The following is a 111,189-nucleotide window of genomic DNA, read 5'->3' as shown; positions in this document are numbered from 1 at the left end:
TCCAGAAGGAACTGGCCGAGGACAACCAGCACAAGACCGAACACGCCAGCGTGCGCGACTTCATTCGCGATCGCCGGCTGTGGTTGTTGGCCGCCATCTACTTCTGCGTGGTCATGGGCCAGTACGCCATCACCTTCTGGCTGCCGACCCTGGTGCGCAACTCGGGGGTCGCCGATCCGCTGCACATCGGCCTGCTCACCAGCCTGCCCTATATGTGCGCCATCGTCGCCATGCTGCTGGCCGGGCGCAGCGGCGACCGGCACCGCGAGCGCCGCTGGCACCTGGTGATTCCCATGCTACTGGGCGCCTGCGGCCTCAGCCTTGCTGCGGTCTTCGGCCACAACGTCACCCTGTCGATCCTCAGCCTGTGCCTGGCGGCAGCCGGCATCCTCTCGGCGTCCTCGCTGTTCTGGATGCTGCCCACCACGCTGCTGGGCGGGGTCACCGCCGCCGCCGGCATCGCCGCGGTGAACAGCTTCGCCAACCTGGCCGGCTTCTGCTCGCCCTACCTGATCGGCTGGATCACCACCAGCACCGGCTCCAGCGCCATCGGCATGTTCCTCATCACCGGGGTGCTGGTGATCGGCGCCACGCTGGTCCTGCGCATTCCCGCCGCCCTGGTCAATCGCTAATCGAGGTACAGATCATGACCGCTTCTTCGCCACTACCCGCAACGCTCTCGCTGGCCGAGCGCGCCCACAACATTCGCCGCCATGCCCTGCGCATGGGCCAGATCCAGGGCCAGGGTTATGTCGGCCAGGCCCTGGGCGTCGCCGACGTCCTGGCGGTCGCCTACTTCCATGCCCTGAGCTACCAGCCACAGGATCCCGAGTGGGAAGGGCGCGACCGCTTCTACCTGTCCATCGGCCATTACGCCATCGCCCTCTATGCCGCGCTGATCGAGGCCGGAATCGTGCCGCAGGAAGAACTGGAGACCTATGGCTGCGACGACAGCCGCCTGCCCATGTCGGGCATGGCTGCCTACACCCCCGGCATGGAGATCACCGGCGGTTCCCTCGGCCAGGGCCTGGGCATCGCCGTGGGCGCCTGCCTCGGCCTCAAGCGCAAGCAGTCGAAATCCTTCGTCTACAACCTGCTCTCCGATGGCGAACTCAACGAAGGCGCCACCTGGGAAGCGGCCATGTCGGCTTCCCACTGGCAACTGGACAACCTCATCGCCCTGGTGGACGTGAACAACCAGCAGGCCGACGGCCACTGCCGCGAGATCCTGGCGTTCGAGCCCCTCGCCGAGCGCTGGCAGGCCTTCGGCTGGTTCGTCCAGCGCGTCGACGGCAACGACCGCGAGGCGCTGGTCGCGGCCTTCGACCGGGCTCGCCAGCACCCGGGCGCGCAGCCCCGGATCATTCTCTGCGATACCCGCATGGGCAAGGGCGTGCCCTTCCTGGAAACCCGCGACAAGACTCACTTCATCCGCGTCGAGGCGCACGAATGGGCCCTGGCCCTCGACGCCCTGGATGCCGGGAGGGACTTCTGATGACTACCACCGCCACCAAGCCACGCCTGACCACCTCGGCGATGATCGCCAGCATCGCCGTCGAGGGCCAGCCCACGCGACCGGCTCCCTTCGGTCATGCCCTGGCGGCCCTGGCCGAACAGCGCCAGGACATCGTCGGCCTCACCGCCGACCTCGCCAAGTACACCGATCTGCACATCTTCGCCAAGGCCCATCCCGAGCGCTTCTACCAGATGGGCATGGCCGAGCAGCTGCTGATGAGCGCCGCCGCCGGTATGGCCCGCGAAGGCTGCGTGCCCTTCGCCACCACCTATGCGGTGTTCGCCTCGCGCCGCGCCTACGACTTCATCTGCATGGCCATCGCCGAGGAGAATCTCAACGTCAAGATCGTCTGTGGCCTACCCGGACTGACCACCGGCTACGGCCCCAGCCACCAGGCCACCGACGACCTGGCGATCTTTCGCGCCATGCCCAACCTGATGGTGATCGACCCCTGCGACGCCCTGGAGATCGAGCAGGCGGTGCCGGCCATCGCCGCCCACCAGGGGCCGGTCTACATGCGCCTGCTGCGCGGCAACGTGCCCCTGGTGCTGGATCGCTACGACTACCGCTTCCAGCTGGGCAAGGCCCAGGTGGTGCGCCCCGGTCGCGACGTGCTGGTGGTGTCCACCGGCCTGATGACCATGCGCGCCCTGGAGGCCGCCGAGGCCCTGGCCGCGGATGGCGTGGACGTTTCGGTGCTGCACGTGCCGACCATCAAGCCGCTGGACGAAGCGACCCTCCTGGCGGAAGCCCGCAAGCCGGGGCGGCTGGTGGTGGCGGCGGAGAATCATTCGCTGATCGGTGGCCTGGGGGAGGCGGTGGCGACCACCCTGCTGCGCAACGGCGTGACGCCCACCTTCCGCCAGATCGCATTGCCCGACGCCTTCCTCGACGCCGGGGCGCTGCCGACCCTGCATGACCGCTACGGCATCTCCACCACGGCGGTCTGCCAGCAGATCAAGGGTTGGTTGTAGGGTCGAAAGAGGGCGCCTGGTTACCCTCGGGATTTCGCCGACGGAGCCAGGCGCCGCCAGGGCGATTCGAAGGCTCGACGCCGCCCGCCCATCCGGGCAAGGTGGGCAGCTGTCCTCCATCGCCCGCTGGCCGCCATGTCCGATACCGATGAACTCACCCTGCGCAAGCTGGAGATCTTCCTGGCCTTCATGCGCAGCCGCAACCTGGCACGTGCCGCCGCCGAGCTGGGCACCAGCCATGTCAGCGTGCATCGCGCCATCCACTCCCTGGAAAACGCCCTGCGCTGCCCCCTGTTCAAGCACGAGGGGCGCACCCTGACGCCGCTGGACGGCGCCTTCGTGCTGGAGGCGCGGGCCGAGCGGCTGATGCAGGACCTGGCCGAGACGATACGGCTCACGCGGCAGGCGGCGGGCTTTTCGGCCGATCGCTTTCGCCTGGGCGCGCTCTATTCGCTGACGGTCAAGACCGTGCCCCAGCTGATCATGGGCCTCAAGCTTAGGCGCAGCGAACTCAACATCGACCTGGTGCTGGGTTCCAACGCCGACCTCGCCGAGCAGCTGCACGACTTCAAGCTGGACGCCATGCTGGTGGCCCTGGACGACGCCGTGGTGGATGCCGACTGCGAGAGCGTCGAGCTGTTCAGTGACGACATCTTCCTGGCCGCGCCCAGCGACTCGCCCTTCGCCGACCAGGCCGAGGTGGACCTGCGCGACCTTGCCGGGGTGCCCTTCGTGACCCTGACCCAGGGCTTCGCCACCTTTCGCGACGGCCGCCAGGTGTTCGCCCAGGCCGGGTTCGAGCCGGAGGTGATCATGCAGGTCAACGACATCTTCTCGCTGATGAGCATGGTCAGCTCCGGGGTGGGCTACGCGCTGCTGCCGGGGCGGGTCGAGGCGGTCTACCAGAACCGCCTCAAGCTGTTGCCCCTGGCCGCGCGCTATCGGCTGCAGCAGCGCATCGGCGCGGTGTTCCTGCGCAGCCGCGAGCGCGATCCCAATCTGCTGGCCTTCGTCGCCGAATGCCGGATGTACGCGCGCGGCTAGCCCACCAGCGCCCGTACGCAGAAGAACAGCAGCGATGGCCCCAGCAGGCAGCCCAGGCCGGTGTGGAAGGTGGCGGTGAGGGCGCCATAGGGCACCAGTCGGCGGTCGGTGGCGGCGAGTCCCGCGGTGACGCCGCTGACGGTACCGGCCAGGCCGCCGAAGACCATCGCCGAGCGCGGATTGTCCAGTGCCAGCAGGCGCGCCGAAGCGGGCGTCGCCACCATGACGATGATCGCCTTGATCAGGCCGGTGGCGATGGACAGCGCCATGACGTCTGAGCTGGCACCCAGCGCGGCGCCGGTCACCGGACCGACGATGTAGGTCACGGCGCCCGCGCCGATGGTGGTCATGCTCACCGCGTCGCGGTAGCCGAAGGCCCAGGCCACCGCGGCGCCGACGATGAAGGGCAGTACGGTGCCGAGGAGCAAGGCCACGGCGCCGATCATGCCGGCCTTGCGCGCCTCCGTGGCCTGGACCTCGAAGGCAGTGGCGACAATGGCGAAGTCGCGCAGCATGGCACCGCCCATCAGGCCGATACCGGAAAACAGCGCGAGGTCGGCCAGGCCTTTCTGGCCACCGGTGACGGTGCCCCCGACCCAGGCCAGTACCAGACCGATGACGATGGCGATGGCCGAGCCGTGCACCCGGCCAAAGGTCAGTCGGCGCGAAAGGACCACCGAGATCCACATGATCAGGCCGATCAGTGCGAAGGCGGCGACCAGGCCATTGTGTTGCAGGGCTTTGGTGACGATGTCGTTCATCCTAGCGACCTCCGGCTGGCGCGGCATGGGCGACCGCTGGCGCAGGTGCAACGGCTGCATCCGGCAGCGGTGGTAGCGGTTCGCCGCGATGGCTGCGGCTGATCAGGGCGATGGTCACGCCGCAGATACCCACGGCGCCGACGGCCGCCAGCACTGCCACGGGTCCGCCATGCAGGGCGGTGACCACGTTCTGCTGGGCGGCCATGGCCACCACCACCGGGATGTACAGCGCACCCCAGAAGCCGACGCCGAATTCGCATTCCTTGCTCATGCCGCCATGCCGCACCATGTAGAGCCGGGCGCAGATCAGCAGGAGCATGGCGATGCCTACCCCGCCGACATTGGACTTGACCCCGAGCAGGACGCCCAGGAAGTCGCCGATGATGACGCCTGCAAGCATGCAGACGGCCAGAAGCGCTACACCGTAGATGATCATTGTTGTTGTCCTCGGTTGGGCTTGGTGTGGGGTGAGGCCTGGCACCGCTCTCGCTGCCTACCCTCTCGCTCTTGGGGGAGAGGGTTCAGGTGAGGGCAGCTGCCGTGTTTGAAGGTCTCTTCGGATCCTGTGTGGGTTGGGTGGAAGCCTGGCACCGCGCTCGCTTTTTACCCCCTCTCCCTAGGGGAGAGGGCTGGGGTGAGGGCGGCCGCCTTGTGCGAAATGCTCAGTCCAGTCGTGCCGCCTCCTCGCGCCGCAGCGCGTCCAGGGTGTCGGGGTGGGTATCCTGCCAGGCCAGCACGCCGCTGGCGGGCAGCACGCGCCTGGCCAACTGGGTGAGGACGCTGCCGGGCGCCAGTTCGATGGCCAGGCGCACGCCGCGCTCGCGGGCGGCTTCCAGGGTGGCGTGCCATTCGATGGGCCGCGCCATGTTGAAGGCCAGGTCGTCGCGCAACTGCTCGGCACGCACCAGCCGCCGTGCCGAAGTACCGCTCAGATAGGCCAGCCGAGGCGCGCGTAGCTCGACCTCGGCGAAGGCCTGGTCCAGGGTCCGGGCCGCTTCGGCGAGCAGCGGGCAGTGGGACGGCACGCTCATGGCCAGGCGCTTGGCCGCCGCGGCGCCCTGGGTACGCGCTGCCCCGGACAGCACGGCCAGGCCGGCGTCGCTACCCGCGACCACGTATTGCTGCTCGGCGTTGGCATTGGCCAGGTACAGCGGCGCGTCAGGCCGATGGTGATTGGCGACCAGGCGTTCCACCGTGCCGCGGTCCAGACCGAGTACGGCCAGCATGCCGTAGCCGGACGGATAGGCTGCCTGCATCAGCTCGCCGCGACGGGCCACCAGGCGCAGGGCGTCGGCGAAGTCCAGGGCCTCGGCCACCACCGCCGCGGGATAGGCACCGATGGACAGCCCGGCCACCAGCTGTGGCGCCGGTCCGCGGCTCAGCAGCAGGCGCGCGGTGGCGACGCCGGCGATCAGCAGGCAGAGCTGCACGGCGCGGGTGTGTTCCAGGGCCTGGGCGGAGTCCAGGTTCAAGGGATCGATGTCCAGCACCTCGGCGGCTTCCGCCAGGGTGCGCCGGACCTCGGCGTCCTCGGGCAGGGTATGCAGCATGTCGGGACGCTGGGCGCCCTGGCCGGGAAACTGGAAGAAGGTGCTCATGCGGCGCGCGCCTCCGGCCAGGGATCGCTCGCCAGCCGGGGACCGGCAGCGGTCTTGAGCAGCACGCGTGGGGCGTCTCCGGCCCAATCGGCCAGGGCTACGCCGCCGAGTGGGGTCTCCAGCAGGATGTCCAGGCGGCATAGCGCCTGCGCTTGCAGGGACGCCAGCAGCGCCCGCGCCTGCTCGCGCGGCAGCGGGGTTGCGCAGCGGATCAGCAGATCCAGATCGCTCCCCGCATGCAGGGCTGGCCAGCCAGAGGCCAGCTCGTAACCCGCGGCGCCGGTGGGGCCCCAGGGCAGGCCGATGTCATCCAGTAGGGTTTGCACGCGGGCAAGGGTGTCGAAGACGGGCAGATCGCGGCAGCCGGCCGAGATCCGCAGGTGTTCAGGAGAGCACCGCTCCAGCACGGCACCAGGTTCCAGCCAGGTCCCCAGCCGCTCAGCGCGGGTGGCACCCCGTAGGCCGACGGGGATGCGGCCAGGCTCGGGCACCGCGCGGCGCACCACCACCGGCAGGCCAGCCTGGGCGACCTGGTGGGCCCAGAGTGGAGCGTGCGGGGGCAAGGCGTCCGGGGTCAGGCCCCAGAGCAGGTCGTGGGGCCTGTGTTGGGCTTCGCGTTGCTCAACCCAACCTACCGGAGCAGCGTAGGTTGGGTTGAGCGCAGCGAAGCCCAACGGGCCCATGCGCCCGCTCATCACGCGTTCCATCCCGCTCGCAGGCGTTCGCGTACTGCGCGAGAGGCCGCGCGATTGGCGCCGTCCAGCCGCAGTTTGAGATCGGTGGCGCCGCTGGCGAGTACATCGGCCTGGGCGTCGGCCAGGGCCTGGCGTACCTGCTGCAGATCTTCGCCCGAGGGCTGGTCGGGCTGGACGACCTCCAGCTGGCGCCAGAGCAGACCCAGGGAGGCATAGCTGTCCAGGTCGTAGGCCATGGGCGGGATGTCCGCCGCCAGGCGCTCCAGCTCCTCGACACTGCGCAGGGTCACGCGCGCGGCCGAGGCCTTGCCCATGGCGTGCACCTGCACCTGGGGATCACGCAGGGCCAGCAGCCGATTGGCCTGGTAGCCGTGGGCCAGAAAGCCCCCGGACATGGCCTTGCCCACCAGCAGGCCCAGTACCGGGTGCCCGGCCAGGCGCGCCTCGGCGTAGGCGCCAGAGGCTCCGGCCAGGGCCTGGTGGATGCCATAGGCCTCCTCGCGGCGACCATAGGCCTGGCTGGGAACGTCCACCAGGGCGATCAGGGTGCGTTTCACCGCGGCGCCAGCATCCTCGGCGATGGCCTGCTGAATGGCCCGGGCCAGGCCCCAACCCTCCAACAGGCCGACCTGGCCCTGGCGAGCACGAGGAAAGGGATTTTCGGCATCCGCTACCACCGCCAGCCAGCGTGCGGGGCGTCCTGCCAGTTCGAGGTCGGCGACGCGCAGGGAGGCGGGCAGGCCGGTGACGGCCTCACCCTGGCCGGCCAGCGCCTGGAACCAGGTCAGGCCGCGTTGCGAAGGCTGGGTGCTCATGGCTGGTCTCCGGCATAGAGGTGGCGAACCGCCGCGGCGTCCGCCTGGGGACGGGTGTCGAGATCGGCAAGACGCGTCAGGTTGTGGTCGGCCCGCTGGCTGCGCAGGGGGGCGGCAGCGCCCTGGGCGAAGCCCTGGCGGATGGCGGCGGTCACGGCGGCGCTGTCGTCGGCGACGAAGACGTCGGCCAGGCCCGTGGCGACCCGCTGCTCGCCGCCGGTCAGGCTCCAGATGAAGGGGCGATCGCGGGAATCGTATTCCTCGATGCCGGCTTCCTGCTCGATCACCTGGGGACCGTTGAGCCCCAGGCGGGCCTCGCGGGTAACGATCAGCTGACTGCACAGGCCCGCGGCGATGGACATGCCGCCAAAGCAGCCGACGCTGCCGGCGATGACGCCGATGACCGGCTGGTGCGCGCGCAGGGCGACGATGGCCGCCTGGATCTCGGCGATGGCCGCCAGGCCCAGATTGGCCTCCTGCAGGCGCACGCCGCCGGTTTCCAGCAGCAGCACCGCGCGGGTCGGGGTGCCGGCGAGGTTGTCTTCCTGCGCCAGCTCCAGGGCACCGGCGATCTTGGCGCCGCCCACTTCGCCCATGCTGCCGCCCTGGAAGGCGCCCTCGATGGCGCAGACCACTACCGGCTGGCCGTCGATCAGCCCCTTGGCCACCACCACGCCGTCATCGGCCTGGCAGACGATGCCCTGCTTGGGCAACCATGGCGACATCAGTCGTTCGAAGGGTCCGACCAGCTCGCGAAAGCTGCCGGCATCGAGCACCACACGGGCCCGCTCGCGGGCGCCGAGTTCGACGAAGCTGCGGCTGTGCAGCAGCTCCTGGACATCGGGAAGAGGGGCTTCAGCCATGGGTGCTTTCCTCCAGGTCGAGGGTTTCCAGGCCCTGCTCCAGGCGCAGGCGCACCACGCCAGGGGTGGCGCCGAAGTCATGGATGTCCAGGGTCAGCGCCGGCAGGTCCTCGCGGGCGGCGAACAGCCGGTCGAAGAGGGCGCGCCAGCGCGGTTCGCTGCCGTTGACCGAGGTGGTCACCTTGAGGGTGAAGTCGGCCGTGGCGGGTTCGAGCAGGACTTCCAGGTCCCCCGAGCCGACACAGCCCACCAGGGCGCGACCCTGGCGGCGCTGGCTGGCCGGATAGCTGCAGGTGAAGTGTTCCATCAGAGGTCTCCAGGGAGCCGCGGCTCCAGGCGATCGACGAGAAGGGTGGCGGCCAGCAGATCGGCGGCGCCGCCGGGAGAGGCATTGGCGGCCAGCAACTGGCGGTCCAGGGTCAGCAGTTGGCGGCGCCCGGCGAGACTGGCGCTGCCGCCGGCCTGCAGCACGGCGCGGGCGCCCTGCTGCATGGTGGTGAGGGCCGCGGGGCCGGCGCGGTGCAACACACAGGTATCGTCCAGCGCGGTCATGATGGCCAGGAGCGCATCCAGGCGGGCGTTCTGCTCGCCGGCACCGGCCTGGCGGCTGGCGCGCAACTGCGGCAGCCCGCGCTGGTGGATGGCGGGAAAGCCCGCGGCGGCCTCGGCCCGGGCGCCGCCCACGCCGTAGCGCTGGGCGACGCGCTGGCCATGGCTGGGCGCCGCCTGGGGCGCCGCGGGATCGGGCAGGCTGGCCAGGCGCCCGGCCGCCAGGCACAGCGCCTGGGCCGAGGCCGGACGTTCATGCACGGTCGCCGTCACCAGCAGCCCCAGCGCCCAGATGGCGCCGCGGTGAGTGTTGACCCCATGGGTGACCTGCAGCATGGCGGCTTCGCCGTCACGCCCCAGTTGGCCGATCAGGCGGCGCAATTCGGCGGCGGGCAGGTCCTGCTCGGCGGCTTCGGCCATGGCCTGGAAACAGGGCTGCAGGGCCTGGGCCGAGGTCAGCATCAGGCCGAGGCTGAGGTCACTGTGGGCGCCCTGGCCGCGGCGATCCACCAGGGCCGGCTTGGGCGAGAGTTCGGCTTCGTCCACCAGCGCGGATACGGCCAACTCGGCCAGGCGTTCGGCGGGCGATGAGGTACGGCGGGCGAGGGCGCGCATCACCAGCTCCTGAACTTGGCCGGGGGTTGATAGAGGCCGCCCGACCACTCCACCAGCTCGCCGATGCTCTTGGCGGCGAGCAATTCGCGACTGGCATCGGTGCGGCGGATGCCGAGGTCCTCGGGCAGGGCCACTAGGCCTTCCTGGCGCAGGCGGCGGGCCTCGGCCGGATCGCTGCGCAGGCCGATGGCGGTCACCCCGGCTACCGCGGCGATCATCGCCCGGCGCTCTTCCAGGGAGCGGGCGCGGTAGAGATAGGCGATGCCTTCTTCGGTGAGCAGGTGGGTGACGTCGTCGCCATAGACCATGATGGGCGCCAGCGGCATGCCGCTTTTGCGCGCCACCTCCACGGCATCCAGGGTGTCGACGAAGGTGGGTTTGCCGCCTTCCTGGAAGGTCTCGACCATCTGCACCACCAGCTTCCTGCCGCGTTCCAGCAGGGCGGGCGCGCTGTCACCGGTCTGCTGCCGCATGTCCAGCCAGGCCGGGGTGGGGTGACGCCGACCGTGCGGATCATGGCCCATGTTGGGCGCGCCACCGAAGCCGGCGAGGCGCCCCCGGGTCACGGTGGAGGAATGGCCGTCGCCATCCACCTGCAGGGTGGCGCCGATGAAGAGGTCCACGGCGTACTGACCGGCCAGCTGGCAGAGCAGCCGGTTGGATCTCAGCGAGCCATCGCGACCGGTGAAGAAGACGTCCGGACGCTGGGCGATATAGCCCTCCATGCCCAGCTCGGTGCCAAAGCAGTGCACGCTCTCCACCCAGCCGCTCTCGATGGCCGGGATCAGCGTGGGATGCGGATTGAGGGTCCAGTGCCGGCAGATCTTGCCCTTGAGGCCCAGGCGCTCGCCGTAGGTGGGCAGGATCAGCTCGATGGCCGCGGTGTTGAAGCCGATGCCGTGGTTGAGCGACTGCACCTGGTGGCGTTCGTAGATGCCGCGGATCGCCATCATCGCCATCAGCACGTGCACCGGCTTGATGTGGCGCGGATCGCGGGTGAACAGCGGCTCGATATAGAAAGGTCGATCGGCCACCACCACGAAGTCGACCCAGTCCGCCGGGATGTCCACCCGCGGCAGCTCGGAGACATCGTCCACCAGCTGGTTGACCTGGACGATGACGATGCCGTCGCTGAAGGCGGCCGGCTCGATCAGCGCCGGGCTGTCCTCGGTGCTGGGGCCGGTATAGATGTTGCCAGCGCGATCGGCCATGAAGCCGGCGCTGAGCACCACCTTGGGGATCAGGTCCACCAGCAGCCGGGCATAGAGTTCGATGTAGGTGTGGATGGCGCCGACTTCCAGCAGGCCGTCTTCCAGCAGCTGGCTGATCCTCAGGCTCTGGGTGCCGGCAAAGGAGAAGTCCAGCTTGCGGGCGATGCCGCGCTCGAACAGGTCCAGGTGCTCGGCGCGGCCGACGCTGGGCATGATCATGTGCAGGTCGTGCAGCCTGGTCGGATCGACCTGGGCCAGACTGCGGGAGAGGAAGTCGGCCTGCTTCTGGTTGTTGCCTTCCAGCACCACCCGGTCGCCGGGGGCCAGCAGATTCTCCAGCGCGGCGACGATGGAGGCGGTGGGCAACACCTTGCCATCGGCCAGCGCGGCCACCCGGTCCAGGCGCTGCTGCTTGTCGCTGCGGCGCCTGGCGATCCGAGCCGGTGGGGAGGATGTCGTTGTCATTGGGGTCTCCACGAATCACCTGTCGTGGAGCCACCCTAGACCTCGACTGCCGGACGTTCAATCAACCTGAGGACGGAAACGTTACGCTGAGGTTAACGATTCCGTGGATCTCAGGTGCCCGCGACCGGCTCAGGTCTTGTCGACCGGAGTGAAGACCGTGGTGGTCCTGGAGAACCAGCTGGTGGGGGTCACGTCCACGTTGGCGTTGTCGTATTTCAAGCTGTTCTGCACCTGCTTGAGCGTCAGGTTCGCCTGCCAGTACTGCTCATGGCTGAGTTCCTGATTGGCCCGGTGCACCAGGTCCAGGGTTTCCTGCGCCGGCAGTACCGCGGTGGAGTAGTCCACGTCGACCCCGGCCACCTTGAGGATCTCGCCGGCGCCCTGGGTGTCGCCCCGCTGGATCTTCTCGTTGGCCTGGGCCACGGCCTGGTTCTTGGCCGGGGTGGCGACATAGTCGTCACGCAGCGCCATGCCGCTCCAGATCGGCAGCCAGGATGTGGCCTTGGCGTCCTGCGCGGAGACCGGCACGAGTTTGCCGTCCTGACCCCGCAGGTCGCTGGCCGACTTGAGGTAGGCGGTCTTGTCGGTCTGGGCCGTTCGCAGGGCGCTCTCGGCGGCCCCCAGCTGCTGCTTGGCCTGCTCGACGTGGCCTTCGAAGAGATCCTGGCGCGCGGCGATCACGTCCTTGAAGGCCGATTGGCCCTGCTGGGAAATCGCCGGCAGAGTGGCGACCTGCTGGGTGGCGATATCGGGCCGGGTGTCGGCCAGGACGGCGGTGGAAAACACCGAGGCGATGGTCAGGACGAGCAGGCTTTTGGCGATACGACGATTGAGGTTCATGTGCTTCTCCCGGATACGAAAGTGACTGGAACCGCGGGGGTATCGGGCGGGACTGCGAGATACCGTGAGTTCAGTGTCGATCCGGTGAGCTTAACGAACGCTTAGCAGGCTATCGGTGGCTGTAACCAGGTGTTTCGGGAGGCGGTAACGAAAGCGGCGACCGCTCCGAAGGCTCGGAGCGGTCGCCGCTGGCGGGCGGAAGCGACTCAGCGCACCAGGCAGGGCTTCTTGTTATCGAAGGTCCAGTTGGGCGAGAGGAATTGCATGGCCATGGCGTCGTCCCGCGCGCCCAGGCCCTTGGTCTTGTACAGCTCGTGGGCGCGGGCGAGGGCGTCCAGATCCAGCTCCACGCCCAGGCCACCCTGCTGCGGCACCTCGACCAGGCCGCCCTTGATCTCCAGGGGCTGGCGGGTGAGGCGTTGACCATCCTGCCAGATCCAGTGGGTGTCGATGGCGGTGATCTTGCCCGGCGCCGCGGCGGCGACATGGGTGAACATGGCCAGGGAGATGTCGAAGTGGTTGTTGGAGTGCGAACCCCAGGTCAGGCCCCAGTCGTTGCACATCTGCGCCACCCGCACCGAGCCCTGCATGGTCCAGAAGTGCGGATCGGCCAGGGGGATGTCCACCGATTGCAGCTGGATGGCGTGACCCATCTGGCGCCAGTCGGTGGCGATCATGTTGGTGGCGGTGGGCAGGCCGGTGGCGCGGCGGAATTCGGCCATCACCTCGCGTCCGGAATAGCCGTTCTCGGCGCCACAGGGGTCCTCGGCATAGGCCAGCACCTGGTGCTGGTCGCGGCACAGGCGGATGGCTTCCTTGAGCGACCAGGCGCCGTTGGGGTCCAGGGTCACGCGCGCCTCGGGGAAGCGCTCGGCCAGGGCGGTGACCGCCTCGATCTCGGCGTCGCCGCTGAGCACGCCGCCCTTGAGCTTGAAGTCCTTGAAACCGTAGCGGTCATAGGCGGCCTCGGCCAGGCGCACCACGGTCTCCGGGGTCAGTGCCTCTTCGTTGCGCACGCGGAACCAGGCGTCGTCGCTCTCGGCTTCGCTGCGGTAGTCCAGCGTGGTCTTGTTGCGGTCGCCCACATAGAACAGGTAGCCGAGCATCTCCACGGCATCGCGCTGCTGGCCTTCGCCGAGCAGGGCGGCTACCGGCACCTCAAGGTGCTGACCGAGCAGGTCGAGCAGGGCGGCTTCGATGGCGGTGACGGCGTGGATGGTGACCCGCAGGTCGAAGGTCTGCAGGCCACGACCGCTGGCATCGCGCCCGGCGAAGGCCTGGCGGACCTGGCCGAGGATACGCTGGTACTGGCCCAGCGGCTGGCCGACGAGGAATTGGCGGGCGTCTTCCAGCGTCTGGCGGATGGTCTCGCCGCCGGGCACCTCGCCGACGCCGGTGCGACCGGCGTTGTCTTTGAGGATCAGCACGTTGCGGGTGAAGTAGGGGCCATGGGCGCCGCTGAGGTTGAGCAGCATGCTGTCCTGGCCGGCGACGGGCACGACTTCCAGCGAGGTGACCACCGGAGTGCCGGTATGCAGGGCAGGCGTGGCGTTGAATTGCGTCATGGTCGGGCTCCTTGGTGATCAGCGAGGGGTTTCAGCGGCGAGCGGGGCTTCGGCGGGCGGCGTGGGCACACCGCGCAACTCGACACGCTTGATCTCGCCGACGACGAACAGGTAACTGATGGCGGCCACCAGGGCGTTGGCACCGACGAACACCAGGGCCATCTTGAAGGAGCCGGTGGCGGCGATGATGTAGCCGATGATGATCGGGGTGGTGATGGAGGACAGGTTGCCGATGGTGTTGAACAGGCCACCGGAGAGGCCGGCGATCTGCTTGGGCGAGGTGTCGGAAACCACCGCCCAGCCCAGGGCGCCGATGCCCTTGCCGAAGAAGGCCATGGCCATGAAGCCCACCACCATCCAGTCGGCGTCGACGTAGTTGCAGAGGATCATGCTCATCGACAGCAGCATGCCGGCGACGATGGGGGTCTTGCGCGCCACGCTCAGGCTGCTGCCGCGGCGCAGCAGGTAGTCGGAGATCACCCCGCCCAGCACGCCGCCGATGAAGCCGCAGATGGCTGGCAGGGAGGCGATGATGCCGGCCTTGAGGATGGTCATGCCGCGTTCCTGCACCAGGTAGACGGGGAACCAGGTGAGGAAGAAGTAGGTGAGGGCGTTGATGCAGAACTGGCCCAGGTAGATGCCGGCCATCATGCGATTGGTCAGCAGCTGGCCGATGTAGCTCCACTTCGGGCCTTCGCTCTTCTTGCCGGGCGTGTCCAGGTCGACCAGGCCGCCGTTGCTGGCGATGTAGTCGATCTCGGCGGCATTGGCGCGGGGATGTTCGCGGGGGCTGTAGATCACCGCCAGCCAGACCGCCGAGAAGGCGATACCCAGGGCGCCCATCACCACGAAGACGTGCTGCCAGCCGAAGTGGTAGACGATCCAGCCCATCAGCGGCGCGAACAGCACGGTGGCGAAGTACTGCGCCGAGTTGAAGATCGCCGAGGCGGTGCCGCGCTCCTTGGTGGGGAACCAGGCGGCGACGATGCGGGCGTTGCCGGGGAAGGAGGGCGCTTCGGCCAGGCCGACCATGAATCTCAGGGCGAACAGCAGGAATACCGCGGTGCCGATGCCGAATTCACCGATGTAGCCTTGCAGCATGGTGAACACCGACCAGGTGAAGATGCTCGCCGCATAGACCTTCTTCGAACCGAAGCGATCGAGCAGCCAGCCGCCGGGGATCTGGCCGAGCACATAGGCCCAACCGAAGGCGGAGAAGATGAAGCCGAGGGAGACGGCACTGATGCCGAGGTCTTTTTGCAGGGCGGAGCCGGCGATGGAAATGGTGGCGCGGTCGGCGTAGTTGATCGTGGTCACGACGAACAGCATGAACAGGATCAGATAGCGGACGCGCGTCTGCTTGGTTTCGTGCATGGAGAGCTCCCACTGGTTTGTTTTTGTGTGCGGGCTGACATCGTGTAGCGGGCTTAGGTTGTAAGTCGTCTGACAACGATAGCGCTATCATTAAACAGATAACGCTATCATTCAACCGCTAAATCTGTGGTCGCGTGCAAAAAATCCGCTAGGAGCTCTGGCGCTCGATCAGGGCGAAACCGGTATCGAGACTCACCGCGGTGCGTTCGCCCGCGAGGCGATCGAGCAGCGCCTGGGCGACCCGCTGACCCATGGCGTCGGCATTGACGCTGACCGTGGACAGCGCCGGGGTGGCGAAGCGGCCATTGGTGGTGTCGCCGAAGCCGACCACCGCCAGTTGCGCGGGGATGCGCAGGCCACGGCTGCTGGCCTCGGCGACCACCCCCAGGGCCAGGGTGTCGGAGCTGCACAGCACCAGGTCCGGCGGCTCGGGGCGTTCCAGCAGGCGCGACAGGCCGATCCGGCCGACTTCCCAGGTGGCCGGCAGCGGCAGCACTTCCATGGGCAGTTCGGGGATGCCCAGCGCCAGCAGGCGGGCCTGCAGGGCCAGGTTGCGGCGCATGGCGCGGGGATCGTCCACCGAGATCACCCCGAAGCGGCGATAGCCACGGGCGACGAAGTGCTCCGCCAGGGCGACGCCGACCTGCTCGTGGGAAAAGCCTACCTGCATGTCCAGGGCCTCGGCGCTCAGGTCCCAGGCTTCCACCACCGGGATGTTCAGCGCCGCCAGCCGTGCGCGACTGGCCGGGGTGTGCAGGGTACCGGTGAGGACGATGCCATCGGGGCGGCGGCCAAGGATGGCTTCCAGCAGTTCCTCTTCCTTTTCCGGCGAATAGCCGGTGGGACCGATCAGCGCCTGGTAGCCCGCCTCGGTGAGGCGATCCATGATCGCCTGCACCACGGTGGCATAGATGGAATTGGCGATGGTGGGCAGGAGGATGGCCACCAGCCGGCTCTTGCTGGAGGCGAGGCTGCCCGCCAGCAGATTGGGCACGTAGCCCAGGTCCTTGACCACGGCCAGGACATGCTCCCGGGTGGCGGCGCTCACCAGGCTCGGGCGGTGCAGTGCCCGGGACACGGTAATGGGCGACACCCCGGCGGCGAGGGCGACCTCGCGGACGGTGAGGGGCAGCTCGGTGCCATCGAGCTGGGCGAGTTCGCGTCGGGACTTCCTGGCCAAAGCGGGTCCTTGGGTGAGAGAGGCCGCCATTATGAGAGCAAGCCCCGGCGGTTGCCATGGGCGCCCGCCAGAGCCCCTGCTAGTCGACCGCTCGCGCCGCCCGGGCGCGAGCGACCCGGGACTCGTTGCGCCGCCCCAGCTGGGCGGACACCTGGTGGCCCGCCTCGATGAGCCGGGGCAGATCGAGACCGCTGGCGATGCCCAGGCCGTCGAGCAGATAGACCAGGTCCTCGCTGGCGACATTGCCGCTGGCGCCGCTTGCATAGGGGCAACCGCCCAGTCCGGCGACGGAGCTGTCGAACACCGCGACCCCTTCGAGCAGGCTGGCGTAGACGTTGGCCAGGGCCTGGCCATAGGTGTCGTGGAAATGCCCGGCCAGTTGGCTGAGCGGCACTTCCCGTCCCAGTCGCTGCCAGAGCGCGCGGGTCCGGCTGGGGGTGCCGACGCCGATCGTATCGCCCAGGGAGACTTCGGCGCAGCCCAGGTCCAGCAGCTCGCGGGTCACGCTGGCTACCTGGTCCGGGGCGATCACGCCGTCGTAGGGGCAGCCCAGCACACAGGACACATAGCCGCGCACCCGGATGCCCGCCGCCCGCGCGCCCTCGGCCACGGGCACGAAGCGCGCCAGGCTCTCGGCGATGGAGCAATTGATGTTGCGCCGGGAGAAGCCCTCCGAGGCAGCGGCGAAGACGGCGACCTCATCCACCCCCGCGGCCAGGGCGGCCTCGAAGCCCTGCATATTGGGCACCAGCACCGAACGGACCACGCCCGGCGGCCGCCCGAGCCCCGCCAGTACCTCGGCGGTCCCGGCCATCTGCGGCACCCAGCGGGGCGAGACGAAGCTGCCCACCTCCAGATGCTGCACGCCGCTGGCGATCAGTGCCGCGCACAACTGGATGCGCTCGGCGATGCCCAGCGCCCGGGGCTCGTTCTGCAGGCCATCGCGGGGCCCGACCTCGACCAGCCGTACCCGGGTCGGCAAGGTATCGCTCATGACGGCGACTCCTCCAGCTCCACCAGCGGCGCGCCCTCGGCCACCAGCTCGCCAGGGCTGCAGAACAGCGCCGCCACCACGCCCGCGCGGGGCGCACGGATGCTGTGTTCCATCTTCATTGCCTCCAGCACCACCAGCGGCGCGCCGGCTTCCACGGTGTCGCCCACGGCTACCGGCACGGCGACCACACTGGCGTTCATCGGCGCCGTGAGCCCGCCGGCGTCCGCCTGCCGCGCGACCTCGGCGAGGGGGTCGGCCCAGGTGACGGCTTCGAGGCGATCCTGCCATTCGATGAACAGCGTTTGTCCACGGCGATGCAGGCGGGCGCTCTGGCGGAGGCCGTCCGCCTGCCAGTGGAGCCGATCACCGCTCAACTCGACGGCCACCGGGTCGACCAGGGTCAGGTTGCGCACCTCGCTGCGACAGGCCAGTCGCAGCGCGCTGCGCGGCGGTCCGCCCAGGCGCCAGCCCTGGCGAGACGCCCAGGGCGAGGTGGCGTCGGCGGCGGCCGGCAGCGTCGCCAGCCAGGCCTGGCCCGCCAGGGTCCAGAAGGCCTCCGGCAGCTCGTTGGGTGCGGGCAGTAAGGTCGCCTGATGACGCTCGATGAAACCGGTGTCCAGCTCGGCCGCGGCAAAGGCCGGATGGGCGAGCAGCCGCTGCAGGAAAGCGAGGTTGGTGGCGAAGCCGCCCACCGCGGTGTCTTCGAGCATGGCCAGCAATCGCTTGCGCGCCTGTTCGCGGCTGTCGCCCCAGGCGATCAGCTTGGCCAGCATGGGATCGTAGAAGGGCGACACCTCGTCGCCTTCCTCCACGCCGCTGTCCACCCGCCGCCCCGGACCGGCCGCGGGCTCGCGGTAGAGCTGCAGGGTGCCCGAGGCCGGCAGGAAGCCCTGGTCGGTGTCCTCGGCATAGAGGCGCACCTCGATGGCGTGGCCGTGCAGGGGCACCTGGGCCTGGGTGAGGGGCAGGGGTTCGCCAGCGGCCACGCGCAGCTGCCAGGCCACCAGATCCAGGCCGGTGATGGCCTCGGTGACCGGGTGCTCCACCTGCAACCGGGTGTTCATCTCCATGAAGAAGAAGTCGTCGCGGGCGTCGAGCAGGAATTCCACGGTGCCGGCGCCGACGTAGCCGATGGCCTGGGCCGCCTGCACCGCCGCCTCGCCCATGGCCCGGCGCAACGCGGGCGTAAGACCCGGCGCGGGGGCTTCCTCGATCACCTTCTGGTGGCGGCGCTGGATGGAGCAGTCGCGTTCGTTGAGATAGAGGCAGTGGCCGTGCGCATCGGCGAACACCTGGATCTCCACGTGGCGCGGTTGCAGCACGTATTTCTCCACCAGCATCCGCGCATCGCCAAAGGCCGCGCGCGCTTCGCGCTGGGCCGAGGCGAGGCCTTCGGCCAGGTCGGCGTCGCGCTCGACGATCTTCATGCCCTTGCCGCCGCCGCCGGCGGTGGCCTTGAGCAGGACCGGATAGCCGATGCGCGCCGCCGCGTCGCGAAAGGTGGCCAGGGACTGGTCCTCGCCGTGATACCCCGGTACCAGGGGCACCCCGGCGTCGGTCATCAGCGCCTTGGCCGCGGACTTGCTGCCCATGGCGCGGATCGCCGCGGCGGGTGGCCCGACGAAGACCAGCCCGGCCGCGGCCACCGCCTCGGCGAAGGCGGCGTTCTCGGACAGGAAGCCATAACCCGGATGGATCGCCTGGGCGCCGGTGGCGAGGGCGGCGGCGATGATGCGCTCGCCCAGCAGATAGCTGTCGGCCGGCTTGGTCCCGCCCAGGTTCACCGCCCGATCGGCCTGGCGCACATGGCGGGCGCCGGCGTCGATGGCACTGTGCACGGCGACGGTCCCCAGGCCGAGTGCCTTGGCGGTGCGCATCACCCGGCAGGCGATCTCGCCGCGGTTGGCGACGAGCAGACGGTCGAAGGTCATGGGGTGGTCTCCTGCCAGGCGGGACGACGTTTCTCCAGAAAGGCCTGCAGGCCTTCCTGGGCTTCGGGGGTGATCCGGACGGCGGCGATCAGGCCCTCGGTGAACTGGCGCACCGTGGGGCTCGGCACACCATCGCCGGCGCCGTCCAGCAGCCGCTTGCAGGCGCGCAGCGCCTGGGGGCCGTTGTCCAGCAGCCGGGCGATCCAGGCCTCGACCAGCGTCTCCAGGTCGGCGGCCGCGGCGGTCTCGGCCACCAGGCCCAGTTCGGCGGCGCGTTCGCCGGAAAAGCGCTCGGCGCCGAGCATGTAGCGGCGTGCCACGCGCTCGCCCAGGGCGCGGATCACGAAGGGGCCGATGACGGCGGGCACCAGGCCGATGCGCACCTCCGACAGGCAGAAGGTGGCGTCACGGGCGGCCAGGGCCAGGTCGCAGCAGCTGACCAGGCCCACCGCGCCGCCAAAGGCCGCGCCCTGGACCACCGCCAGGGTGGGGATCGGCAGGGCCCGCAGGCGATACATCACCTCGGCCAGGCGCTCGGTGTCGGCGCGGTTGGCGGCGGCGTCCAGGTTGGCCGAGGCCTGCATGCAGGCGAGGTCGGCGCCGGCGCAAAAGTGCCGCCCGCGACCGCGCAGGAGCAGAAAGCGCAGTCCTTGATCGCTGGCGATCTCGGCGAGCACGGTGCCCAGCTCCGCGATCAGCTGCGCATCCAGGGCATTGTGGCGATCCGGACGGTCGAGCCAGAGCGTGGCGAAGCCGCGCGGATCACGGATCAGTTCCAGGGTGTGGAAGTCAGTCATGGCCTACATCCGGAAGACGCCGAAGGTCGTCGGCTCGAGCGGGGCGTTGAGGCTGGCCGAGAGGGCCAGGGCGAGGACCTCGCGGGTCTGGGCCGGGTCGATCACCCCGTCGTCCCAGAGCCGCGCGCTGGAATAGTGGGCATGGGCCTGGCGTTCGTACTGCTCGACGATGGGGCCCTTGATGCGCGCCGCCTCTTCGTCGTCGAGGGCTTCGCCGGCACGTTCGGCCTGCTCGCGCTTGACCTGCACCAGCACCCCGGCCGCCTGCTCGGCGCCCATCACGCCGATGCGCGCGTTGGGCCACATCCACAGGAAGCGCGGATCGTAGGCGCGGCCGCACATGCCGTAGTTGCCGGCGCCAAAGCTGCCACCGATGATCACGGTGAACTTGGGCACCCGGGCGCAGGCCACCGCGGTGACCAGCTTGGCGCCGTGCTTGGCGATGCCGCCTTCCTCGTACTTCCTGCCGACCATGAAGCCGGTGATGTTCTGCAGGAACAGCAGCGGGATGCGGCGTTGGCAGGCCAGTTCGATGAAGTGCGCGCCTTTCTGCGCCGATTCGGCGAAGAGGATGCCATTGTTGCCGAGGATGGCCACCGGATGCCCGTGCAGGTGGGCGAAGCCGCAGACCAGGGTGGTGCCGAACTGCGCCTTGAATTCATCGAAGACGCTGCCGTCCACCAGCCGCGCGATCACCTCGCGTACCTCCAGCGGCTGCTTGGGATCGGCCGGCACCAGGCCATGAAGGTCCTCGGCCGGGTACAGGGGCGGGGTGGGCGTCTTGAGCTGCAGCTCGCCGAGCTTGCGCCAGTTGAGATTGGCGATGCAGCGCCGCGCCAGGGCCAGGGCATGGGCGTCGTTCTCGGCGTAGTGATCGGCCACGCCGGACAGGCGGCAATGGACATCGGCGCCGCCCAGTTCCTCGGCGCTGACCACCTCGCCGGTGGCGGCCTTCACCAGCGGCGGGCCGGCGAGAAAGATGGTGGCCTGCTGGCGCACCATGATGGTCTCGTCACTCATCGCCGGCACATAGGCGCCACCGGCGGTGCAGGAGCCCATCACCACGGCGATCTGCGGGATGCCCTGGGCGCTCATGGTCGCCTGGTTGAAGAAGATCCGCCCGAAGTGCTCGCGGTCGGGGAAGACCTCCTCCTGGCGCGGCAGGTTGGCGCCCCCGGAATCGACCAGATAGAGGCAGGGCAGCCGATTCTGCTGGGCGATGGCCTGGGCGCGCAGGTGCTTCTTCACCGTGAGCGGATAGTAGGAGCCACCCTTCACCGTGGCGTCGTTGGCGATGATCATGCACTCGACCCCCTCGATGCGGCCGACGCCGGCCACCACCCCGGCGGCCGGTACCTCTTCCTCGTAGACGTCGAGGGCGGCCAGGGCGCCGATCTCCAGGAAGGGCGAGCCGGGGTCCAGCAAGAGATCGATGCGCTGGCGGGGCAGCAACTTGCCGCGCGCGGTATGGCGCGCCTGGGCCTTGGCCCCGCCGCCTTCGCGGATGCGCGCCAGCAGCTGGTCGAGCCGGGCCAGTTGCGCGGCCATGGCGGCGGCGTTGCGCTGGTAGTCCGGGGTGCGCCGGTTCAGCGTGGAGGTCAGCACGGTCATGGAGGGCTCCTCACCGGGTTTCGTTGAACAGCTCGCGGCCGATCAGCATCCGACGGATCTCGCTGGTGCCAGCGCCGATCTCGTAGAGCTTGGCGTCGCGCAGCAGGCGGCCGGTGGGGTATTCGTTGATATAGCCGTTGCCGCCGAGTATCTGGATGGCTTCCAGGGCCATCTGGGTAGCCTTCTCGGCGGTGTAGAGGATTACACCGGCAGCGTCCTTGCGGGTGGTCTCGCCGCGGTCGCAGGCCTGGGCCACCGCATAGAGATAGGCGCGGCTGGCGGCGAGGCCGGTGTAGAGGTCGGCCACCTTGCCCTGGATCAGCTGGAATTCGCCGATGCTCTGGCCGAATTGCTTGCGGTCGTGGACATAGGGCAGCACCACGTCCAGGCAGGCCTGCATGATGCCCACCGGGCCGCCAGCGAGGACCACGCGCTCGTAGTCCAGGCCGCTCATCAGCACCTTGACCCCGCCATTGACCTGGCCCAGCACGTTTTCCTCCGGCACCTCCACGTCGTCGAAGAACAGCTCGCAGGTGTTGGAGCCGCGCATGCCCAGCTTGTCGAACTTGCTGCCACGGCTGAAACCGGTCCAGTCACGCTCGACGATGAAGGCGGTGATGCCATGGGCAGCCTTTTCCGGTTCGGTCTTGGCATAGATGACATAGGTATGGGCATCGGGCCCGTTGGTGATCCACGTCTTGCTGCCGTTAAGCACGAAGCGATCGCCGCGGCGGTCGGCGCGCAGCTTCATGGACACCACGTCCGAGCCGGCGTTGGGTTCGCTCATGGCCAGGGCGCCGACGTGCTCGCCGCTGACCAGCCGGGGCAGGTAGCGCGCCTTCTGCGCGGCGCTGCCGTTGCGATGGATCTGGTTGACGCAGAGATTGGAATGGGCGCCATAGGACAGGGCGACCGACGCCGAGCCGCGGCTGATCTCCTCCATGGCCACCGCATGGGCCAGGTAGCCGAGTCCGGAGCCGCCGTATTCCTCGCTCACGGTGATGCCGAGCAGCCCAAGGTCGCCAAAGGTGCGCCATAGGTCCATGGGAAAGCTGTTGCTGGCATCGATCTCGCTCGCGCGGGGCGCCACCTCGCGAGCGACCAGGTGGCGGACCTGATCGCGCAGCAGATCGAGGGTCTCGCCCAGGGCGAAGTTGAGACTCGGGTAGCTCATGGGGTCACCTGTTGTTGGGATTGTCGGGTGAGAGCGGTCAGCCGATCGGGCGCGCACGGGGCGGCCACCTGGTACGGCGCGGAGCTGAAAGAAACAGGACAGGGCAGCGCCGATGGCCAGGAGCGTGCGTGGCGCGCAGGCGAATGCTGGAAAACCGTCGGCCAGGGCGGCCGACGGCAGGGCAAGGGTGCGCATGGGGCGCGGGTGCGGAACGCGGGCGCCAGGGCGCGCATGGTCCGTCCTCCTGGTCATTATTCTTGTCATGGCGACCGCAAGAGGAAGGCGGCCGGCCTGTGCCTCTGAGTCTAGGAGAGGAAATGCGCTATCGTGAAACGATAAAAATAGAATCCAGGTATTGGAAAATCAGATGGCATTGCTCAAGGACATTTCCATGCGGCAGCTGCGCTACTTCGTCGCCGCCGCCGAGAACAGCCAGTTTTCCCTGGCCGCCAGTGCGGTCAATGTCAGCCAGTCGGCGGTCACCACGGCGGTCAGCCAGCTGGAGGCGCTGCTCGCCGTGCGGCTGTTCGAACGCCTGCCTCACGGCGTCAAGCTCACGGCCGAGGGGCACCAGTTCTACCACCATGCCCGGCACATCCTCGACACCCTGCAGGACGCCGTCAGCCAGCCGCTGTTCCAGAGCCATGCCCTGACCGGCCAGGCGCGCGTCGGCGCCTCCTATGCGGTGCTCGGCTACTACCTGCCGACCCTGTTGGCACGCTTCAAGCGCAGCTATCCGCAGATCGACATCGACCTGCGCGACATGGACCGGCCCAGCATCGAAGCCGGCATCAACGATGGCACCCTGGAGCTCGGCCTCACCGTCATCTCCAACATCGATGCCACCCAGCCCTTCGAGCGCCACCTGCTGATGCGCTCGCCTCGCCAGCTCTGGCTGCCCAGCGCCCATCCGCTGCTGGCAGCGGAACGCGTCACCCTGGCCGACATCGCGCCTTATCCCTATATCCTCGCCACGGTGGACGAAGGCGAGACCTCGACCCTGCGCTACTGGCGCGCGGCGGGCCTTGCGCCCAACGTGGTGTTCAAGACCTCGTCCATGGAGTCCCTGCGCGGCCTGGTCGCCCATGGCTTCGGCGTGACCATCCTCTCCGACATGCTCTATCGCGGCTGGTCGCTGGAAGGGCGCAAGCTGGAAGCCCGCCCGGTGGCCGATGCCATCCCGCCCATGGAGCTGGGCCTGATCTGGAGTCCCGAAGACCGCCTGAGCCCCGGGGCCCAGGCGTTTCGGCAGTTCCTGGTGTCGGCGGCGGGGTAGCGGAGGCACCCGCTCGGCGTCAGCCCCTGGACTGGGCCGGATCCGCACTGCGGGGATAGGTACGCTCTTCCTCGATACGGCCGTCGCTGGTGTGGATCTTGACGCTGCCAGTCTTGCCATCCAGGTATTGCGCCGCCTGGTGGACGATGGCGTCCTTGGTCGACGCCTTGAGCAGGGCACGATCGCCATGTTCCTCCTTGAATTCCCAGCCGGTGTCGGTGGGTAGGATGTGGTAGTTCTGCATCTGGTCTCCCTGGGGCCGCTGGCCCACGCCTGGTCTTGGGTTGCACCTGTTTCGACCCGCGTTCGCCCGAGAACATTCGAGCGAAGCGGTTGGACCAGGTAGCCAGTCTCAGCCCTGCAGATAGACCACCTGGGTATGGGTGTACTCATAGAGGCCGTGCTTGCCATCGGCGCCGCCGATGCCGGATTTGCGCACCCCGGCGTGGTAGCCCTGCATGGCTTCGAAGTTTTCCCGGTTGATGTAGGTCTCGCCGAAGTCGATCTCGCGCATGGCGTGCATGGCCTTGCTCAGGCTGCGGGTATAGACGGAGGAGGTGAGGCCGTATTCGCAGTCGTTGGCCAGGGCGATGGCTTCGTCGAGATCGTCCACCACCTGGATCGGCAGCACCGGCCCGAAGATCTCCTCGCGCATGATCGGCATGTCCGCGCGACAGTCCGCCAGCACCGTGGGCTGGAAGTGGAAGCCGCGACCCAGGTCGGCGCGACTGCCACCGGTGACCAGGCGGGCGCCCTGGCCGAGGGCGACATCGACCTTGCCCGCCACCTTGTCGAGGCCGGCGGCGTTGATCAGCGGTCCCATCTCCACGTTGGTGTCGGCCTGGGGATCGCCATAGCGGGTAGCGGCCATGGCCCGGCCGATGCGCTCGATGAAGTCCTCGGCCACCCCCCGTTCCACATAGACCCGTTCGGCGCAGTTGCACACCTGCCCGGTGTTGATGATGCGCGAGTCGCGGATCGCCCGGACCGCCAGGTCCAGGTCGGCATCGGCCAGGACGATGGCCGGCGCCTTGCCGCCCAGCTCCAGATTGAGCTTGGTCAGATTCGGCGCGGCGGCGGCCATGATCCGCGAGCCGGTGCCGACGCTGCCGGTAAAGCTGACCATGTCGATGCCGGCGTGGGCACTGAGCTGGCCCCCCACGGCGCCGGCGCCGCTGACCAGGTTGAACACGCCGGGCGGCAGATCCGTCTCGGCCACCAGGCGGGCGAATTCATGGGCATTGATCGGGGTTTCTTCGCTGGGCTTGATGACGATGGTGTTGCCGGTGAGCAGCGCCGGAGCCAGCTTGCGGGCGATCAGGAAGAAGGGGAAGTTCCAGGGCAGGATGCCGGCCACCACGCCCAGTGGCTTGCGCAGCAGAAAGATCTGCTCGTCGGGTCGGTCGCTGGTGATGATCTCGCCTTCGATGCGCCGTGCCCACTCGGCCATGTAGTCGAGGTAGTCGGCGGTGAAATTGACCTCCACCTCGGCGAGGCCATGGATCTTGCCCTGTTCGGCGACAATCGTTTGGGCCAGTCGCGGCGCCTGCTCGCGCAGCTTGGCGGCGATGCGCCTGAGATGACCGGCCCGCTCGATCGCCGGTTTGCGGGCCCAGGCCTTTTGTGCGCGGCGGGCGGCGGCGATGGCGTGGTCGACGTCGTCGTGACCGGACGCCGGTACCCGGGCCAGGGCCGCGCCGGTGGCCGGGTTGTGGACGAGAAAGTCCTCGTCGGCCGGCAGGAAACGGCCATCGATGTAGTTCTGGTAAAGCGGCAGATCGGCCATGGCGGACTCCGGGTCAGTAGGTGCGAGAAGGCGCTTGGGGCGCTTCGAGAGGGCGATAGCGGGCCAGGTTGGCCAGCGCCGCCTGGCGGAACAGGCTGATGTCGATGCCGACGGCGACGAACTGGCAACCCCAGTCGCGATAGCGTCGGGCATCGTCTTCCTGGGGCGCCAGGATCCCGGCCACCTTGCCGGCCGCGCGGGTGGCGTCGATGGCGGCGCGGATGCGCGCCTGCACCTCGGGGTGGCCCGGATTGCCGGCATGGCCCAGGCCGCTGGAGAGGTCGGCCGGGCCGACGAAGACGGCGTCCACGCCCTCCACCGCGGCGATCTCGGCGACGTTGTCGCTGCCCAGCCGCGATTCCACCTGGACGATCAGGCACAGCTCGGTATGGGCGGTGTGCAGGTAGTCGGGTACCGCGTCCCAGCGGGTGGCGCGGGCCAGGCCGCCGCCAACGCCGCGGATGCCGTGGGGGGGATAGCGCATGGCCCGCACCAGGGCGCGGGCCTGGTCGGCGGTCTCCACCATGGGCACCATCAGCGTCTGCACGCCGATGTCCAGCAACTGCTTGATCAGCACCGCGTCACCGGTGACGCAGCGTACCACCGGCGCCGTGGGGTAGGGCGCCACCGCCTGCAACTGGGCGAGGATGCTCGGCACCGTGTTGGGCGCGTGCTCGCCGTCGATCAGCAGCCAGTCGTAGCCGGTGCCGGCGGCGATCTCGGCGGCATAGCCGGTGGCGAATCCGGCCCAGAGGCCATAGAGGGTATCGCTGCCCGTGAGGCGGGCCTTGAAGGGATTGAGTGGCAGGTCCATGACGGTGGTCTCCAAAGGGAATCAGGAAGGGGTGTCGGGCAGGCGCACCAGCAGGCCATAGCTCAGGGCGCCGGCCACCGCGACCGCGGCGGCGATGCCGAGGGCGAGGCCGAAGGAGCCGGTCTGCTGGACGATCATGCCGGTGATGACCGGGGCGAAGGCGCCACCGAAGTAGCCACCGAAGTTCTGGATGCTGGCCAGCGAGGCCACCTGGTGCGAGGGCACGGCGACGCTCACCAGCGACCAGGTGCCGGCCACCGCCACATTGAGGCTGAACAGCGCCAGGCTGAAGCAGAGGATGACGCTGCCGATGCCGGTCACCCCGGCGCTGCACAGGGCGAACAGCCCGGCCGCGGCCAGACCGCCGCAGATCGGCAGCTTGCGACTGAAGGCAAGGCTGCGCCCGCTGCGGGTCAGGCGATCCACCAGCAGGCCACCGCCGATCACGCCACAGGCGCCGGCCAGGAACGGCAGGCTGGCGACCCAGCCGGCCTGGGACAGGGACAGGTGATGGACCCGTTCCAGGTAGGCCGGTAGCCAGGTCAGGAACAGCGACAGCATGTAGATGATGCCCACGTAGCCGATCACCACGCCCCAGGTCAGGCGGCGGCGGAACAACCCCAGCCAGTCGGCGAAGGTCAGCCGCTGGCCGGCGTCCTGGGGGGGTAGCCCGGCATCCAGGTGCGCCCGCTCCGCGGCGTCCAGCACCACCTGCACCCGATCGCGATAGCTCAGGTACCAGAGCGCCGCTACCAGAACGCCGAGCACGCCCATGGCGATGAACATCTGCCGCCAGCCCAGCCACAGCAGCAGGGCAGTGAGGATCGGCTGGGAGATCGCCGGCCCCAGCGAGGAGGAGAGGTTGAAGATGCCGGAGGGCAGGCCGCGCTCGCGCACGTTGAACCATTCGCTGACCACCTTGGCTCCGGCGGGGAATTGCGGCGCCTCACCGATGCCCAGGCCGACGCGGGCCAGGATCATCAGGTGCAGGCTGCCGAGCAGCCCGAGCACGCCCTGGGCGAGCGACCACAGGCAGATGCCCAGACCCAGGGTCAGGCGCGCGCCGAAGCGATCCAGCAGGCCGCCAATGGGCAGCTGGGCGAAGGCATAGGCCCAGGCGAAGGCCGATAGCAGCAGGCCCATCTCGGTCGGCGTGAAGCCCAATTCGCCGCTGATGGTCTGGTTGGCGATGGCCAGGGTACTGCGGTCCAGGTAGTTGACGAAGCCCGCCAGCACCAGCAGCGCCAGGGCGATCACCTGGACCCGCTTGAGGCGAGCGCTCTTGGGTGGCAGCGGCGTCGCCGCGGGGCGGGCATCCGCCACGGGTGCCGCCAGGGTGTCTTGGGTCGCTTTCATCCAGCCCTCCGGGGCAACGCCTCAGTGGCGATAGGGACGTTCCAGGGCGCACTCCGGATTGAGGCGCACGCCGAAGCCGGGCCGATCCAGCGCCGAGGCGCGCATGCGGCCGCGCACCGGAACGGGTTCGTCGAGCAACTGCGGATGGAACATGGGCACCACCTCGTCGGCCTTGGGCGCCATCATCAGGAACTCGGCGAAGGGACTGTTGGTACGGGTGATGACGAAGTGGTAGCTGTAGACCGAGGAGCCATGGGGCACCACCAGGGCGTTGTGGGCATCGGCCAGGGCCGAGATGCGGATCAGCTCGGTGAGGCCGCCGCACCAGCCGACGTCCGGCTGGAGGATGTCGCAGCAACCCATCTCCAGCAGCAGGCGGAAGCCCCAGCGGGTGGCCTCGTGCTCGCCGGTGGTGACCAGCATGCCCTTCGGCACATTGCGTTTGAGTTCGGCATAGCCCCAGTAGTCGTCCGGCGGCAGCGCCTCCTCGATCCACTTGAGGCCGTACTGCTGGGCGCCCTGGGCCAGGCGGGTGGCGTAGTTGAGGTCCAGGCTCATCCAGCAGTCGAGCATCAGCCAGAAGTCGTCGCCGACCCGCTCGCGCATGGTCGCCAGTGCCTCCAGGTTCTTGCGCAGGCCTTCCTCGCCTTCGGCCGGGCCGTGCTGTAGCGGCAGCTTGCCGCCGATGAAGCCCATCTCCTTGGCCAAGTCCGGCCGGGCGCCGGTGGCATAGAACTGCAATTCGTCACGCACCGCGCCGCCGAGCAGCTGGTGCACCGGCTCCTGGCGCAGCTTGCCGAGCAGGTCCCAGAGCGCGAGATCCACCCCGGAAATGGTGTTGAGCACGATGCCCTTGCGCCCGTAATAGAGGGTGGAGAGATACATCTGGTCCCAGATCTTTTCCAGGTCGGTGACCTTGGCCCCCTCCAGGAAGCGCGCCAGGTGCCGCTCGACGATGAAGGCACCCAGCTCGCCGCCGGTGGTGACGGCGAAGCCCACGGTGCCGTCGCTGGCCTCGACTTCCACCACCAGGGTGCCCAGCACATTGATGCCGAAGCTGCGGCGACTCTGACGGTATTCCGGGTATTTGGCCATGGGCGTGGCGATGTGGTCGTCGATCCAGTGGCCGTCGCCCTGGTCGTGGTAGTCGGCGCCGCCGCCGCGGAGGGTGTGGGCGCGCACCTGCTTGATGGTGGGTAGGGTCATGGCGAAGCTCCCTTAATGACTGGGCGTGAGCTGGGGTTGGGGATCGGCCTGGTCGCGGCGGCGCAGGCCGAGGATCAGGGCGGCGGCCACCAGGGTGGTGCCGGCGAGCAGATAGAGGCCGGCGCCGGGGTGGGCGAAGGTCGTCTCGGCCCAGCGCTTGGCGAGGGGGGCGATGAAGCCGCCGATGGCGCCGCAGGTATTGATCAGGGCGATGCCGCCCGCGGCGGCGCTACCGCGCAGCTGATCGGACGGAAAGGTCCAGAACAGCGGCTGCACCGCGATGAAGCCGGCGGCGGCAAAGCACAGGGCGAGCAGCGCATAGAGCGGCGAGAAGGTCACCGAGGCGGCGATGCCCAGGCCGGAAATGGCCAGGGTGGCGGCCGCGGTGCGGCGGCGTTCGCCGGTGCGATCCGACCAGCTGGGGATCAGCCAGGCGGCGAGCAGGGCGCACACCCAGGGAATCGCCGAGACCAGGCCGACCAGCAGCCCGACCTTCTGCCCGAGCAGCCCGGCCACCTGGGTCGGCAGGTAGAAGACCACGCCATAGACGCTGGCCTGGATCAGCAGGTAGATGCTGCACAGCAGGAGGATGCGCGGCTGACCGAGCAGGCGCAGCAGCCCGCCGTGGTGCGGCTTGGCGGCGTCCTCGGCCTCCAGCGCCTGTTGCAGCGCCTGCTTTTCCGCGTCGCTCAGCCAGCGGGCATCGCGCGGCCGGTTGTCCAGGTAGAACCAGGCCCAAACACCCACCAGGCTGGCCAGCACCCCTTCGACCAGAAACATCCACTGCCAGCCATGCAGACCGCCGAAGCCGTCGAATTCCAGCAGCAGGCCCGACAGCGGACTGCCGAAGATGAAGGCCAGGGGCGCGCCGAAGTAGAAGAAGCCCAGCGCCCGGGCGCGGTAGCGCGAGGGGAACCAGTAGGTGAGGTAGAGGATGACGCCAGGGAAGAAGCCGGCTTCGGCCACGCCGAGCAGGAAGCGCAGCACATAGAAGGCGGTCGCCGTGTGGGCGAACATCATGGCGGCGGAGATCAGGCCCCAGCTGACCATGATCCGGCACATCCACAGTCGGGCGCCGACGCGGTGCATGATCAGGTTGCTGGGTATCTCGAGAAAGGCGTAGCCGACGAAGAAGACCCCGGCGCCAAAGGCGAAGGCCGCGTCGGAGATGCCGGTATCGGCCTGGAAGGCGACCTTGGCGAAACCCACGTTGGCCCGGTCGAGAAAGGCCATGACGTACATCAGCAGCAGGAAGGGCAGCAGGCGCCGGGTGACCTTGGCGACCAGCCCCGGTGACAGGGTGGTGTGCATGGCGATCTCTCTTGTTGTTGTGATTCGGCCACGGCTCAAGGTAGTCGCAGTTGCAATGCCTGGATAATCGCTTTTTGTTTAGGACCGATACCCTTAAGGTATCGGTACGCGTCGGCGGCCTGGCCAGAGCCATCGAGCCCTGCCGGCCGCGTCCGCTCGCGCCACCAGGATGCCGCCGATGAACGCTTCCCCCCATGCCCGCGCGCTGTTTGGTCGGCTGCGCTACAAGCATCTGCTGATGCTGGTGACCCTGGCCGGGACCCGCAATCTGCACCGCGCCGCGGAAGCCCTGCACATGTCGCAGCCGGCCACCACGCGGATGCTGCAGGACGTGGAGGAAGCCTTTGGCTGCGTGCTGTTCGAGCGTCAGGCGCGGGGACTGACACCCACGGCGCTGGGCGTGGAGATCATCGAATTCGCCCGGCGTGCCCTCAATGGCCTGGATCGCTGCGCCGAAGACCTCGATGCGCGCCGCTCCGGCGGTTATGGGCATCTGGCGGTGGGGGCCATCATGGGTGCCTTGCCCGATCTGGTGGTGCGCGCCATCGCCGCGAGCAAGGCGCGCCAACCCGGCCTGCAGTTGCGCATCCTTGGTGATACCAGCGACCAGCTCACCGAACTGCTGGAACAGGAGCGGATCGATGTGGCCATCGCCCGTTTCACCCAACCTGCCGATCTCGGTCGCTTCACCTTCGAGCCGCTGGGCAACGAGCATCTGGCGGTGGTGGTCCGTACCGGGCATCCCCTGACCGATCGCGCGCCACCCGACCTGGCCGAGCTGGTGGCGGACTGGCCCTGGATCCTGCAGCCCGAAGCCAGTCCGGCCCGGGTGGCGCTGGAGGCGGCCTTCGCCCGGCGCCAGCTGCCACCCCCGGCCGACGTCATCGAATGTGGCTCGGTGTTCGCCATGCTGCAGCTGGTGCAGATCACCGACGCCATCCTGGTGCTGACCGAGGCGGTGGTGCGCGATCACCTGCGTACCGCGCTGGTGGTCTCGCTCGACCTGGAAATCACCGAACCCCTGACACCCTTCGGGATCCTGCTGCGCACCGGCCAGGTACCCAGCGCGGCGCTGGAGGGCTTTCTTGGCCTGCTCAGACGCCAGGCCGCGGGCACCACCGTCTGAGCGCCGTCCTAGCTTGCGCCGTCGCCCTTGTATGGCGAGAAATATTTTCGCTGTCCCTGTTGTTTCTTCCCTGCTAAATCAGTATCTTAGCGCCCGCTGGTGCCGAGAACCCCGCTGAACGGGTTCTCGGCAAAGGCCAGCAGGATGCCGCAAGGCTTCCATGCGCAGCGGTAGTTCAGTCGGTTAGAATACCGGCCTGTCACGCCGGGGGTCGCGGGTTCGAGTCCCGTCCGCTGCGCCACATACCGCCCGTGAGCTCTGCCTCGCGGGTAACGAAAGAAGCGGCCCTAGAGGCCGCTTTTTTTCGTCTTGCATTTTTGTCGCCAAGTCTTGCCGCCGGGAAACCCCAACGCTTCGGTAGCCTCCAATGGCTATCATCGATGCGCGGGAATGGCCATGAAGATCGCCTGTCTGGGTTGGGGTTCATTGATCTGGAAGGCGGCGGAATTGCCGGTCGCCTCGGACTGGTTCGTCGACGGACCCTGGTTGCCCATCGAATTCGCCCGGGAGGGCGACAGCGGCGAGTTGGCCACGGTCATCTGCGAGGGCGTGGCCGAGGTCCAGGTGCTCTGGGCCTATCTGGCGGTCGACACCCTGGATGAGGCGCGCGAAGCCTTGCGCGAGCGCGAAGGGGTACCGCGGGAACAGCTCGAATGCATCGGCAGCTGGCCAAGCGGCCCGCACTCGCCGTTCCAGCAGCGCATCGCCGCCTGGGCCGCGGAGCAGGGTGTCGATGCTGTGGTCTGGACCGCCTTGCCACCGCGCAGCGGCGGCCTCAATCAGCGCATGCCTACGGCGGAGCAGGCGCTCGACTACCTGCGCAAACTCGACCACGAGCGGCAGGCGCATGCGCGAGACTATATTCGCCGGACGCCGGTCACCATAGACACCGAATACCGGCGGGTAATAGCGCGGACGTTCAACTGGCAGCCCGTGCCCGAGGCGCAACCAGATCTGGATGCATCCGCCTGAGGGGTATGCCAGAGCGCTTCGCGAAGTCAAAACCTTCACGTTTCGCCAACTTCTGCATGCTTATGCAGTTGAACTGGGGGTTTGTATCCCCTTGGCAGCTCTTCGATGGATTCGGTTACTGGACGGTTACTTGCGAAGATGCCTCTCAGGACCTTGTTGGCGTCAATTCTCCGGCTTGGCTTAAGGTTTTCTTAATATGCAAACTTGCCGTCGCAAGAAGTGCTCGCTATTTTTTCAAAAGGATTACTTGTCACTGGCATCCGGGGCATCAATCCTTTATCTTCGCGTGCAACTTTCGCTTGCGGGCGAAGTTTCCAGTAGCCTTTTCAGATAGTCGCCAGGAGTGCCCATGTCCCGCCTCGCCGAATTCCGTGCTGCCGAAGAGCAACTTCGCGCCCAACTGCAACTGCTCGAAGATCTCAAGCAAGACAGTTCCCTGCAGAAAGAAATCGAGTTCGAAAGTAAGCTCCAGGCGCTGATGGATGAATATCACATGAACCTGGGTGATATCATCGGCATTCTGGATCCCAACGCTGCCCCCAAGCACAAGGCGCAGACGCCGCATCCGGAAAAGCCGGCTGGCAAGCGTCGTCCGCGCAGCACCAAGCGTTATCAGCATCCCAAGACCGGCGAAATCATCGAAACCAAGGGCGGCAATCACAAGTTGCTCAAGGCCTGGAAAGCCGAACACGGCGCCGATACCGTGGAAGGTTGGCTGCAGTAACGCCTTGCCTGGATTTCGGTCGGTAGCTGCGCAAGGCAGACCTATCGACCGGAATCCTTTTCCCGCTGCTGCACTCTTGGCGGATCCTGCAATCTCGCCACATTCAAGCCCATACCAGGGACGATGGTTTTTCTGGCCTATCTCTAACCGCGGCTGCCACTGCATTCATCATATCTTTTAATTCCCCGCGCGTTCATAAGGGAGGCCAACGCCAGCCGGACTTATGTTGATGGTCAAGGACGGGGTCATGATGGGGACGCTGGCTTATTTCCGCACTGGGCGAGCGGCATTCAGCCCAGGACGGCTAACCTTCGACGCGCAGGCGATAACCCACGCCGGGTTCCGTGACGATATAGCGCGGCGCCAGCGGATCATCCGCCAACTTCTGCCGAAGATGGCCAACCACGATGCGCAGATAATGACTGTCTTGCGCATGGGTCGGCCCCCAGATATCGATCAGCAATTGCCGCTGGGTCACCACTCGTCCCGGATGGTGGGCGAGGGCGGCCAGCACGGCGTATTCCTTGCGCGTCAGGGCCACTTCGCTGCCGCCCAGCGTGACCCGCCGATAGGCGAAGTCCACTCGCAGATTGCCAACCTCCAGCGCCGCGGCCTGCTGGGTCGCCGTGGTCGGGGTCTGCCGCAGCAGGGCGCGACTGCGGGCCAGGAATTCCTGGATACCGAAGGGCTTGGTCACGTAGTCGTTGGCGCCGGCATCCAGGGCGCGCACCTTCTCGCGCTCGTCCGCCCGCACCGACAGCACCAGCACCGGGACCGTGGACCATTCGCGCAGGTCGACCAGCACATCCTGACCGTCACGATCGGGCAGGCCCAGGTCGAGGATGACCAGATCCGGCTGGCCCAGCGCCGCCTGGGCCAGGCCTTCGGCGCCGGTGGCGGCTTCGCTGACCTGGTAGCCCTGGGCCGCCAGGCTGATGCGCAGGAATTTGCGGATCTGGGGTTCATCGTCGATGACGAGGACGTGAGCGGGCATCTGAGCGGGTTCCACACGAGAAGGCGTCATCATAGCCGCAGCGCTTGCCGGGTGGCCTGGCCTTATTCGGCCGGGGGGGCGGGCAATGGCAGGTGCATACGCAGTGTGGTGCCGCGCCCGTCGAGGCCGTCTTCCACGCTGACCCGTCCGCCATGGGCGCCGACCATGCCCTGGCAGATCGCCAGCCCCAGACCGGTCCCCTGGCCACCCCGATCGCCGCGCGCGGCGGTATAGAACATGTCGAAGATCCGCGTGCGGTCCTCGGGTGGAATGCCCGGGCCTTCATCGGCCACGGCCATCTGCAGCTCATTGTCCTGGCGCAGCAGGCTGATTTCCAGCCGTCCGCCGGGTGCGGAGAAGCGGATGGCGTTCTCCAGCACATTGACCAGCGCCTGCTCGATCAGCGCCGGATGAACCCAGAGCAGCGGCAGCCCCGGCTCGATCCGGGTGGCTACCCGCAACCCGGTCATTAGCGGCTGCAGGCGTTGCAGGGCGCTGGCCAGGATGTCGCCAGGATCGACCCAGTCCCGCGCCAGCTGCAGGCTGCCGTGGCCCAGGCGGGTCATGTCGAGCAGATTCTGGATATAGCGATCGAGGCGTTCGGCCTCCTGGCGGGTGGCGTCCAGCAACTCCTGGCGATCGCTGGCGGGAATGGCTTCGCCCAGGGTCGCCAGCGCATCGATGGAGCCGCGCATCACCGTTAGCGGCGTGCGCAGGTCATGGGACACCGAGGCGAGCAGGGCGCTGCGCAGCTGTTCGGTCTCGCCATGCAGGCGCGCGGCTTCCAGATCCTCGCTGAGGCGTACCCGCGCCAGGGCCTGGGCCAGCGGCTGCGCCAGACTGGCCAGCTGGCGACGCTCGGCGTGCTCCAGCGGCTGGGCATCGTCGCGCCGTACGCCGAGGACGGCCAGGCTGCCACCCTCGCCTAGCAGCGGCCACCACCACCAGCCACCGGAGGGCAGGGTGTCGGTGCCGCACCCGGCCGGCTTTTCCTGCTTCCAGGCCCATTCGGCGGCGATGCGTTCGTGGTCGGCCAGGAGCAGATCGCCCGGCTGGGTCAGCAGCTGCCCCGCCTTTTCCGGCAGCAGCAGGCAGATGTGGCGAGTCGCATCGCCCAGTTGCTTGAGGGTGACGCTGACCACCGCCGGACGATCGCTGGCGGCGCTCAGCTGGCGGGTGAAGTCCAGCAGCGCCAGGGTCTCGCGCTGGGTCCGGCGCAGTGCCTGCAGCTGGCGACGCTGGCGGGCGGCCAGGTCACCGGTGAGCAGGGCCATCAGCAGGAAGAAGGCCAGGGTGAGGACGTCCTGCTCGCGGTTGATGGTCAGCGAGAAGGCCGGCGGGATGAACAGGAAATCATAGGCGAGAAAGCCCAGCAGGGCGCAGAACAGCGCCGGGCCGCGGCTGCTGCGCACCGCCACCAGCAGGACGGCCGCAAGAAAGACCAGCGAGATATTGGGCAGTTCCAGCAGCCCGGACAGGCCCTCGGCGATGGCCGCGGCCACGGCGGTGGCCAGGACGGCGGCGCCATAGGGACCGGGCCTGAGCGCCCGGCGCGGCCGGGCGGCGGGAGGCGCGTCGCGATCCAGATCGAGGATGGCGATCTCCAGCCCCTGGGCCAGGCGCAGCAGGCGACTGGCCAGACGGCGCCGCAGGCTGAAGCCGCGCGGACGGCCGCGACCGATCAGCAGCACGCTGGCGCGCTGGTCGCGGGCATGGCGGACCAGGGCGCGGGCCGGATCGCTGTCGCGCAGGGTCAGCACCTCGCCACCCAGGCGTTCGGCCAGCCGCTGGCTGGCCTGGAGGTTGGCGCGGGCGGTATCGTCCAGCGGCCGGCCGGTATCGACGTGGACCAGGGTCCAGGGCAGGTGGCGCTGGTCGGCGAGACGGCTGGCATGGCGCACCAGGCGCTCTGCCGAAGGCGCGGTGCCGGCACCGACGATGAGGCGCCCCAGCAGCGGTGGCGCGGCCTGGCCCTGCTGGCGATATCTCAGGGCGAGCGCCGAGTCCACCTGGGCAGCGGCGGTGCGCATGGCCAGTTCGCGCAGGGCGGTCAGATTGGTCTGGCTGAAAAAGGCATCGATGGCCGCGCGCGCCTGCTCGGGCACATAGACCTTGCCCTCGCGCAACCGCTCCAGCAGTTCTCGCGGCGGCAGGTCGATGAGCACCAGGTCATCGGCATCGAGCAGCACCTGGTCCGGCACCGTCTCGCGCACCTGGACGCCGGTGATGTCGCGCACCTCGTCGTTGAGGCTTTCCAGGTGCTGGACATTGACCGTGGTGTAGACGTGGATGCCGGCGGCGAGCAGGTCTTCGACGTCCTGCCAGCGCTTGGCATGGCGACTGCCGGGGGCGTTGCTGTGGGCCAGTTCGTCGACCAGCACCAGTTCCGGCGGATCGGCCAGCAGGCCTTCCAGGTCCAGTTCGGTGAGCTTGAGGCCGCGGTGCTCGACCCGCCGCAGCGGGTGCTGCGGCAGGCCGGCGAGAAGGGCGGCGGTTTCCCGCCGCCCATGGGTTTCGACGATCCCGGCGCGCACCCGGCGGCCCTGGCGCAGCGCGGTCTGGGCTGCCTGCAGCATAGCGTAGGTCTTGCCTACGCCAGGCGCCGCCCCCAGGAAGACCTTGAGGCGCCCGCGGCCTTCGCGGTGTTCGGCGAGCAGCGCCTCGGCGCGCCCGGTGCTGTCGGTCATGGAGCCAGTTCCGCGAGGGCCAGATTGAGAAGCAGGACATTAACCGTTGCCGGGCCGAAGCGCGAGGTGCGCGTCTGCTCGCTCACCAGGGCGTCCAGACGCTCCGCGGCCAGGCCGCGCGCGGCGGCGACGCGGGCGATCTGATAGCGGGCGCCGGCCGGGGTAAGGTCCGGATCGAGGCCGCTGGCGGAGGTGGTCACCAATTCCTGCGGCACCGGGCCCTGGCCGGCCATCTGAACGTCGGGCAGCGTCTTCTCGATCCGTTCGCGCAGCCCCGGCGCCGATTGGGCCAGGTTGCTGGCGCTGCTGGAGACGGTGGCGTAGTCGCCGGCCGAAGGGCGCGGCTGGAACCACTCGGGGCCGGTGAATTTCTGGGCGATCAGGCGCGAGCCGAGGACGCTGCCGTCGGCGCGCTGGATCAGGCTGCCACCGGCCTGGTCGGCGAACAGCACCTGGCCGAGCACCGTCACCAGCAGCGGGTAGGCGCCCCCGGTCAGGGCGCTGAGCAGCAGGAGCATCAACACGGCGGAACGCAATTGCATGAGCATGGCGGTCTCCTCAGACCAGACCCAGGGCGCCGAGCGCCAGGTCGATAGCTTTGATGCCGACGAAGGGCACGACGATACCGCCCAGACCATAGATCAGCAGGTTGCGGCGTAGCAGGGCGGCGGCGCTGGCGGCCTTGACCCGGACCCCGCGCAGCGCCAGGGGAATCAGCGCGACGATGATCAGGGCGTTGAACACGATGGCCGAGAGGATGGCGCTCTGCGGACTGGCCAGGTGCATCACGTTGAGTACGTTGAGCTGCGGATAGATGCCGGCGAACAGCGCGGGCAGGATGGCGAAGTACTTGGCCACGTCGTTGGCCACCGAAAAGGTGGTCAGGGCGCCACGGGTCACCAGCAGTTCCTTGCCCACCTGCACCACGTCGAGCAGCTTGGTGGGGTCCGAATCCAGGTCGACCAGATTGGCGGCCTCGCGGGCGGCCTGGGTGCCGTCGTTCATCGCCATGCCCACATCGGCCTGGGCCAGCGCCGGGGCGTCGTTGGCGCCGTCGCCGCACATGGCCACCAGCTTGCCCTCGGCCTGTTCGCTGCGGATGCGCTCCAGCTTCTTTTCCGGGGTGGCTTCGGCGATGACGTCGTCCACCCCGGCCTCGGCGGCGATGGCGGTGGCGGTCAGGGGGTTGTCGCCGGTCACCATCACGGTGCGGATGCCCAGGGTGCGCAGCTCGGCGAAGCGCTCGCGAATTCCCGGCTTGACCACGTCCTTGAGGTGGATGGCGCCCAGCAGCCGACCTTCGCCGCAGACCAGCAGCGGGGTGCCGCCACTCTTGGCGATGGTTTCGATCTCCCGGGCCAGCACCTCCGGCAGATCGGCGCGGGTCTGGCCGAGAAACATCAGCACGGCATCCACCGCACCCTTGCGATACGCGCGGCCCTGCCAGTCGATGCCCGACAGGCGCGTCTCGGCGCTGAAGGGAATGGGCGTGACCTGGGCGCGCGGCGGCTCCTGCAGCGGGTGCAGGTTGCGCAGGTATTCCACCACCGAGCGGCCTTCCGGGGTTTCGTCGGCCAGGGAGGCATAGAGGGCGCCCTCGGCCAGGGCCTTGGGGGTAATGCCCTGGGCCGCGTACAGGGCGCTGCAGCGGCGGTTGCCGAAGGTGATGGTGCCGGTTTTGTCCAGCAGCAGGGTATGGACGTCACCGGCGGCTTCCACGGCGCGCCCCGAGGTGGCGATCACGTTCAGCCGCACCAGGCGATCCATGCCGGCGATGCCGATGGCCGAGAGCAGGCCGCCGATGGTGGTGGGGATCAGGGTCACCAGCAGCGCCACCAGGAACAGCAGCGGCAGCTCGCCACCGGCCAGGGCGGCGAAGGGCTGCAGGGTCACCACCACCAGCAGGAAGATCAGCGTCAGGCCGATCAGCAGGATGTCCAGGGCGACCTCGTTGGGGGTCTTCTGGCGCTTGGCGCCTTCCACCAGGGCGATCATGCGGTCCAGGGTCGATTCGCCGGGGTTGGCGGTGATGCGCACCCGGATCCAGTCCGACACCACCCGGGTGTTGCCGGTGACGGCCGAGCGATCGCCGCCGGATTCGCGGATCACCGGCGCCGACTCACCGGTGATGGCCGCCTCGTTGACCGCGGCCACGCCCTCGATGATCTCGCCGTCACCGGGGATCAGCTCGCCGGCTTCCACCCGCACGATCTGGCCCTTGCGCAGCGAGCTGGCCGGCACCATGCGGTGCTCGCCGTTTTCCTCCAGGCGCGCGGCAAGGTTCTGGCCGATGCCCTTGAGACTGTCGGCGCGTGCCTTGCCTCGCCCCTCGGCGAGGGCTTCGGCGAAGTTGGCGAACAGCAGGGTGAACCACAGCCAGAGGGTGATCTGCACCGCCACCCCGGTGCTCACGCCATTGCTGGGCGCCAGGCACAGCAGGGTGGAGAACAGCGCGGTGATCTCCACCACGAACATCACAGGCGAGCGGACCTGCTGGCGCGGGTCGAGCTTGACGAAGGCCTGCCGCAGCGCCTGGCGCCACAGGGTGCCAGGGGTAGGAGTGGGCAGGGTGTGGGTCTGGGCATCCATTTCAGCGGACTCCGAACAGTTGCAGATGGTCGGCGATCGGCCCCAGGGCGAGCGTCGGCAGGAAGGTCAGGCCACCCACCAGCAGCAGGGTGATCACCAGCAGGGTGACGAACAGCGGGCCGTGGGTGGGGAAGCTGTTGGGGCCGAGCGGCACGGGGCGCTTGGCGGCCAGGCTCCCGGCGATGGCCAGGACCGGCAGGATGTAGCCGAAGCGACCGATCAGCAGAGCCAGGCTGAGCATCAGGTTGTGGAAGGGCGTATTGGCGCTGAAGCCGCCGAAGGCCGAGCCGTTGTTGGCCGTGGCCGAGGTATAGGCATAGAGCAGCTGGCTGAAGCCATGGGGACCCGTGGCGGCGATCCCGGCGACGCCAACCGGGACGCTGGCGGCGATGGCGCCCAGCACCAGCACGCCCAGCGGCATGACCAGCAGGGTCGCCACCAGCAGCCGCACCTCGGGGGCCTCCAGCTTCTTGCCCAGGTATTCCGGGGTGCGGCCCACCATCAGGCCGGCGATGAAGACGGCGATCAGCACATTGAGCAGCATGCCGTAGAGGCCGGCGCCGACGCCGCCGAAGATCACCTCGCCGAGCATCATGTTGAACAGCGCGACCAGGCCGGTCAGCGGCGCCAGGCTGTCATGCATGGCGTTCACCGAACCGTTGGACGCGGCCGTGGTGACCGTCGCCCAGAGGGCCGACGCGGTACCGCCGAAGCGGGTCTCCAGACCTTCCAGGGAAGCCCCCTGGGTGATCGCCAGGCCGGCCAGCGCGGGGTTGGCGTGGTTCTGGGCACCGATGGCGACAGCGCCTCCGATCACCAGCAGGCCGAACATGGCGGCGAAGATCGCCCAGCTCTGCCGTCGATCCTTGACGTAGTGGCCGAAGCTGAACACCAGGGCCGCCGGAATCATGAGGATGGCCGACAGCTCCAGCAGATCGCTCAGCGCCGTGGGGTTCTCGAAGGGGTGCGCCGAGTTGACGCCAAAGAAGCCGCCTCCGTTGGTGCCCAGCTGCTTGATGGCGATCTGGCTGGCAGCCGGACCCAGCGGCAGGGTCTGGGTCGCGCCCTGCAGGGTGGTGGCATCGACATAGCTCGCGAAGGTCTGGGGCACGCCCTGCCAGATCAGCAGCAGTGCCAGGGGCACGCACAGCGGCAGCAGCACATAGAAGGTCGCGCGGAACAGGTCGGCCCAGAAGTTGCCGATTTCCCGGGCGCTGCGGCGGGTGATGCCGCGGGCCAGGGCGGCAAGCACGGCCACGCCCCACCGCGGCGCTGACGAAATTCTGCACGCCCAGGCCGACCATCTGGCTGAAATAGCTCAGCGAGGCTTCGCCGCCGTAGGCCTGCCAGTTGGTGTTGGTGACGAAACTGATGGCGGTGTTCAGCGCCAGGGTCCATTCCAGGCCGGGCAGCTGCTGCGGATTGAGCGGCAGACTGCCCTGCAGCACGAGGATGGCGAACAGCAGCCCGATGCCCAGCCCATTGAACAGTACCAGGGCGATGGCATAGGTGCGCCAGTCCTGGCCGCGGCCATCGGTGCCCACCGCCTTGAGGGTCAGGCGCTCCAGGGGCCCGCCGACAAAGGTCAGCCAGGTCCGTTCGCCTTCCAGCGCACGGTAGAAGTAGCGCCCCAGGAAGGGCGCGGGAAGAAAGGTCATGGCCAGGAAGGCCAGGATCAGGAACGCGGCTTGGCTGTCCATGCCGCCTCCCTAGGACCGGCCGGCGCGTAGCAGCGCCGCCAGCAGATAGACGAACAGACCCAGTGCCAGGAGCAGGGCCAGAAGATTCCAGGGGGTCATCACGAGTTCTCCATAGACGGCCGTTGCCGCGTGGAGAAATTGTCGGGAGGAGGGGCGTAAAGAAGCGAGGCGGGGAGCGGTGGCGGGGCGTAAAGAAAGCGTTAAATCGGCCTCGCCCGCCAGTGCGGACGAGGCCTGGGGATTATTGCTTGGGCGCGGCCTGCTGTTCTTCCTTGGCCTTCTTGTTGGCCTCGTGGTGACCGATGGCGCAGCCCGCGGCGGCACCGGCAACGCCGTGACCGCCGGCGACATGGCCCGCGGCGCCGCCGACCACGGCGCCCTTGACGCAACCGGCGGCGAAGGTGGCTTGGCTGGCGCCGAGCAGCAGAACAGACAGGGCAAGGGTAGGCAGGAGCTTCATGGTGGCGACCTCTCGTGGGTGCGAAGTAATGTCCTGTAACAATTGACCCGGCAAGGCTCCGGGGGTTCGCCGCCTTGTGCAAATCTTCCCTGGACAGGCCGCAGGCCAGAGCCAGCCCGGACGACAGGCTACTGGTGCGGCGCCTGGTGCAGCACGGCCCAGAAAGCCGGTTTCGGCCGCTGCTGGCGATCGAACAGCAGCGGCTGGTCGTCCCCGGGCGCCCCGGGCTCGTGGTTCAGCCAGCTGTGATCATCGGCCACGCCCCACCAGGTCACCGCGGTGACCTCGGGATGGGCCAGCACCAGGGCCATGAGGTCGCGATAGCGCTCGGCCTGCAGGTTCAGGCGCTGCGCCAGTGGCTGCTGCGGCTGGTAGTCGTGATGCTGATAGAGGCTCATGTCCAGCTCGGTGAGCTGGTTTTCCAGTCCGAGGCGGGCGAAGGTGCCGAGCGACTGATCGATGGCCGCCAGGGATGGCCAGTAGATGCTGATATGGGTCTGGTGGCCGATGCCCTGCACCGGCACGCCCTCTGCCAGCAGGGCCTTCACCACCCGCGCCAGGCAGTCGCGCTTGGCCGGTTCCTGGGTGTTGAAGTCGTTGATGAACAGCCGCGCCTGGGGATCGGCGGCATGGGCGGCGCGAAAGGCCACGGCCATATAGTCCGGACCGACCACCTGCAGCCAGCGATCGTCACGCAGGCAACTAGGCTGGTCGGGGTCTATGGCCTCGTTGACCACATCCCAGGCATAGACCCGTCCGCGGTAGTGGCCGACCACCGTGGCGATATGCTGCTTCAGGCGCTGCAGCACCTGCTCCCGGGTGGCTGGCTGACCCTTGGCACCCTGCCAGAACCAGTCCGGGGTGTGGCTGCCCCAGAGCAGGGTATGGCCGCGCACCGCCAGGCCGTGTTGCTCGGCGAAGGCGACGATGGCATCGGCCGGTCCGAAGTCGTAGTGGTCTTCCTGCGGATGTATACGCATCGGCTTCATAGTGTTCTCGGCCACCAGGCTGCTGAATTGCTGCGCCAACAGCACGCCATCGGGCCTAGCGAGCTGATCGGGTTCGATGGCGGCGCCTATCTTCAGGCGCCCGGCATAGGCGGCGGCCAGGGAGCGAGTGGCCGGGGCCTGGTCTGCAGCCAGCAGCTCAGCACCAGCGCTCCAGAGTCCGACAGACAGCAGCATCGCAATGAGTGGGCGCGGCATCTTCGACATTCCCTGGAGGGTGTGCGCGAGACTCTAGCATGGCCTCGCAGCGTGACTGGCGCCGCGTTCCGCATCCTGTCAGGCGTGCAGGCTACTGACTTCAGAGGAAATGGTGCGGGTGATCTTCCTGCTTGGCCTTTTCCGCCAGGTGATGGCCAATCACGCAACCGGCTACCGCACCCGCGATGGCATGGTGCCCGGCCACATGCCCGGCCACCCCGCCGACCACGGCGCCCTTGATACAACCAGCCGCCATGCTTGTTTGGCTGACAGCGAGCAGCAGAGCGGTAAGGGATAGGGCAGCAAGACGTTTCATCGTAGGTACCTCGGGTGTGATGGAGAGCCGAGGGTAAGGGCGCTTGGGTTAACTGGTGCTTAAGGCTGCCCATTGAGCGATGAACTCGGCGATCCGCTCTTCGATGCGACTCTCGACGGTGCGCAGGCGCAGGATAGAGATGCCGCTCTTGGCCAGGATGCCGTTCTTTAGCGCATCTCGCGCTGCTTGATCGGGCCGGTCATGGGAGCCGCCGTCGACCTCGATCACCCCTACCGGGATCTTACCCACGCGGAAATAGATGACGAAATCGCAACTGGCACGCGCCATGAAAGCTCGCTCGTGCTCTGTCAGGTCCGGGTTGCTCGGTACGGCGACCTGATCGAGTTTGACTTGGTCGTGGACCATCAAGGCGTGGTACGCCGGAGTAGCTAGGGCTTCGCGCAGCAACTGTGCCGCGATCTGCTCGGACTTGTAACGCGAATCCTCGGGTCGCAAGCGTGCGTTCAAGCGCGCCAGAGATTGGTCGTATTCGCGGTACAGCAGGTCGAAGGCCGACACCACTGGCGCCCGCACGATCTGTGCGTCCTGTGCGTAATAGGCGAGGTAGCGCATCAAGGCCGCGATATGCCCGTTGTGGCCGGCAAATACCGCGTCGCCCGTGACCAGGGTGAAGCGATGCTTAGCACGCGACACCGCTACGTTGATCATGCGCGGGTCATCGACGAACTCCAGCCGTTTTCGCTCTTGGTTGTAGCGCTTCTGGTCCAGGACGGTGGAGAAGACAATCTCGTCGCACTCGCGGCCCTGGAACTTGTGCACGGTGTCCTTGACGAAATCCGCCGGCAGGCGCGTGCCAGAAAGTTTGACCTGGGCCCGGAACGGCGCAATGAAACCACGTCCGTCGTCTATATCAATGGGCTTGCCCTCGTCGTCGAGCACCTTGAGCAAGGAGTCCAGTTCCCGCAGATTGGTGTTCTGGCGGGCATGATTGCCCTTGGCGGTCACTACAAGGCGCAGCGGTGCCTCTCCTTTGTCCTCGGTCATCGGCACCAGCGCGTTGTCGTAGAACTGCTGGTTGCAGAATTGGATGATCCTAGGGTGGCAGCGGTAGTGCTCTTTCAGCAGGGTCCTGGGCAGAGTCTCCTTGAACACCTTGATGCACGAATCGAGCAGGCTGTAGCGCTCGCAATCGTAGGCTTCGTTCGGTGCTGGCAGGCCCAGTTTCACCGGAATGTGCGCCAACTGGCGGTTGTCGCCGACGACGATCAAGTTCTTCGCGCAGCCCAGCGGCAAGATGCCTGGCACGATGTCTTGCAGCGAGGCCTCGTCGATGATCACGTAGTCTAGGATGGCCCCTGTCGCGATCGAATTGACAATAGAGTGCGTACCGCTGCCCAGGATCGGGAAGCGCTTCAAGAAGGCATCGAACTGTTTTCGGTAGGTCTTGGCATCGAAGCTATTCGATGGCCGAGGCAGACTTTGCAGATGTTGCTTCAGATGGCGCATCGACGAGGTTTTTAGTTCATCCAGCAAGGCAGTGAAATTGCCTCGTGCCAGAGATTCGCGGCATGCCTGCAACTCTGTAGCTTTATTCTGCAGCGCCTTCTCGTAATAGTGCATCTGCAAGCCATGAAACACGGCTAGTCTTGCATTGTCCTCGGCGATCGGCTTTGTGCGTAGGATTCGAAAGTTGAACAGCAGCTCGACGCGGTCTTTGAGGCGTAGACGCTGCTCGCCGAGATGAGCCAGATAGGCCATCAGATCTGTAGTCATGCGTGGACTCAGCCCGTGCCACGCCGGCGGGGCGGCGGATTGCACACTGTTGTCTACCTGCCACTGCTGCAGATAGCGCCGCTCGATGGCCAGCTCGTCAAGTTCGACCTGCAATTGCGCTGCCCGGTTGTGATCGTGCAGATACTGCTTCAAGCGGGCCAGTAGGGCCTGGATCTCCTCCAGCGTCGGCGCGGGCTCAAGTTCGCCGGTTGGCCACGGCGGCAGATTGGCGAAAAAAGCCTCGCGGTTGTCCTGATTGCCGAGCTTGGCGATCAAATGACCCAGGCCACATTTCTCCAGTTTCTCGTAGACGTTTTCCACCGCCGCATTGTTGTTGGACAGCACCGCCACCGTCTGTCCACGCAGCAGGATATTGGCGAGGATGTTGAGAATGGTTTGGGTCTTGCCCGTTCCTGGCGGACCCTCGATTACGCTGACCTGCGCGCGGAATGCCTGCTCCACCGCCGCGAGCTGGCTCTCGTTCAGTCCGAACGGAAAGATCAGCCCCTGGCCTGACACCAGCACGCCATTGCGCCCTGTGCAGTAGGCCTGCAAGGCCGTGTCGGCACTGGCGGGTAGTTTTCCTAGTTGACGCACGACATTGGCGTAGATAACACGGTCGTCGTCCGAGCGCGCACTCTCCTGTCGGGCATTGGCCACGGTAGTGAAATAGCGGAAGACCGGCGTGTTCTTCAGCGCTGTCGGTGTCGCAAAGCCGATGCCATCCATTTTAAAGACATAAGGTTTGGCGGCCTCCGGATAGTGCACGACGGCATACCGCTCGCCGTAGATCGTCGCCTTGGCGATGGGCGTGACGATTTTGCTGCCGGGCTTGGTCAGCAGGCTTCCGCCCACTTCGCGGGTGGGAGAAACACGGCAACAACTTAGCGGACGCGTATAGCTTTTCTTTGATGGGAAATGACACCTAAGTTGCAGGGCTGCGGACTTGTCGCACCAGTAGATCGCCCAGTCGCTGATCTGTGCGGTCTTGTCTTCGCCATCCACCTGGATCGATACCATGCGTCTCTTTCTCTGCGCGCACGATCTTCGCCGCGTCGTCACCCGAACGGTCGAAGCCCGTCATTGCTCCAATGAGAGCCTTATATTGCCTGTGTCTTTTCCCTAGTTGATAGACGTTCGTGAATCCGATGTTTTTGCCCGGCTTGCGCGGAGACAAAACAATTAACCTCTTCGCTTCATCAGAGCGTTCATAGCCCTTTGCCTCGCCTCCACGCGCTCGGACTTTTCGTACAGAGCGGCGCTAGTTCAGCGATGTGAGTACCGGAGTTGTCCTCTTAGTCCTGAAATAAAAAAACCGCCCCGAGGGGCGGTTTTTCTGTACCGAACGCTGGCGTCAGACTTCGACGGCGGCGATACGGGCTTTTTCCGCGCTTTCACGGAATTCGGCGATCTGATCGAAGCTCAGGTAGCGGTAGACGTCCGCGGCCATGCTGTCGATGCTCTTCGCGTATTCCATGTACTCCTCGACGGTGGGCAGCTTGCCCAGGATCGAGGCCACCGCTGCCAGCTCCGCCGACGCCAGGTAGACGTTGGCGCCGTCGCCCAGGCGGTTGGGGAAGTTGCGGGTGGAGGTGGAGACCACGGTGGCGTTGGCGGCCACGCGGGCCTGGTTGCCCATGCACAGCGAGCAGCCCGGCATTTCCATGCGCGCGCCGGCCTTGCCGTAGATACCGTAGTAGCCTTCCTCGGTCAGCTGGTGCTGGTCCATCTTGGTCGGCGGCGACAGCCACAGACGGGTCGGGATCGAACCCTTGACCTTGTCCAGCAGCTTACCGGCGGCGCGGAAGTGACCGATGTTGGTCATGCAGGAACCGATGAACACCTCGTCGATCTTGTCGCCGGCCACCTGGGACAGCAGGCGGGCGTCGTCCGGATCGTTCGGGGCGCACAGCACCGGCTCGTTGACCTCGGCCAGGTCGATCTCGATGACTTCGCTGTATTCGGCGTCGGCATCGGCGGCGAGCAGTTCCGGGTTGGCGATCCAGGCTTCCATGGCGCGCGCACGGCGCTCCAGGGTGCGCGGGTCACCGTAGCCTTCCTCGATCATCCAGCGCAGCAGGGTGATGTTGGACTGCAGGTACTCGGTGATGGACTCGGGCGACAGCTTGATGGTGCAACCGGCTGCGGAACGCTCGGCGGAGGCATCGGACAGCTCGAACGCCTGCTCCACGGTCAGGTCCTCCAGGCCTTCGATCTCGAGGATACGGCCGGAGAAGATGTTCTTCTTGCCCTTCTTCTCGACGGTCAGCAGACCCTTCTGGATGGCGTAGTAGGGGATGGCATGCACCAGGTCACGCAGGGTGATCCCGGGCTGCATCTTGCCCTTGAAGCGCACCAACACCGACTCCGGCATGTCCAGCGGCATGACGCCGGTGGCAGCGGCGAAGGCCACCAGACCGGAACCGGCCGGGAAGGAGATGCCGATCGGGAAGCGGGTGTGGGAATCGCCACCGGTGCCGACGGTGTCGGGCAGCAGCATGCGGTTCAGCCAGCTGTGGATGATGCCGTCGCCCGGACGCAGGGAGACACCGCCACGGGTGCGGATGAAATCCGGCAGGGTGTGGTGGGTCTTGACGTCGATGGGCTTGGGATAGGCCGCGGTGTGGCAGAAGGACTGCATCACGAGGTCGGCGGAGAAGCCCAGGCAGGCCAGGTCCTTCAGTTCGTCACGGGTCATCGGACCGGTGGTGTCCTGGGAGCCGACGGTGGTCATCTTCGGCTCGCAGTAGGTGCCGGGACGTACGCCCTCGACGCCGCAGGCCTTGCCGACCATCTTCTGCGCCAGGGTGTAGCCCTTGCTGCTCTCGGCCGGCTGGTCCGGCTTGTTGAACAGGTCGGTCGGACCCATGCCCAGTTCGGCGCGCGCCTTCTCGGTCAGGCCACGGCCGACGATCAGCGGGATACGGCCGCCGGCGCGGACTTCGTCCAGCAGCACGGGGGTCTTGAGTTCGAAGGTGGCGAGCACCTCGTCGCTGCCATGGCGGGTGACCTTGCCGGCCTTGGGATAGACGTCGATGACGTCGCCCATTTCCAGCTCCGACACGTCGAACTCGATCGGCAGGGCGCCGGCGTCTTCCATGGTGTTGTAGAAGATCGGGGCGATCTTGGAGCCGAAGCAGAAACCACCGGCGCGCTTGTTCGGCACGTAGGGGATGTCGTCGCCGAAGAACCACAGCACCGAGTTGGTGGCGGACTTGCGGGAAGAACCGGTGCCGACCACGTCACCGACGTAGGCGACCGGGAAGCCCTTGGCGCGCACTTCCTCGATCTGCTTCAGCGGACCGATGCTGCCTTGCTGCTCGGGCACGATGCCGTCGCGAGCCATCTTCAGCATGGCCAGGGCGTGCAGCGGGATGTCCGGGCGCGACCAGGCGTCGGGGGCGGGGGAGAGGTCGTCGGTGTTGGTTTCGCCCGGCACCTTGAACACGGTCAGGGTGTACTTCTCGGCGATTTCCGGACGCTTCCGGTACCACTCGCCTTCGGCCCAGGACTGCATGACGGCCTTGGCGTGGGCATTGCCGCCCTTGGCCTTTTCGGCCACGTCGTGGAAGGCGTCGAACATCAGCAGGGTGTGCTTGAGTTGTTCGGCGGCCACGGCGCCCAGTGCGGCGTCATCCAGCAGCTCGACCAGGGTGGCGATGTTGTAGCCGCCCTGCATGGTGCCCAGCAGTTCGGTGGCGCGCTGGCGGGAGATCAGCGGGGACTGGGTTTCGCCCTTGGCGACCGCGGAGAGGAAACCGGCCTTCACGTAGGCGGCTTCGTCGACGCCCGGCGGTACGCGGTTGGTAATGAGGTCGACGAGAAATTCTTCTTCGCCGGCCGGGGGATTCTTCAGCAGTTCGACCAGACCGGCCGTTTGCTCGGCGTTCAGCGGCTGGGGCACGATGCCCTGGGCGGCACGCTCTTCTACGTGGTTACGATAGGCTTCAAGCACAGGTTGACCCTCATCAGTGGTCCAATATTGCGTCCGGGGGCTGGCGCCCCGGAATGTATCCGGCAGGGTATGACGGGGGAGGCTGCGGGCAGGACCGCCGTCGCGCCGGACGCATTCCGCCGGAAGCTGTTTTCAAAGTTTTACGCCGGCTGCTGAGGAGCTGATCGGCAGCAGGGCGGTTGATGAGGCCGCCGCTGCCGGATCACCGGATACTTTGCTCGTGACGCTTTGAAAACAGCTTCGTATCGGACATTGCGCCTATAAGGCTGCCTAATTCTACGCCAAGCCTCGGGCGAAGTTAAGCGCTGCGTTGTCGCATCTCTGCTGCGGGTCGTTGGACCCCGGGCGGCAGGCTAGCGGCCCAGATGGGCGAAGCGTCCACTGAAGGGCTTGGCGATGGGGTAGGCCAGGTCGCCGTGCTTGCTGGTGCCCAGTCCCAGGTCCACCAGTGACTCGGCCAGCTTGACCGCGGCGCTGACGCCTTCGATCACCGGGATGCCGATGGCCTCGCTCAGGGCCTCGCGCAGATCGGCCATGCCGCCACAGCCGAGCACGATGGCACCGGCGCCTTCCTCGTCGCGGGCGCGGCGACCCTCGGCGGCGATCAGCTCGATCAGGCTGTCGTCGGCGGCCTCCAGGGCCAGCACCGGCAGGTCGATGCAGCGCACCGAGGTGCACAGTTCGGCGAAGCCGTACCGCTGCAGCAGGTGCTCGGCGATGATGCGGGTGCGGGTGAGGGTGGTCACCACGGCGAAACGGGTGGCCAGCAGGCTGGCCAGATGGAAGCCGGCCTCGGCGATGCCCAGCACCGGGCCCCTGGCCATTTCCCGCGCCGCGAGCAGGCCCGGATCGCCAAAGCAGGCGATGACATGGGCCGCGCAGCCCGCCTCGACGCCCTTGCGCATCTCTTCGATCACGCCGACCGCGGCCACCGCCTCGTCGTAGTGACTTTCGATGGACACGGGGCCGGCTTCGGGATTGCTGGCGAGGATGGTGGTGCCCGGACGGGCGATGGCCTGGGCCGCGCGACCGATCTTGGCGGTCATGCCGGCACTGGTATTGGGATTGATGACCTGGATCTGCATGAGGAGCCTCAACTGCGTTTGAAGATGCTGCGGAAATCGGGCTCGGCGGCCGTGGGCCGGTCGATGCGGAGGGATTCGCGGATCAGGCGCAGGTGGCGCGCCATCCAGTCGCCGGCGGCCGCACCCTCGCCCCGGGCGAGCAGGTCCAGCAGGTCTTCGTGCTGGCCGCAATCGCAGCCCAGGCTGTGCCGCGAGCCGTAGATGGCGATCAGTAGCGAAGAGCGGCTGGCCAATTGGGCGACCTGTTCGGTCAGCACCTGGTTGTCGGCCAGTGCGGCGAGTTCGACGTGAAAGCGCGCGGACAGCTGGATCGCCAGGCTGTGGCGCCCGCCATGCTGGGCCTCGTGCTCCTCGAGGCAGAGCTGGCGCAGGGATGCCAGCTGGGCGCCGTCGATGCGCGCGGCCACCAGCGGCATCAGCGCCGGTTCGATCAGCTGGCGCGCGGCGAGGATGTCCTGGGCTTCCTTGGCGCTGGGCTGGGCAACCTGGGCGCCGCGATTGGCGCGCAGGGTCACCAGGCGTTCCAGCGCCAGTCGCTGCAGCACCTTGCGGATGCCCGTGCGACTGATGCCGAAGGTCTCCGCCAGGGTGTCTTCCGGCAGCCGGGTGCCTGGCGCCAGGCGATGCTCGACGATGGCTTCAAGGATGTCCTGGTAGATCCGCTCGTCCCGGGGGGAGGCGGCAACGGCGAGTGACGCGGGTAATGCACTCATGGGCTGACTCCGGCGATTTGCCTGAATTGTATACAAAGTCAGGAGCGCTGACGATGCGTGAATGTTCCAGGCTTTGTGCGCCAAGGTAGCGCCTCGTTGCCACCTAACGCCCCAGGGAAGTGCATCCCCGGTAACGCCCCGGCCTCTGCGTTAGCGCCTCGTTTTCTGGAAATTCCCTATGGAACCAGCAAGTTAAGGCCATCTTGGAGCACCTGGCACGGACTCTGCCTGAAGGGATTGTATACAAAACAAGGCAGGCGCCGTATGCAGGTGCCCGCCACCACGGAGGAGGCGATCCATGAACCAGCAGATTCCCCCGGGCTACAGCCCACGTCTGTACAACGAAGACCTCGGCCCGGTCGAGCAGAAGTGGAATTGGTACAACATCTTCGCCTTCTGGATGAGCGACGTGCACAGCGTCGGCGGCTATGTCTTCGCCGCCAGCCTGTTCGCCCTGGGCCTGGCCAGCTGGCAGGTGCTGATCGCCCTGCTGGTAGGGATCTGTATCGTTCAGGCGATCGCCAATCTGGTCGCCCGGCCCAGCCAGCAGGCTGGCGTACCCTATCCGGTGATCTGTCGCCTGGCCTTCGGCGTCTTCGGCGCAAACATCCCGGCGGTGATCCGCGGCCTGATCGCGGTGGCCTGGTACGGCATCCAGACCTATCTGGCCTCCAGCGCCCTGGTCATCGTGGTGCTGCGTTTCTTTCCCGCGCTGGCGATCTATGGCGACAGCAGCTTCCTGGGCCTGTCCTATCTCGGCTGGGGCGGCTTCCTCACCCTCTGGTTCCTCCAGGCCTGCGTCTTCTGGGCGGGTATGGAATCCATCCGCCGCTTCATCGACTGGGCCGGTCCCGCCGTCTATGCGGTGATGTTCCTGCTCGCCGCCTGGATCGTCTGGCGCGCCGGCTGGAGCAACATCAGCTTCACCCTGGCGGAAAAGCAGCTGACCGGCTGGGCCGCCTTCGGCCAGGTGATCGTCGCCATCGCCCTGGTGGTGTCCTATTTCTCCGGGCCCACGCTCAACTTCGGTGACTTCAGCCGCTACTGCCGCTCCATGCAGGATGTGCGTCGCGGGAATTTCTGGGGCCTGCCGATCAACTTCCTGGCGTTCTCCCTGGTCACCGTGGTGATCGTGTCCGGCACCCTCCCGGTGTTCGGCGAGATGATCCACGATCCCATCGCCACCGTGGCCCGCATCGACAACACCACCGCGGTGCTGCTCGGCGCCTTCACCTTCGTCACCGCCACCATCGGTATCAACATCGTCGCCAACTTCGTTTCGCCGGCCTTCGACTTCGCCAACGTGGCGCCCAGCAAGATCAGCTGGCGTGCGGGCGGCATGATCGCCGCGGTGGCCTCGATCTTCCTCACCCCCTGGAACCTGTTCAACAACCCCGAGGTGATCCACTACACCCTGGACGTCCTGGCTGCCTGCATCGGCCCGCTGTTCGGCATCCTGCTGGTGGACTACTACCTGCTGCGCAAGGGCCGGATCGAGGTCGATGCGCTGTTCGACGACACCCCGAATGGCGCCTACTGGTACAGCGGCGGCGTCAACTGGGTGGCGGTGCAGGCGCTGGTCGCTGCGGCGCTGATCGGGTTGTGCTTCACCTTCGTGCCCTGGTTCAAGCCGATCGCCAACTTCGCCTGGTTCACCGGCTGCTTCCTCGGTGGACTGTTCTTCTACGGGTTGAGCCGTCGCAGCGCCAGCCCGGTGGCGAGCCGGGGTGTCGCCGCGGTGTGATCCGCGTCCTGTGATCAGGATGGGATTCCGTACGACCGGCGCGGGCCACCCGCGCCGGTCGTTGACGTTTCCGGCTAGACTAGGCGTTTTGCTCCAAGGCCTGCCGCCCATGCCCGCTCCTGTCATCAAGACGCCCTGTGTCGGCCTGTGCTCGACGATGTTCGGCGACCACGTCTGTCGTGGCTGCAAGAGATTCCACCACGAGGTGGTGAACTGGAATCTCTACGGCGAAGAGGAGCGGCGCGCCGTCTGGGCGCGCCTGGAGCTGCTGCTGGTGCAGGTGGTGTCGGCCAAGGTCGATGTCTTCGATCCGGTGCTGTTGCGCCAGCAGTTGCAGCAACGCAGCATCCGCTTCCGGCCCGATCAGTCGGAGTATTGCTGGGCCTATCAGTTGCTGGCCCGGGGTGCGCGCCACATCCAGCAACTGGATGCCTATGGGCTGCGCCTGCTGCCGGAGTTTCGCGATCGCCCCCTGGCCGAGTTGCGCGACGCCATCGACCGGGAATTCTTCCTGCTCTCCGAAGCCCACTACGACCGCTACATCGCCCCGCGCTTCCTGCTCGAAGGCATCGACAGCCGCGTCTGAGCGCCAGCAGGCAGGCGGCGCTGCCCAGGCGCCTGCCTTTCTCTATAATGCGCGGCTTTTGCACGGGAGCACGCTGATGTCCTTGCCCGAGATGAACGAATTCCTCGGTTGCCGTACGCCGGATGCCTGGGTCGAGGCCGCGCTGCAGGACCTGCCGACGCTGCTGCAGGACCACGCCAATAACGAGAAGAAGGCCGCCGGCGCCGCCTTCCACTATCTGTTCACCTATTCCAATCGCGCCGAGCTGTCCTGGAAGATGTCGCGCATCGCCCGTGAAGAGCTGCGCCATTTCGAGCAGGTGCTGCAGATCATGAAGCGCCGGGGTATCGAGCACCGCAACGTCAGTTCGGCCCGTTATGCCGGCGCCTTGCGCAAGCTCTGCCGCAACCATGAGCCGCTGAAGCTGACCGACAGCCTGGTGATCGGTGCCTTCATCGAATGTCGCTCCTGCGAGCGCTTCGGTGCCGTGGCGCCCCACCTGGACGCGGAGCTGGGCAAGTTCTACAGCGGCCTGCTGGCCTCCGAGGCGCGGCATTTCCAGGACTATCTCAAGCTCGCCTATCTCTATGGCGAGCGCGACGACGTCGACGCCAAGATCGCCGAGGTCCGCGCCCTGGAAGTGGAGTTGATCACCTCCGGTGATCGCGAGCTGAGATTCCACAGCGGCATCCCCTTCGCCGCCTGAGCGTTTTTGACCTGGCTCTGCACCGCCTTACTTGCAGGCCTTGGTCTCGCCGACATAGGGATTGCCGCGACCCATGATGCAGGCCAGGCGCTGGTTGCGCTGACGCTCCCAGGCCTCCGGCGGATACTGCTTGGTCCAGGCGGTGTAGAGCTGGCGATCCTGCTTGGACAGGCGCAGGTCGTAGCGATCGCTCATGTAGAAGTAGGTACGGGCGACCATGCCGCGGATTTCCGGGCGGGGCATGGCGGTCTTGGCCTTGAAGTCCACCACCATCTGGCAGGCGCCATACTGGCTGGGCTTCTGCGGCAGCCAGCCGAAGGCGAAGTTGCTGCGGTCGCCATTGACCTCGCCGACCACCGGTACCAGGTTGAAGAGGTCGGCCTCGGCCTTCTGGTACACCGGATCGTTGGCCGTGCAGTTCTTGCGACCGCCTTTCTGCCAGCACTGGCGCTGGTGGCCGATCACCCAGGCGGGGACGATGTGTTCCCATTCGATGCGGCTGGCGCGCTGGGCGCTCTTGCGCGGGACGTAGCCACAACTCTTGAGGTCCACGGTCTTGCCGCTGTAGTGGCAGCCGCAATAGAAGTCCACGCCTTGCTTGGCGTAGACCTTGGCCGCCACCACCTTGGCTTCGCCGAAGGTACGCGGCGGCTGGGACGGCTGGGGCGTCGCCAGGGCGCTCAGGGAAGCCAGGCTCAGGCAGAACAGCAGGGCAGGGTGCAACGACATGGAGAATCCGTCCGAAAAAGCGCGGATACTACCGACCCGCTCTTGGTCGCGGTGTGACTGGGTTCACTGGAAGCCGTCCCGCGTCCACCCGCCAATCAGGCGGAACACGATTCGATATCAATGACTTAGAGGTATGGCATGGCAGCCTGGGACATCTTCTGCACGGTGGTGGACAACTATGGCGACGCGGGTATCACCTGGCGTCTGGCCCATCAGCTGGCCGCCGAGCATGGGCAGCAGGTCCGTCTCTGGATCGACGACCTCTATCCCCTGGCGCGGATCCAGCCAGGCGTCGATGGCAAGGCCGAGCAGCAATGGCACCGCGGCGTCGAGGTGCGTCTTTGGCACGCCGACTGGACGGCGGCCGAGCCCGGCGACGTGGTGGTGGAAGCCTTCGCCTGTCAGTTGCCGGAAGGCTTCGTCACCGCCATGGCGCGTCGCGCCGAGCGCCCGCTCTGGCTCAACCTGGAATACCTGAGCGCCGAGGAGTGGATCGAAGGCTGTCACGCCCTGCCGTCGCTGCAGCCCACCGGGCTGAACAAGTACTTCTTCTTTCCCGGCTTTACCGCCAAGGTGGGCGGGTTGCTGCGCGAGCACGACCTGCTCGCGCAGCGTGACGGCTTCCTCCGGGCTGCCGCGGCCCAGGACGACTTTCTCGCTGGGCTGGGCGTTCGGCGCCAGCCCGGGGAGCGGCTGTTCTCGCTGTTCGCCTACGAGAACCCGGCGCTGATCGACTGGCTCGATGCCCTCGGTGCGGGTACCCAGCCCACCTGCCTGCTGGTGCCGGAGGGCAGGGTGCTGGCCAACGTCGCCGCCTGGCTCGGCGTCGACTGGCTCAAGGCCGGCGACAGTCATAGCCGCGGCGCCCTGCGGGTGCAGGTGCTGCCCTTCGTCTCCCAGCAGGAGTACGACCGGCTGCTGTGGTGCTGCGACTTCAACGCCATCCGTGGCGAGGACTCCTTCGTCCGTGCGCAATGGGCGGCGCATCCCTTCGTCTGGCACATCTATCCGCAGGAAGAGGACGCCCATTTCGTCAAGCTCGAGGCCTTCCTGGCGCGCTATGTCGCGTCCGGCCCGCCGGCGCTGGCTGCCGCGGTCAGCGCCCTCTGGCTGGCCTGGAACGGTCGCGGGGACCTGGCGGCCGCCTGGTCGGCGCTGGAGGCGCAGGTGGAAGACTGGAGTCTGCTGGCGCGTGATTGGAGCGATCGGATGGCTTCTCATGGCGATCTTGCCGCCAGCCTGGTGCATTTCCACACAGATTGGCTATCATATGGCGCCTCGAAATCCCGTTCTTCCATCCATACGGATAACCGCATGAAAACCGCACAAGAGTTCCGTGCCGGCCAAGTGGCCATGATCGACAACGCTCCCTGGGTCATCCAGAAAGCTGAATACAACAAGTCCGGCCGTAACGCTGCAGTGGTCAAGATGAAGCTGAAGAGCCTGCTCTCCGGCAGCGCGACCGAGACCGTCTTCCGCGCCGACGACAAGCTCGAGCCGGTGATTCTGGATCGCAAGGAAGTGACCTATTCCTACTTCGCCGATCCCCTGTACGTGTTCGTCGACAACGACTACAACCAGTACGAAGTCGAGAAGGACGACCTGGGTGATGCCATCGCCTTCATCGAAGACGGCATGACCGACGTCTGCGAAGCGGTGTTCTACAACGACCGCGTCATCTCCATCGAACTGCCCACCACCATCGTGCGCCAGATCTCCTACACCGAGCCGGCCGTTCGCGGCGACACCTCGGGCAAGGTCATGAAGACCGCTCGCCTGAACAACGGCTACGAGCTGAAGGTCTCCGAGTTCTGCGACATCGGTGACCACATCGAGATCGACACCCGTACCAACGAGTACAAGTCGCGCGCCAAGGTCTAAACCTGGCGTCTCGATAGAAAGCCCGGCTTGCCGGGCTTTTTGCTGTCTGGCGCTCCGCTGGCGGTACGCCGGACAGCGGTTTCCGAATCCGTTCGCTTCTGGGTAGTGCGCCGTGGAATTGCTGTCTCAGCTCTTGATCGATATCGCCCTCGGGGCGGTGCTGGGTGTGGTAGGTGGGTTGTTCGGCATCGGCGGTGGCTTGATCGCCATTCCGGTGCTGGCCCTGTTGTTCGGCCTCGACCAGCAACTGGCCCAGGGCACCGCTCTGGTGATGGTGGTGCCCAACGTGCTGCTGTCGGTCTACAAGTACAACCAGCGCAATCGCATCGACTGGCAGCGCGCCGGACTGCTGGCCGCCGCCGGCATGCTCTCGGCCCTGGCGGGTACGGCGCTGGCGGTGTCCCTGGACGCCCGCTCCATGCGCCACGGCTTCGTCGGCTTCCTGCTCGTGCTGGTGCTCTACAACCTCTGGCAACTCTATCGCCGTGGCCAGCCGCCGCTGACGACGCCGAGTCGTCTGGGGCTCGGGGTGCTGGGGCTGGTGGCTGGGCTGGTCGGCGGGCTGTTTGGCGTCGGTGGTGCGGTGATCGCCACCCCCATTCTCGCCGGGGTGATGGGCATGACCCAGGTGGCCGCCCAGGGCATGTCCCTGGCCATGGCGCTGCCGACCACTGGCGTCACCCTGGCCAGCTATGCCTGGCACGGGGAAGTCGACTGGAGCGTGGGTATTCCGCTCGCCCTGGGTGGACTACTCAGCGTGAGCTGGGGCGTGAAGTTGGCGCACCAGTTGCCCGAGCGGCTGCTGCGTCTGCTGTTCTGCAGCTTCCTGCTGCTGTGTGCGGTGCTGCTGGCGTTGCGCTGACTACTGCCGAAAGCCTTCGGCGATATGCTCGGCGAGGGTGTCGATGATCGGCGAGGCGCTGCGCGGATTGCGCAGCAGTTCGATGGAGCAGGCCGGCAGGTCCGGCATGCCATCGGCTTCTCCCAGTCGGCGCAGCTCGCTCGGCAGCAGGCTTTCCAGTTGCGCAGTGACCGCCAGGCCGGCCTTGACGATGCCGAGCAGGGCGGCAAGGCTCGGGCTGCTGTAGGCCAGGCGGTAGCCGCGTCCGCGATTGTCCAGTGCCCGGCGCGCCCATTCGCTGAGAAAGCACGAGGTGTTGAACATCGCCAGCGGCAGCGGATCGCGCTGGTGGATATCGAAACCCGGCGCCTCGGCCCAGATGAAGCGCTCGCGACGCAGCGGCAGGCCGATCTCGTTGCCCGGTTCACGGGTGACGATGGTCAGGTCCAGGTCCTGGCGTTGCAGCAGGCCGGCGGTGGTTTCGCAATGGACGTCCACCTGCACCAGCGGATAGGCCTTGGCGAAGCCGGCCAGGATGCCGGGAATGAACCTCATGACGTAATCGTCGGGGGTGCCGATACGCACCGTACCCACCATGTGCGGTTCGCGCAGGGTGGTCATCACCTCGCCATGCAGCTTGAGGATCCGCCGGGCGAAGCCCAGCAGGATCTGACCCTCTGCCGTCAGGCGCACCTGGCGGCCCTCCCGTTCGAACAGCCGCCGCTGCAGCACGTCCTCTTCGAGTTTGCGCATCTGCATGCTCACCGCCGACTGGGTGCGATTGACCACCTCGGCCGCACGAGTGAAGCCACCCTGATCGGCGATGGCGACGAAGGTGCGCAACAGATCGGTCTCTATGCTCGGGTACGTCATGGCATCAACCAGGCGAATGGATCGCATCAGAAAGATTCGTTGGATTGATGTTATGTCAGCTTCCAGACTTGAGCCATACCCCCTGGAGAAGGAGATTCACCATGGCTCAGCTCATGGCTCACCGAGATTCGTCCGCGCGTACCTCGGGTGTCCCGGGCGTCATCTTCCGTCTGCGGCGGGTCTGGGTCTGGTTGCGCCGGGCGCTGGAGCTTTCCCGCCAGCGCCGGGCCCTCTATCGACTGGATGAGGGCGCGCTGCACGACCTCGGCCTGAGTCGCGCCGATGCCTGGCAGGAAGCCGACAAGCCGTTCTGGCAGCAACCCGCAGAGGAGGGCCGCCGCCGATCCTGCTAGGGTGGAAGATCATTTCTCTCTGTCAGGAGCTCGGATGGATAGCCTTTCCCTGCGCGAAGCCCGGCGCCTGGCCTTGCGTGCCCAGGGTTTCGGTAGTCAACCCAAGGGCGGCGCGGGTCCGGCCGCCCTGTACCGCCAGGCCGCCCGCCTGAATGTGCTGCAGATCGACTCGGTTAATGCCCTGGTGCGCTCGCACTATCTGCCGCTGTTCAGTCGTCTCGGCCGCTATGCCTTCGCCGACTTCGATGCCCTGGCTTGGGGGCGGGGACGCAAGCGGCAGCTCTATGAATGCTGGGCTCACGAGGCCTCGCTGGTGCCGGCCGAGGTCTGGGCGGAACTGCGCTGGCGACGCGATCAGGCGCGCCAGGGCATCGGCATCTATCGCCAGCTGGCGCGCTTCGCCGTCGAGCAGCCGCAGGTCGTCGCCCAGACCCTGGAGGCGGTGGTGCAGCGGGGTGCGTTGGGCGCGGGCAGCCTGGCGAAGCGGGTCGAGCAGGCCGGTCCCTGGTGGGACTGGAGTCCGGGCAAGCTGGCGCTGGAGTGGCTGTTTGCCGCGGGTGAGGTGACGGTGGCCGGACGGCGCGGCTTCGAGCGTCTCTATGACCTGCCCGAGCGGGTGCTCCCGGCGGCAGTGCTGGCGGCGCCGGCACCCACGCCCGAAGCCGCGCGCCGGGCCTTGCTGCTGCGCAGTGCCCGTGCCCTGGGCGTGGCGAGCGAAATCCAGCTGCGCGATTATTTTCGCCTGAGTCCAGTCGAGGCCCGCCAGGGCATCGCTGAATTGCAGGAGGAGGGCAGTCTGCAGCCGCTTCAGGTGCAGGGCTGGTCGAAGCTGGCCTATGTGGCCGGGGCGCCCAATCCCGGGCGCCCGGTGCAGGCGGCGGCGCTGCTGTCACCCTTCGATTCCCTGGTCTGGGAGCGCGAGCGCACCGAGCAGCTGTTCGGTTTCCGCTATCGGCTGGAGATCTATACCCCGGCGCCCAAGCGGGTCTATGGCTACTACGTGCTGCCCTTTCTCTATCGGGAGCGCCTGGCGGCACGGGTGGATCTGCGCGCCGAGCGGGCGCAGGCGCGCCTGGCGGTGCATGCGGTGCATCTGGAGGCAGCAGGCCTGGATGACGAAGGGCTGGATGCCCTGGCGGGGCAATTGCGCGCCCTGGCCACCTGGCTGGGTCTCGCCGACCTGCAATTGCACGGGCCGGCGGACGTCTTGCGAGAAGCGATGGCGCGGCACGGGTTCGCCGCCGCGCCCTCGGTCTAGCGGCGGATGCCCTTGAGCGTCTCGGCGATCATGAAGGCCAGCTCCAGGGACTGGTCGGCGTTCAGGCGCGGGTCGCAATGGGTGTGATAGCGGTCGGACAGGGCGTCTTCGGTGACCGGGCGGGCGCCGCCGATGCACTCGGTGACGTTCTGGCCGGTCATCTCGATATGGATGCCGCCCGCGTAGGTGCCCTCGGCCTGGTGCACGCCGAAGAATTCCTTGACCTCGCCCAGCACGCTGGCGAAATCCCGGGTCTTGTAGCCGGTGGAGGCCTTGATGGTGTTGCCGTGCATGGGGTCGGAACTCCACAGCACCTGGCGGCCTTCGCGCTCCACGGTCTGGATCAGGCGCGGCAGGTGATCGCCGACCTTGCCCACGCCCATGCGCACGATGAGATTGAGGCGCCCCGGATCGTTCTCGGGGTTGAGGGTATCGATCAGGCGGATCAGGTCTTCGCTGGTGGTGGAAGGACCGACCTTGACGCCGATGGGGTTGTTCACGCCGCGCAGGAATTCGACGTGGGCACCGTCGGGTTGGCGGGTGCGATCGCCGATCCACAACATGTGCGCGGAGCAGTCGTACCAGTCACCGGTCAGGCTGTCGCGGCGGACGAAGGCTTCCTCGTAGTTGAGCAGCAGCGCCTCGTGGGCGGTGAAGAAGTTGGTCTCCTTGACCTGGGGCGCGGTGTCCAGGCCGCAGGCGCGCATGAAGGCCAGGGTCTCGTCGATGCGATCCGCCAACTGGTGGTAGCGGTCGGCCAGGGCCGAGTTGGCGATGAAGTCCAGGTTCCAGCGATGCACCTGGTGCAGGTCGGCGAAACCGCCCTGGGCGAAGGCGCGTAGCAGGTTGAGTGTGGCGGTGGACTGGTTGTAGGCCTGGATCAGTCGCTGCGGATCCGGGATGCGGCTGCCTTCGGTGAAGTCGATGCCGTTGACGATGTCGCCTCGGTAGGCCGGCAGGGAGACGCCGTCCTGGACTTCATCGCCGGACGAGCGCGGCTTGGCGAACTGGCCGGCCATGCGGCCGACCTTGACCACCGGGCAACCCGCGGCGAAGGTCATGACCACCGCCATCTGCAGCAGCACCTTGAAGGTGTCGCGGATCTTGCCGGCGGAGAATTCGAAGAAGCTTTCCGCGCAATCACCGCCCTGCAACAGGAAGGCCCGACCCTGGGTCACCTCGGCGAACTGCCGGCGCAATTCGCGGGCTTCGCCGGCGAACACCAGCGGCGGATAGCCGGCCAGGGTGCGCTCGACATCGGCGAGGCGGGCGTGATCGGGATATTCGGGCTGCTGCTGGATGGGAAGGCTTCTCCAGCTGGTAGGGCTCCAGGGCGCGGACATGATTCTCTCTGAGTGGTGCGACGAAGCCTTCCATACTAACCGATGACGGGCGCGACGCTCGATAGACAGTGCCCATCGCGGCTACCATGGACGGCTATAGAGGAGGGTGGTGATGGTCGAGACGGAAGTGTTGCTGGAAGAGGTCGTCGATGACCATGGCCGGATCCGGGTGGTCGAAGTGGGGCCCTATCGCTTCCTGGAGTTCGGCGAGGAGGTGGAGCAGAGCTGCGTCTTCACCCAGGACCCGGCCTGGCTGGAATACGACTACAACCGCGCCATGCTGCTGGGCGCACTCTGCCATCCGCAGCCGCGGCGGGCGCTCTTTCTCGGACTGGGCGCCGGCACCCTGACCCAGGCCTGCCTCAAGTGGCTGCCCCTGGAGGCGGCGGAGGCGCTGGAGCTGCGTCCCGCGGTGCCGCGCCTGGCGCGGCAGCATCTGGGGCTGGCTGAGGATCCGCGCCTGGCGATCCGCATCGGCGATGCCCTGGACCTGCTGGCCGGCGCGGCGCCGGCCGATCTGATCTTTGTCGATCTCTATACCGACGTCGGCCCCTCCAGTGCCCATCTGGCCTGGCGCTTTCTGGAAAGCTGCCAGGCCAAGCTCAATCCGGGCGGCTGGCTGATGATCAACCAGTGGAGCGCCACCGACGGCAAGCCGCTGGGCGCCGCTTTGCTGCGCGGGCTGTTCCGCCATCATTACTGGGAGTGCCCGGTGGTGGAGGGCAATGTGATCCTGCTGGTGCCGGCGAGCCTGGAACAGGAGCTGGACGAGGCGGGCACGCGGCAGCGCGTCCGCGAACTGAGCCTGCGCATCGGCTTCGATCTGGAGTCCTACCTGGACAACCTGCGTGCGGCAACCTGACCTCAAAAGTAGACCAAGGTTCTCTGGAGAAATGTCCAGGGTTCGGGTATTATTCGCCCCGGTCTTTTTGACCTTCCGTTCAGGAACTGCATTCTCCCGGTCCGCCACCATGGCCACCCCGGTCGTGCGTTCGCCCGACGGCGAACAATCCTAGACGCTTCACCCCCTTTCATCCGCTATTTCGCAAAAAGCTCACACCTTGGCTGCCTGGGCGACTTCGGTCATTCGGATAAGCGCAGCTCTTGGCTTTGGGGTCTTTGCGAAGCACACGAGGCAAGACAATGACCCAGGACATCAGCAATTTCGCTGCGCTCAATCTCAATCCCGCCATCCTCGCCGCCATCAAGGCCGTCGGCTACGAAGAGCCGTCGCCCATCCAGTCGCAGTCCATTCCGGTGATCCTCGCCGGCCACGACATGATCGGCCAGGCGCAGACCGGTACGGGCAAGACCGCAGCCTTTGCTCTGCCGCTGCTCTCGCAGCTCGACCCGTCCCGTCGTGAACCCCAGATTCTGGTGCTGGTTCCTACCCGTGAACTGGCCCTGCAGGTCGCTACCGCCTGCGAAACCTATTCCACCGAGATGCCCGGCGTCAAAGTCGTGGCTCTCTACGGCGGCGCGCCCATGGGGCCGCAGCTGAAGTCCCTGCGCATGGGTGCCCAGGTCCTGGTCGCTACCCCCGGCCGCCTGTGCGACCACCTGCGCCGTGACGACAACCTGCTGGCCACCGTCCAGCGCCTGGTGCTCGACGAAGCCGACGAGATGCTCAAGCTGGGCTTCATGGACGACCTCGAATTCATCTTCGAGGCCATGCCCGAGTCGCGCCAGACCGTGCTGTTCTCGGCGACCCTGCCGCCGTCGATCCGCGCCATCGCCGAACGTCACCTGAAAGAGCCGCAACACGTCCGCATCGCGGCCAAGACCCAGACCGTCGCCCGCATCGAGCAGGCGCATCTGATGGTCCATGCCGACCAGAAGCCGGCCTCGGTGCTGCGCCTGCTGGAAGTGGAGAACTTCGATGCCCTGATCGCCTTCGTGCGGACCAAGCAGGCGACCCTGGACCTGGCCGAGCTGCTCGAACGCCAGGGCTATCGCGTCAGCGCCCTGAACGGCGACATGCCCCAGGCCCAGCGCGAGAAGACCATCGAGTCCCTCAAGGACGGTTCGCTGGACATCGTGGTCGCCACCGACGTGGCCGCCCGCGGTCTGGACGTGGCGCGCATCACCCACGTGCTGAACGTGGACATGCCCTACGATCCCGAATCCTACGTGCACCGGATCGGCCGTACCGGCCGTGCCGGTCGTGAAGGCCGTGCGCTGCTGCTGGTCACCCCGCGCGAGCGGCGCATGCTGCAGGTGATCGAGCGCGTCACCGGTCAGCGGGTCGGCGAGATCCGTTTGCCCGACGCCGAAGCCGTGCTGGAGGCCCGTATCTCCCGTCTGGCCGATGGCGTGGGTTCGCTGCTGGCCGATGCCGATGCCACCCATGGCGCCCTGCGTCAGGAGCTGTGCGAGCGTCTGCAGTGCGATCCCGCGACCCTGGCGGCGGCCCTGCTGGCCAAGCTGACCAGCGGCCGCGCCCTGGACATCGAGTCGGTACGTCGCGAGCAACCGCTGACCCCCGGCGCCGGTCGTGGCGAGCGTCCCCGTGGCGAGCGTCCTGAGCGGGGCGACCGCCCTGAGCGCGGCGAGCGTCCGGATCGCGGCGAGCGTCGCCCGATGCAGCCGCTGCCGGAAGGCCGCGTGCGTTGCCGCACCGCCCTGGGCGCCCGTGACGGCGTTGCCGCCAAGAACCTGCTGGGTGCCATCATCAATGAAGGCGGCATGGATCGCGAGGCCATCGGCCGCATCCAGATCCGTGACTCCTTCAGCCTGGTGGAGCTGCCCGAGGACGGCCTGGAGCGCCTGCTGACCAAGCTCAAGGACACCCGCGTAGCCGGCAAGGCCCTGCGCCTGCGTCGCTATCGCGAGGATTGATCCCCGCGGCCACATGAAAAAGCCCCGGATATCCGGGGCTTTTTTCTGCCTGCAGGAAAGGCGGCGACTAGAGAATCACCTTGTCCTTCAGCTTTTCCGCTGCCAGCTGCAGCGCCTGAATGACCCGGTCCTTGTCGTAGTTCTGGATGTTGTTGGTATCCAGGTACATGGAGAAGCCCGGCAATTCGTGCTCGACGTAGCTGGGGGAGGCGCCCAGGTCGCGGCGGAAGTCCACCACCTGGTAGATCTGCACCGGCTTGCTGAAGCCCTTGACGGTGATCCAGCTCTTGTCGCGGCACATGATGGTTTCCTTGACCAGCGAGTAGGTCTCGTGGCTGATCAGGATCTCGCCGGCGTCGGCAGCGTTTTCCAGGCGGCTGGCCAGGTTCACTTCGCGACCGATGATGGTGTAGTCCATGCGGGTGCTGGAACCGAAGTTGCCGACCGTGCAGTAACCGGTGTTCAGGCCCATGCGGATCTCCAGGGGCTTGTTGATGCCCTGGCTCCGCCACTGCTGGCGCAGGACCTTCATGTGCTTGCGCATGGCGATGGCCATGGAGACCGCGGCCACGGCATCCTTCTTGGCACCCTGGCTGTTGGCGTCGCCAAAGAACACCATCACGCAGTCACCGACGAACTTGTCGATGGTGCCGCCGTACTTCACGGCGATCTTCGACATCTCGTTGAGGTAGTTGTTGAGCATGTCGGTGAGGGCTTCGGCCTCGAGTTCTTCGGACAGTTCGGTGAAGCCCTTGATGTCGGAGAAGAACACCGTGATCTTCTTGCGCTGGGTGCCCAGGGCGATGTGCTGCTTGCCGGTGAAGATGGATTCCCAGACCTGGGGCGAAAGGTACTTCGCCAGGTTGTGCGCCAGGATCGCCGACTTCTCCTGCTCGCGCTTGAGGTCGTCGTTGATCTGGATGAGGCGTTTGCGCTGCCGGTGCAGGAAGTAGCCGGTGCCCCAGAGGTGCAGCATGGTGCCCACCACGCTGGTGACCGCCACCAGCAGCGGGCTGGTGAGGTCGACGCCATGGAAGAAGGTGGCACTGCCCAGCGCCGCGGCACTGGTGGCGAACAGCAGGCAGAGGCCGAGCAGGCGGGGGCCGCCGCGCAGCATGCTGGTGTAGCCGAGCATGAACAGCAGCATCAGGGTAGGCATCAGCGGGAAGCGCAACACCACCGCGGCCATGCCGACGTGGATGGCGTCTAGGGCGGCGAGCAGGACATCGGTCTGGGCGCCGCGGTCGCGCCGCAGCTTGAGGCTCAGGGTCTGGGCCACGTGCGGATAGAGCAGGGCATAGGGGATCAGCCAGAGGCCCACGGCATCGGCCTGGACGTAGTAACCCGCAGTGACGCTGGCGGCGGCGATCAGATAGGCGAATACCCGGGCGTAGTAGACGCCCAGGCTGTCACCGGACGCAGCGAGGAACCGGTTGAGCGCAAACTTCATCTGTCGGGTCCGTTTCGAAAAAGGCGAGAGGTCGGGATAACTCCGTTCGCGACGATGAAAGCGGCCGGGTTTTCTTGCATTGGCGATCTTAGCCGACCGCCCCGGCAGGGGCCAAGATTGTCGGCCATTCCGCTGCTGTGACAGCCAAATTCGGCAGTCATCCCTGGGTTACACTGCGGCATCTTTACAGGAGAGACGCTATGGATGCCCTCGCAGCCCTTTGCAATCGCGCCTCGGTCGGTCGCCTGACCGAGCCAGGTCCGACCCCCGAGCAACTCGAGACCCTGTTGCGCGCCGCCGACCGGGCGCCGGACCACAAGCTGCTGCGCCCCTGGCGACTGATCCTGGTGGCCGGCGAGGGCCGCACCGCGCTCGGCGAGCTCTATGCCGACGCCCTGCACCGTCGCGAGCCCGATGCGGATGCGGCGGCTCTGGACAAGGCTCGGCGCATGCCCCTGCGAGCGCCCCTGGTGATCGCCGTCGTTGCCACCCTGCAGGAGCACGCCAAGGTGCCCGTCCAGGAGCAGATCATCACCGCTGGCTGCGTTGCCCACGGCCTGGTCAACGCGGCCTTCGCCCTGGGACTGGGGGCGGTCTGGCGCTCCGGTGACTTCAGCTACGACCCCTGGGTGCTGCAGGGGCTCGGGTTGGCCGAAAACGAACAGCTGGTGGGCTACATCTACCTGGGCACGCCGGAGGTGGCGCCGCGCGTCCCGGCGCCGCGTGATCTGAGCGCTCAGGTCAGCCATTGGCCAGGACCGGCCTGAGCGGCAGGATGACGGTGGCGAGAAAGCCGCCGTCCGGGTGATTGCTCAGGTGCAGCTCGCCCCCGTGGCGCTCGACGGCGCGGCGGGCGATGGCCAGGCCGAGGCCGTAGCCAGTGGCGTGCTGCTGATCCGAGCGGAAGAAGGGCTCACCCAGGCGCGGCAGATCGGCGGTCTTGACCCCGGGGCCGTGGTCGCGCACCTGGATGCGGACCTCGCCCTTCGCCGCCGTCGCCGAGATGACGATGGGCTGCGCGGGTGGATTGAAGCGCAGCGCATTGCGCAACAGATTGTCCAGCGCGCGTTCCAGCACGTCCGGCCAGCCGTCCAGCCGCAGGGCGGCGGGCACGTCCAGTTCCACCCGCTGCTGAGGCGCGCTGAGCTGGGCATCCTCCACCAGGCCTTCCAGCAGCGGATGCAATTCCAGTTGCTCGGGTGGGCCCGGGTCCGCTTCCTGGCGGGCGAGGGCGAGGATCTCGCCGATCAGGGTTTCCAGGCGATCGCATTCCAGGGTCAGGCGCGGCCACATGTTGCCCAGGTCACGGGGGTCGGAGCGTTCGGCCAGCGCCAGGGCGATGCGCAGCCGCGCCAGTGGTGAACGCAATTCATGGGACACGTCGCGCAGCAGTTGCCGCTGGCTGTCGATCAGGCGCTGCAGGTGGGCGCCCATGCGATTGAAGTCCTCGGCCAGCACGCCCAGTTCGTCCTTGCGCCGGGCCAGGCGGGCCAGGGTGTCCTGCTGATAGGCGGTCTGGCCGAGGTCGTGGACGGCGCGGCGCAGATGATTGAGCGGGCGGGTCAGGCTCAGGGTCAGCAGCAGGCTGAACAGGGTCAGTACCACGGTGGCGATGGCCAGCATGCCAACCGGCCAGAACAGGCTCTGCCGGCGCCAGGCACCCAACTCGGGTGTGGGCAGGTGGTAGATGAACAGGTAGTTCTGTCCGCTCGGACTGGTGTATTCGTCGGTCAGGCGTCGCCAGGGCAGCGGTCGGCTGGGATCGCGGGCGCCAGGGCCGGGACGCTGCTGATGCTGCGGCTGGTCGAGATCCTGGTCGAAGATGCGCGGTGGCAGGGTGCCGCGCACCAGGGGCGAGCCGTTTTCGCCCAGCACCAGCACATCGATGCCGTAGCGGCCCTTGCGCTGTTCGAGCAAGCCCTGGGCGGCGGCGGGACCGTCGTTTTCATAGCGTTGCACCCACTGTTCGGGAAGGTCGCGCAAGCCGGGATGCTGCGCGAGGATCCAGGAATCCTGGTCGGCCAGGTGGCCGAGCAGCATGGTCAGGCCGACCGCGGAGAGGATGGCCAGCCAGAAGGTGGCGAAGATGCGCCAGAAGAGGGAGCGAAAAACCATGCGGTCGCCTTAGAAGCTGCTCAAAGTCTGCTACACGTCGGCCAAACGGCGTTGAAAATGCCTTCGGAATGCTCATCTACCACTCGTAAACCCGAGCACGGGTCCGATCCGCTTCCTCAGGCATTTTCGTGGGGCCGCCTAGGCCTTGTTTGTCGCCAGCTCGCGAGACTTTGGGCAGGTTCTCAGTCAGGCGCTGCGCCGAGGACCGTCGGCGCAGCGATCGGGGATCAGGAGGACTTGTGGTCTTGCTTCCACTGCTGGAATTCCGCCCACTCCTTGGCGCGATCCTCGCGCTTCTTCTCCATTTCGTCGAAGCGCTTCTGCTGATCGGGCTTGAGCAGGGCGCGAATGGACTGACGGGTCTTGTCGCGATTGCCATCCAGCTGATCGTGGAGGGCCTTGCGCTGATCCTCGGGCAGCTTGTCGAGATAGCTTTTGACGATCTCGCGTTCTTGCCGGCGCTCGTCGCCCATCAGCCTGCCCACCTGCTCGCGCTGGTCGGGGGTGAGCTTGAGGCCGCGCAGCGGACCGTCGCTCCGGTGGCCGCCGTCCATCATCTTGCCAGTAGGCGGCGGCGTAACAGCGGTGCCGTCCTGGGTGGCGGCCAGGGTCAGAGTCGGCAGCAGGGCGGCGAACAGCACGGCGGGCATGAGTTTGCGCATCGGGAAATCTCCTTGGGATGACCGGTGCAACACCGGATGAGCCCAGTCTAGGAGCGGGGGAGTCAGTGGCGGTCAGCGGGCGTAAAGAGGGGGTAAAGGCGGCGCGGAGGGCTAGACGCTGTAGTAGTAGCCGCGGCCGCGCAGGGCGAGGATGCGCGGACGACCGTCGGCATGGCTGCCGAGCTTGCGGCGCAGATTGCTGACGTGCATGTCCAGACTGCGATCGTAGAGCGTCAACTTGCGTCCGAGGGCTGCCTGGGCCAGCGCCTGCTTTTCCAGGGGTTCGCCCGGCTGGCGCAGCAGGGCTTCGAGGATGCGACTCTCGGTGAGGGTCAGGGTGATCTCGGTTTCGCCGATGTTGGCGACGCCCCGCGCCAGACTCAGCGACAGATCGCCCAGCTGCAGGCGGGCCGCGGGTTGGGCCGGATGGCTGCGCCTGAGGATGGCTCTCAGTCGTGCGGTGAGTTCGCGCGGATCACAGGGTTTGGCCAGGTAGTCGTCGGCGCCCAGTTCCAGGCCGAGGATGCGGTCGAGCGGCTCGCCACGCCCCGACAGCATCAGCACGGGCAGTTGCGGATGATCGCTGCGCAGCTGCTTGAGCAGTTCCAGGCCACTGCCATCGGGCAGCATCACGTCCAATACCACCACGTCCGGCGTGGCTTCGCGCAACTGGGTGCGGGCATCGCTGCCGGCATGGCAGGCGGTGACCTCGAAGCCTTCCTGTTTCAGCCAGGCGCCGAGCAGCTCGCACAGCTCCTGGTCGTCGTCGATCAGCAGTATCTGGCTCATGGGATCAGTCTCGCGGTTCATCCATGGGTTGCAGATGGCGCGCCAGATAGAGGCCCTGGCCAAGCATGAACACCAGGGTCATCGCCAGACTGCCGAAGACCTTGAAGTCGACCCAGAAGCTTTCGTAGGTGAAGGCCACATAGAGATTCGCGCAACCGCAGACGATGAAGAAGATGATCCAGGCGATGTTCAGTCGCGTCCAGATCGGCGCTGGCAGGCGCACCGCGTGGCCCAGCATGCGCTGAATCAGCGGCTTGTCGCCGATGAACTGGCTGCCTAGAAAGGCCACGGCGAAGAGCCAGTTCACCACCGGTGCCTTCCACTTCAGGAAGGTCTCGCTATGGAAGGCCAGGGTCATGCCGCCAAACACCAGGCAGGCGATCAGCGTCAGCCACTGGCTCTTTTCCAGCCGGCGCTGGGTCGCGAAGATCACGCCATAGACCACCAGGGACGCGATGATCAGGACCGCGGTGGCACTGAAGATGCCGCCCAGGGTAAAGGCATGCCCGGCGAATTCCAGCGGACGCGGATCGAGCTTGTAGACCAGGAAGAACAGGAGCAGGGGGATGAAATCGATGAATTGTTTCATTAACGCAGCCGATAGCAGTGCATCGCGGCATAATACCTGATGAAGCCGGAGGAGAAAGCCATGCGTATCGACCTGCACTGTCATACCACCGCGTCGGACGGCGCCTTCGCGCCCGCCGAGGTGGTCAGACGGGCCCATGAGCGCGGGGTGCAGCTGCTGGCCATCACCGATCACGACACCCTGGACGGCTACGCTGAAGCCCTGGAAGCCGCGGACGGCCTGGGCTTGCGCCTGCTCCCCGGCATCGAGATGTCCTGTACCTGGGGCGGCTCCACGCTGCATGTGCTGGGCTACAACTTCGCCCCTGACGCGCCGGAGCTGAATGCCGCCCTGGAAGCCCTGCACGAGGGTCGCTGGGAGCGCGCCCGGGAAATTGACCGGCGGCTGGCGGCCAAGGGCATGCCCGGCACCCTGGAAGGGGCTCGCGCGGTGCAGCTGGCCCTGGGCGACAGTCGCAATGCGCCGGCCCGGCCGCATTTCGCCGAATACCTGGTGCAGGCCGGCCATGTCGCGGACCGCGGCGATGCCTTTCGCAAATGGCTCGGCGGCGGCAAGCTCGGCGATGTCAAGCAGCATTGGCCGACCCTGGCCGAAACCCTGGCGACGCTCAAGGGCGCCAAGGCCTGGATCAGCCTGGCGCATCCGCTGGCCTATGGCTTCACCCGCACCAAGCTGCGCAAGCTGATCGGCGAATTCGTCAGCGGCGGCGGCCATGCCATCGAGGTGGTCAATGGCGTGCAGCCGGCCGAGCAGGTCGGGACCCTGGCAATTCTGGCGCGGGAATTCGGTCTGATGGTCAGTGCGGGCAGCGATTTCCATGCGCCGGCCGATTGGTCGGACCTGGGTATGTACCGTCCGTTGCCCGAAGATCTGCCGCCCCTCTGGGCGCGCTTCAGTCAACCGCTATACCCTCAGATTCGGGAACCCCAATGAGCCAGTTCATCGAAATTCATCCGCAGAATCCCCAGCCGCGGCTGATTCGTCAGGCCGTGGAAATCATCCAGTCCGGCGGTGTCATCGCCTATCCCACCGATTCGTCCTATGCGCTGGGCTGCCGTATCGGCGAGAAGAGCGCGGTGGAGCGTATCCGCCGCATCCGCCAGCTCGACGACAAGCACAACTTTACCCTGGTGTGCTGCGATCTCTCCGAGCTGGGCATCTATGCCAAGGTGGATACCAGCGCCTTCCGCCTGCTCAAGGCCTACACCCCCGGGCCCTACACCTTCATCCTCAATGCCACCCGCGAAGTGCCGCGCATGCTGCTGCATCCCAAGCGGCGCACCATCGGCGTACGGGTGCCCCAGCATCCCATCACCCTGGCGCTGCTGGAGGCGCTGGGCGAGCCCTTGATGAGCGTGAGCCTGATCCTGCCGGGGGATGACGAAGCCCTGGGCGATGCCTGGGAGATCCGCGAGCGTCTCGAGCATTTCGTCGACCTGGTGATCGAGGGCGGCCCGGGTGGCTTGCAGCCGTCCACCGTGGTCAGCCTGGCCGACGACGAACCGGAAGTGATCCGGGTCGGTGCCGGGGATCCGGCGCCCTTCATGATCGAAGCATGAGCGAAGCCCTGGACCCCCAGCTGCTCGAACCCGAGCAGCTGCGCCTGGCGCTGGTCTATGGCGAGGCCTTCACCGAACTGCCCCAGGACCTCTATATTCCGCCGGATGCCCTGGAGGTCTTTCTCGAAGCCTTCGAAGGCCCTCTCGACCTGCTGCTCTATCTGATCCGCAAGCAGAACATCAATATCCTCGACATCCCGGTCGCCGAGATCACCCGGCAGTACATGAGCTATGTCGAGCTGATGAAGGCGGTGCAACTGGAACTGGCCGCCGAGTACCTGCTGATGGCCGCCATGCTGGCGGAGATCAAGTCGCGCATGCTGCTGCCGCGCGCCGAGGGCCTGGACGCCGAGGAAGAGGACCCCCGTGCCGAACTGATCCGGCGCCTGCAGGAATACGAGCGCTTCAAGAAGGCCGCCGAGGATCTCGATGACCTGCCGCGCGAAGGCCGCGACTTCGTGGTGCCCACCCTGCCGGCACCCGAGGCGCGGGCGCGCAAGCTGTTGCCCGAGGTGGACCTGGGGGAGTTGCTGCTGGCGATGGGCGAGGTCCTGCGCCGCGCCGACCTGTTCGAGAGCCATCAGGTGACCCGCGAAGTGCTGTCTACCCGTGAGCGCATGAGCCAGGTGCTGGAGCGCCTCAAGGAGGGTGCCTTCGTGCCCTTCGTGGCGCTGTTCACCCTGGATGAAGGGCGGCTCGGCGTGGTGGTGACCTTCATGGCCATCCTCGAGCTGGTCAAGGAATCCCTGGTGGAACTGGTGCAGAACGAGCCCTTCAGCCCCATCCATGTCCGCGCTCGGGTCAGAGACGCCGACGGGGAAGGGATCGCTCAGGCGTAAGCCAGGGCAGCCGTCGCGGCGGCGCTCTTGCGCTTGCTCACCAGCAGCTGGGCGCCTTCACCCGCCGCAGCCAGGGCCGCGGCTTCAGCCACGCTGGGGCTGCCAGTGTGCTGCAAGGCGACAGGGCTCGGCGAGGCGACACCCTCCTGCTGTGCCAGCAGTTCAGCGGGGAATCCGTGCAACGGCAGTCGCCAGCGCTGGGCCAGGCTTTGCAGTCCGCTTTCCTGCAGTCGCCGGTCCACTGTCGCCAGGGCGGTCAGGGCGCTGGAGGTGCAGCCGGCCTCCTGCAGCACCCGCTGCGCCAGGTCGGCAAGCTCCTCCACCGAACAGCCCCGGCGGCAACCCAGGCCCAGGACCAGTGCCATCAGTCTTGCAGCGCTTGGCGACGGAACAGCCAGCTGCAGGCAAGTCCCAGGAGCAGCCAGAAGGGCAGATTGCTGGCCAGCACGGCGACCTGGAAATGCCGCTGCAATTCCTCCGGTGCCAGGCTCGCATGAGCGACGGGTTGAGGCGCACCTAATAGGTGGGGAATGACCAGCAGCCCGAGGGCGGCGATCTTGAAGCCGAGATGGCGGGCGAACACCAGGAGCGCGAGCGCGGCGGCAGTGGCACCGGCAGTGCCCAGCCACCAGGCCTGCCGCAGGGTGAGGTCGGCCGCGGCCGTGCCCGGTAGCTCCGGCGGCAGACCGAGGCTGGGAGCGAGGCAGAAGATGGCGTAGCCGGCCAGGCCCCAGAGCAGGCCCTGGTACGTCCTATTCGGTGCCCGCAGGTTGAACAGGCCGGCGAGCACCAAGCCAAAGCCTACGGCCACCACCAGATTGCCGCCGAAGGTCGAGAGGGTGCGCGGCCAGCCGTCTGCGGGAGCCCAGGCCGCTTCGCTGTGCTCATGGTGCTCGATCGTGACCGGGGCCGCGGTCTGGACCTCGTAGGTTTCCGCCTGGAGGATGAGCGGCGTCAGCCAGAGGCTTTGCAAGCAACTCAGTAGCAGGGCGGCGAGCAGACCGGCCACGCCGGCACTGAAGGCGATACGCTGGAACATGGCGAACTCCTTCTAGTGGCAGGGGAAGCCTTCGCTGTGGCGGGTATCGTGGGCACCGTTGTGCAGGGCCTCGACATGGGAGAAGCCCGCCAGGAACACCAGGCTCAAGCCGAGCAGGCAGGCGAGCAGGGTAGCGGTCAGGCGCTGGGCACGGGTACTGGTCTGGGGCAGGGCGGTCGAGCGGGTAGCGGTCATGGCAGGGCCTCGGAGTCGAAGCGGCAGGGACGCGCCGAGGCAGCGGGCCGCAGGCGGCCGCCGTCCAGCACGACCGCCCACCGCGGGTTGCTTGAAAGCAGCAGGCCGGTCTCCGGACTCACGAGGGTTGCAGGGCGCGGTCTTGGCTGCGCGTCGGCCTGGCTGCGTTGAACCCTTCTGCGGAATGCTCATTTACGCTCGGTAAACTGCGCTTCCTTGGAAGGTTTCGCCTTGCCAGGCGCTAGCTCGCTCATTACCGCATGCCTGTGCAACTACCAGGATCGCCTTCCCCAGACTTGCCGGCCGGGTGGCATCGTGATCCTGCGCTCGTCTACCGTTGCGGGGGCAGTGCCGGACTCGGACCGGCTTCCCGTTTCACCGCGACCCATGGCGGAGTCGCGACACCTGAAGCAACGGCGAGCAGACCACGCGCCTCGTCCGCTGGTCAAGCCTGGCCGATTGACACCCCGGCGGGGCACTCGTAGCCTGTCGGCCTTCGAGGTGCTCTAGGAGCCTGCCCATAATCTGCTGCGCGTCGGCCCAATCGCGTTGAAAACGCCTTCGGAATGCTCGTTTACCACTCGTAAACTCCGCTTCCTCAGGCCTTTTCGCCTTGTTGGTCTCTCGCTCGCGAGATTATGAACAGGCTCTATGCAAGAGCTTGAAAGGGAACGCGGTGTGATACCGCGGCTGCCCCCGCAACTGTAAGCGGCATCTTCAGCCACTCCACAGAGCCTGTTCTTAATGTGCTGCGCGTTGGCCAAACTGCGTTGAAGATGCTTTCGGAATGCTCATTTACCATTCGTAAACTCCGCTTCCTCAAGCATCTTCGCCTTGTTTGCCTCTCGCTCGCGAAATTATGAACAAGCTCTAAGGCCACTGCTCACGCGGGAAGGCCGGAGTCAGGCGCCGCGAGCCAGGAGACCTGCCTCGTCACGTTTCGAACACGCAACCGGGCGGGGTGATCCGGGCTGCCACCAGGGCCTCGCCGTCATGCGGGCGTCCGGCATGCCTGCCCGTCTTTTTTCGCTTTTTCTCTAAGGGCAGCCCATGAAAACCCTGGCCAAGACTCCCGTCACCATCGTTACCGGCTTCCTCGGTTCCGGCAAGACCACCCTGCTGCGGCACATGCTCGATCACGCCGAGGGCCGGCGCATCGCGGTGATCGTCAACGAATTCGGCGAGTTGGGCATCGACGGTGAGATCCTCCGCCAGTGCAGCATCGGCTGTAGCGAGGAGGAGGCCCAGGGCCGCGTCTTCGAATTGGCCAATGGCTGCCTGTGCTGCACCGTGCAGGAAGAATTCTTCCCGGTGATGAAGGAGCTGGTGGCGCGGCGGGGCGACATTGACCACATCCTCATCGAAACCAGCGGCCTGGCCCTGCCCAAGCCCCTGGTACAGGCCTTCCAGTGGCCGGAGATCCGCACCGCCTGCACCGTGGATGCGGTGATCACCGTGGTCGACAGCCCAGCGGTGGCGGCCGGTACCTTCGCCGCCTATCCGGAGCAGGTGGATGCCCAGCGTCGGCAGGACCCCAACCTCGACCATGAATCGCCGCTGCACGAGTTGTTCGAAGACCAGCTCGCCAGTGCCGATCTGGTGATCCTCAACAAGGCCGACGGCCTGGACGCCGAGGCCCTGGCCCGGGTACGTGCCGAGGTGAGCGAAGAGCTGCCGCCGGCGGTCAAGGTGGTGGAAGCCAGTCGCGGCGTGCTGCCGTTGTCGGTGCTGCTGGGCCTGCAGGCCGAGTCCGAGGCCCATATCGACAGCCGTCCGACCCACCATGACCTCGAAGGTCATGAGGACCATGACCACGACGAATTCGACTCCTTTGGCGTCGAGTTGCCCGAGGTGGCGGAAGCGACCCTCCTGGCGGCCCTGACCGAGGTGGTCGAGCGTCATGGTGTCCTGCGGGTGAAGGGTTTCGCCGCCATCGCCGGCAAGCCATTGCGGCTGCTGGTGCAGGGCGTGGGCACCCGCTTCGACAAGCATTTCGACCGTGCCTGGAAGACCGGCGAGACCCGAAGCACCCAGCTGGTGCTGATCGGTCAGCAGCTGGACCAGGCGGCCATCACCGCCCAGTTGCGCGCCGCGGTCGCCTGACCCCGGATGCATCTGCTGCGTACCCAGCCGGGCGGTTTCGTCCCGGACGACGGCATCGCCCACCTGGCGCAGACGCCGGGCGAGATCGTCGTGCTCTGCAGTGGCGATTCGCACCTGGCGCTGCTGGCCGAGGCGACCCGCAGCCTGGACGACGGCTATCCGAGTCTGCGCCTGGCCAATCCCATGCAGCTGCAGAACCACGCCTCGGTGGATCTCTATGTCGAGGAGGTGCTGAACCAGGCGCGGGTGGTGTTCATCTCCCTGCATGGCGGCCAGGGTTACTGGCGCTATGGCATGGAGCGGCTAGCCGAGCTGGCCGCGCGGGGACTGACCCTGATCGCGGTGCCCGGTTGCGATCGACCCGATCCGGAACTGATGGCCCTGGGTACGGTAGCGCCCGAGCTGGCCGAACGGCTGTGGCGCTATCTGCGCCAGGGCGGCCTGGGCAATGCCCGGGATTTCCTGCATTGCCTGGCCAGCGAGTGCCTGGATGCCCGCTACACCTACGAGCCCCCACGGGAATTGCCCCGGGTGGCCGTCTATCACCCAGACGCCCTGGGCCTGGATGGCTGGCGTCAGCGCTGGCGACCGGACTGGCCCACCGCGGCGCTGCTGTTCTATCGCACCCACCTGCAGTCGGCCAACACCGCCTTCGTCGATGTCTTCTGCCAGCAGCTTGAAGGCCAGGGCCTGAATCCGCTGCCCATCGCCGTGGCCAGTCTCAAGGAGTCGGCCTGCCTGCATGAGGTGGAACGGCTGCTGGACGAGACCGATACTGCACTGATCCTCAATACCACCGGCTTCGCCCAGTCCAGTCCGGAGCGGCCGACGCTGACGCCGTTCCGCCGGCCGGTACCGGTCCTCCAGGCCATCTGCGCCCAGGACAATCGCGAACGCTGGCAGGAAAATCCCCAGGGGCTGGGCGCCCGCGACCTGGCCATGCACATCGCCCTGCCGGAACTGGACGGGCGCATCATCACCCGGCCGATCAGTTTCAAGGGCCTGGCCTGGCGCTGCGAGCGCGGCCAGAGCGACGTGGTCAACTACCAGGCCGATGGCGAGCGCATGGCCTTTGTCGCGCGGCTGGCGCGCAGCTGGATCGAACTGGCGCGGCGTCCCGCAGCGGACAAGCGCATTGCCCTGATCCTGGCCAACTATCCCACCCGCGATGGTCGGATCGGCAACGGCGTCGGCCTGGATACCCCGGCGGCGGCACTCAAGGTGCTGCAGGCGCTGCAGACGGTGGGCTATCCGGTGGCCAATCTGCCCGCAAGCGGTACCGCCCTGATCGAGCGGCTGCTCGGTGGCGTGACCAACGACAGCGCCCTGCGCGACCTGCGCCCGGCCCTGCAGAGTCTAGCGCTGCAGGACTACCAGTCGCTGTTCGCCCAGTTGCCCCTCAGCCTGCAGCAGGCGGTGACCGAAAGATGGGGCGCGCCCGAGGCCGATCCCATGCACCGTCGGGGTCGGCTCATGGTGGCCGGGGTGCGCTTCGGCCTGACCTTCGTCGGCATCCAGCCGGCGCGTGGCTACGACGTCGATCCGGCGGCGGTCTACCACGATCCTGCGCTGGTGCCGCCCCATGGCTACCTGGCCTTCTATTTCTGGCTGCGCGAAGCCTATGGCGCCCAGGCCGTGGTGCATCTGGGCAAGCACGGCAATCTGGAGTGGTTACCGGGCAAGGGCGTCGGGCTGTCGGCGGAGTGTTGGCCGGACGCCATCCTCGGACCGCTGCCCAACGTCTATCCCTTCATCGTCAACGATCCGGGCGAGGGTGCCCAGGCCAAGCGGCGCACCCAGGCGGTGATCATCGACCATCTGATGCCGCCGCTGACCCGCGCCGAGAGCTACGGGCCGCTGCGCGACCTGGAGCGCCTGGCCGACGAATACTATGACGCCAGCCTGCTGGACCTCCGACGCGCCACCGAGTTGCGCGGCGAGATCCTGCAACTGGTACGCGAAACCGCCCTGGATCGCGAACTGGGGCTGGTGATCACCGATGATCCGGACAGCTGGCTGCCGCAGCTGGACGCCTACCTGTGCGACCTCAAGGAGTCCCAGATCCGCGACGGCCTGCATGTGTTCGGTGAATCCCCGACTGGCCAGCTGCGTCGCGATACCCTGGTGGCCCTGCTGCGCATTCCCCGGGGCGATGCCCAGGGCGCCAATGCCAGCCTGCTGCGAGTGCTGGCCAAGGACCTGCAGCTGGGGTTCGATCCCCTGGCCGCCGACCTCGGCGAGTCCTGGCAGGGGCCACGTCCGGCGTGCCTGGAGGGGTTGTCGAGCGAACCCTGGCGCACCCTGGGCGATACCCGGGAGCGGTTGGAGCTCCTGGCATTGGCCCTGGTGGCCGCGACGGTCGATGCCGAGCCGCTGCCGTTGGCGCTGGACGAGCTGCCTGCCACCCGCCCGGTGCTGGAGCACCTGGCCGGCCAGGTCGCGCCGGCCCTGGACGGCTGCGGTCCCGCCGAAATCGGCGGCCTGCTGAGGGCGCTGGAGGGACGTTTCGTTCCCGCCGGACCCAGCGGCGCGCCCAGCCGCGGACGGCTGGACGTACTACCCACCGGGCGCAACTTCTTTTCCGTGGACGTGCGCAACCTGCCGAGCATGACTGCCTGGCGCCTCGGTTGGCAGTCGGCCAACCTGCTGCTGGAGCGTCATCTGCAGGAGGAGGGCGACCACCTTCGCCAGCTGGGTCTCTCGGTCTGGGGCACCGCGACCATGAGAACCGGCGGCGACGACATCGCCCAGGCCATGGCCCTGCTGGGTGTGCGCCCGGTATGGCAGACCGGTAGTGCCCGGGTCGAGGACTTCGAGATCCTGCCGCTGTCGCTGCTGGATCGCCCGCGGGTGGATGTCACCCTGCGCATCTCCGGTTTCTTCCGCGATGCCTTCGGTGGACTGGTACGGCTGTTCGACGCCGCCGTCCAGGCGATCGCCGCGCTGGACGAGCCGGACGACCTCAATCCGCTGGCGGCCCAGGTACGCCGCGAGCGCGCTGCCCTGGAAGCGGCCGGTACCGATGCTGACCTCGCTCGGCGTCAGGCCGGCTGGCGCATCTTCGGCGCCCAGCCCGGTGCCTATGGCGCCGGTGTCCAGGGCGCGGTGGAAGAGCGCCAGTGGCAGGATCGCAGCGAACTGGCCACTGCCTATCTCAACTGGGGCAGCTATGCCTATGGCGCCGAGGATGAGGGCACCGCCGCCCGTGACGACTTCTCGCGCCGCCTGGGTCGCCTGCAGGCCGTACTGCAGAACCAGGACAACCGCGAGCACGACCTGCTCGATTCCAACGACTACTACCAGTTCCAGGGCGGCATGCTGGCCGCTGCCGAGACCCTGAGCGGCCAGCGGCGTGCCAGCTACTTCGGCGATCACGCCCAGGCCGACCTGCCCAGGATCCGTACCCTCAAGGAGGAGCTGGGCCGCGTGGTGCGCTCCCGGGCGGCTAATCCCAAGTGGATCGCCGGCATGAAGCGCCATGGCTACAAGGGCGCCTTCGAGATGGCTGCCACCGTGGACTATCTGTTCGGTTTCGGCGCTACCACCGAACTGGTCGAGGATCACCAGTACCGGCAACTGGCCGATGCCTATCTGCTCGATGCCGATACCCGCGACTTCGTCGAACGTCACAACCCCGAGGCCCTGCGCGACATGACCGAACGCCTGCTGGAAGCCCAGCAGCGCGGGCTCTGGCAGGAGCCAGGCGACTACCGTGAGGCCCTCGAACAGCTCCTGATGGATATGGATGAAGCCTGAGATGACCGCTCCCGTCTTTCCCCTGGCCGCCGTGGTCGGCGCCGAATCCCTGAAGCTGGCCCTGTGTCTCAACGCCATCGATCCCCGTATCGGCGGCGTATTGATCGAAGGCCCCCGGGGCATGGCCAAGTCGACCCTGGCCCGGGGCCTCGCCGATCTGCTCGGGGGCGGTCCCTTCGTGACCTTGCCGCTGGGTGCCAGCGAGGAACGCATCGTCGGCACCCTGGATCTGGAGGCGGCCCTCGGCGAGGGGCGGGCCCGCTTCGCGCCAGGCGTGCTGGCGGCGGCCGATGGCGGCGTGCTTTATGTCGACGAGGTCAATCTGCTGCCGGATCACCTGGTGGATCTGCTGCTGGACGTGGCGGCCAGTGGGGTCAACCGGGTGGAGCGCGACGGCATTTCCCACGAGCACGCCGCCCGCTTCCTGCTGGTAGGCACCATGAATCCGGAGGAGGGCGAGCTGCGTCCGCAATTGCTGGATCGCTTTGGCTTCGCCCTGGCGCTGGACAACCGGCCGGCTCCAAGGGAGCGGGCCGAGATCCTGCGCCGCCGCCTGGCCTTCGATAGCGATCCGCCAGCCTTCAATGCCCAGTGGGAGCCGGCGCAGGCGGAACTGCGTCAGCGCTGCGCCGCGGCCCGTGCGCGGCTGGCGGACATCCCGCTGGACGATGCCGCCCTGGAAGCCATCACCGCAGGCTGCCACCAGGCCGGGGTCGACGGCCTGCGTGCCGATCTGGTCTGGTTGCGCGCGGCTCGCGCCCATGCCGCCTGGCGCGGCGCTCGGGCGATCGAAGAAATCGATATCGCCGCCGTGGCCGAATTCGCCCTGCGCCATCGGCGCCGCGAGTTACCTGATACTCCAACAGTAATACCACCCCTTCAGGATGATTCAGCTTCTGACACTCCGGAGCAGGATCCTGGCCATCAACAAAAGCAGGGTAATGCCAATCCTGCGCAGGGTGAGGGCGATGGTTGGGGTGCCCTGGCACCGGAGCCCACCGCGACTGGGCCCAGGCGCCGGTTGGGCCCGGCAAAAAAGCCCTAGGCGTCCGATCACCTCATGCCCCGGATCGCGATGCCCGAAGCGGGACGGGCAAGGCCCTGGGCGGGCGTCAGGGCGCCCGTTCGCCGGGCACGGCAGGTCCCATCGCCTGGGTGCCGACGCTGCTCCGGGGTCGTCCGCGTCGCGTTGACGATCTCTTGCGGCAACCGCGCCAGCAGCGCCCGGCTCAGCTCTGGCTGGTGATCGTCGATCACTCCGCGTCCACCCGCCGCCACGGCGCCCTGGCCCAGGCCAAGGGGCTGCTGGCCGACTGGTTCGAGCAGGCCTACCGCCAGCGGGTCAGGGTCGCGGTCCTGCAGACGGCGGGGGAGCGACCGGAATGGTCTTTCCAGGGCCAGCGCAGCGGCCGGGCCTTGCAGGCCTGGCTGGAGCAGCTGGGAGCAGGAGGCGGAACGCCCTTGCTGGCGGGCCTGACCGAAGCTCAGCAATGGCTGAAAAGTCGCCGCCGGCAGTATCCTGGCGAGGAGTGCCAGCTGCTGTTGGTCACGGACGGACGCCTGCGCGACCTGGAAGGGCTGGCAGTGCCGGACTGCCCTGTCCAGGTGCTGGATATCGAACTGGGGCCGCTGCGCCTGCGACGAGCCGGGGAACTCGCCCGGCGCCTGGGCGCGGAGTACCGGCACCTGGAAGAGATGCCGGTGGTCTAGCCAGCCAGCCTTTCTGCGTAGGTTGGGTTGAGACGGCTCCATCGTCGAAGCCCAACATTGAGCGACTCGACCCTCACGCCGTTGGGCTTCGCTGCGCTCGGCGCCGACCTACCAGAGGACCTCGAATCTCAATGCCCGCCTTTCATGGCCTTGACCAGGGTATCCACGTTGTAGCGGAACATGGCCGCATAGGTGGCAGCCGGGCCGTCTGCCGGCGACAGGGCCTCGACGTACAGCTCGCCACCCGGCTGGGCTCCGCTGGCCTTGGCGATCTGCTGTACCAGGCGCGGATCGTTGGAGTTCTCGAAGAAGTAGGTGGCGACGTGTTCCTGCTTGATCTGGCGGATCAGCTTGGCGACATCCTGGGCAGACGCCTCGGCCTCGGTCGACAGCCCGAGCGGCGAGATGAAGGTCACGCCATAGGCATCGGCGAAATAGCCGAAGGCGTCGTGGGAGGTGAGTACCTTGCGTTTCGCCCTGGGTACCTGACCGATCTGTTCGCGGGCATAGCGATCCAAGGCTTCCAGTTCGGCGATGTAGCGATCGCCGTTGGCCTCGAAGGTGGCGGCATCCGCGGGATCGACCGCGGACAGCGCCTTCACCACGTTGCGGGTGTAGACGACCACGTTGAGCGGGTTGTTCCAGACATGGGGATCGATACCCCCGTGGTCGTGACCATGGTCGTCATGGCCGTGCTCGTCCTCGTCTTCCGCCATCTCGCGGGTCTTGATCCCCTCGCTGAGCACCACCGGCGGGCGCGCCTGGCCGGAGGCCTTGATCAGGCGATCCATCCAGCCTTCCAGGTGCAGCCCGCTCATGAACACCACATCGGCCTGTTTCAGCGCCTGGGCATCCGTGGGCGTCGGTTCGTAGGCATGGGGATCGCCATTGGGACCGACCAGGGAGGAAACCTGCACCTGGTCGCCACCAACCTGTCTGACCACGTCGGCGATCACGGTAAAGGTGGCGACGGCCTTGACCGGTGCGGCCTGGGCCTGGCCGATGGCGGCGAGCAGCAGGGCAGCGCCTAGGGAAAACAGGGATTTCATGGTGACTCCTTTCAGTGGGTGAGGTGAGGGCGAGGGCGCAGCCGCCGGTACAGTCCCAGGCGACCGAACAGCAGGGAGAAGAGGTAGCAGCCGCCCGCGGTCAGGACGATGGCCGGACCCGAGGCGCAGCCGAGGTGATAGGACAGCACCAGGCCGATCAGGCCGCTGAGACTGGCGATCAGGCTGGCCACCGCCATCAGTCCGGGCAGGCTGTTGGCCCAGAAGCGCGCCGCGGTGGCCGGCAGCATCATCAGGCCCACCGCCATCAGGGTACCCAGCGCCTGGAAGCCGGCGACCAGGTTGAGCACCACCAGCAGCAGGAACAGCAGGTGATAGAGCGAGCCGCGCCCGCCCACGGCGCGCAGGAAGCCCGGATCGAAGCACTCCAGCGCGAGTGGCCGGTAGATCACCGCCAGCACCACCAGCGACAGGGTGGCGATGCCGGCGACCAGGTAGAGCGCCGTGGCGTCGATCGCCAGGATGGTGCCGAACAGCACATGCAGCAGGTCCACACTGGAGCCGTGCAGCGACACGATGAGCACCCCGGCGGCCAGGGAGATCAGGTAGAAGCTGGCGAAACTGGCATCCTCACGCTGGCTGGTGAAGCGGCTGACCAGGCCGGCGAGTCCGGCCACCAGCAGTCCGGCAAGCATCCCGCCGATGCCCATGGCCGGTAGCGAAAGCCCGGCGACCATGAAGCCCAGGGCCGCGCCTGGCAGCACGGCGTGGCTCATGGCATCGCCCACCAGACTCATGCGCCTGAGCATCAGCAGGACGCCGACCGGCCCGGCGCCCAGCGCCAGGGCCAGGCAGGCCACCAGCGCGCGGCGCATGAAACCGAATTCGACGAAGGGTTCGAACAGGAGTTGATAGAGGGTCATGCGCGCTCACAGACCGCCGCATTGGCGTCCCAGTGCTCGGCGAGATTGCGCGCGCGGGCCAGATGGTCGCTGACCAGCACCTGATCGGTGGCGCCCCAGGCGATGGCTTCCCGGGCCAGCAGCAGGGTCTCGGGGAAGTGCTGGCGAACCTGCTCCAGGTCGTGCAGCACGGCGATCACCGTGCGGCCCTGGCCATGCCAGCGACGGACGATGGTCAGCAGGTCCGCGGTGGTGCGGGCATCGATGGCGGTGAAGGGCTCGTCCAGCAGCAGCACCGGCGCATCCTGCAACAACAGCCGGGCGAACAGCACCCGCTGGAATTGCCCGGAGGACAGGGCGCCGACCAGGCGATCCTCGAGGCCTTCGAGGCCAACCGCCTGCAACGCCCGGGAGGCTTCCTCGCGATGGGCGGCGGTGACCCCTCGCCAGATGCCCAGGCCGCGCCAGGCGCCCAGTATCACGGTTTCCAGCACGCTCAGGGGAAAGCTGCGGTCGATCTCCGCGGCCTGCGGCAGATAGCCCAGGCGGCGCTGGGGCACGGCCCGGTCCACGCGACCACTGACCGGTCTCAGGGTGCCGGCAATGGCCTTGAGCAGGGTGGACTTGCCCGCCCCGTTGGGGCCGACGATGGCGGTCAGGCTGCCGGTGCGGAAGCAACCACTGAGGTGATGGATGGCCGGATGCCGCTGATAGGCCAGGGTCAGGTCCTGCAGTTCGATGGCGGCGCTCATGGCAGGGCGACCGCCCAGAGCACGGCCAGCCAAAGCGCGACCAGCGGGAGGGCGGCGAGCGACAGCCGAATGGGCACGGAAAGGAGGAGGAGGGAAGCGCGAGGGGATGCCATGACTGAGCCTTGAATAACGTGCAAAAGTTATAACATAACAAATGCAGAGGCGTCATCAGGCTGGCTTGGAAGAATCACGCTGGGCGAGCAGGGCTGGCGTCTATCGCGGAACGCGCCCCACCCCCGGCGAGGGGCAGGGCGGCAGCGCCTCGTCAGGCGGCCTGGGTCTCCGCCATCCGCTGCTCCAGCCGTTGCAGGAAGTTGAGCAGCAGCACCTCTTCCTCCTTGAGCCCCTTGCGCTTGCGCGGCTTGGGCAGGGTGCAGAGGTCGCCCGCGAGGAAGGCATCCAGCACACCCGGGTGGATATAGCACTTGCGACACACCGCCGGGGTATTGCCCAGGGTGCGCGACACCGCCTTGACCATGTCCACCAGCTCCTTCTTGGCGTCGGTCTGGGTTTCACAACGCAACTCGCGCAGGGCTTCCAGCGCGAGGGCACTGCCGGCCCAGGTGCGGTAGTCCTTGGCGGTGAAGTCTGCGCCCGTGAGTTCATGCAGGTAGGCGTTGACGTCGGACGAGGTGACGGTATGGCGGTCGCCGTCCCCATCCACATACTGAAAGAGATGCTGGCCGGGCAGCTCCAGACACTTTTTCACGGTTCGCGCCAAGCGGGGATCGCTGACCTTGATGTCGTGCTCCACCCCGCTCTTGCCACGGAAGTGGAAGGCGATGGTATTGCCATGCACCTCGGCATGTCGGTTGCGCAGGGTGGTGAGGCCATAGGACTTGTTGCTCTTGGCGTACTGGGCATTGCCTACCCGGATGAGCGTGGCATCGAGCAGGCTGATGACGGTGGCCATGACCTTTTCCCGACACAGGCCGCGCCGGGCGAGGTCCTCTTCAACGCGCTGCCGCAGCTTGGGCAGTGCCTGACCGAACGCCAGCATCCGTTCATACTTGTCGGTATCGCGGATCTCGCGCCAGCGCGGGTGGTAGCGATACTGCTTGCGCCCGCGGGCGTCGCGTCCGGTGGCCTGCAGATGGCCATTGGCGTCGGGGCAGATCCAGACCTCGGTATAGGCCGGCGGAATGGCCAGCTTGTTGATGCGCTCGACTTCCGCCTGATCGCGGATTCGTTCGCCGTCTGGGGTGAAATAGGCCCACTTGCCGCGCAGCTTGCGTCGACTCAGGCCCGCCTGGCTGTCATCGACGTAATTGAGGTCGGGCGGCAAGGGCGTGCAGAGGGCGGTACCGGTGTCGTCACGCTCATCGGCGGGGATGGGCAGGTCGGTCTGGGCGAGGCGTTGCATTACTTTCGAGACTTTCGAGCGAGAGGTCATGACTGCACCGACAATTTCCTGGTCGAAACGGTGGACTCCAGGAGAAGGGACCCGGTTCTCATGACCGCGCTCAAGCCGACCGACGCACAATTGCGCGAAGCCTTGCTGGCCAAGGCGCAGGCGCGCCGTCCGGGGACGACCTTCTGTCCGTCGGAGGTGGCGCGTGACCTGGCTGCGGACTGGCGGCCACTGATGGAGCCCCTGCGCGCCATGGCGCGTGAGCTGGCGCGCGAGGGCCGGCTGCAGGTGACGCAGAAGGGCGAAGCCCTGGAGGCCGAAGCGCCCTGGCGTGGCCCGATCCGCTTAAGCCTGGCTTAATCGGCGTTTAAGTTTCGATTAATGGCGGATCGCTACTCTGGACCCAGATCAAACAGCAACCAGAGAGAATCATCATGAAAAAGCTTACCGCCCTCGCGACTGCCGCCCTCCTGCTCACCGGTATGGGCGTCGCCCAGGCCCGGGATCTCGGCCCCGATGAAGCCCTCAAGCTGCGTGACAGCGGCAAGATCAAGAGCTTCGAGGTGCTCAACCAGGCCGCCATTGCCAAGCATCCGGGGTCGACGACCCACGAGACCGAACTGGAAGAAGAGTACGGGCGCTACATCTACCAACTGGAACTGCGTGACCCCAAAGGTGTGAAATGGGATCTGGAACTCGACGCCACCACTGGCGAAGTCCTGAAAGACCAGCGCGACGACTGACCGTCGGCCTCGCCGGGCTAGTGCTGCTCGGCAGCCTCTCGCCCCTGATCCAGGCCCGCGACTTGGATCAGGACGAGGCCCTCAGGCTGCGCAAGGAAGGTGTGATCCGGCCCCTGGAGAGCCTGCTGCAGCGGGTCGACGAACGCTATCCCCAGGCGCGGCTGCTGGAAGCCGAACTGGAAGAGGAGGACGGCCAGTATCGCTACGAGATCGAGATCCTCGTCGGCGATGTCGTCCGCGAACTGGAAATCGGTGCGATGGATGGCGCCATCATGAAGGATGAGGTGGACGACTAGATGCGCCTGTTGCTGGTGGAAGACGATGTGGCCCTGGCCGACGAGATCACGGCGTTCCTCACGCGGCAGGGCTACGCCATCGACTGGCTGGCCGATGGCCGCGACGCCGTTTGGCAGGGCGCCCAGGAACCCTATGACCTCATCGTTCTCGACCTGGGCCTGCCCGGCCGGCCCGGGCTGGAGGTGCTCGGGGAGTGGCGTGCGAAGGCGCTGGCGACTCCGGTGCTGATCCTGACCGCCCGCGACAGCTGGGCGGAGCGCATCGACGGCCTCAAGGCAGGGGCCGATGACTACCTCACCAAACCCTTCCACCCCGAAGAGCTGGGCTTGCGCATCGCCGCCTTGCTGCGGCGGGCACGCGGTGTGGCCAACCAGCCGCTGCTGCAGGCCGCCGGACTCGCGCTCGACGAGGCGCGCCAATGCGTGGTGCGTGGCAGCGAAACCATCGCCCTGAGCGCGGCGGAATTTCGCCTGCTGCGCTGCTTCCTGCTGCATCCCGGGCAGATCCTGTCGAAGACGCGGCTCAACGACCATCTCTACGACGGCGAGAGCGAGCGCGATTCCAATGTCATCGAGGTCCACGTCAATCATCTGCGGCGCAAGCTGGGGCGTGCGGTCATCGAGACGCGGCGCGGCCAGGGCTATCGCCTGGGCGGTGTCGATTGAAATCCATCCAGGCCCGGCTCAGGGGCGGGCTGGTGGCCATCCTGCTGGTCGCCGGTCTGGTGCTGGTGCTGGGCGGAGCCTGGCTGGTGGACCATGCCCTGCGCCGTTATCTGGAAACCGGACTGCGCGGCGAGACGGAAAACCTGCTCGCCGCCCTGGTGCGCGGGCCCCATGGTCTGCAGCTGGACGAGGGGCGGCTGGGCAGTCTCTATACCCGGCCGCTGTCCGGCCGCTACTTCCTTATCGAGATCCCGGCGCTGGGCATCCGCTGGCGCTCGCGCTCGCTGTGGGACGCGCAACTGGAAGCGCCGCCGGGCAACGGCCTGAGCGAGACCCTCGCGGATGGCCCCAGTGGCCAGCGATTGCTCGCCTACCGCGCCGATTACCAGCGCTATGGCCAGGCGGTGCAGGTAACGGTCGCCGACGACTACAATCCCCTGCTGAGCAACCTGGCGCGCATCCTCGCGTTCGGTGGCTCGTTGGGGCTGGCGACCTTGCTGCTGGTCCTGCTGCTGCAACGGCTGATCGTGCGCCGGGCGCTGCGCCCGCTGGAGCAAGTACGCGAGCAGATCGCCCAGCTGCATCAGGGACGCCGTTCGACGCTGGACGCCAGCGTGCCGGCCGAGCTCGAACCGCTGGTGGGAGAAATGAATGCCCTGCTGCGCCACACCGAAGACGGCCTCAAGCGCGCGCGGCATGGCATCGGCAATCTGGGTCATGCGCTCAAGACCCCGCTGGCGGTGCTGACCAGCCTGGCCGAGCGTCCCGACTTGCAGGCGATGCCCGAACAGCGCGAGGTGTTGCGCGAACAACTGGGCCGTATCCGCCAGCGCCTGGAGCGGGAATTGCGCCGTGCGCGGCTGGCCGGCGAGGCCCTGCCGGGCGCGCACCTGGACGGCGCCGAGCTTCGCGAGCTCTGCACGCTGCTCAATCGGCTGCATGGCGAGCACCTGCAGTTCGAGTGCCGGCTACCCGCGGGGCTGCGGCTGCCCTGGGACCGGGAAGACCTGCTGGAATTGTTCGGCACCCTGCTGGACAACGCCGGCAAATGGGCGGATCAGCAGGTTCGGCTGGAGGTGGCGCAGGATGCCGAAGGCTATCTGATCCAGATCGAGGACGACGGACCCGGTGTGCCGGAAGCCCAGCGCGAGACCATCCTCGATCGGGGTGCCCGGCTGGATGAAGCGGTCAGCGGTCACGGCCTGGGGCTGGGAATCGCCAAGGATATCGTCGACAGCTGCGGCGGAACCCTCGTTCTCGAGACCTCCGGGCTGGGTGGGCTGGCAGTGGTCATCCGGCTGCCGGCGCCAGCGCGCACCCCGTCACTCAAGTGACTTCCTGGTCAAGTTATCGGGCAGGGCGCCGATAACGGTCCAAGCTCTTGCGACCAAGGAGAACCTCGTGAGCCTCAAATTCAAAGTCACCTTACTGGCAGTCCTGCCCGTCTGCCTGTTCACGCTGGTGCTGGGTGGACTGTCCTATTGGGTCTTGCACGAGCAGGCTGCCAGGGACGTCGCCGACGCTCGCGAGCGGCTGATGGTCCAGAGTCGCAGCGCCCTGCAGAACACCGTGGAAGCGGCCATGACCGTGGTCAAGCCGCTCTACGACAAGGCCGCCGCAGGCGATACCGAGGCGCGCAAGGAGGCTATCGGCCTGCTGTCGGCCATCAGCTACGGCAAGGACGGCTACCTCTTCGGCTACGATTCCAACGTGGTCCGCCTGTTCAAGGGCAACGATCCGGCCGGTATCGGCAAGAGCTTCAAGGACAATCGCGATCCCAGTGGCCTCTACCTCAACCAGGAACTGGTGCGGGTCGGCAAGGATGGATCGCATTTCAGTCGCTACAGCTCTTCGCTGCCCGGCAACAAGGACGTGCTGGTGCCCAAGCTCGCCTACACCGACTACCTGCCCAAATGGGATCTGGTGATCGGCTCGGCGGTGAATCTGGATGGCGTGGAGGCCGAGGTCGCTGCCGTGGCCCAGCAGGTCGCCAAGCGCACCCAGGACCAGCTCTGGCTGATCTTCGGCGTGGCCGGGGTGCTGCTGGTGGTGATCGGCATCGCCGCGCAGCTGTTTGCCGCCCGCACTCTCAGGCCGCTGGCGCAGATCCGGGAGAATCTCGACGACATCGCGGCCGGGGAGGGCGATCTGACCCGCCGCCTGCCGGTCAACGGGCGCGACGAGATCGGTGAACTGGCCGCCGCCTTCAATCGCTTCGTCGATCGCATCCAGGGCACCATCGCCCAGGTCGTCGACATCACCCACCAGTTCACCGGCCTGCTCGACGACGTCGCCCAGCAGGCCCAGCGCACCGATCGCGACATGCAGCGCCAGCGCAGCGAGACCGACCAGGTGGCCACCGCCATCAACCAGATGTCCGCGGCGGCCCAGGAAGTGGCGAGCAGTGCCCTGCAGGCCTCCGAAGCCACCCGGCAGACCGAGGAAAAGGGCCGGCTGGCCAGCGAAACGGTCGCCGCCAGCGTGGCGCGCATCCACGAACTGGTCGAGGAGGTACGCCAGAGCAGCGTGTCCCTGGATGGTCTCAAGCAGGATGTGGGGGCCATCGTCGGCGTGCTCGACGTGATTCGCGCCATTGCCGAGCAGACCAACCTGCTGGCGCTCAACGCCGCCATCGAAGCGGCCCGGGCGGGCGAGGCCGGTCGCGGTTTCGCCGTGGTCGCCGACGAGGTACGGGCCCTGGCCAGCCGGACCCAGCAGAGCACCCAGGAAATCCAAGGCATGATCGATCGCCTGCAACAGGCCACCGGCCGTGCGGTCGGGGCCATGGAGCGCTCGGGCGGCATGGGCGAGGCCACCACGGCCCAGGCCGAGCAGGCCGGTACCGCCCTGGCCGCGATCAGCGAGCTGATCGCCACCATCAACGCCATGAACACCCAGATCGCCAGTGCCGCCGAGGAGCAGACGGCGGTGGCCGAAGAGGTCAATCGCAGCGTCCACACCATCGCCAATGCCGTCGACAGCATGGCCCAGGGGGCCCAGCAGGGCGCGCGCAACACCGCCGGCATGGTCGGCCTGGGCGAGCGCCTGGACGGCCTGGTCCGTCAGTTTCGGGTATGATCCCGGGCGCGCCGGCCATGCCGGCGCGCCTCTTCGGGCCGAGTTGGGGGTGCTTATGGGAACCCCACGGCTTCCGAGGCTCTAAGCAAGGCCTGTCATCCTTGTTTGGAATCGCGAAAGCCAATGAAAAGTGCTCGGCTGGAAAACAAGACGTTCCTGATCCTGCTGGTGGTGGTCTCGCTGGCCTTCATCTGGATCCTCACGCCCTTCCTGGGGGCGGTGTTCTGGGGCGCCATCCTCGCCATCCTGTTCGCCCCACTGCAGCGCTGGTTCGTCCGGCGCTTCAACAACAGACGCAACCTGGGGGCGCTCTGCACCCTGTTCGTGATCCTGCTCATCGTCATCCTGCCGGTGGTGTTCATCGCCATCTCCCTGGTGCAGGAAGGCTCGCTGCTGTACCAGCAGGTCAGCAGCGGTCAGCTCAACTTCGGCCAGTACTATCAGCAGATCTGGGGCGCCTTGCCGGGTTCGGTGCGTGGCGTGCTGGAGCGCTTCGGTGCCGGCGACCTGGATGGCATTCGCCAGAAGCTCTCCGAAGGCGCCATGCAGGGCAGCCAGTTCGTCGCTACCCAGGCCTTCAGCTTCGGCCAGGGGACCTTCCAGTTCCTGATCGGCTTCGGCGTGATGCTCTATCTGCTGTTCTTCCTGCTGCGCGATGGTTCGCAGCTAGTGGCGCTGATCCGCAAGGCCATTCCGCTGAGCGACATGCACAAGCGCAGCCTGATGGCCAAGTTCACCGCCGTGGTGCGCGCCACGGTCAAGGGCAACATCATCGTCGCCGTGGTACAGGGCGCCTTGGGCGGCTTCATCCTCGGCGTGCTGGGTGTCCAGGGGGCGGTGCTCTGGGGCACCCTGATGGCCTTCCTGTCGCTGCTGCCGGCGGTCGGCTCGGCGCTGATCTGGGTGCCGGTGGCCATCTACTTCCTGGCGACCGGGTCAGTGATCAAAGGGGTCATCCTGATCGTCTTCGCCGTGGTGGTGATCGGCCTGGTGGACAACCTGCTGCGCCCCATCCTGGTCGGCAAGGACACCAAGATGCCCGACTACGTGGTGCTGATCTCAACCATTGGCGGCATGTCGCTGTTCGGCCTGAACGGTTTCGTGATCGGCCCGCTGATCGCCGCGCTGTTCATGTCGACCTGGGACCTGTTCAGCCACCGCGACGACATCTAAAAACCTGCTTACGATCTGCTGCGCGTCGGAGCGAAACGCGTCGAAATCGCCCTGGAAGGCCAGCCTGTCGGAATGCTCGTTTACTCCAGGTAAACTCCGCTTCCTCAGGCGCTTGCGTGGGGCCGCCTAGGCCTTGTTTGGCTCTGGCTCGCGAGACCGTAAGCAGGTTTTGCACAGTGACCAGGGCGCTCAGCCCTGGTCGGGCTCCGAGGGATAGCGGGTCGCGACCAGGCTTTCCTTGACCTTGCGCAGGTGCGGCTGGAAATCCACGCCGCGCTTGAGCGTGACCCCGGTAGCCAGGATGTCCAGCACGGTGAGCTGGATGATCCGCGAGGTCATGGGCATGTAGATGTCGGTGTCTTCCGGCAGCGGGATGTCCAGGCTGTGGGTGCAGACCTTGGCCAGCGGGGTGTTGCTGGCGGTGAGGCCCAGCACCGAGGCGCCGTTGTCCCGCGCCAGCTTGGCCACGTCCACCAGTTCGCGTGTGCGACCGGTGTAGGAGATGATCACGAAGAGATCACCGGTCCTGGCGATGGAGGCGAGCATCCGCTGCATCAGCACGTCCGAATGCGCCGACACCGCCATGTTGAAGCGAAAGAACTTGTGCTGGGCGTCCAGGGCCACGGGGGCCGAGGCGCCCAGGCCGAAGAAGTGGATCTGCCGCGCCTGGATCATCAGGTCCACCGCGCGATCCACGGTGCGGGCGTCCAGTCGCTGGCGGGCGCTGTCCAGCGAGGCGATGGTGCTGCTGAAGATCTTTTCCGCGTAGGCTTCGGATTCGTCGTTGGCTTCCACCGCCTGGCTGACATAGACCGCGCCGCTGGCGATGCTCTGCGCCAGCTGGATCTTCATCTCCGGGTAGCCGCTCACGCCCAGGGAGCGGCAGAAGCGATTGACGGTGGGCTCGCTGACCTGCGCCGCCTGGGCCAGGGCCGCGATGGTGTAGCGCGTGGCCTGCCGGGGATTTTGCAGGATGACCTCGGCGACCTTGCGTTCCGCGCGGTTGAGTTCGCCGATGCGGTTCTGGATGGTTTGCAGCAGGGTGCTGGCACGATCCATGAGAACTCCTAGTGGTTGTTGTGCCTCTATCCTAAGGCTATAAAAGGTATGGGCCGGGCTTACCCCTGCACCGTATTTTTTAATATAAAGACTACGCGAATCGCCCCAGCTCCCCTATGATAGTGCTGGAATATCTCAAACTTTAAGTAAAAGAACGAATATTTATGGCTGGCGTCCGAGTTCTACCCTGTACCCTGGCAATCTTCGGCGCGTTGGGCGACCTGGCCCTGCGCAAACTTTTCCCTGCCCTTTACCAGCTGGATCGCGAAGGTCTGCTGCACGAGGATACCCGCATCATGGCGCTGGCGCGTGACCAGGGCGATGGGGTCAAGCAGCTGGAGCACATCGAGGAGCGCCTGCGCCACTATGTGCCCAAGGCCGATTGGGACGAAGCGGTATGGACCCGGATGCGCGGTCGCCTGGGCTATCGCGCCGTCGATTTTCGCAATCGCGAAGACTATACGGGACTTGCCGAGGATGTGGGCGAGACCTCGCCACTGATCGCCTATTTCGCCACCCCGGCGCTGGTCTACAGTGCCATCTGCGAGAACCTCGCCGCCGTCGGCCTGTGCGAGCGCACCCGGGTGGTGATGGAAAAGCCCATCGGCTACGACCTGGAATCCTCCAAGGTGGTCAACGACGCGGTGGCGCGCTTCTTCCCCGAAGACCGCGTCTACCGCATCGACCATTACCTGGGCAAGGAGACCGTGCAGAACCTCATCGCCCTGAGATTCGCCAACAGCCTGTTCGAGACCCAGTGGAACCAGAACTACATTTCCCACGTGGAAATCACCGTGGCCGAGAAGGTCGGGATCGAGGGTCGCTGGGGCTATTTCGACCAGGCCGGCCAGTTGCGCGACATGGTGCAGAACCACCTGCTGCAGCTGCTCTGCCTGACCGCCATGGACCCGCCGGCGGATCTGTCGGCCGACAGCATCCGTGACGAGAAGGTCAAGGTCCTCAAGGCGCTGGAGCCCATTACCGCCGACCAGCTCGCCAGCCGCGTGGTCCTGGGTCAGTACACCTCCGGCTACAGCGACGGCAAGCCGGTGCCGGGTTATCTGGAAGAACCCAATTCCAACACCGAAAGCCGCACCGAGACCTTTGTCGCCATCCGCGCGGACATCCGCAACTGGCGCTGGTCGGGCGTGCCTTTCTATCTGCGTACCGGCAAGCGCATGCCACAGAAGCTGTCGCAGATCGTCATCCACTTCAAGGAACCCCCGCACTACATCTTCGCCCCCGAGCAGCGCAGCCTGATCAGCAACCGCCTGATCATCCGCATCCAGCCGGACGAAGGCATTTCGCTGCAGGTGATGAGCAAGGACCAGGGCCTGCGCAAGGGCATGCAGCTGCGCAGCGGTCCGCTGCAGCTCAATTTCTCCGAGACCTTCAAGCACCTGCGCACGCCGGATGCCTACGAGCGACTGCTGCTGGAAGTCATGCAGGGCAATCAGTCGCTGTTCGTCCGCAAGGACGAGATCGAAGCGGCCTGGAAGTGGTGCGATCAGCTGATGGATGGCTGGTCGAAAATGGGCGACTCGCCCAAGTCCTATGCCGCCGGCAGCTGGGGTCCGCTGACCTCCATCGCACTGATCGCACGAGACGGGAGATCCTGGTATGGCGACGTCTGATCTGGGGCAGGGTGTGACCCTGCGTGAATTGCCCGACCGCGAGGCCCACGCCACGGCGCTGGCCGAGACGGTCACCACGGCGCTGCGCGAGGCCCTGGCGGCGCGCGGCGAGGCGTTGCTGATCGTTTCCGGTGGCCGCAGTCCGGTGCCCTTCCTGGAGCGCCTGGCGCAGGCCGAGCTGGACTGGTCCAAGGTGCTGGTCACCCTGGCGGACGAGCGCTGGGTACCCGGTGACCATCCGGACAGCAATGCCGGTCTGTTGCGCCAGCACCTGTTCCAGGGACCCGCTGCCGCCGCCGGTTTCGTCGATCTCTATAGCCCGGCCGCTTCCACGGAAGAGGGCATGGCCCAGACCGAGGCCCGGCTGCGCGACAGCCTGGCGACCCCCGATGTGCTGGTGCTGGGCATGGGCGACGACGCCCATACCGCCTCGCTGTTCCCCGGCAGTCCCGGCCTGGAAGCGGCCCTGGATCCGGCCAGCGAGCGCCTGAGTTTTCCCGGCGTGGCACCGTCCGCGCCTCAGACCCGCATCACCCTGAGCCGGGCCTACCTGAGTCGCGCGCGGCAGCAGATCCTCGCCATCCAGGGTGCGGGCAAGCGACAGGTGCTGGAAACCGCTCTGGCCGCGGGCGACGAGCTGGCCACTCCGATCAGGGCGTTCCTGCGCGAACCCCTGGTCGTCTATTGGTGCCCCTGACGAGGAGTTGAGTTTTGGACATGCAGAACAAGATCGCGACCCTAGATGCCCTGTGCGCCCGCGCGCGGATCCTGCCGGTGATCGTGATCAACGATCCCGCCGACGTGCTGCCCTTCGCCGACGCCATGGCCGCGGGGGGGCTCACCGCCCTGGAAATCACCCTGAGATCGGCCCACGGACTGGACGCGGTGCGCCTGCTGCGCCAGGAACGTCCTGAGCTGGATGTTGGCGTGGGCACCGTGCTGGACGTGCGGATGTTCGACGCTGCGGTCGAGGCTGGCGCCCAGTTCATCGTCACTCCGGGCACCACCGAGGAAATTCTCCAGGCCGGGGTATCGGCGCCCATCCCGCTGCTGCCGGGCATCGCCACGCCCTCGGAGATCATGCAGGCCTACCGCCTGGGTTATCGTCGCTTCAAGCTGTTTCCCGCCAACGTCTATGGTGGCGTCGACGCACTCAAGGCTTTCGCCGGTCCCTTCGCCGAACTCAAGTTCTGCCCCACCGGTGGCGTCAACCCGGGCAACGTGAAGAACTACTTTCAGCAGCCCAACCTGCTGTGCGTCGGCGGCAGCTGGATGCTGCCCGGCGACGTGGTGAAAGCCAAGGACTGGACGCGCGTCGAGCAGCTCTGCCGCGAAGCCCTGGCCACCCTGGACTGAGCCTGCGGCCATCCGTCACCTGCCGGGCTAGTGTGTTGTCTCTGAAGTTCGCGCAAGAATGGGCGGGTGATTTTTTGGCAGTTCGGCGCCCCGGTGTGGCCAGGCGCCGGGACCAGTCATAGCAGGGCTATGGCGAGGAGGGCAACGCCGCCAAAGCCGAAAAAGTGCCGCCAAGATTGTGCAGTCAATTTCTGAGACACCACACTCGCTAGGCTGGCGCGAGCAGGGGCGCTATCATGCGCCCCTGTCTTTTTCCTGGCGCCCGTTCCGCGGCGCCTTTGTCGTCCACTACACCGGGAGGTGCCTGATGACCCTCGACAAGAATCCCCCAAACGAATCCCTCGATGAAACCGTCCCCGCGCCGGCTGGCGAAAAGCTGCAGAAGGTGCTGTCGCGCCTGGGCGTCGGCTCGCGGCGCGACGTCGAAGCCTGGATCGGCGAAGGCCGCATCAAGGTCAACGGCGTGGTCGCGCCCCTGGGTCTGAGGGTCATGCCCAAGGACGCCATCGCAGTGGACGGACGTCTGCTCAAGCGTGACCAGGCCGAGGAAGTGGTGCGGCGCGTGCTGATCTACAACAAGCCCGAGGGCGAGATCTGCACCCGTGACGATCCCGAAGGTCGGCCCACTGTCTTCGACCGCCTGCCCAAGCCCAAGCAGGGCCGCTGGATCAATGTCGGTCGCCTGGACATCAACACCACCGGCCTGCTGCTGTTCACCACCGATGGCGAACTGGCCAACCGGCTGATGCACCCGTCCTACCAGATGGACCGCGAGTACGCGGTACGGGTACGGGGCGAGGTGACCGAAGAGATGCTGCTGCGCCTGAAGAACGGGGTGATCCTCGAAGACGGCCCGGCGCGCTTCACCGACGTCCAGCAGGCGCCGGAAGGCGACGGCTTCAACCACTGGTTCCATTGCGTGGTGATGGAAGGCCGCAACCGCGAAGTACGGCGGCTGTGGGAATCCCAGGGCCTGGTGGTGAGCCGACTGAAGCGCGTACGTTTCGGTCCGGTGTTCATGACCAGCGATCTGCCGGTCGGGCGCTGGCGCGAGATGACCCAGGGGGAGATCGACATCCTCGCCGGAGAAGTCGGCCTGCCGCCGGTAGCGCTGCCGTCCATGGGCGGCAAGACCAAGGAAAAGCTCGAGCGTCAGCAGCGCAAGACCGCGCGGCCGATCGATGCCGGTCGGGGTTCGCGCAACAAGCTCAACAAGACGGGCAAGGCCAGCAAGCCCCAGGGGTCGGCCGTGGCCGAGCGTCCCAGCGAAATGGGCCGCAAGCCGGTCAGCAAGGGCCGTACCTCGCCGGGCATCGCGCCGCGTCGTGGTCCGAGCGGTGGCGGTACCGGCAAGGGCGGTCGCCGCTAAGCAGAGAGGTCGCCTGGCCCCAGGCGACCCTCAGGCCAGGCTGCAGAATCGATTGCGGCCTTCGGCCTTGGCCTGATAGAGGGCTCGATCCGCGCGCAGCAGCAGACAGCGCGGTGACTCGACGTCACGCAGGGTCGCCAGACCCAGGCTCAGGGTGACTGGCAACGGGATGGCGCCAGCCGTCTCCGATTGGGCCTCCACCGCGGCTCTCAGGCGTTCCGCCACGATATGCGCCGCTTCATGGCCGGTGGCCGACAGCAGTACGCAGAATTCCTCGCCGCCAAAGCGAAAGACCATGTCCATGCTTCTCAGGCTGTTGCCGAGGGTGCGGGCGGTCTGGCGCAGCACGTCGTCGCCGACGCTGTGGCCGAAGCGGTCGTTGATACGCTTGAAATGGTCCAGATCCACCATCAGCAGCGACAACGGCTGCTGGGTCCGCCGGGCCAGTTCCAGCTCACGCACCAGGGCACGATCCAGGGCACTGCGATTGCCGACACCGGTCAGGGCGTCGCGCAGGGCATTGTTCTGGGCCTCGCGGTAGAGCAGGGCGTTGCGCAGGGGAAACAGCAGGCTGCCGAGCAGGTATTCCAGCGCCCCGAGTTCGCTGTCCTGGAAGCGCTCCTGACGGTAGAAGGTCAGATCCCCCAGGCGCAGATCCCCCTGGCTCAGGTGATAGTGCACCTGATGACCCTGGTCTTCGCCCAGGCCGATGGCCACGTCCTCCGCGGCATTGCGGTAGGTGAGGCCGGGCAGGTCCACCAGCGTATCTACCTCCTGCCGGAAGAGTTGCAGGACCCGTTCGAGATCCAGCGATGTCTGCAGGACGCCGAGCAGGCGCTGGCGCAGGGCGCCCAGCACCGCCGGATCGCTTTCGCGGGCGGGGGCAGCGAGGTTGGCGTTGCGCTGCTGGCGAGCGCGATCGAGGTTGATGGTGTTGGACGAGGGCGGGACCATGCCTGTTCTCCTTGGCGGATAGTCCCCCTACAGCGAGAAGTGTGCCAGTCTTGCAGTGGCAATGAAATCAATGACTTAGGAGAATGGTGGCGATTGGCCGTCTGTAAGTTGACGCCTGAAGCCCAGGCGGGCCGCCATTGCGGCCCGCTGGTGACGACTTTCCGACGCGAGGTTTAGACCTTGAGTACCAGCTTGCCGAAGTTCTCGCCGGAGAACAGCTTCATCAAGGTCTCGGGAAAGGTGTCCAGGCCTTCCACCACGTGCTCGCGGGATTTGAGCTGGCCGTCGGCCAGCCAGATCGCCAGCTGCTTCTGGGCCTCGGCATAGCGCGCGGCGTGGTCCAGCACGATGAAGCCTTCCATGCGCGCGCGATTGCTGAGCAGCGCCAGGTAGTTCTGCGGGCCCTGCACCTTGTCACTGTTGTACTGGCTGATGGCGCCACAGAGCACTACCCGTGCGCGGAAATTGATCTGCGCCAGCACCGCGTCCAAGGTCGGGCCGCCGACGTTGTCGAAATAGACGTCGATACCGTTGGGGCATTCACGGTGCAGGGCGGCCGCAAGGTCCGCTTCGGCCTTGTAATCGATGGCGGCGTCGAAACCCAGTTCCTCGATCAGATAGCGGCATTTTTCCGCGCCACCGGCGATACCCACCACATGGCATGCCTTGAGCTTGCCGATCTGGCCGACCATGCTGCCGACCGCGCCGGCAGCGCCGGAAACCACGATGGTCTGGCCGGCCTTGGGCTCGCCGACTTCCAGCAGGCCGAAGTAGGCGGTCAGACCGGTCATGCCGAGTACCGAGAGATACTGGGGCAGGCTGGCCTTGCTGGGATCCACCTTGTAGAAACCCTGGGGCTCGCCCAGGTAGTAATCCTGGATGCCGAGCATGCCGTTGATCGTGTCGCCCACCTTGAAGTCCGGGTGGTTGGACGCCACCACCTCACCGACGCCCAGGGCACGAATGACTTCGCCGAGGCCAATGGGCTTGATGTAGGACTTGCCCTCGTTCATCCAGCCGCGCATGGCCGGATCGAGGGAGAGGAAGAGATTCTTGATCAGCACCTGACCGGCGCCGGGCTCGCCGATCGGCTGCTCGACACGCTCGAAGGTGTCGGCGGTGGGTTCGCCGGACGGGCGCTTGGCGAGCAGGAACTGGCGATTGGTACGGGACATGGTGTTCTCCTGACGTGAAGGATCCAGTTCCGACCCGTCCGGAGGGGCGCGGGTTCTAACCGCGGCGTGCGGTGAGTAGCAAACTGGCCAAAAGGCCGGCGACCAGGCCCCAGAAGGCCGAGCCGATCCCGGCCAGGGTCAGGCCCGAGGCCGTGACCAGAAAGGTGATCAGCGCTGGCTCGCGCTGGCCAGGGTCGGCCAGGGCGCCGTGCAGGCCGTTCATGATGGAACCGAGCAGCGCCAGGGCAGCCACCGAGATCACCAGCTCGCCTGGCAGGGAGGCGAACAGCGCCGCCAGGGTGGCGCCGAACAGCCCGGCGAGGCCGTAGAAGAGTCCGCACCAGACCGCCGCCGTATAGCGCTTGCTGGCATCTTCATGGGCCTGGGGGCCGGTGCAGATCGCCGCGCTGATGGCCGCCAGGTTGATGCCATGGGAGCCGAAGGGCGCCAGCAGCAGCGAGGCGAGGCCGGTGGTGGCGATCAGCGGCGAAGCCGGAACCGCGTAGCCATCGGTACGCAGCACGGCGATACCCGGCATGTTCTGCGAGGCCATGGCCACCACGAAGAGCGGGATGGCGATGCCGATGGTGGCCGCCAGGGAAAAGGTCGGTGTGGTCCACACCGGCACCGCCAGTTCCAGCCGCAGGCTGTGGAAGTCCAGCAACCCCAGCCCGGCCGCCAGCAACAGGCCGACCACCAGGGCGACCAGCACGCAGTAGCGCGGCCACAGTCGCTTGGCCACCAGATAGGCCAGGGCCATGCCCAGGACCAGGGCGGTCTGGTGCTGGGCCGCGGCGCAGATCTCGATACCGATGCGGAAGAGGATGCCGGCCAGCAGGGCGGCGGCGAGTGCCGGCGGCACCCGGCGCAGCAGGCGGTCGACGCTGCCGGTAAGACCGCAGAGCGCGAGCAGTACGGCGCAGATGACAAAGGCGCCGATGGCGTCGCTGTAGGGTACCGACGGCAGGCTGGTGACCAGCAGCGCCGCGCCGGGGGTCGACCAGGCGATGACGATGGGCGTGCGGTATCTAAGCGACAGGCCGATGGTGGTCAGGGCCATGCCGATGGACAGCGCCCAGATCCAGGAGGAGATCTGCCCGGTACTCAGGCCGGCATTCTGGCCAGCCTGGAACATCAGCACCAGGGAGCTGGTGTAGCCCACCAGCATGGCGACGAAGCCGGCGACCACGGCGGCGGGGGAGGTATCGGCCAGCGGGGAAAGGCGTTGCGGAGCCGCGTGCATCGAAAAACCTCAGTGATGGCCGAACAGGATGGGGTAGAGGGACAGCACCAGCAGCAGCGCCATGCTCCAGTTGAACAGCCGCAAGCGTGCCGGGCTGCTGAGCAGCCGGCGCAGGCCCATGCCGAACAGCGTCCAGAGGCTGACGCTGGGCAGGTTGATCAGGGCGAAGAGCAGGGCGACCAGCAGCAGATTGGCGGTGAAGTTCTCGGCCGGAATATAGGCGGTGACCGCGCCGATGGCCATCACCCAGGCCTTGGGGTTCACCCACTGGAAGGCCGCCGCCTGGAAGAAGCCGAAGGGCTTGCCGCTGCCCGACTCCCGCGGCGTCGGGGCCGCGGCGGTGGCCAGCTTCCAGGCCAGGTACAGCAGATAGCCGCCGCCAATGACCCGCAAGGCGATCTGCAGCGGCGGATAGAGCACGAACAGCTGGCCCAGGCCGAGACCGGTGCAGATGACCAGCAGCATGTGGCCCAGGCTGATGCCGAACATGTGCGGCAGGGTCCGCCGAAAGCCGAAATTGACCCCTGACGCCAGCAGCATCATGTTGTTGGGGCCGGGCGTGGCGGAGGAGACGAAGGCGAAGAGCATGAAGGCGGAGAGCAGTTCGACGGTCATGACGGGCATCCCTGGGCTTTGCGCCAGCTTAGCCAGGCGTCGCTAGCGGGTATCCGTACACCGAGGCCGCGAACCAGCGGTACAGTTTTCAGGAGTCGACCGAGGGTTGCGAACTGTCCTGGCTGCCTTCGGCTTCATGGCGACCGGCCAGCGCCTGGTTGAAGGCCAGCCAGCCTTCGGCGGCGTCCGCTCCGGCCGTGACCAGCGCGGCCTGCACCAGCCGCATCTGCTCGCGTCTCAGGGTCTGCTCCAGCGCGGCGCCGCCGCGGGTGAGCGACAGCCGTCGCTTGCGCTTGTCCGTCGCGTCGGTCGCCATGGCCACCAGTTGCATCTCCAGCAACTGCCGCAGCGGAATGTTCAGCGCCTGCTTGCTGACGTTGAGCACGTCCAGCAGGGCCTTGTTGCTCAGTCCCGGTTCGCGGGCGATGAAGAACAGGATGCGCTGGTGGACCCGGCTCAGGCCGCGGCGCGCCAGCATGTCGTCGGCCTTGGCGGTGAACGCCTGATAGCCGAAGAAGAAGGTCTCCATGACCAGGCGCTGCTGGGTGGTCTGATTTAGGTCAAGCATATTGACTTGTCTTTCCGGAGTGCATTAGGGTCGGTCAAGTAGTTTGACTCATTAGCCGGCCACGGGCCACAGGAGGGCAGATGGCATTTTCCGAACGGGTAAGCCGACTCAAGAGCAGCCTGATCCGCGACATCCTGGCGGCGGCGCAGCGCCCGGAAGTGATGTCCTTCGCCGGCGGCCTGCCCGCCGAGCGCTGTCTGCCGGCGGTGGACTGGAGCCGGATGCCGGCCGGCCTGGGTCAGTACGGCATGAGCGAGGGCGAGCCGGCACTGCGCGAAGCCATCGCCGCTCAGGCACGCGGCTATGGCCTGGACTGCACGGCGGACCAGGTGCTGGTGACCACGGGTTCGCAGCAGGCCCTGGACCTGATCGCCAAACTCTATCTCGACGTCGGCACTCCGGTGCTGGTGGAAGGCCCCACCTATCTCGCGGCGCTGCAGAGCTTCCAGTTCTTTGGCGCGGATTGCCTCGAAGTCAGTCTGGCCCCGGAGGGACTGGATCTGGCTGCCTTGCGTCTGCAGCTGGAACGGCGGCGCCCGGCCTTCGCCTATCTGATCCCGACCTTCCAGAATCCTTCCGGCGTGCGCTATTCCGCGGCCAACCGAGCGGCGGTGGCGGCCCTGCTGGACGAGTACGGTGTGACCCTGGTCGAGGACGAACCCTATCGCGAGCTCAGCTATGACGGCGCGCCGGCACGACCGCTGTGCGCCCAGCTCCGACGCAGCGCCTGGATCCACACCGGCAGCCTGTCCAAGACGCTGCTGCCCGGCCTGCGCGTGGGCTACCTGATCGCCTCGCCCGAGTTGCTCAAGCCGCTGCGGGCGCTCAAGCAGGCCGCCGATCTGCATACCTGCCGCATGAGCCAGTGGCAGGTGCTGCAATGGCTGGGCAGCGAGCGCTATGCCCACCACCTAGAGGAGGTGCGGGCCTTCTACCGTGAACGCCGCGATGGCTTCGCCCTGGCGCTGACACGACATTTCGGCGATATCGCCGATTGGCAGATGCCGCAGGGCGGTCTGTTCTTCTGGTTACGGCTGAAAACGCCCCTGGATACCCGTACGCTGCTGGACGCCGCCCTGGCGCAGGATGTCGCCTTCATGCCGGGCGAGCCGTTCTTCGCCGAGCCGGATCGTCATCGCGGTCTGCTGCGGCTCAATTTCAGCCACGTGCTGCCCGAGCGGCTGGACACCGGCCTCGCGCGCCTGGCCGGCGTGATCCGCTCGGCCACCCCCCATTGCAAGGAGCTGTGAGATGTATCAGGTCTATGGCGATCGTCGTTCCGGCAACTGCTACAAGGTGGTGCTGATGCTGCACCTGCTCGGCGTGGAGTATCGCTGGCACGAGGTCGATATCCTCGCTGGTGAGACCCGGAGCCAAGCCTTCCTGGCGAAGAATCCCAACGGCAAGATTCCGGTGCTGGAGCTGGAAGACGGCACCTGCCTGTGGGAGTCCAACGCCATCCTCAACTTCCTCGCCGACGGCACGCGCTTCCTGCCCAGCGAGCCGCGCCTGCGGACCCAGGTGCTGCAGTGGCAATTCTTCGAGCAATACAGTCACGAGCCCTATGTGGCCGTCGCGCGTTTCATCCGGCTCTACCAGGGGATGCCGGCGGAGCGCCTGGAGGAGTACGAGGTCTGCCAGGTACGGGGCTACAAGGCGTTGCGGGTGATGGAGCAGCAGCTGCAACGCACGCCCTTCCTGGTCGGGGAGCAGTACTCGATCGCCGACATCGCGCTCTATGCCTATACCCATGTTGCCCATGAAGGCGGCTTCGGACTGGACGGCTATCCGGCGATCCAGGCCTGGCTGGCGCGCGTGGCAGCGCAGCCGGGGCATGTCGCCATCGGCTGAAATGCGAACAGGGGAGCCGGGCTCCCCACGGGATGCCAGTGCGTGCTCAGCGGGCGCTGACCACGAATTGCCAGTACTGGTTGAGGCGGCGCTCGCCACCATTGGCGGTCAGCAGCACCGAGGATGGCGGCTTGGACTGCAGCTCAGGCAGAGATTTCATCAGCGTCAGCCAGTTGCTGTAGTAGGTCTGCAGGCAGCGCCGGGCGGTGCCGTTGTTCTGCAGCGAGGTGAGGGCTCGCTGATAGGCCGGCTCGATCTGCGACAGCGCCTGGACGACGCAGGTGTCGGTATCGGAAAAGCGGGCGGTGTCGCCAATGCGGGTGCCGGCGATCACCGCCTTGTTCGCGCAGCTCTTGAAGGCAATCATGCTGGCCTGCTCGAATTGCAGGGCATTCTGATCCATGGCGAACGCGGGTGCGCTGCAGACGGCGGCGGCAACGAGGGCTAAGGCGTAAAGGTGGCGGTTCATGGTGGCGTCCCTGACTACGTCGGTACAACGTGGTGGCATCAATGCACAGCGGCAGACTGCGCCGCCAGACGAATGTTCAGCGCGAAAGGCGGCAAAGCGCCATCAGGTGAATTCCACCAGACCGACGGTAGTGAGACCTATGAACAGGGCGGTCAGAGCGACCATGGCGAACGCCAGGAGATAATCTTCCATCAGGGATTTCCCTACTACGATGACGGCAGTAGGACCGATGGCAAATGGCCAGGTTCTGGCGAAGTCGGGAGCGAGAGGAGCTGGCCGACGAAAGGTCGTCAGGCCGGAGGGAGGGCGACGACGCCCGGTGGACGTCGTCGCCTTGACATCACTCTTCCAGACGATTCTTGTCGAGTTGCTTGGCCAGGCCGGCACCCAGGTCGGCACCGGTCACCGGCGCGGCATTCGGATCTGACATCGTGCGGGTGGCGAGCTGCTCGATCGCCTTGGCCTGCATCGGTGGCAGCTTGACGCTGGCCAGGCCGTCGCCACCATCCACGGCCGGTCCGGGCTGTTCGACGAACTCCCAGTCCTGACCCTGATTCCAGGGTCCACGCATGTCGCCTTCGCCTTGCGACATATTGTAGTAGACGCTGGCGAATTCGGGGCGGGGCGACACCTTGCCCTGGGGGAAGTTGGGCTGAATGGAATGCAGCGCGTTCTCGAAGGACTTCTGGTGCGCGATCTCGCGGGTCATCAGAAAGCTCAGGGTGTCCTTGATGCCGGCATCGTCGGTGACGTTGATCAGGCGCTCGTAGACGATCTTGGCCCGGGCTTCGGCGGCGATGTTGGACCTGAGGTCGATGGTCGGTTCACCGATGGTGTCGATGTAGGCCGCGGTCCAGGGTACGCCAGCCGAGTTGGTCAGGGCCGGACCGCCACCATAGAGAATCTGGGTGAGGTGGGAGTCGTTGCCCGCGCCGGTCAGAGAGCGGTACAGGTCCGCTTCGTCCTGGGTCTTTTCCGCCAGGTCGCCCTTGGCGCCCTTGTTCAGCATGGCGATCATTGAACCGATGATTTCCAGGTGGCTGAGTTCTTCGGTGGCGATGTCGAACAGCATGTCCTTGCGGCCCGGGTCGAGCTCGGCTATCGCCTGGGTGAAGTAGCGCATGGCGGCGGCGAGTTCGCCTTGGGGGCCGCCGAATTGCTCCAGCATCAGGTTGGCCAGGCCGGGATTGGGCTCGGACACGCGCACGGTGTATTGCAGTCGCTTGTTATGGACGAACATGTAACCTCCAGGGGCTAGTCACGGTATAACTCGGGCGGTTCAGCGCTTCGCGGTGAGATCGGGATCGGCGGAGCGTTCGAGGAAGGCACGGGTGGTGGCGGGCAGGTCTTCCAGCAACCAGGCCGCCATGGCCTTCTCCTGTTCGAGGATGCGTTCGCAGGCCTGCTGCGTTTCGGTGTCGCCGATCTCGGCAGCCGCCGCGATCAGCGTGGTGTAGGTGGCAATCTCGATGTTTTCGAAGACGTAACCGGCGATGGCACCCTTGATGACCTCATCGCTCATGGGCGCGCCGCCCAGGGTCTGGCCGAGCGCCATCAACTTGCCGCCCATGTCCTTGAGGGTCGAGGCGCTGCTGCCGTGACGGCTCAGGCAGCCTTCGATGATCTGGCGCTGCTCCTGGGTTTCCCTGATGTGCTGCTCGATGCGCTGGCGCAACTGCGGGTAGTGCTCCAGCCGGGCGGACTGGGCGGAGAGCATCTTCTCGGCCTGTTCCTCCATGGCGTGGGCATCGCGCAGCCAGTCGATGAGGTTGTCTTGCTTGGAAGAGGTCATGGAAAATTCCTGCTCGTGGAGAAGGGCGACAACGGGCTGGAGGGCCCCGCCAGATTGCGTTCTGTCTGCTTATTAGTGGCCCTGGCCTAGCGAGAGATTCGAGGCGCGACAGCCTTTCTGATCGATGGGGAAAGCTCGCCCTTTTTGTTCTACAAGCCCAGCGGCCGGGGATCGTCTGGCAGGGTGAGTTATTGGACAGGAGCCCTGCGGCTGTATAACTCTTGTCCTAGCCCATTCTGGCCTTTAGTCATATCTTTGCCGTTCGCGCCGCCAAGGAAACCGTTCATTCGGTAGTTGCCGAAGCCAGGGGCATCTGTGTCAGGATTCGGGGAATGCACGGGAAGGAGTCAGCATGAGAGGGCCTGAGGAACAGTCGCCAGGCGCACGCCCGGCCAGGCCGCTGGAGGCACGCTGGCCGGATCCGAACGCGCCGGGGATGGCGGCGGAGCAGATCATCGCGCAACTGCGCGCGGCCGCCGCCGATGCCGACTGGGCCTGGTACCAGCGCCGCGGCAACTGGTCCTGCATGGCCATCGGCAATGGCGCCAGTGCCTGGCCGGAATTGCTCGATGACGAGGCCCTGGCGCAGCTGTCCGCCGAGGCCGGGCTGCACTGCCATCCCACCGGCAGTGGCCCGACGCCTCTGGGCTGGTTGCTCGCCCGTCCCGATGGCCACACCGATTTCCCCGCGCTGGCCCTGAGATTCGGCTTCGTCCTGCAGCGCCTGCAGCTGCAGCGGGCCCAGGCCATCCAGCAGGTGCTCTACGACATTACCTACCTGGCCAGTTCGACCCTGGATCGCCAACTGTTCATGCAGCGGACTCACGAGCTGCTGGTCTCGCTGATCGACGCCGAGAACTTCTTCCTGGCGCTGCAGGATGCCGACTCGGACCAGATCCACTATCCCTATTATTTCGATCAGCGCGACGAGAGTCCGCCGGAGCCCGGCTCCTTCGAGCTGATGGATCGCGAGCGGCCCTGCCTGACCGCCTATGTGCTCATGCACGGGGTACCGCTGCTGCTGGCCAAGGAAGCGATCGAAGCGGCGCAAGTGTCGGGGCCCTACTATTGTCAGGGCTCGGTTCCCGAGTTCTGGATGGGCATCCCGCTCAAGGACGGCGCCGATCGCACCTTCGGGGTGCTCAGCCTGCAGGTCTACGACCGCGAGCGCCGCTACGGCCCAGAGGACCAGGCGCTGTTCCAGGTGATCGCCCGCGACGTGGCCATGGCCCTGGATCGCATCCTCCGGCGCGAATCCCTGGAAGCCACCGTGGGCCAGCGCACCCAGGAGCTGTCGGAGGTCAATGCCCGGCTGCGTGAGCAGATCGCCGAGCGCGAACGCGCCGAGCAGTTGCAGGCGGCGCTGTTTCGTATCGCCGAGCTGTCCAGCGCCAGTACCGACATGCCGGAACTCCTGGGCGGCTTGCACCGGGTGGTGGGTGAGTTGCTCTATGCCCACAACTTCTATATCGCGCTCTACGACGACGCCTCGGGCGAGGTGAGCTTCCCCTATTTCGCCGACGAGCGCCGTACCACGGCGCCCGTCACCCGGCGCGGCACCCGTGGCTATACCGAGTACACCATCCGCCAGCGGCGACCCTGCATCATCGATCGGCAGAAGGCCCGGCTGCTGATCGAGCAGGGCGAGATCACCCCGGTCGAGGGTACCCCGGAGGCCTACTCCTGGCTGGGCATCCCGCTCTACGACGGCAAGCACGTCCGCGGCGTGCTGGCGGTACAGAGCTATCGCGAAGACGTCTACTACAGCCGGCGCGACCAGGAGTTGCTTACCTTCGTCTCGCGCCATATCGATACCGCGCTGTCCCGGCGCAGCGCCGCGGAAGCCATCCAGCAGTCGCGCCAGGCCCTGGAGTTCAGGGTGCAGGAGCGCACCCGGGCGCTGGACGCGGCCAATGCCCGACTGCTGTACGAGAACAACCACGATGCCCTGACCCGGCTGCCCAATCGCAGCTTCTTCCAGCAACGCCTGGGCGAGCTCTGGGCAGCGCTGGAGCGCGACGGGACCGGTCTGGCGGTGATGTTTCTCGACCTGGACAGATTCAAGCGGATCAACGACCAGTTCGGCCATCCCTTCGGCGACCTGCTGCTGGTGGCCGCCGGTGAGCGATTGTCGAGCTGCCTGCGCGAGACCGACCTGCTGGCACGACTGGGTGGCGATGAATTCGCCATCCTGGTGCCCGGTGGCGGCCTGGATTCGCCGGTGGCCATCGCCCAGCGCATCATCGAGGCCTTCGATCGTCCGCTGGTGATCGACGACCACAGCCTGTTCGCCTCCTGCAGCATCGGCATCGTGCTGGCCGATCCCAGCCTGCATCGCCAGCCGGATGACCTGCTGCGCGACGCCGATACGGCCATGTATCGGGTCAAGCAGGGTGGGCGCGACAACTTCGCGGTCTTCAACCAGGAACTGCGCCAGGTGGTCTCCGATCAGGTGGTGCGTGAAGGCGCGCTGCGCAAGGCGCTGAAGAATGGCAACGAACTGGAGCCCTTCTTCCAGCCGATCATCGACGTCACCAGCGGCCGTGTGGCGGCGCTGGAGGCACTGATCCGCTGGCGTCAGCCGGACGGCAGCGTCCTGGCGCCGGGCGCTTTCCTACCCGAGCTGGAAGGCATGCGCCTGATCGGACGCCTGGATACCTACATGCTGACGCGCATCGCCGCCACCCTGGCCGAGCCGACCCAGGCGCACTGGCCGGTGGTGCACGTCAATTGCTCCAGCTACAGCATCGTACGGCCGGACTTCGCCGACGAGGTGCTGAGCATCCTGGCCGCGTATGGCGTGGCGCCGTCGCGGATCTGCCTGGAGTTGACCGAAGGGGCCCTGGTCGCCGAGCCGGAACGCGCCAAGGCGGCCATGGAGGCCCTGGATCGCCACGGAGTCTCGGTGGTGCTGGACGATTTCGGCGCGGGCTTCTCCTCGCTAGGCTACGTCCACGAGTATCGCTTTCGTGGCCTCAAGATCGACAAGTCCTTTGTCCTGCGTCTGGCCGAGAGCGCGCGCAGCGTCGCCATCGTTCGCGCCATCGTGCGCATGGCCGAGTCACTGGGGCTGGATGTGGTCGCCGAGGGCGTCGAGGACGCCCAGGCGTTGCAACTGCTCAGGGACATGGGTGCCCGCCACGCCCAGGGTTATTTCTTCGCCCGCCCGCTGGATCTGCTCGCGACCCGGCGGCTGCTGGCCAGGGTCGTCGACTAGAAGGCGACGCCGGCGACCAGGATCAGGTTGGTGTAGGGCTGGCACTCACCGGTGCGGATCTGCACCCGCGCCTGGCGACACAGGGCCTTCATTTCGTCATGGGAAACCAGGCGGCGGCTGCCCAGGGCACCGCTCGCGGTCAGGCGTTCCAGTTCGCCCAGGGCCGGGGGCTGGGCGGTGAGGGTTTCCTCGGCGAGCAGATGACTTTCCACCTGCATCTCGCTGAGCAGCGCCTGCAGCACACTGAGAAAGTTTGGCACGCCCGGGGTGACGGCCAGATCGACCAGCGGGGTGCCCGGCGGTACCGGCATGCCGGCGTCACCGATGACCACCAGGTCGCCGTGACCGAGACTGGCGACGGCCTGGGACAGGGCGATGTTGAGCAGGGAGGTCTTTTTCACCGGGCGAGCTCCTGGCGGGTGGGGATGGACGGCTGGGCGCCCGGGCGGGTGACGGCGATGGCGGCGGCCTGCTGGCCGAGGGCGATGGCGGCATCCACGCTCAGACCTTCTGCCAGCCCGGCGGCGAAGCCACCGAGGAAGGTGTCGCCGGCGGCGGTGGTGTCCACCACCTTGACCGGCGTGGCCGGGTGGTGGCGGCAGCTGTCGGCGGTGACCTGCAGCAGGCCCTGGCCACCCAGGGTCAGCAGCACCTGGCGGGCGCCGGCGGCGACCAGCTGACGCGCGGCCGCTTCGGCCCGCTCCAGGGTGTCCACCGGCAACCCGGTCAGCAGGCTGGCTTCGCTTTCATTGGGCACCAGGTAGTCGATATGGGCGTACCACTCGGCCGGCAACGGACCGGTGGCCGGCGCCGGATTGAGGATCACCGTCTTGCCCAGCGCATGGGCGCGGGCGAGGGCGTCGCCCACGGTGGCCCGCGGCACCTCCAGCTGGGCGATCACCAGCTTGGCCTGGTCGAGCACCTGCTCCTGGGCCTGCAGGTGCGCGGCGGACAGCTCGCCGTTGCCACCGGCGACGATGACGATGGCGTTCTGGCCCTGGTCATCCACCAGGATGGAAGCGATGCCGGTGGGAACCTCGGCAGCCACCGAGACGCCCCGGCAGTCGATGCCTTCCTGCACCAGGCTGCGAGTGAGAAAATCGCCATAGGGATCGGCGCCGACGCAACCGATCATGGCGACCCGGGCGCCCAGGCGTGCCGCGGCGACGGCCTGATTCGCGCCCTTGCCGCCGGGTGCGGTGGTGAAGGTATGGCCGGCGAGGGTCTCGCCGCCCTTGGGCAGGCGCGGGGCGCGCACCACCAGGTCCATGTTCAGGCTGCCGATGACGACGACGTCAGGGTGCATGGGAGGTCTCCAGAGCAGAGGGCGCCGCGGTGGATTCGCGCAGCACCAGCCGGGGTACGGCGATGTCGTGGGTGGAGGGGCTGCCGACCGTCTCGCGGCGCGCCAGCAGGAGCTGGGCGGCGCGCTCGCCGAGGTCACGGATCGATTGGCCGATGGTGGTCAGGGCCGGGTAGAGATAGCGGCTGAGTTCGATGTCGTCGAAGCCCACCACCGAGAGCTGGCCGGGGACGCTCAGGCCCAGCTCCGCGGCGGCGCGCAACACGCCCAGGGCGATGGTGTCGTTGCCGGCGAAGATCGCGGTCGGGCGCTCCGCCCGGGCCAGCAATTCGCGGGCCGCGCCATGACCGGCCGCGGCGGTGAAGGGGCAGCGCTGGATGGCGCCAGGCGCGAGGCCGGCGTCCGCCAGGGCCTCCTGGTAGCCGGTGATCCGCTCGCTGGCGACGGGGGAGTCGGCCGGGCCGCCGATGCAGGCGATCCGCCGATGGCCGAGCTCCAGCAGATGACGCGTGGCGAGCAGGCCGCCCTGGTGGTGATCGATGCGGATATGCGCGGCCTGGACCCCGTCCAGCGGCCGGTCGGCCAGCACCAGCGGGATGCGCAGGCCGGCGAGGGCGCGGGCGAAGCGCGGATCGCCGTCCACGGTGGCGACCACCAGGCCGTCGATGCGGCGCTCCTTGAGCACCCGCAGATAGCGCAGCTGCTTGTCGGCATCGTCATCGGAATTGCAGAGGATGACGCTGTAACCCTGGCGCTCGCAGTGATCCTCGATCCCCCGCGCGAGTTCGGCGAAGTAGGGGTTGACCACATTGGGCACCAGCACGCCGAAGGTGCCGGTGGCGCGACTGCGCAGGGAGCGGGCCACGCCGCTGGGCACGTAGCCCAGCTCGGCGATGGCCGCCTCGACCTTTTTCCGTACGCCCGGACTGACCGGGCGACTGTTGTTCACCACGTGGGAGACCGTGGTGTAGGAGATGCCGGCGCGGGCGGCGACATCCTTGATGGTCGCCATCAGCCCTTGCTCTTGGCGCGCTGGCTGCGATAGGTGTCGAGGATCACGGCAACCACGATGACCGCGCCGGTGATGATGCGCTTGGTCGGCTCGCTGGCGCCGATCTGGGCCAGGCCGGCGGCCAGTACCGAAATGATCAGCACGCCGAAGAAGGTGCTGATCACCGAGCCGCGGCCGCCCATCAGGCTGGTCCCGCCGATCACCACGGCGGCGATCACCTGCAGTTCCAGGCCCACGCCGGCATTGGGATCGGCGGCTTCCAGGCGGGAGATCTGGAACAGCGCCGCCAGGCCCGCCAGCAGGCCCATGAGGGCGAAGACGATGACCTTGTAGGGCTTGGGATTGATCCCGGCCAGGCGCACCGCTTCCTCGTTGGTGCCGATGGCGATCAGGTAGCGCCCGAGCACCGAGCGGGTCAGCAGCAGCTGCGCGACCACGATCACCAGCAGGGCGATGACGAAGGAGGGCGAGATGCCGAAGGCGAAGGGCGTCGACAGCCAGGCGTAGGCATCGCCGATATAGGCGGTGCGCGAATTGGTCAGCTGGTAGGCGGCGCCACGGGCCATTTCCAGCACGCCCAGGGAGACGATGAAGGAGGGGATGCGCCAGGCCACGGTCACGCTGCCGGTGAGGGTCCCGGTCAGGGCCGCGCAGAGCATGCCCAGGGCGGCCGCCGGCAGGATGCCCCAGCCCCATTCCAGGGTGGCGACGCTGACCACGGCGGCGGCCAGGGCGACCACCGAACCCACCGAGAGATCGATGCCGCCGATGATCAGGATGAAGGTCATCCCGGTCGCCAGCACCATCAGATCGGGGATCTGGTTGGCCAGAGTGGTGAAGGTGGCATAGGAGAGAAAGTGGCTGCTCATCAGGGAGAACAGCACGATCATTGCCAGCAGCGCAGCGGCCAGACCGATGTAGGTGCCCAGGCCGAGGCCGAAGGCACGCCGGGAAGAGGTGACGGGAAGACTGCTCATCGAATGGCTTCCTGAGAAAGGGTTTGCGGCGGGACAGGTTCTTCCAGCAGGGCTTCGCGGGAGCGATAGCCGGCGAAGGCGGCGGCCAGCAGCCGCTCCTGATCCCAGT

104 protein-coding genes, 1 tRNA gene, 3 pseudogenes and 2 riboswitches (2 of these 110 running past the window's edge) are annotated in these 111,189 nt (G+C 67.0%); of the genes and pseudogenes, 42 read left to right on the top strand and 66 right to left on the bottom strand.

Annotation, left to right across the window (positions count from 1 at the left end; genetic code table 11):
• The 4 genes from QE393_RS09350 to QE393_RS09335 form a co-directional block, all read left to right on the top strand.
• On the top strand, nucleotides 1-632 hold the end of the coding sequence (locus QE393_RS09350) for an MFS transporter (protein WP_273806307.1). It extends 667 nt beyond the left edge of the window; the window shows 632 of its 1,299 coding nt (coding positions 668-1,299); its start codon lies beyond the left edge, outside the window; its stop codon occupies nucleotides 630-632.
• 14 nt (nucleotides 633-646) lie between these two features.
• Entirely contained in the window at nucleotides 647-1,495 is an 849-nt protein-coding gene (locus QE393_RS09345; protein ID WP_310043130.1) for a transketolase, read from the top strand.
• Complete coding sequence (locus tag QE393_RS09340) at nucleotides 1,495-2,490, top strand: transketolase family protein (RefSeq protein WP_310043129.1); 996 nt, start codon at nucleotides 1,495-1,497, stop codon at nucleotides 2,488-2,490. The genes QE393_RS09345 and QE393_RS09340 overlap by 1 nt, the downstream gene beginning before the upstream one ends.
• Before the next feature lie 135 nt (nucleotides 2,491-2,625).
• On the top strand, nucleotides 2,626-3,534 hold the full coding sequence (locus QE393_RS09335; RefSeq protein ID WP_273806310.1) for a LysR family transcriptional regulator: 909 nt from the start codon (nucleotides 2,626-2,628) through the stop codon (nucleotides 3,532-3,534).
• On the opposite strand, the gene madM is transcribed toward QE393_RS09335, so the two are convergent.
• The 18 genes from madM to QE393_RS09245 form a co-directional block, all read right to left on the bottom strand.
• Nucleotides 3,531-4,295: a malonate transporter subunit MadM gene (gene madM, locus QE393_RS09330; RefSeq protein WP_059315062.1), complete on the bottom strand. Its 765-nt coding sequence runs from the start codon at nucleotides 4,293-4,295 to the stop codon at nucleotides 3,531-3,533. The two genes, QE393_RS09335 and madM, sit on opposite strands and share 4 nt — an antisense overlap.
• Nucleotide 4,296: 1 nt before the next feature.
• Nucleotides 4,297-4,731 (bottom strand): malonate transporter subunit MadL, encoded by a 435-nt coding sequence (gene madL / locus QE393_RS09325; protein ID WP_273806311.1) that lies wholly within the window; start codon nucleotides 4,729-4,731, stop codon nucleotides 4,297-4,299.
• A gap of 226 nt (nucleotides 4,732-4,957) precedes the next feature.
• Entirely contained in the window at nucleotides 4,958-5,893 is a 936-nt protein-coding gene (gene mdcH, locus QE393_RS09320; protein WP_310043125.1) for a malonate decarboxylase subunit epsilon, read from the bottom strand.
• Entirely contained in the window at nucleotides 5,890-6,576 is a 687-nt protein-coding gene (locus tag QE393_RS09315) for a malonate decarboxylase holo-ACP synthase (RefSeq protein WP_310045621.1), read from the bottom strand. Before QE393_RS09315 ends, mdcH begins: the two co-directional genes overlap by 4 nt.
• 11 nt (nucleotides 6,577-6,587) lie before the next feature.
• A complete protein-coding gene (mdcE, locus tag QE393_RS09310) occupies nucleotides 6,588-7,403 on the bottom strand; it encodes a biotin-independent malonate decarboxylase subunit gamma (RefSeq protein ID WP_310043122.1) in 816 nt (271 codons plus the stop codon).
• Nucleotides 7,400-8,266: a biotin-independent malonate decarboxylase subunit beta gene (locus tag QE393_RS09305; protein WP_310043120.1), complete on the bottom strand. Its 867-nt coding sequence runs from the start codon at nucleotides 8,264-8,266 to the stop codon at nucleotides 7,400-7,402. Before QE393_RS09305 ends, mdcE begins: the two co-directional genes overlap by 4 nt.
• Nucleotides 8,259-8,573, bottom strand: a complete 315-nt coding sequence (locus QE393_RS09300; protein ID WP_310043119.1) for a malonate decarboxylase subunit delta — start codon at nucleotides 8,571-8,573, stop codon at nucleotides 8,259-8,261. The genes QE393_RS09305 and QE393_RS09300 overlap by 8 nt, the downstream gene beginning before the upstream one ends.
• Nucleotides 8,573-9,430: a triphosphoribosyl-dephospho-CoA synthase gene (locus QE393_RS09295; protein WP_310043117.1), complete on the bottom strand. Its 858-nt coding sequence runs from the start codon at nucleotides 9,428-9,430 to the stop codon at nucleotides 8,573-8,575. The genes QE393_RS09300 and QE393_RS09295 overlap by 1 nt, the downstream gene beginning before the upstream one ends.
• Nucleotides 9,430-11,106, bottom strand: coding sequence for a malonate decarboxylase subunit alpha (mdcA, locus tag QE393_RS09290; protein ID WP_310043114.1), 1,677 nt, complete (start codon nucleotides 11,104-11,106; stop codon nucleotides 9,430-9,432). Before mdcA ends, QE393_RS09295 begins: the two co-directional genes overlap by 1 nt.
• Nucleotides 11,107-11,235: 129 nt before the next feature.
• Nucleotides 11,236-11,946: a YfdX family protein gene (locus QE393_RS09285; RefSeq protein ID WP_273806318.1), complete on the bottom strand. Its 711-nt coding sequence runs from the start codon at nucleotides 11,944-11,946 to the stop codon at nucleotides 11,236-11,238.
• 206 nt (nucleotides 11,947-12,152) lie between these two features.
• Nucleotides 12,153-13,511: a glucarate dehydratase gene (gene gudD, locus QE393_RS09280; RefSeq protein ID WP_310043110.1), complete on the bottom strand. Its 1,359-nt coding sequence runs from the start codon at nucleotides 13,509-13,511 to the stop codon at nucleotides 12,153-12,155.
• 18 nt (nucleotides 13,512-13,529) lie between these two features.
• Nucleotides 13,530-14,885, bottom strand: coding sequence for an MFS transporter (locus QE393_RS09275; protein WP_133860710.1), 1,356 nt, complete (start codon nucleotides 14,883-14,885; stop codon nucleotides 13,530-13,532).
• Nucleotides 14,886-15,033: 148 nt separating this feature from the next.
• Entirely contained in the window at nucleotides 15,034-16,065 is a 1,032-nt protein-coding gene (locus QE393_RS09270) for a LacI family DNA-binding transcriptional regulator (RefSeq protein WP_273807151.1), read from the bottom strand.
• A gap of 79 nt (nucleotides 16,066-16,144) precedes the next feature.
• The gene (locus QE393_RS09265) at nucleotides 16,145-17,059 is read right to left on the bottom strand and encodes a hydroxymethylglutaryl-CoA lyase (RefSeq protein ID WP_310043107.1); all 915 of its coding nucleotides are present in this window, start codon (nucleotides 17,057-17,059) and stop codon (nucleotides 16,145-16,147) included.
• Nucleotides 17,056-18,990 carry an acetyl/propionyl/methylcrotonyl-CoA carboxylase subunit alpha gene (locus tag QE393_RS09260; RefSeq protein WP_310043106.1) on the bottom strand — a complete coding sequence of 645 codons (1,935 nt, stop codon included), beginning with the start codon at nucleotides 18,988-18,990 and terminating at the stop codon, nucleotides 17,056-17,058. The genes QE393_RS09265 and QE393_RS09260 overlap by 4 nt, the downstream gene beginning before the upstream one ends.
• On the bottom strand, nucleotides 18,987-19,787 hold the full coding sequence (locus QE393_RS09255; RefSeq protein ID WP_273807154.1) for an enoyl-CoA hydratase-related protein: 801 nt from the start codon (nucleotides 19,785-19,787) through the stop codon (nucleotides 18,987-18,989). The genes QE393_RS09260 and QE393_RS09255 overlap by 4 nt, the downstream gene beginning before the upstream one ends.
• Before the next feature lie 3 nt (nucleotides 19,788-19,790).
• The gene (locus QE393_RS09250) at nucleotides 19,791-21,398 is read right to left on the bottom strand and encodes a carboxyl transferase domain-containing protein (RefSeq protein ID WP_273807155.1); all 1,608 of its coding nucleotides are present in this window, start codon (nucleotides 21,396-21,398) and stop codon (nucleotides 19,791-19,793) included.
• 10 nt (nucleotides 21,399-21,408) lie between these two features.
• Nucleotides 21,409-22,572, bottom strand: coding sequence for an isovaleryl-CoA dehydrogenase (locus tag QE393_RS09245; protein ID WP_273807156.1), 1,164 nt, complete (start codon nucleotides 22,570-22,572; stop codon nucleotides 21,409-21,411).
• A gap of 367 nt (nucleotides 22,573-22,939) precedes the next feature.
• Here QE393_RS09245 and QE393_RS09240 point away from each other — a divergent pair, with 367 nt between their 5' ends.
• On the top strand, nucleotides 22,940-23,848 hold the full coding sequence (locus QE393_RS09240) for a LysR family transcriptional regulator (RefSeq protein WP_310043101.1): 909 nt from the start codon (nucleotides 22,940-22,942) through the stop codon (nucleotides 23,846-23,848).
• A 19-nt stretch (nucleotides 23,849-23,867) separates the two neighbouring features.
• On the opposite strand, the gene QE393_RS09235 is transcribed toward QE393_RS09240, so the two are convergent.
• From QE393_RS09235 to QE393_RS09210, 6 genes are all read right to left on the bottom strand, one after another.
• Nucleotides 23,868-24,092 carry a DUF2188 domain-containing protein gene (locus QE393_RS09235; RefSeq protein ID WP_273807158.1) on the bottom strand — a complete coding sequence of 75 codons (225 nt, stop codon included), beginning with the start codon at nucleotides 24,090-24,092 and terminating at the stop codon, nucleotides 23,868-23,870.
• A gap of 108 nt (nucleotides 24,093-24,200) precedes the next feature.
• Nucleotides 24,201-25,634: an aldehyde dehydrogenase gene (gene aldA / locus QE393_RS09230; RefSeq protein WP_310043100.1), complete on the bottom strand. Its 1,434-nt coding sequence runs from the start codon at nucleotides 25,632-25,634 to the stop codon at nucleotides 24,201-24,203.
• 13 nt (nucleotides 25,635-25,647) lie between these two features.
• Nucleotides 25,648-26,448 (bottom strand): HpcH/HpaI aldolase/citrate lyase family protein, encoded by an 801-nt coding sequence (locus QE393_RS09225; protein ID WP_310043098.1) that lies wholly within the window; start codon nucleotides 26,446-26,448, stop codon nucleotides 25,648-25,650.
• A gap of 21 nt (nucleotides 26,449-26,469) precedes the next feature.
• Nucleotides 26,470-27,804 (bottom strand): MFS transporter, encoded by a 1,335-nt coding sequence (locus tag QE393_RS09220; RefSeq protein ID WP_183629866.1) that lies wholly within the window; start codon nucleotides 27,802-27,804, stop codon nucleotides 26,470-26,472.
• 21 nt (nucleotides 27,805-27,825) lie between these two features.
• Nucleotides 27,826-29,010 carry an L-rhamnonate dehydratase gene (gene rhmD / locus QE393_RS09215; RefSeq protein WP_310043096.1) on the bottom strand — a complete coding sequence of 395 codons (1,185 nt, stop codon included), beginning with the start codon at nucleotides 29,008-29,010 and terminating at the stop codon, nucleotides 27,826-27,828.
• A 12-nt stretch (nucleotides 29,011-29,022) separates the two neighbouring features.
• Nucleotides 29,023-30,321 (bottom strand): MFS transporter, encoded by a 1,299-nt coding sequence (locus QE393_RS09210; RefSeq protein WP_273807163.1) that lies wholly within the window; start codon nucleotides 30,319-30,321, stop codon nucleotides 29,023-29,025.
• A 178-nt stretch (nucleotides 30,322-30,499) separates the two neighbouring features.
• On the opposite strand from QE393_RS09210, the gene QE393_RS09205 reads away from it, so the two are divergent.
• The 4 genes from QE393_RS09205 to QE393_RS09190 all read left to right on the top strand — a co-directional run bounded on the left by QE393_RS09205 (nucleotide 30,500) and on the right by QE393_RS09190 (nucleotide 33,143).
• A complete protein-coding gene (locus QE393_RS09205) occupies nucleotides 30,500-31,447 on the top strand; it encodes a LysR family transcriptional regulator (RefSeq protein WP_273807164.1) in 948 nt (315 codons plus the stop codon).
• A 164-nt stretch (nucleotides 31,448-31,611) separates the two neighbouring features.
• Nucleotides 31,612-31,688 (top strand) — tRNA-Asp (locus tag QE393_RS09200).
• Nucleotides 31,689-31,843: 155 nt separating this feature from the next.
• Complete coding sequence (locus QE393_RS09195; protein WP_273807165.1) at nucleotides 31,844-32,419, top strand: hypothetical protein; 576 nt, start codon at nucleotides 31,844-31,846, stop codon at nucleotides 32,417-32,419.
• 349 nt (nucleotides 32,420-32,768) lie between these two features.
• A complete protein-coding gene (locus QE393_RS09190; RefSeq protein WP_007158514.1) occupies nucleotides 32,769-33,143 on the top strand; it encodes a histone-like nucleoid-structuring protein, MvaT/MvaU family in 375 nt (124 codons plus the stop codon).
• A 304-nt stretch (nucleotides 33,144-33,447) separates the two neighbouring features.
• On the opposite strand, the gene QE393_RS09185 is transcribed toward QE393_RS09190, so the two are convergent.
• From QE393_RS09185 to QE393_RS09125, 13 genes and pseudogenes are all read right to left on the bottom strand, one after another.
• Complete coding sequence (locus QE393_RS09185) at nucleotides 33,448-34,137, bottom strand: response regulator (protein WP_273807166.1); 690 nt, start codon at nucleotides 34,135-34,137, stop codon at nucleotides 33,448-33,450.
• A gap of 62 nt (nucleotides 34,138-34,199) precedes the next feature.
• Nucleotides 34,200-36,824 (bottom strand): sensor histidine kinase KdpD, encoded by a 2,625-nt coding sequence (locus QE393_RS09180; RefSeq protein ID WP_273807167.1) that lies wholly within the window; start codon nucleotides 36,822-36,824, stop codon nucleotides 34,200-34,202.
• Nucleotides 36,821-37,372: a potassium-transporting ATPase subunit KdpC gene (kdpC, locus tag QE393_RS09175; RefSeq protein ID WP_273807168.1), complete on the bottom strand. Its 552-nt coding sequence runs from the start codon at nucleotides 37,370-37,372 to the stop codon at nucleotides 36,821-36,823. The genes QE393_RS09180 and kdpC overlap by 4 nt, the downstream gene beginning before the upstream one ends.
• 10 nt (nucleotides 37,373-37,382) lie before the next feature.
• The gene (kdpB, locus tag QE393_RS09170; protein WP_273807169.1) at nucleotides 37,383-39,413 is read right to left on the bottom strand and encodes a potassium-transporting ATPase subunit KdpB; all 2,031 of its coding nucleotides are present in this window, start codon (nucleotides 39,411-39,413) and stop codon (nucleotides 37,383-37,385) included.
• Nucleotide 39,414: 1 nt separating this feature from the next.
• Nucleotides 39,415-41,113: pseudogene (kdpA, locus tag QE393_RS09165) on the bottom strand (potassium-transporting ATPase subunit KdpA).
• A gap of 9 nt (nucleotides 41,114-41,122) precedes the next feature.
• Nucleotides 41,123-41,212, bottom strand: a complete 90-nt coding sequence (locus QE393_RS09160) for a potassium-transporting ATPase subunit F (RefSeq protein ID WP_017640468.1) — start codon at nucleotides 41,210-41,212, stop codon at nucleotides 41,123-41,125.
• Between the two features lie 142 nt (nucleotides 41,213-41,354).
• Entirely contained in the window at nucleotides 41,355-41,573 is a 219-nt protein-coding gene (locus QE393_RS09155) for a hypothetical protein (RefSeq protein ID WP_158897040.1), read from the bottom strand.
• A gap of 128 nt (nucleotides 41,574-41,701) precedes the next feature.
• Nucleotides 41,702-42,778: an endo-1,4-beta-xylanase gene (locus QE393_RS09150; RefSeq protein WP_310043092.1), complete on the bottom strand. Its 1,077-nt coding sequence runs from the start codon at nucleotides 42,776-42,778 to the stop codon at nucleotides 41,702-41,704.
• A 100-nt stretch (nucleotides 42,779-42,878) separates the two neighbouring features.
• Complete coding sequence (locus QE393_RS09145) at nucleotides 42,879-43,034, bottom strand: hypothetical protein (protein ID WP_273807172.1); 156 nt, start codon at nucleotides 43,032-43,034, stop codon at nucleotides 42,879-42,881.
• A 108-nt stretch (nucleotides 43,035-43,142) separates the two neighbouring features.
• Nucleotides 43,143-45,848, bottom strand: a complete 2,706-nt coding sequence (locus tag QE393_RS09140) for an AAA domain-containing protein (protein WP_273807173.1) — start codon at nucleotides 45,846-45,848, stop codon at nucleotides 43,143-43,145.
• A gap of 334 nt (nucleotides 45,849-46,182) precedes the next feature.
• Entirely contained in the window at nucleotides 46,183-48,783 is a 2,601-nt protein-coding gene (gene acnB / locus QE393_RS09135; RefSeq protein WP_273807174.1) for a bifunctional aconitate hydratase 2/2-methylisocitrate dehydratase, read from the bottom strand.
• 353 nt (nucleotides 48,784-49,136) lie between these two features.
• Nucleotides 49,137-49,868, bottom strand: coding sequence for an aspartate/glutamate racemase family protein (locus tag QE393_RS09130; protein ID WP_273807175.1), 732 nt, complete (start codon nucleotides 49,866-49,868; stop codon nucleotides 49,137-49,139).
• An 8-nt stretch (nucleotides 49,869-49,876) separates the two neighbouring features.
• Nucleotides 49,877-50,581, bottom strand: coding sequence for a GntR family transcriptional regulator (locus QE393_RS09125; RefSeq protein ID WP_273807176.1), 705 nt, complete (start codon nucleotides 50,579-50,581; stop codon nucleotides 49,877-49,879).
• Between the two features lie 298 nt (nucleotides 50,582-50,879).
• Here QE393_RS09125 and QE393_RS09120 point away from each other — a divergent pair, with 298 nt between their 5' ends.
• From QE393_RS09120 to QE393_RS09110, 3 genes are all read left to right on the top strand, one after another.
• Nucleotides 50,880-52,325: an NCS1 family nucleobase:cation symporter-1 gene (locus QE393_RS09120; protein ID WP_273807177.1), complete on the top strand. Its 1,446-nt coding sequence runs from the start codon at nucleotides 50,880-50,882 to the stop codon at nucleotides 52,323-52,325.
• 109 nt (nucleotides 52,326-52,434) lie between these two features.
• Complete coding sequence (locus QE393_RS09115) at nucleotides 52,435-52,911, top strand: DUF1289 domain-containing protein (protein ID WP_273807178.1); 477 nt, start codon at nucleotides 52,435-52,437, stop codon at nucleotides 52,909-52,911.
• 73 nt (nucleotides 52,912-52,984) lie between these two features.
• A complete protein-coding gene (locus QE393_RS09110) occupies nucleotides 52,985-53,596 on the top strand; it encodes a tRNA-(ms[2]io[6]A)-hydroxylase (protein ID WP_273807511.1) in 612 nt (203 codons plus the stop codon).
• A gap of 27 nt (nucleotides 53,597-53,623) precedes the next feature.
• Here the strand turns inward: QE393_RS09110 and QE393_RS09105 are convergent, their stop codons facing one another.
• Nucleotides 53,624-54,325, bottom strand: coding sequence for an endonuclease I family protein (locus QE393_RS09105; RefSeq protein WP_273807179.1), 702 nt, complete (start codon nucleotides 54,323-54,325; stop codon nucleotides 53,624-53,626).
• Nucleotides 54,326-54,463: 138 nt separating this feature from the next.
• On the opposite strand from QE393_RS09105, the pseudogene earP reads away from it, so the two are divergent.
• The 3 genes and pseudogenes from earP to QE393_RS09090 form a co-directional block, all read left to right on the top strand.
• A pseudogene (gene earP, locus QE393_RS09100) lies at nucleotides 54,464-55,591 on the top strand (elongation factor P maturation arginine rhamnosyltransferase EarP); the annotation flags it as partial.
• Nucleotides 55,592-55,639: 48 nt separating this feature from the next.
• Nucleotides 55,640-56,206 carry an elongation factor P gene (efp, locus tag QE393_RS09095; protein ID WP_166655901.1) on the top strand — a complete coding sequence of 189 codons (567 nt, stop codon included), beginning with the start codon at nucleotides 55,640-55,642 and terminating at the stop codon, nucleotides 56,204-56,206.
• 121 nt (nucleotides 56,207-56,327) lie between these two features.
• On the top strand, nucleotides 56,328-57,068 hold the full coding sequence (locus QE393_RS09090; RefSeq protein WP_273807512.1) for a sulfite exporter TauE/SafE family protein: 741 nt from the start codon (nucleotides 56,328-56,330) through the stop codon (nucleotides 57,066-57,068).
• On the opposite strand, the gene QE393_RS09085 is transcribed toward QE393_RS09090, so the two are convergent.
• Complete coding sequence (locus QE393_RS09085; RefSeq protein WP_273807180.1) at nucleotides 57,069-57,920, bottom strand: LysR substrate-binding domain-containing protein; 852 nt, start codon at nucleotides 57,918-57,920, stop codon at nucleotides 57,069-57,071.
• A gap of 101 nt (nucleotides 57,921-58,021) precedes the next feature.
• Between QE393_RS09085 and QE393_RS09080 the strand changes: the two genes are divergently transcribed.
• Together QE393_RS09080 and QE393_RS09075 are read left to right on the top strand one after the other, a co-directional pair.
• Entirely contained in the window at nucleotides 58,022-58,273 is a 252-nt protein-coding gene (locus QE393_RS09080) for a DUF1127 domain-containing protein (RefSeq protein ID WP_310043089.1), read from the top strand.
• A 34-nt stretch (nucleotides 58,274-58,307) separates the two neighbouring features.
• Nucleotides 58,308-59,531 (top strand): DNA glycosylase AlkZ-like family protein, encoded by a 1,224-nt coding sequence (locus QE393_RS09075; RefSeq protein ID WP_310043088.1) that lies wholly within the window; start codon nucleotides 58,308-58,310, stop codon nucleotides 59,529-59,531.
• Here QE393_RS09075 and QE393_RS09070 read toward each other — a convergent pair.
• Complete coding sequence (locus QE393_RS09070; protein ID WP_273807182.1) at nucleotides 59,528-60,874, bottom strand: class II 3-deoxy-7-phosphoheptulonate synthase; 1,347 nt, start codon at nucleotides 60,872-60,874, stop codon at nucleotides 59,528-59,530. The two genes, QE393_RS09075 and QE393_RS09070, sit on opposite strands and share 4 nt — an antisense overlap.
• A gap of 112 nt (nucleotides 60,875-60,986) precedes the next feature.
• Between QE393_RS09070 and QE393_RS09065 the strand changes: the two genes are divergently transcribed.
• A complete protein-coding gene (locus tag QE393_RS09065) occupies nucleotides 60,987-61,736 on the top strand; it encodes a spermidine synthase (RefSeq protein WP_310043087.1) in 750 nt (249 codons plus the stop codon).
• A 281-nt stretch (nucleotides 61,737-62,017) separates the two neighbouring features.
• Complete coding sequence (locus QE393_RS09060) at nucleotides 62,018-63,712, top strand: DEAD/DEAH box helicase (protein ID WP_273807184.1); 1,695 nt, start codon at nucleotides 62,018-62,020, stop codon at nucleotides 63,710-63,712.
• Nucleotides 63,713-63,779: 67 nt separating this feature from the next.
• Here QE393_RS09060 and QE393_RS09055 read toward each other — a convergent pair whose 3' ends face one another.
• Entirely contained in the window at nucleotides 63,780-65,162 is a 1,383-nt protein-coding gene (locus QE393_RS09055; RefSeq protein ID WP_273807185.1) for an adenylate/guanylate cyclase domain-containing protein, read from the bottom strand.
• A 200-nt stretch (nucleotides 65,163-65,362) separates the two neighbouring features.
• On the opposite strand from QE393_RS09055, the gene QE393_RS09050 reads away from it, so the two are divergent.
• Nucleotides 65,363-65,929, top strand: coding sequence for a nitroreductase family protein (locus tag QE393_RS09050; RefSeq protein ID WP_273807186.1), 567 nt, complete (start codon nucleotides 65,363-65,365; stop codon nucleotides 65,927-65,929).
• Here the strand turns inward: QE393_RS09050 and QE393_RS09045 are convergent.
• The 4 genes from QE393_RS09045 to QE393_RS09030 form a co-directional block, all read right to left on the bottom strand.
• Nucleotides 65,904-67,277 (bottom strand): HAMP domain-containing sensor histidine kinase, encoded by a 1,374-nt coding sequence (locus QE393_RS09045; RefSeq protein ID WP_273807187.1) that lies wholly within the window; start codon nucleotides 67,275-67,277, stop codon nucleotides 65,904-65,906. The two genes, QE393_RS09050 and QE393_RS09045, sit on opposite strands and share 26 nt — an antisense overlap.
• Before the next feature lie 227 nt (nucleotides 67,278-67,504).
• Complete coding sequence (locus QE393_RS09040) at nucleotides 67,505-67,939, bottom strand: Spy/CpxP family protein refolding chaperone (protein ID WP_273807188.1); 435 nt, start codon at nucleotides 67,937-67,939, stop codon at nucleotides 67,505-67,507.
• Nucleotides 67,940-68,050: 111 nt separating this feature from the next.
• Complete coding sequence (locus QE393_RS09035) at nucleotides 68,051-68,728, bottom strand: response regulator transcription factor (RefSeq protein ID WP_133860652.1); 678 nt, start codon at nucleotides 68,726-68,728, stop codon at nucleotides 68,051-68,053.
• A gap of 4 nt (nucleotides 68,729-68,732) precedes the next feature.
• On the bottom strand, nucleotides 68,733-69,317 hold the full coding sequence (locus tag QE393_RS09030) for a septation protein A (RefSeq protein ID WP_273807189.1): 585 nt from the start codon (nucleotides 69,315-69,317) through the stop codon (nucleotides 68,733-68,735).
• Nucleotides 69,318-69,377: 60 nt separating this feature from the next.
• On the opposite strand from QE393_RS09030, the gene QE393_RS09025 reads away from it, so the two are divergent.
• From QE393_RS09025 to QE393_RS09015, 3 genes are all read left to right on the top strand, one after another.
• Nucleotides 69,378-70,250, top strand: coding sequence for a PHP domain-containing protein (locus QE393_RS09025; protein WP_273807190.1), 873 nt, complete (start codon nucleotides 69,378-69,380; stop codon nucleotides 70,248-70,250).
• Nucleotides 70,247-70,876, top strand: coding sequence for an L-threonylcarbamoyladenylate synthase (locus QE393_RS09020; protein WP_273807191.1), 630 nt, complete (start codon nucleotides 70,247-70,249; stop codon nucleotides 70,874-70,876). Before QE393_RS09025 ends, QE393_RS09020 begins: the two co-directional genes overlap by 4 nt.
• A 110-nt stretch (nucleotides 70,877-70,986) precedes the next feature.
• On the top strand, nucleotides 70,987-71,715 hold the full coding sequence (locus QE393_RS09015; protein WP_273807514.1) for a ScpA family protein: 729 nt from the start codon (nucleotides 70,987-70,989) through the stop codon (nucleotides 71,713-71,715).
• On the opposite strand, the gene QE393_RS09010 is transcribed toward QE393_RS09015, so the two are convergent.
• Genes QE393_RS09010 through QE393_RS09000 form a run of 3 tightly spaced genes read right to left on the bottom strand, consistent with a single transcriptional unit; the run spans nucleotide 71,706 to nucleotide 72,949 of the window.
• Nucleotides 71,706-72,080, bottom strand: coding sequence for a cobalamin biosynthesis protein (locus tag QE393_RS09010; RefSeq protein WP_273807192.1), 375 nt, complete (start codon nucleotides 72,078-72,080; stop codon nucleotides 71,706-71,708). The two genes, QE393_RS09015 and QE393_RS09010, sit on opposite strands and share 10 nt — an antisense overlap.
• Nucleotides 72,080-72,754 (bottom strand): CbtA family protein, encoded by a 675-nt coding sequence (locus QE393_RS09005; protein WP_273807193.1) that lies wholly within the window; start codon nucleotides 72,752-72,754, stop codon nucleotides 72,080-72,082. The genes QE393_RS09010 and QE393_RS09005 overlap by 1 nt, the downstream gene beginning before the upstream one ends.
• A 12-nt stretch (nucleotides 72,755-72,766) precedes the next feature.
• Nucleotides 72,767-72,949: a CbtB-domain containing protein gene (locus QE393_RS09000; protein ID WP_273807194.1), complete on the bottom strand. Its 183-nt coding sequence runs from the start codon at nucleotides 72,947-72,949 to the stop codon at nucleotides 72,767-72,769.
• Between the two features lie 85 nt (nucleotides 72,950-73,034).
• Nucleotides 73,035-73,373: riboswitch (cobalamin riboswitch) on the bottom strand.
• A gap of 203 nt (nucleotides 73,374-73,576) precedes the next feature.
• Nucleotides 73,577-73,897, top strand: a riboswitch (cobalamin riboswitch).
• Nucleotides 73,898-73,999: 102 nt separating this feature from the next.
• Between QE393_RS09000 and cobW the strand changes: the two genes are divergently transcribed.
• From cobW to QE393_RS08980, 4 genes are read left to right on the top strand one after another with little or no spacing between them, the layout of a single operon-like run.
• Nucleotides 74,000-75,052 carry a cobalamin biosynthesis protein CobW gene (gene cobW, locus QE393_RS08995; RefSeq protein WP_273807195.1) on the top strand — a complete coding sequence of 351 codons (1,053 nt, stop codon included), beginning with the start codon at nucleotides 74,000-74,002 and terminating at the stop codon, nucleotides 75,050-75,052.
• Nucleotides 75,053-75,058: 6 nt separating this feature from the next.
• Nucleotides 75,059-78,808, top strand: a complete 3,750-nt coding sequence (gene cobN / locus QE393_RS08990) for a cobaltochelatase subunit CobN (RefSeq protein WP_273807196.1) — start codon at nucleotides 75,059-75,061, stop codon at nucleotides 78,806-78,808.
• Nucleotide 78,809: 1 nt separating this feature from the next.
• On the top strand, nucleotides 78,810-79,853 hold the full coding sequence (locus QE393_RS08985) for an ATP-binding protein (protein ID WP_273807197.1): 1,044 nt from the start codon (nucleotides 78,810-78,812) through the stop codon (nucleotides 79,851-79,853).
• Nucleotides 79,854-79,909: 56 nt separating this feature from the next.
• Nucleotides 79,910-80,518: a vWA domain-containing protein gene (locus QE393_RS08980; RefSeq protein ID WP_405046291.1), complete on the top strand. Its 609-nt coding sequence runs from the start codon at nucleotides 79,910-79,912 to the stop codon at nucleotides 80,516-80,518.
• 128 nt (nucleotides 80,519-80,646) lie between these two features.
• Here QE393_RS08980 and QE393_RS08975 read toward each other — a convergent pair whose 3' ends face one another.
• From QE393_RS08975 to QE393_RS08960, 4 genes are all read right to left on the bottom strand, one after another.
• Nucleotides 80,647-81,567, bottom strand: coding sequence for a metal ABC transporter substrate-binding protein (locus QE393_RS08975; RefSeq protein ID WP_273807199.1), 921 nt, complete (start codon nucleotides 81,565-81,567; stop codon nucleotides 80,647-80,649).
• Between the two features lie 11 nt (nucleotides 81,568-81,578).
• Entirely contained in the window at nucleotides 81,579-82,448 is an 870-nt protein-coding gene (locus tag QE393_RS08970) for a metal ABC transporter permease (RefSeq protein ID WP_273807200.1), read from the bottom strand.
• On the bottom strand, nucleotides 82,445-83,179 hold the full coding sequence (gene aztA / locus QE393_RS08965) for a zinc ABC transporter ATP-binding protein AztA (protein ID WP_310043081.1): 735 nt from the start codon (nucleotides 83,177-83,179) through the stop codon (nucleotides 82,445-82,447). Before aztA ends, QE393_RS08970 begins: the two co-directional genes overlap by 4 nt.
• Before the next feature lie 265 nt (nucleotides 83,180-83,444).
• Complete coding sequence (locus QE393_RS08960) at nucleotides 83,445-84,542, bottom strand: DNA topoisomerase IB (protein ID WP_273807202.1); 1,098 nt, start codon at nucleotides 84,540-84,542, stop codon at nucleotides 83,445-83,447.
• Between the two features lie 90 nt (nucleotides 84,543-84,632).
• Here QE393_RS08960 and QE393_RS08955 point away from each other — a divergent pair, with 90 nt between their 5' ends.
• From QE393_RS08955 to QE393_RS08925, 8 genes and pseudogenes are all read left to right on the top strand, one after another.
• Nucleotides 84,633-84,890, top strand: a complete 258-nt coding sequence (locus QE393_RS08955; protein ID WP_273807203.1) for a DUF3253 domain-containing protein — start codon at nucleotides 84,633-84,635, stop codon at nucleotides 84,888-84,890.
• 74 nt (nucleotides 84,891-84,964) lie between these two features.
• Complete coding sequence (locus QE393_RS08950; RefSeq protein ID WP_158896648.1) at nucleotides 84,965-85,273, top strand: PepSY domain-containing protein; 309 nt, start codon at nucleotides 84,965-84,967, stop codon at nucleotides 85,271-85,273.
• A 20-nt stretch (nucleotides 85,274-85,293) separates the two neighbouring features.
• Nucleotides 85,294-85,569 (top strand): PepSY domain-containing protein, encoded by a 276-nt coding sequence (locus QE393_RS08945; RefSeq protein ID WP_310043079.1) that lies wholly within the window; start codon nucleotides 85,294-85,296, stop codon nucleotides 85,567-85,569.
• Entirely contained in the window at nucleotides 85,570-86,235 is a 666-nt protein-coding gene (locus tag QE393_RS08940; protein WP_310043078.1) for a response regulator transcription factor, read from the top strand.
• A complete protein-coding gene (locus QE393_RS08935) occupies nucleotides 86,232-87,569 on the top strand; it encodes an ATP-binding protein (protein WP_310043077.1) in 1,338 nt (445 codons plus the stop codon). The genes QE393_RS08940 and QE393_RS08935 overlap by 4 nt, the downstream gene beginning before the upstream one ends.
• Nucleotides 87,511-88,407 (top strand): annotated as a pseudogene (locus QE393_RS22520) (cache domain-containing protein); the annotation flags it as partial. The gene QE393_RS08935 and the pseudogene QE393_RS22520, both read left to right, overlap by 59 nt.
• A 150-nt stretch (nucleotides 88,408-88,557) precedes the next feature.
• Nucleotides 88,558-89,313, top strand: a complete 756-nt coding sequence (locus QE393_RS22515; protein ID WP_405046290.1) for a methyl-accepting chemotaxis protein — start codon at nucleotides 88,558-88,560, stop codon at nucleotides 89,311-89,313.
• Between the two features lie 123 nt (nucleotides 89,314-89,436).
• On the top strand, nucleotides 89,437-90,486 hold the full coding sequence (locus QE393_RS08925) for an AI-2E family transporter (RefSeq protein WP_273807209.1): 1,050 nt from the start codon (nucleotides 89,437-89,439) through the stop codon (nucleotides 90,484-90,486).
• A gap of 189 nt (nucleotides 90,487-90,675) precedes the next feature.
• Here QE393_RS08925 and QE393_RS08920 read toward each other — a convergent pair whose 3' ends face one another.
• Nucleotides 90,676-91,545 (bottom strand): MurR/RpiR family transcriptional regulator, encoded by an 870-nt coding sequence (locus QE393_RS08920; RefSeq protein WP_133860632.1) that lies wholly within the window; start codon nucleotides 91,543-91,545, stop codon nucleotides 90,676-90,678.
• Between the two features lie 164 nt (nucleotides 91,546-91,709).
• Between QE393_RS08920 and zwf the strand changes: the two genes are divergently transcribed.
• The 4 genes from zwf (at nucleotide 91,710) to rluB (ending at nucleotide 95,904) form a co-directional block, all read left to right on the top strand.
• On the top strand, nucleotides 91,710-93,179 hold the full coding sequence (gene zwf / locus QE393_RS08915) for a glucose-6-phosphate dehydrogenase (protein ID WP_273807210.1): 1,470 nt from the start codon (nucleotides 91,710-91,712) through the stop codon (nucleotides 93,177-93,179).
• Nucleotides 93,166-93,876: a 6-phosphogluconolactonase gene (pgl, locus tag QE393_RS08910; protein WP_310043074.1), complete on the top strand. Its 711-nt coding sequence runs from the start codon at nucleotides 93,166-93,168 to the stop codon at nucleotides 93,874-93,876. The genes zwf and pgl overlap by 14 nt, the downstream gene beginning before the upstream one ends.
• 20 nt (nucleotides 93,877-93,896) lie before the next feature.
• A complete protein-coding gene (locus tag QE393_RS08905; RefSeq protein WP_058791468.1) occupies nucleotides 93,897-94,535 on the top strand; it encodes a bifunctional 4-hydroxy-2-oxoglutarate aldolase/2-dehydro-3-deoxy-phosphogluconate aldolase in 639 nt (212 codons plus the stop codon).
• A 307-nt stretch (nucleotides 94,536-94,842) separates the two neighbouring features.
• Complete coding sequence (gene rluB, locus QE393_RS08900; RefSeq protein WP_273807212.1) at nucleotides 94,843-95,904, top strand: 23S rRNA pseudouridine(2605) synthase RluB; 1,062 nt, start codon at nucleotides 94,843-94,845, stop codon at nucleotides 95,902-95,904.
• Nucleotides 95,905-95,934: 30 nt separating this feature from the next.
• On the opposite strand, the gene QE393_RS08895 is transcribed toward rluB, so the two are convergent.
• The 5 genes from QE393_RS08895 to QE393_RS08875 form a co-directional block, all read right to left on the bottom strand.
• Nucleotides 95,935-96,858, bottom strand: coding sequence for a GGDEF domain-containing protein (locus QE393_RS08895; protein ID WP_273807213.1), 924 nt, complete (start codon nucleotides 96,856-96,858; stop codon nucleotides 95,935-95,937).
• A gap of 173 nt (nucleotides 96,859-97,031) precedes the next feature.
• On the bottom strand, nucleotides 97,032-98,033 hold the full coding sequence (locus QE393_RS08890; protein ID WP_310043073.1) for an NADP-dependent oxidoreductase: 1,002 nt from the start codon (nucleotides 98,031-98,033) through the stop codon (nucleotides 97,032-97,034).
• Between the two features lie 55 nt (nucleotides 98,034-98,088).
• Nucleotides 98,089-99,276, bottom strand: a complete 1,188-nt coding sequence (locus tag QE393_RS08885; RefSeq protein ID WP_273807215.1) for a benzoate/H(+) symporter BenE family transporter — start codon at nucleotides 99,274-99,276, stop codon at nucleotides 98,089-98,091.
• Between the two features lie 9 nt (nucleotides 99,277-99,285).
• Nucleotides 99,286-99,891: a LysE family translocator gene (locus QE393_RS08880; RefSeq protein WP_273807216.1), complete on the bottom strand. Its 606-nt coding sequence runs from the start codon at nucleotides 99,889-99,891 to the stop codon at nucleotides 99,286-99,288.
• An 88-nt stretch (nucleotides 99,892-99,979) separates the two neighbouring features.
• Entirely contained in the window at nucleotides 99,980-100,459 is a 480-nt protein-coding gene (locus QE393_RS08875; RefSeq protein ID WP_273807217.1) for a MarR family winged helix-turn-helix transcriptional regulator, read from the bottom strand.
• An 80-nt stretch (nucleotides 100,460-100,539) separates the two neighbouring features.
• Here QE393_RS08875 and QE393_RS08870 point away from each other — a divergent pair, with 80 nt between their 5' ends.
• Both QE393_RS08870 and QE393_RS08865 read left to right on the top strand, forming a co-directional pair.
• The gene (locus tag QE393_RS08870; protein ID WP_310043070.1) at nucleotides 100,540-101,709 is read left to right on the top strand and encodes a PLP-dependent aminotransferase family protein; all 1,170 of its coding nucleotides are present in this window, start codon (nucleotides 100,540-100,542) and stop codon (nucleotides 101,707-101,709) included.
• Between the two features lies 1 nt (nucleotide 101,710).
• Complete coding sequence (locus QE393_RS08865) at nucleotides 101,711-102,310, top strand: glutathione S-transferase family protein (protein WP_310043069.1); 600 nt, start codon at nucleotides 101,711-101,713, stop codon at nucleotides 102,308-102,310.
• 46 nt (nucleotides 102,311-102,356) lie between these two features.
• Here QE393_RS08865 and QE393_RS08860 read toward each other — a convergent pair whose 3' ends face one another.
• The 3 genes from QE393_RS08860 to QE393_RS08850 all read right to left on the bottom strand — a co-directional run bounded on the left by QE393_RS08860 (nucleotide 102,357) and on the right by QE393_RS08850 (nucleotide 104,571).
• Nucleotides 102,357-102,779: a hypothetical protein gene (locus tag QE393_RS08860; RefSeq protein WP_273807220.1), complete on the bottom strand. Its 423-nt coding sequence runs from the start codon at nucleotides 102,777-102,779 to the stop codon at nucleotides 102,357-102,359.
• Between the two features lie 340 nt (nucleotides 102,780-103,119).
• Complete coding sequence (locus tag QE393_RS08855; protein ID WP_310043067.1) at nucleotides 103,120-104,019, bottom strand: manganese catalase family protein; 900 nt, start codon at nucleotides 104,017-104,019, stop codon at nucleotides 103,120-103,122.
• A gap of 39 nt (nucleotides 104,020-104,058) precedes the next feature.
• Nucleotides 104,059-104,571 carry a ferritin-like domain-containing protein gene (locus tag QE393_RS08850; protein WP_273807221.1) on the bottom strand — a complete coding sequence of 171 codons (513 nt, stop codon included), beginning with the start codon at nucleotides 104,569-104,571 and terminating at the stop codon, nucleotides 104,059-104,061.
• A 436-nt stretch (nucleotides 104,572-105,007) separates the two neighbouring features.
• Between QE393_RS08850 and QE393_RS08845 the strand changes: the two genes are divergently transcribed.
• Nucleotides 105,008-107,788, top strand: coding sequence for an EAL domain-containing protein (locus QE393_RS08845; protein WP_405046289.1), 2,781 nt, complete (start codon nucleotides 105,008-105,010; stop codon nucleotides 107,786-107,788).
• Here QE393_RS08845 and rbsD read toward each other — a convergent pair.
• The 5 genes in view from rbsD to QE393_RS08820 are tightly spaced (each overlapping or abutting the next) and all read right to left on the bottom strand, a layout consistent with a single transcriptional unit that may run on beyond the window.
• Nucleotides 107,785-108,189, bottom strand: a complete 405-nt coding sequence (rbsD, locus tag QE393_RS08840; RefSeq protein ID WP_310043065.1) for a D-ribose pyranase — start codon at nucleotides 108,187-108,189, stop codon at nucleotides 107,785-107,787. The two genes, QE393_RS08845 and rbsD, sit on opposite strands and share 4 nt — an antisense overlap.
• Complete coding sequence (gene rbsK, locus QE393_RS08835) at nucleotides 108,186-109,094, bottom strand: ribokinase (protein ID WP_273807224.1); 909 nt, start codon at nucleotides 109,092-109,094, stop codon at nucleotides 108,186-108,188. Before rbsK ends, rbsD begins: the two co-directional genes overlap by 4 nt.
• Complete coding sequence (locus tag QE393_RS08830; RefSeq protein WP_273807225.1) at nucleotides 109,084-110,103, bottom strand: LacI family DNA-binding transcriptional regulator; 1,020 nt, start codon at nucleotides 110,101-110,103, stop codon at nucleotides 109,084-109,086. Before QE393_RS08830 ends, rbsK begins: the two co-directional genes overlap by 11 nt.
• Nucleotides 110,103-111,080 (bottom strand): ABC transporter permease, encoded by a 978-nt coding sequence (locus QE393_RS08825; protein WP_208691311.1) that lies wholly within the window; start codon nucleotides 111,078-111,080, stop codon nucleotides 110,103-110,105. Before QE393_RS08825 ends, QE393_RS08830 begins: the two co-directional genes overlap by 1 nt.
• On the bottom strand, nucleotides 111,077-111,189 hold the end of the coding sequence (locus tag QE393_RS08820) for a sugar ABC transporter ATP-binding protein (protein WP_273807226.1). It continues 1,444 nt past the right edge of the window; 113 of the gene's 1,557 nt are visible here — the last part of the coding sequence; its start codon lies off the right edge, out of view; the stop codon is at nucleotides 111,077-111,079. The genes QE393_RS08825 and QE393_RS08820 overlap by 4 nt, the downstream gene beginning before the upstream one ends.

Origin of the sequence: Pseudomonas sp. SORGH_AS_0211 (assembly GCF_031453455.1) — a bacterium.
In the GTDB taxonomy this organism is placed as follows: Bacteria; Pseudomonadota; Gammaproteobacteria; order Pseudomonadales; family Pseudomonadaceae; genus Chryseomonas; species Chryseomonas aestiva.
This window is presented reverse-complemented; position numbering and strand designations above follow the sequence as displayed.

Excerpts from the sequence above, each read along its gene's own strand:
- QE393_RS09030 (WP_273807189.1), bottom strand. The coding sequence starts at position 69,317 with ATGAAACAATTCATCGATTTCATCCCCCTGCTCCTGTTCTTCCTGGTC.
- aldA (WP_310043100.1), bottom strand. The coding sequence starts at position 25,634 with ATGGCCGATCTGCCGCTTTACCAGAACTACATCGATGGCCGTTTCCTG.
- QE393_RS08885 (WP_273807215.1), bottom strand. The coding sequence starts at position 99,276 with ATGCACGCGGCTCCGCAACGCCTTTCCCCGCTGGCCGATACCTCCCCC.
- QE393_RS09055 (WP_273807185.1), bottom strand. The coding sequence starts at position 65,162 with ATGAAGTTTGCGCTCAACCGGTTCCTCGCTGCGTCCGGTGACAGCCTG.
- aztA (WP_310043081.1), bottom strand. The coding sequence starts at position 83,179 with ATGAGCGCCGCCATCGAACTGCAGGACCTGACCCTGGCCTATCAGCGG.
- kdpC (WP_273807168.1), bottom strand. The coding sequence starts at position 37,372 with ATGCTCATGCAATTGCGTTCCGCCGTGTTGATGCTCCTGCTGCTCAGC.
- rhmD (WP_310043096.1), bottom strand. The coding sequence starts at position 29,010 with ATGACCCTACCCACCATCAAGCAGGTGCGCGCCCACACCCTCCGCGGC.
- QE393_RS09140 (WP_273807173.1), bottom strand. The coding sequence starts at position 45,848 with ATGGTATCGATCCAGGTGGATGGCGAAGACAAGACCGCACAGATCAGC.
- kdpB (WP_273807169.1), bottom strand. The coding sequence starts at position 39,413 with ATGGATGCCCAGACCCACACCCTGCCCACTCCTACCCCTGGCACCCTG.
- QE393_RS09190 (WP_007158514.1), top strand. The coding sequence starts at position 32,769 with ATGTCCCGCCTCGCCGAATTCCGTGCTGCCGAAGAGCAACTTCGCGCC.
- QE393_RS09085 (WP_273807180.1), bottom strand. The coding sequence starts at position 57,920 with ATGACGTACCCGAGCATAGAGACCGATCTGTTGCGCACCTTCGTCGCC.
- QE393_RS09195 (WP_273807165.1), top strand. The coding sequence starts at position 31,844 with ATGAAGATCGCCTGTCTGGGTTGGGGTTCATTGATCTGGAAGGCGGCG.
- QE393_RS08850 (WP_273807221.1), bottom strand. The coding sequence starts at position 104,571 with ATGACCTCTTCCAAGCAAGACAACCTCATCGACTGGCTGCGCGATGCC.
- QE393_RS09345 (WP_310043130.1), top strand. The coding sequence starts at position 647 with ATGACCGCTTCTTCGCCACTACCCGCAACGCTCTCGCTGGCCGAGCGC.
- QE393_RS09150 (WP_310043092.1), bottom strand. The coding sequence starts at position 42,778 with ATGCCGCGCCCACTCATTGCGATGCTGCTGTCTGTCGGACTCTGGAGC.
- QE393_RS08970 (WP_273807200.1), bottom strand. The coding sequence starts at position 82,448 with ATGACCCTCTATCAACTCCTGTTCGAACCCTTCGTCGAATTCGGTTTC.
- mdcH (WP_310043125.1), bottom strand. The coding sequence starts at position 5,893 with ATGAGCACCTTCTTCCAGTTTCCCGGCCAGGGCGCCCAGCGTCCCGAC.
- QE393_RS08890 (WP_310043073.1), bottom strand. The coding sequence starts at position 98,033 with ATGTCCCGTACCAATCGCCAGTTCCTGCTCGCCAAGCGCCCGTCCGGC.
- QE393_RS08985 (WP_273807197.1), top strand. The coding sequence starts at position 78,810 with ATGACCGCTCCCGTCTTTCCCCTGGCCGCCGTGGTCGGCGCCGAATCC.
- QE393_RS09060 (WP_273807184.1), top strand. The coding sequence starts at position 62,018 with ATGACCCAGGACATCAGCAATTTCGCTGCGCTCAATCTCAATCCCGCC.
- QE393_RS09045 (WP_273807187.1), bottom strand. The coding sequence starts at position 67,277 with ATGGTTTTTCGCTCCCTCTTCTGGCGCATCTTCGCCACCTTCTGGCTG.
- QE393_RS09155 (WP_158897040.1), bottom strand. The coding sequence starts at position 41,573 with ATGAAGCTCCTGCCTACCCTTGCCCTGTCTGTTCTGCTGCTCGGCGCC.
- QE393_RS08880 (WP_273807216.1), bottom strand. The coding sequence starts at position 99,891 with ATGACCGTCGAACTGCTCTCCGCCTTCATGCTCTTCGCCTTCGTCTCC.
- rluB (WP_273807212.1), top strand. The coding sequence starts at position 94,843 with ATGACCCTCGACAAGAATCCCCCAAACGAATCCCTCGATGAAACCGTC.
- madL (WP_273806311.1), bottom strand. The coding sequence starts at position 4,731 with ATGATCATCTACGGTGTAGCGCTTCTGGCCGTCTGCATGCTTGCAGGC.
- QE393_RS08920 (WP_133860632.1), bottom strand. The coding sequence starts at position 91,545 with ATGGATCGTGCCAGCACCCTGCTGCAAACCATCCAGAACCGCATCGGC.
- QE393_RS08830 (WP_273807225.1), bottom strand. The coding sequence starts at position 110,103 with ATGGCGACCATCAAGGATGTCGCCGCCCGCGCCGGCATCTCCTACACC.
- QE393_RS09225 (WP_310043098.1), bottom strand. The coding sequence starts at position 26,448 with ATGGACCTGCCACTCAATCCCTTCAAGGCCCGCCTCACGGGCAGCGAT.
- QE393_RS09040 (WP_273807188.1), bottom strand. The coding sequence starts at position 67,939 with ATGCGCAAACTCATGCCCGCCGTGCTGTTCGCCGCCCTGCTGCCGACT.
- QE393_RS08860 (WP_273807220.1), bottom strand. The coding sequence starts at position 102,779 with ATGAACCGCCACCTTTACGCCTTAGCCCTCGTTGCCGCCGCCGTCTGC.
- cobW (WP_273807195.1), top strand. The coding sequence starts at position 74,000 with ATGAAAACCCTGGCCAAGACTCCCGTCACCATCGTTACCGGCTTCCTC.
- QE393_RS09340 (WP_310043129.1), top strand. The coding sequence starts at position 1,495 with ATGACTACCACCGCCACCAAGCCACGCCTGACCACCTCGGCGATGATC.
- QE393_RS08955 (WP_273807203.1), top strand. The coding sequence starts at position 84,633 with ATGACCGCGCTCAAGCCGACCGACGCACAATTGCGCGAAGCCTTGCTG.
- madM (WP_059315062.1), bottom strand. The coding sequence starts at position 4,295 with ATGAACGACATCGTCACCAAAGCCCTGCAACACAATGGCCTGGTCGCC.
- QE393_RS09255 (WP_273807154.1), bottom strand. The coding sequence starts at position 19,787 with ATGACTGACTTCCACACCCTGGAACTGATCCGTGATCCGCGCGGCTTC.
- QE393_RS08975 (WP_273807199.1), bottom strand. The coding sequence starts at position 81,567 with ATGAAATCCCTGTTTTCCCTAGGCGCTGCCCTGCTGCTCGCCGCCATC.
- QE393_RS09315 (WP_310045621.1), bottom strand. The coding sequence starts at position 6,576 with ATGGGCCCGTTGGGCTTCGCTGCGCTCAACCCAACCTACGCTGCTCCG.
- rbsK (WP_273807224.1), bottom strand. The coding sequence starts at position 109,094 with ATGCACCCTGACGTCGTCGTCATCGGCAGCCTGAACATGGACCTGGTG.
- QE393_RS09335 (WP_273806310.1), top strand. The coding sequence starts at position 2,626 with ATGTCCGATACCGATGAACTCACCCTGCGCAAGCTGGAGATCTTCCTG.
- QE393_RS08940 (WP_310043078.1), top strand. The coding sequence starts at position 85,570 with ATGCGCCTGTTGCTGGTGGAAGACGATGTGGCCCTGGCCGACGAGATC.
- QE393_RS09065 (WP_310043087.1), top strand. The coding sequence starts at position 60,987 with ATGGTCGAGACGGAAGTGTTGCTGGAAGAGGTCGTCGATGACCATGGC.
- QE393_RS08895 (WP_273807213.1), bottom strand. The coding sequence starts at position 96,858 with ATGGTCCCGCCCTCGTCCAACACCATCAACCTCGATCGCGCTCGCCAG.
- QE393_RS09250 (WP_273807155.1), bottom strand. The coding sequence starts at position 21,398 with ATGACCGTGCTGACCTCCACGCTGAACCGGCGCACCCCGGACTACCAG.
- pgl (WP_310043074.1), top strand. The coding sequence starts at position 93,166 with ATGGCGACGTCTGATCTGGGGCAGGGTGTGACCCTGCGTGAATTGCCC.
- QE393_RS09035 (WP_133860652.1), bottom strand. The coding sequence starts at position 68,728 with ATGAGCCAGATACTGCTGATCGACGACGACCAGGAGCTGTGCGAGCTG.
- QE393_RS09025 (WP_273807190.1), top strand. The coding sequence starts at position 69,378 with ATGCGTATCGACCTGCACTGTCATACCACCGCGTCGGACGGCGCCTTC.
- QE393_RS09210 (WP_273807163.1), bottom strand. The coding sequence starts at position 30,321 with ATGCACACCACCCTGTCACCGGGGCTGGTCGCCAAGGTCACCCGGCGC.
- mdcE (WP_310043122.1), bottom strand. The coding sequence starts at position 7,403 with ATGAGCACCCAGCCTTCGCAACGCGGCCTGACCTGGTTCCAGGCGCTG.
- QE393_RS08845 (WP_405046289.1), top strand. The coding sequence starts at position 105,008 with ATGGCGGCGGAGCAGATCATCGCGCAACTGCGCGCGGCCGCCGCCGAT.
- QE393_RS09105 (WP_273807179.1), bottom strand. The coding sequence starts at position 54,325 with ATGTCGTTGCACCCTGCCCTGCTGTTCTGCCTGAGCCTGGCTTCCCTG.
- QE393_RS09180 (WP_273807167.1), bottom strand. The coding sequence starts at position 36,824 with ATGACCGACAGCACCGGGCGCGCCGAGGCGCTGCTCGCCGAACACCGC.
- QE393_RS09295 (WP_310043117.1), bottom strand. The coding sequence starts at position 9,430 with ATGCGCGCCCTCGCCCGCCGTACCTCATCGCCCGCCGAACGCCTGGCC.
- QE393_RS09075 (WP_310043088.1), top strand. The coding sequence starts at position 58,308 with ATGGATAGCCTTTCCCTGCGCGAAGCCCGGCGCCTGGCCTTGCGTGCC.
- QE393_RS09115 (WP_273807178.1), top strand. The coding sequence starts at position 52,435 with ATGCCCGCTCCTGTCATCAAGACGCCCTGTGTCGGCCTGTGCTCGACG.
- QE393_RS08870 (WP_310043070.1), top strand. The coding sequence starts at position 100,540 with ATGGCATTTTCCGAACGGGTAAGCCGACTCAAGAGCAGCCTGATCCGC.
- QE393_RS09000 (WP_273807194.1), bottom strand. The coding sequence starts at position 72,949 with ATGACCGCTACCCGCTCGACCGCCCTGCCCCAGACCAGTACCCGTGCC.
- efp (WP_166655901.1), top strand. The coding sequence starts at position 55,640 with ATGAAAACCGCACAAGAGTTCCGTGCCGGCCAAGTGGCCATGATCGAC.
- QE393_RS09130 (WP_273807175.1), bottom strand. The coding sequence starts at position 49,868 with ATGCAGATCCAGGTCATCAATCCCAATACCAGTGCCGGCATGACCGCC.
- QE393_RS08925 (WP_273807209.1), top strand. The coding sequence starts at position 89,437 with ATGAAAAGTGCTCGGCTGGAAAACAAGACGTTCCTGATCCTGCTGGTG.
- QE393_RS09080 (WP_310043089.1), top strand. The coding sequence starts at position 58,022 with ATGGCTCAGCTCATGGCTCACCGAGATTCGTCCGCGCGTACCTCGGGT.
- cobN (WP_273807196.1), top strand. The coding sequence starts at position 75,059 with ATGCATCTGCTGCGTACCCAGCCGGGCGGTTTCGTCCCGGACGACGGC.
- QE393_RS09125 (WP_273807176.1), bottom strand. The coding sequence starts at position 50,581 with ATGAGTGCATTACCCGCGTCACTCGCCGTTGCCGCCTCCCCCCGGGAC.
- QE393_RS08875 (WP_273807217.1), bottom strand. The coding sequence starts at position 100,459 with ATGCTTGACCTAAATCAGACCACCCAGCAGCGCCTGGTCATGGAGACC.
- QE393_RS09145 (WP_273807172.1), bottom strand. The coding sequence starts at position 43,034 with ATGGCGGCTGGTTGTATCAAGGGCGCCGTGGTCGGCGGGGTGGCCGGG.
- QE393_RS08905 (WP_058791468.1), top strand. The coding sequence starts at position 93,897 with ATGCAGAACAAGATCGCGACCCTAGATGCCCTGTGCGCCCGCGCGCGG.
- QE393_RS09220 (WP_183629866.1), bottom strand. The coding sequence starts at position 27,804 with ATGAAAGCGACCCAAGACACCCTGGCGGCACCCGTGGCGGATGCCCGC.
- QE393_RS09120 (WP_273807177.1), top strand. The coding sequence starts at position 50,880 with ATGAACCAGCAGATTCCCCCGGGCTACAGCCCACGTCTGTACAACGAA.
- QE393_RS09005 (WP_273807193.1), bottom strand. The coding sequence starts at position 72,754 with ATGTTCCAGCGTATCGCCTTCAGTGCCGGCGTGGCCGGTCTGCTCGCC.
- QE393_RS09010 (WP_273807192.1), bottom strand. The coding sequence starts at position 72,080 with ATGGCACTGGTCCTGGGCCTGGGTTGCCGCCGGGGCTGTTCGGTGGAG.
- QE393_RS09275 (WP_133860710.1), bottom strand. The coding sequence starts at position 14,885 with ATGCACGAAACCAAGCAGACGCGCGTCCGCTATCTGATCCTGTTCATG.
- QE393_RS09245 (WP_273807156.1), bottom strand. The coding sequence starts at position 22,572 with ATGAGCTACCCGAGTCTCAACTTCGCCCTGGGCGAGACCCTCGATCTG.
- QE393_RS08855 (WP_310043067.1), bottom strand. The coding sequence starts at position 104,019 with ATGTTCGTCCATAACAAGCGACTGCAATACACCGTGCGCGTGTCCGAG.
- QE393_RS22515 (WP_405046290.1), top strand. The coding sequence starts at position 88,558 with ATGCAGCGCCAGCGCAGCGAGACCGACCAGGTGGCCACCGCCATCAAC.
- QE393_RS08865 (WP_310043069.1), top strand. The coding sequence starts at position 101,711 with ATGTATCAGGTCTATGGCGATCGTCGTTCCGGCAACTGCTACAAGGTG.
- QE393_RS09070 (WP_273807182.1), bottom strand. The coding sequence starts at position 60,874 with ATGTCCGCGCCCTGGAGCCCTACCAGCTGGAGAAGCCTTCCCATCCAG.
- QE393_RS09260 (WP_310043106.1), bottom strand. The coding sequence starts at position 18,990 with ATGACCTTCGACCGTCTGCTCGTCGCCAACCGCGGCGAGATCGCCTGC.
- QE393_RS09020 (WP_273807191.1), top strand. The coding sequence starts at position 70,247 with ATGAGCCAGTTCATCGAAATTCATCCGCAGAATCCCCAGCCGCGGCTG.
- zwf (WP_273807210.1), top strand. The coding sequence starts at position 91,710 with ATGGCTGGCGTCCGAGTTCTACCCTGTACCCTGGCAATCTTCGGCGCG.
- QE393_RS09265 (WP_310043107.1), bottom strand. The coding sequence starts at position 17,059 with ATGAGCGATACCTTGCCGACCCGGGTACGGCTGGTCGAGGTCGGGCCC.
- QE393_RS08825 (WP_208691311.1), bottom strand. The coding sequence starts at position 111,080 with ATGAGCAGTCTTCCCGTCACCTCTTCCCGGCGTGCCTTCGGCCTCGGC.
- QE393_RS09235 (WP_273807158.1), bottom strand. The coding sequence starts at position 24,092 with ATGCAGAACTACCACATCCTACCCACCGACACCGGCTGGGAATTCAAG.
- gudD (WP_310043110.1), bottom strand. The coding sequence starts at position 13,511 with ATGACGCAATTCAACGCCACGCCTGCCCTGCATACCGGCACTCCGGTG.
- QE393_RS09185 (WP_273807166.1), bottom strand. The coding sequence starts at position 34,137 with ATGCCCGCTCACGTCCTCGTCATCGACGATGAACCCCAGATCCGCAAA.
- QE393_RS09160 (WP_017640468.1), bottom strand. The coding sequence starts at position 41,212 with ATGACCCCCTGGAATCTTCTGGCCCTGCTCCTGGCACTGGGTCTGTTC.
- QE393_RS09205 (WP_273807164.1), top strand. The coding sequence starts at position 30,500 with ATGAACGCTTCCCCCCATGCCCGCGCGCTGTTTGGTCGGCTGCGCTAC.
- QE393_RS09305 (WP_310043120.1), bottom strand. The coding sequence starts at position 8,266 with ATGGCTGAAGCCCCTCTTCCCGATGTCCAGGAGCTGCTGCACAGCCGC.
- QE393_RS09240 (WP_310043101.1), top strand. The coding sequence starts at position 22,940 with ATGGCATTGCTCAAGGACATTTCCATGCGGCAGCTGCGCTACTTCGTC.
- QE393_RS08950 (WP_158896648.1), top strand. The coding sequence starts at position 84,965 with ATGAAAAAGCTTACCGCCCTCGCGACTGCCGCCCTCCTGCTCACCGGT.
- mdcA (WP_310043114.1), bottom strand. The coding sequence starts at position 11,106 with ATGACAACGACATCCTCCCCACCGGCTCGGATCGCCAGGCGCCGCAGC.
- QE393_RS09050 (WP_273807186.1), top strand. The coding sequence starts at position 65,363 with ATGGATGCCCTCGCAGCCCTTTGCAATCGCGCCTCGGTCGGTCGCCTG.
- QE393_RS08960 (WP_273807202.1), bottom strand. The coding sequence starts at position 84,542 with ATGCAACGCCTCGCCCAGACCGACCTGCCCATCCCCGCCGATGAGCGT.
- QE393_RS09300 (WP_310043119.1), bottom strand. The coding sequence starts at position 8,573 with ATGGAACACTTCACCTGCAGCTATCCGGCCAGCCAGCGCCGCCAGGGT.
- QE393_RS09285 (WP_273806318.1), bottom strand. The coding sequence starts at position 11,946 with ATGAACCTCAATCGTCGTATCGCCAAAAGCCTGCTCGTCCTGACCATC.